Origin of the sequence: Candidatus Liberimonas magnetica, assembly GCA_020523885.1 — a bacterium.
Taxonomy (GTDB): domain Bacteria; phylum Elusimicrobiota; class Endomicrobiia; order Endomicrobiales; family JAFGIL01; genus Liberimonas; species Liberimonas magnetica.
The window spans coordinates 1-102,124 of record JAJAPY010000010.1; the positions used below are offsets into that span (position 1 = coordinate 1).

The 102,124-nt window shown below is 42.2% G+C and carries 53 protein-coding genes, 2 pseudogenes and 2 riboswitches; of the genes and pseudogenes, 12 read left to right on the plus strand and 43 right to left on the minus strand.

The features are described from left to right. Positions 1–231 precede the first annotated feature (231 nt). The 10 genes from LHV68_08835 (at position 232) to LHV68_08880 (ending at position 45,489) form a co-directional block, all read left to right on the plus strand. Positions 232–21,939: a hypothetical protein gene (locus LHV68_08835; GenBank protein ID MCB4791979.1), complete on the plus strand. Its 21,708-nt coding sequence runs from the start codon at positions 232–234 to the stop codon at positions 21,937–21,939. Positions 21,940–22,140: 201 nt separating this feature from the next. Then, a riboswitch (cyclic di-GMP riboswitch) is annotated at positions 22,141–22,229 on the plus strand. Positions 22,230–22,426: 197 nt separating this feature from the next. Then, positions 22,427–22,581: riboswitch (cyclic di-GMP riboswitch) on the plus strand. 149 nt (positions 22,582–22,730) lie between these two features. Further along, positions 22,731–23,138 (plus strand): hypothetical protein, encoded by a 408-nt coding sequence (locus LHV68_08840; protein MCB4791980.1) that lies wholly within the window; start codon positions 22,731–22,733, stop codon positions 23,136–23,138. Between the two features lie 61 nt (positions 23,139–23,199). After that, on the plus strand, positions 23,200–24,822 hold the full coding sequence (locus LHV68_08845; protein ID MCB4791981.1) for a PorV/PorQ family protein: 1,623 nt from the start codon (positions 23,200–23,202) through the stop codon (positions 24,820–24,822). A gap of 345 nt (positions 24,823–25,167) precedes the next feature. Continuing rightward, positions 25,168–26,994 (plus strand): tetratricopeptide repeat protein, encoded by a 1,827-nt coding sequence (locus tag LHV68_08850; protein ID MCB4791982.1) that lies wholly within the window; start codon positions 25,168–25,170, stop codon positions 26,992–26,994. 168 nt (positions 26,995–27,162) lie between these two features. Then, a complete protein-coding gene (locus tag LHV68_08855; GenBank protein ID MCB4791983.1) occupies positions 27,163–32,727 on the plus strand; it encodes a tetratricopeptide repeat protein in 5,565 nt (1,854 codons plus the stop codon). Positions 32,728–32,750: 23 nt separating this feature from the next. Then, on the plus strand, positions 32,751–36,386 hold the full coding sequence (locus tag LHV68_08860) for a hypothetical protein (protein MCB4791984.1): 3,636 nt from the start codon (positions 32,751–32,753) through the stop codon (positions 36,384–36,386). Positions 36,387–36,413: 27 nt separating this feature from the next. After that, positions 36,414–37,271 (plus strand): hypothetical protein, encoded by an 858-nt coding sequence (locus tag LHV68_08865; protein MCB4791985.1) that lies wholly within the window; start codon positions 36,414–36,416, stop codon positions 37,269–37,271. 264 nt (positions 37,272–37,535) lie between these two features. Beyond that, positions 37,536–41,744 carry a gliding motility-associated C-terminal domain-containing protein gene (locus LHV68_08870; GenBank protein ID MCB4791986.1) on the plus strand — a complete coding sequence of 1,403 codons (4,209 nt, stop codon included), beginning with the start codon at positions 37,536–37,538 and terminating at the stop codon, positions 41,742–41,744. A 1-nt stretch (position 41,745) separates the two neighbouring features. Next, positions 41,746–43,320: a LysM peptidoglycan-binding domain-containing protein gene (locus LHV68_08875; GenBank protein ID MCB4791987.1), complete on the plus strand. Its 1,575-nt coding sequence runs from the start codon at positions 41,746–41,748 to the stop codon at positions 43,318–43,320. Between the two features lie 90 nt (positions 43,321–43,410). Then, positions 43,411–45,489, plus strand: a complete 2,079-nt coding sequence (locus tag LHV68_08880; protein ID MCB4791988.1) for a hypothetical protein — start codon at positions 43,411–43,413, stop codon at positions 45,487–45,489. Positions 45,490–45,541: 52 nt separating this feature from the next. Here the strand turns inward: LHV68_08880 and LHV68_08885 are convergent, their stop codons facing one another. The 43 genes and pseudogenes from LHV68_08885 to tadA all read right to left on the minus strand — a co-directional run bounded on the left by LHV68_08885 (position 45,542) and on the right by tadA (position 92,551). Further along, positions 45,542–46,807 carry a PorV/PorQ family protein gene (locus tag LHV68_08885; GenBank protein ID MCB4791989.1) on the minus strand — a complete coding sequence of 422 codons (1,266 nt, stop codon included), beginning with the start codon at positions 46,805–46,807 and terminating at the stop codon, positions 45,542–45,544. A 24-nt stretch (positions 46,808–46,831) separates the two neighbouring features. Beyond that, positions 46,832–51,244: a lectin like domain-containing protein gene (locus tag LHV68_08890; protein MCB4791990.1), complete on the minus strand. Its 4,413-nt coding sequence runs from the start codon at positions 51,242–51,244 to the stop codon at positions 46,832–46,834. 4 nt (positions 51,245–51,248) lie between these two features. Then, entirely contained in the window at positions 51,249–52,349 is a 1,101-nt protein-coding gene (locus tag LHV68_08895; GenBank protein ID MCB4791991.1) for an NAD(P)/FAD-dependent oxidoreductase, read from the minus strand. Continuing rightward, positions 52,336–52,725 carry a ribosome silencing factor gene (gene rsfS / locus LHV68_08900; GenBank protein ID MCB4791992.1) on the minus strand — a complete coding sequence of 130 codons (390 nt, stop codon included), beginning with the start codon at positions 52,723–52,725 and terminating at the stop codon, positions 52,336–52,338. Before rsfS ends, LHV68_08895 begins: the two co-directional genes overlap by 14 nt. Continuing rightward, positions 52,718–53,659, minus strand: coding sequence for a cyclic nucleotide-binding domain-containing protein (locus LHV68_08905; protein ID MCB4791993.1), 942 nt, complete (start codon positions 53,657–53,659; stop codon positions 52,718–52,720). Before LHV68_08905 ends, rsfS begins: the two co-directional genes overlap by 8 nt. 108 nt (positions 53,660–53,767) lie before the next feature. Further along, on the minus strand, positions 53,768–54,835 hold the full coding sequence (locus LHV68_08910) for a type IV pilus twitching motility protein PilT (protein ID MCB4791994.1): 1,068 nt from the start codon (positions 54,833–54,835) through the stop codon (positions 53,768–53,770). Positions 54,836–54,952: 117 nt separating this feature from the next. Further along, the gene (locus LHV68_08915) at positions 54,953–56,140 is read right to left on the minus strand and encodes an LCP family protein (protein ID MCB4791995.1); all 1,188 of its coding nucleotides are present in this window, start codon (positions 56,138–56,140) and stop codon (positions 54,953–54,955) included. Beyond that, a complete protein-coding gene (yqeK, locus tag LHV68_08920; protein ID MCB4791996.1) occupies positions 56,137–56,718 on the minus strand; it encodes a bis(5'-nucleosyl)-tetraphosphatase (symmetrical) YqeK in 582 nt (193 codons plus the stop codon). Before yqeK ends, LHV68_08915 begins: the two co-directional genes overlap by 4 nt. Then, positions 56,711–57,298 carry a nicotinate-nucleotide adenylyltransferase gene (gene nadD, locus LHV68_08925; protein ID MCB4791997.1) on the minus strand — a complete coding sequence of 196 codons (588 nt, stop codon included), beginning with the start codon at positions 57,296–57,298 and terminating at the stop codon, positions 56,711–56,713. The genes yqeK and nadD overlap by 8 nt, the downstream gene beginning before the upstream one ends. 86 nt (positions 57,299–57,384) lie before the next feature. Further along, positions 57,385–58,125: a tetratricopeptide repeat protein gene (locus LHV68_08930; GenBank protein ID MCB4791998.1), complete on the minus strand. Its 741-nt coding sequence runs from the start codon at positions 58,123–58,125 to the stop codon at positions 57,385–57,387. Between the two features lie 218 nt (positions 58,126–58,343). Then, positions 58,344–60,152 (minus strand): BatD family protein, encoded by a 1,809-nt coding sequence (locus LHV68_08935; protein ID MCB4791999.1) that lies wholly within the window; start codon positions 60,150–60,152, stop codon positions 58,344–58,346. A gap of 55 nt (positions 60,153–60,207) precedes the next feature. Beyond that, positions 60,208–60,840: a tetratricopeptide repeat protein gene (locus LHV68_08940; GenBank protein MCB4792000.1), complete on the minus strand. Its 633-nt coding sequence runs from the start codon at positions 60,838–60,840 to the stop codon at positions 60,208–60,210. 46 nt (positions 60,841–60,886) lie between these two features. After that, the gene (locus LHV68_08945) at positions 60,887–61,918 is read right to left on the minus strand and encodes a VWA domain-containing protein (GenBank protein ID MCB4792001.1); all 1,032 of its coding nucleotides are present in this window, start codon (positions 61,916–61,918) and stop codon (positions 60,887–60,889) included. A gap of 93 nt (positions 61,919–62,011) precedes the next feature. Further along, positions 62,012–63,007, minus strand: a complete 996-nt coding sequence (locus LHV68_08950) for a VWA domain-containing protein (protein ID MCB4792002.1) — start codon at positions 63,005–63,007, stop codon at positions 62,012–62,014. A 45-nt stretch (positions 63,008–63,052) separates the two neighbouring features. Then, positions 63,053–63,967 (minus strand): BatD family protein, encoded by a 915-nt coding sequence (locus LHV68_08955; GenBank protein MCB4792003.1) that lies wholly within the window; start codon positions 63,965–63,967, stop codon positions 63,053–63,055. Next, positions 63,964–64,845: a DUF58 domain-containing protein gene (locus LHV68_08960; GenBank protein ID MCB4792004.1), complete on the minus strand. Its 882-nt coding sequence runs from the start codon at positions 64,843–64,845 to the stop codon at positions 63,964–63,966. Before LHV68_08960 ends, LHV68_08955 begins: the two co-directional genes overlap by 4 nt. Positions 64,846–64,952: 107 nt before the next feature. Further along, positions 64,953–65,948, minus strand: coding sequence for a MoxR family ATPase (locus tag LHV68_08965; GenBank protein MCB4792005.1), 996 nt, complete (start codon positions 65,946–65,948; stop codon positions 64,953–64,955). Positions 65,949–66,317: 369 nt separating this feature from the next. Beyond that, positions 66,318–67,583, minus strand: coding sequence for a glutamate-5-semialdehyde dehydrogenase (locus LHV68_08970; GenBank protein ID MCB4792006.1), 1,266 nt, complete (start codon positions 67,581–67,583; stop codon positions 66,318–66,320). A 119-nt stretch (positions 67,584–67,702) separates the two neighbouring features. Continuing rightward, on the minus strand, positions 67,703–69,646 hold the full coding sequence (locus LHV68_08975; protein ID MCB4792007.1) for an aconitate hydratase: 1,944 nt from the start codon (positions 69,644–69,646) through the stop codon (positions 67,703–67,705). A gap of 118 nt (positions 69,647–69,764) precedes the next feature. Next, positions 69,765–70,730 carry a PorV/PorQ family protein gene (locus LHV68_08980; GenBank protein MCB4792008.1) on the minus strand — a complete coding sequence of 322 codons (966 nt, stop codon included), beginning with the start codon at positions 70,728–70,730 and terminating at the stop codon, positions 69,765–69,767. Positions 70,731–70,748: 18 nt separating this feature from the next. Then, positions 70,749–73,100, minus strand: a complete 2,352-nt coding sequence (locus tag LHV68_08985; protein ID MCB4792009.1) for a T9SS type A sorting domain-containing protein — start codon at positions 73,098–73,100, stop codon at positions 70,749–70,751. 169 nt (positions 73,101–73,269) lie between these two features. Then, complete coding sequence (clpB, locus tag LHV68_08990) at positions 73,270–75,888, minus strand: ATP-dependent chaperone ClpB (GenBank protein MCB4792010.1); 2,619 nt, start codon at positions 75,886–75,888, stop codon at positions 73,270–73,272. A gap of 237 nt (positions 75,889–76,125) precedes the next feature. Next, on the minus strand, positions 76,126–76,848 hold the full coding sequence (cysE, locus tag LHV68_08995) for a serine O-acetyltransferase (GenBank protein MCB4792011.1): 723 nt from the start codon (positions 76,846–76,848) through the stop codon (positions 76,126–76,128). A gap of 101 nt (positions 76,849–76,949) precedes the next feature. Further along, positions 76,950–78,701 (minus strand): tetratricopeptide repeat protein, encoded by a 1,752-nt coding sequence (locus LHV68_09000; protein ID MCB4792012.1) that lies wholly within the window; start codon positions 78,699–78,701, stop codon positions 76,950–76,952. A gap of 210 nt (positions 78,702–78,911) precedes the next feature. Further along, on the minus strand, positions 78,912–79,409 hold the full coding sequence (locus LHV68_09005; GenBank protein MCB4792013.1) for a response regulator: 498 nt from the start codon (positions 79,407–79,409) through the stop codon (positions 78,912–78,914). A gap of 53 nt (positions 79,410–79,462) precedes the next feature. Continuing rightward, a complete protein-coding gene (locus LHV68_09010; protein ID MCB4792014.1) occupies positions 79,463–80,692 on the minus strand; it encodes a hypothetical protein in 1,230 nt (409 codons plus the stop codon). Between the two features lie 22 nt (positions 80,693–80,714). After that, positions 80,715–81,014, minus strand: a complete 300-nt coding sequence (locus LHV68_09015; GenBank protein MCB4792015.1) for a hypothetical protein — start codon at positions 81,012–81,014, stop codon at positions 80,715–80,717. 112 nt (positions 81,015–81,126) lie between these two features. Continuing rightward, positions 81,127–82,041, minus strand: a complete 915-nt coding sequence (locus tag LHV68_09020; GenBank protein ID MCB4792016.1) for a hypothetical protein — start codon at positions 82,039–82,041, stop codon at positions 81,127–81,129. Beyond that, positions 82,038–82,628, minus strand: coding sequence for a hypothetical protein (locus LHV68_09025; GenBank protein MCB4792017.1), 591 nt, complete (start codon positions 82,626–82,628; stop codon positions 82,038–82,040). The genes LHV68_09020 and LHV68_09025 overlap by 4 nt, the downstream gene beginning before the upstream one ends. Continuing rightward, positions 82,612–83,622 (minus strand): pilus assembly protein PilM, encoded by a 1,011-nt coding sequence (locus LHV68_09030; GenBank protein ID MCB4792018.1) that lies wholly within the window; start codon positions 83,620–83,622, stop codon positions 82,612–82,614. The genes LHV68_09025 and LHV68_09030 overlap by 17 nt, the downstream gene beginning before the upstream one ends. Before the next feature lie 2 nt (positions 83,623–83,624). Further along, complete coding sequence (locus LHV68_09035; protein ID MCB4792019.1) at positions 83,625–84,128, minus strand: hypothetical protein; 504 nt, start codon at positions 84,126–84,128, stop codon at positions 83,625–83,627. Beyond that, positions 84,125–84,739 carry a hypothetical protein gene (locus LHV68_09040; protein ID MCB4792020.1) on the minus strand — a complete coding sequence of 205 codons (615 nt, stop codon included), beginning with the start codon at positions 84,737–84,739 and terminating at the stop codon, positions 84,125–84,127. Before LHV68_09040 ends, LHV68_09035 begins: the two co-directional genes overlap by 4 nt. A 9-nt stretch (positions 84,740–84,748) precedes the next feature. Continuing rightward, positions 84,749–85,126, minus strand: a complete 378-nt coding sequence (locus LHV68_09045; protein ID MCB4792021.1) for a prepilin-type N-terminal cleavage/methylation domain-containing protein — start codon at positions 85,124–85,126, stop codon at positions 84,749–84,751. A 61-nt stretch (positions 85,127–85,187) separates the two neighbouring features. After that, positions 85,188–85,610 (minus strand): prepilin-type N-terminal cleavage/methylation domain-containing protein, encoded by a 423-nt coding sequence (locus LHV68_09050; GenBank protein ID MCB4792022.1) that lies wholly within the window; start codon positions 85,608–85,610, stop codon positions 85,188–85,190. 348 nt (positions 85,611–85,958) lie between these two features. Next, positions 85,959–86,078: pseudogene (locus LHV68_09055) on the minus strand (prepilin-type N-terminal cleavage/methylation domain-containing protein). Positions 86,079–86,103: 25 nt separating this feature from the next. Continuing rightward, positions 86,104–86,358 carry a hypothetical protein gene (locus LHV68_09060; GenBank protein ID MCB4792023.1) on the minus strand — a complete coding sequence of 85 codons (255 nt, stop codon included), beginning with the start codon at positions 86,356–86,358 and terminating at the stop codon, positions 86,104–86,106. 33 nt (positions 86,359–86,391) lie between these two features. Further along, a pseudogene (locus LHV68_09065) lies at positions 86,392–86,520 on the minus strand (prepilin-type N-terminal cleavage/methylation domain-containing protein). Between the two features lie 57 nt (positions 86,521–86,577). Continuing rightward, a complete protein-coding gene (locus LHV68_09070; GenBank protein ID MCB4792024.1) occupies positions 86,578–87,006 on the minus strand; it encodes a prepilin-type N-terminal cleavage/methylation domain-containing protein in 429 nt (142 codons plus the stop codon). 65 nt (positions 87,007–87,071) lie between these two features. Continuing rightward, on the minus strand, positions 87,072–87,554 hold the full coding sequence (locus LHV68_09075; protein ID MCB4792025.1) for a prepilin-type N-terminal cleavage/methylation domain-containing protein: 483 nt from the start codon (positions 87,552–87,554) through the stop codon (positions 87,072–87,074). Between the two features lie 64 nt (positions 87,555–87,618). Beyond that, positions 87,619–88,071 (minus strand): prepilin-type N-terminal cleavage/methylation domain-containing protein, encoded by a 453-nt coding sequence (locus LHV68_09080; GenBank protein MCB4792026.1) that lies wholly within the window; start codon positions 88,069–88,071, stop codon positions 87,619–87,621. Positions 88,072–88,463: 392 nt separating this feature from the next. Further along, a complete protein-coding gene (locus LHV68_09085; GenBank protein MCB4792027.1) occupies positions 88,464–89,699 on the minus strand; it encodes a type II secretion system F family protein in 1,236 nt (411 codons plus the stop codon). Beyond that, on the minus strand, positions 89,692–90,774 hold the full coding sequence (locus LHV68_09090; protein MCB4792028.1) for a type IV pilus twitching motility protein PilT: 1,083 nt from the start codon (positions 90,772–90,774) through the stop codon (positions 89,692–89,694). Before LHV68_09090 ends, LHV68_09085 begins: the two co-directional genes overlap by 8 nt. A 79-nt stretch (positions 90,775–90,853) precedes the next feature. Next, complete coding sequence (tadA, locus tag LHV68_09095; GenBank protein ID MCB4792029.1) at positions 90,854–92,551, minus strand: Flp pilus assembly complex ATPase component TadA; 1,698 nt, start codon at positions 92,549–92,551, stop codon at positions 90,854–90,856. 603 nt (positions 92,552–93,154) lie between these two features. Between tadA and LHV68_09100 the strand changes: the two genes are divergently transcribed. Both LHV68_09100 and LHV68_09105 read left to right on the plus strand, forming a co-directional pair. Then, positions 93,155–93,640, plus strand: a complete 486-nt coding sequence (locus tag LHV68_09100; GenBank protein ID MCB4792030.1) for a hypothetical protein — start codon at positions 93,155–93,157, stop codon at positions 93,638–93,640. A 132-nt stretch (positions 93,641–93,772) separates the two neighbouring features. Then, the coding region (locus LHV68_09105; protein ID MCB4792031.1) for a tetratricopeptide repeat protein at positions 93,773–102,124 on the plus strand (8,352 nt) is incomplete at its 3' end.

The window sequence follows — 102,124 nt, forward strand, 5'->3', positions numbered from 1 at the left end:
AAGACTACGGTCAACTGGACCTACAGCCGTCCCAGCCTTTCGTATTCCTGGGAAGACGGGCATTATTACAGGGCCAGGGTAAAAGGTTCTGATAACATAAATAACGCCGAAGCTGTAATTTCTTCAAGCACCTTTATTTACGACGTTACAAACCCGACGTCGTGCATAACCAACGGCAGAAAACCCGGCGGGCAATCCTGTGCTTTAGTTAACCAGTATTTAGCGGACCTCATGTACGTAGAGGGGACTGCAAACGACCTTCCCCCGGCATCTCTGTATGCAAGCGGCATAAAAGATACAAACGGGGTGGAATACTGCATAATCATGGAATCAAATACTCCTACACATGTATATGAAAACGGTATCCCTGATTCGACTCATGATTGGCAGTGGGACGATGTTTCTTCGACCTGGACGCTTTATTCAGGCACTTTGCTCTGGACAAAAGCAGAGGGCGGGGCTATATGGAACACCAAGAGCATGACAGGCAAATGGTATACAGGAAGATGGTACCTGGTAAAATCACGCGCTATAGATAAAGCGGACAACCAGCAGGATATGGCAAGCGCCAGCTGGACAAGGTTTGCGATAACCCAGCCAGCAGATCATTTAACCGTTAGTGTGGATAATGCAAGCCCCGAAGCCGGCCAGACGGTTACTGTTACAATCGAGGCAAGGGACAATAAGAATAACCTGGCAAAGGATTACACAGGGACAGTTGTGCTTAGAGTAGACCAGAATTACGGTATAGCAGGTTCAGGCCCTGAATTCCCGCGCGGCACGGCAACGCCTCCTGACGGGGTCGGCTGGCTGCCTTCCACATATACGTTTGTAATGGCTAATGAAGGAAAATATACGTATGTAACATCCCGTGCTACGGAAACATTAAAATTCGCCAAACAGGGCACAAGAACGCTTTGGGCAGCTGATATTACTGATCCTACGCATGTAAACGGCAAGAAAGAAAATATCATAGTAAGCGCGGCAAAAGCCAAAAAACTAAGAGTCCTTGTGCCAAACCAGGTAAGAGCCCCGGGTGTTTACAGCGGTATTACGGGTTCTGTTGTGCCTATAGTAGCAGGGACAGCTATTGAAGTAACTGTTGATGCCTGCGACGATTACTGGAACGTTGCTCCTTCAACGAGCGCTGTTGTAAATTTAGCGATAAATCCGAGGTCAAGCCCGTCTCTTCCTCAGGCTTATGAAGATAATAGTTCCCAGAACAAGGAACTCAAAAACGGCAGCAATCTTCCTCAAGGCACTACGGTTTATTCCGTTACCTTGATAACAAAGGGCAACCGTACCCTTACGGCATCTGCCGGAGGCCTCTGGACGCCTTCCACTTCAGGAAATATCTCTGTTTCTGCACAGCCTTCAGAGGTCCTTCAGGTGCTTGTGCCGGGAGAAGTGCAGAGAGAAGGAAAGTCGCCGCACTACCCGTCGTCAGGTAACGGCGGAAAATCAGTTGCTGTAGACATTTCAACTCAGACAGTGGATAACCCTTTTGCGGTCACGGTCAATGCCTGCGATAAATATTGGAACACAGATACGGGCGCCGTGCAGTGGATAGACCTGGCAACTACCGATATATACGATACCAACCCGTCATCAAAACAGTTCTCGTCTGGAAGCACGACGTTTACCTTAAACCTTAAGACCGGCAACCTGGCCATAGGCTGTACTTCAAGATATAATGTAGTTTATGCCTCTGCTTCCGTGCATGAAGGCGCTGCCCTGGCGAACGCAAGTTCAACGGGGATAACAGTTAAGCCTTCGACAGCGGCTTATGTGATGATCCTGATGAACGGTGAAACGCATAAACCCGGAAAAACTACAGCGCCTGCAGGAAAGCTCAACAGTCCTGCTACTTTGACCGCAGGCACAACTACGACTGTAACGGTCCTGTTGACGGACAAATATTATAATTTTACCTCAACTGCAAACGCAACAGCCGGCGAGCTTACTATGCCTATAATAGACATCTATACAAGCGACCCGAACGATCCTTTTAGTGCAAGTGCAAAAGGTTCAAGCATAGGCACACAGCTTATCAAAGGTAAAGCTACGTATCCTGTTTGGCTTAAAACAGCGAACGATACCGGAGTAACTGCCGATAACTGGCTGCTCTATGCCAGGGATACCGATGGGGAAGGCAAAGATTATACTCCGGCGGATACTCCGTCACAGAATGTACAGGTTGATGCGGATACTGTTGTAAAGTTATTGTTATTGGTCCCGGGCGAGACCCATGTCCCTGCTTCTGCAGCTTACCCCGGCGGAAAATCATATACGACTATAGGCTCGACTATCGCAGGAAGAGAATATATTGTCACGGTCAAGACCTGCGACAGGTTCTGGAACAGGAACAGGAATGGGAACACAAGGACTGTCTATGTACGGACTCCTGATGATACCAACGACGATGAACCGATAGGAAGCACCTTAAACAACGGTTTGCGCCCGTTTACTTTAACTATGAAGACGGTCGGCATAACTGGCAGCAAGACTCAAAGGATCTTTGCCGTAGACCCAAGCAATCCGCCGTCACAACAGTGGTCAACCGGAACGATCTCCGGCGCAGGCACTATGACGTTGTATCCCGATGCCGCTTCAAGGCTTTCTTTGATAGTCCAGGGTGAAAACGAAGCTCCTGGTACAGCGCTTGGGAAATCCGGGCCTGCCCTGCAGCCCGATGCAGGCCAGACGTTCTGGATAAGGGTAAACGTTTGCGACCAGTATTTTAACCGGGTCTTGCAGCTGGCTCCTACGGTGCAGGTAAGCTTTCCGAACGATTATGGTTATGACTCTCCGCCTGCTCAAAGCTGGATGAATGACGGCGCTCTGGGTTACAAGACATTTAACATTTCCTTAAGCGTTGCATCGACACAGCAGGTACTTATACACCATATAGACAATATATTTACCGATACCTCTACCATTGTTAATGTAAAGTCAAAACAGGCTGCGCAGTTATTGCTCCTTATGCCTGGCGAGCAGTTCAGGCCAGGAAAAACTTCAGGTATTAAAGGCAAATCCGCAGTTACCCCTGATCCTCAGACAGCAGGCGTGGCATTTATCGTTACTGCTTTATCTGTTGACGAGTACTGGAACCAGGCTTCTACCAACACGAGCGTCTCGCTGACGCTCGAAGACCAGTATGCAGGTACAATATCTCCGAAAAACCTGGTATTAAAGACCACTTTCAGCCTGATACTTTATTCAAAGGACAGCCAGTCAACTCTTACACTCACGGACGGCTCCGGAGGCATGGCAGACTATTGGAACGACGGCTCGACTATGCGCTCGTATGTAAATCTTACTGCAAACGTGCCTTACCGCGCCTTTGTTGTTGCTCCCGGCGAGTGCGCAACCAATAATGACAAACCAATCGCAGGTAAATATAACGTTCTTCCTTACGGTAAGTCAGGCACGCCTACAACGCGGATAGCTGATACGAATTTTACCTGTACCCTCTATGTCGTTGACCAGTACTACAACCTGCTTGACGATGAAGACTCTACGCCCGTGCTTTCATTTAATACTGCAGGGCACTATATAAGGAGCAATGACCCGAACGACGGCACAACTCCCTGGGGAGCGCTGGACCCGGTACAATGGACTACTGAAACTGTAAATAAGGATACAGGAAAAACATTTACGTGGAGGTTCATTACTTCAATAGGAACGACCATCCAGCCGGGCACAGGCTGGAACATAATAGTAGACACCCCGACCAACCCGAGCAACTATAAACCCTCTATGACCCAGGCTATTAAGGTTACGACGAACACGGTTGTGAACTATCCGCAGTTATTGGTACTGCAGCCGAACCAGGCTTATTGGCCCGGGTCCCAGTACGGAAAGAGCACGCGCTCAGGCGCTGACCAGGTTGCGGGCTCTACTTATACTATCACTGTAAAATGCACGGACAGGTATTTCAACCAGACGAACGACGCCCCGATAGTATCGATAAAGACTTATGACGCCTATGACGATGAGACCCAGTGGGCGAACAAGCCCCTGGCAGCAGGCCAGCGTACTTTTGTCATGAAACACTATACAGCAGCTGCAAATTCTGCCTGGCTGACCGCAGTGCATAATTCAGGCGGCAAGGTAACCTATTCAAGCTCCACTACCAACAATTTCATGGTCAATCCTTCAAGCGCGGTAAAACTGCAGGTGATAGTTGCGCCTGCAGTAGATGAAACGGAAGTACCCGGTAAATGGAACCAGACACCGTACGGAAAGACCTCAAGTATCACGACAAAAACAGCAGGCACATCATTTAACGTCAGGGTAAACGGCGTTGACCTGTACTGGAACAAGGTAACAGGCGCAGCGGCTGACGTAAAACTTGCGTCAACGGACACTCACGATTCAGAGCCGTTAAGCACAAGGCCGCTCGATGAAGGTACCACAAGCTTTATATGGACCTTTATTTCTGCTACTACGAACGGCTGGACCCTGACGGCAACGGACGAAGACGCTCAGCCTTTGACATCTTATACTTCGCCTGTCATACCCGTAAATGGCGCTGCGGCAAGTAAGCTCCTGGTGCTTGTGCCTGATGAAGTTCCTGATGCCGGTTCATCTACCGGAAGGTCAGGCACTGTTGCGACACAGACAGCAGGCGTCCCGTTCGTGATAACGGTAAATGCTGTAGATTCAAGCAACAATATAAACAGGGACGTGCAGAGCGACGTGAACGTCTGGCTTAAAACTACAGATCCCTATGACGCAACTATAGCAACACAGACGTTCATAAACGGAACTACGACCTTTACACATATATTTATAACCGCTACAGATGCTACCAACAAAGCCTATCATCCAACACCTCCCGGTATCTCGGCGTCCTGGAGGATAGATGCTTATTCCACGACTTTAAGTTCCCGCGCGTCTTCGCTGGTCCTTGTTAACCCGAACAACGATACGGCGACAAGGCGCCTGTTAGTACTTGTGCCGGGTGAAACCCCTGTTCCTGGCAAGAACCCGTACACGGGAAATACAGGCGGTAAGAACTCTAACATAACGTCAAGGACCGCAGGTGTTGCGTTTAACGTGACCGTCAATGCCTGCGACTACTGGTGGAACCGTAATATTTCCTTTAACCCGGCCAATGTATCCCTGACTTCAAATGACCCGAACTACACGCCTATAAGTGCGCAGACTTTAAATACCGGGACTACGGTCTATTCGCTGACGCTTGTATCAAGAAATGACACGGGCTGGACAGTAAGCGCAAACCATGCGGATTATACAGGCTACACGTCTCCGCAGGTGCCGGTGGCGCCTAACGCAGCACAGAAACTCCTTGTACTCTTGCCAAACCAGACGGATGCCGGTAACTGGGGGACAAGCACAGGCAGGAGCGGCACACCCGGCGAGCAGACAGCCGGCAAGCAGTTTAAGATAACCGTAAAAGCCTGCGACAACTGGTTTAACTTTAAACCCACGGACGTTTCAAGTATATGCGTTGTGACGTCCGATACCTATGACCTGAACCCGTCTACAAGGATGCTCGTCGCAGGTGTTACGAATTTTACAGCGACTGTAGTGACAGCAGGTTCCGGCCAAAACATAAAGGTTTATGACAGGACCTCTCCTTATATGGACATGAACACGTCCGATCCGTTCGACGTCGTAGCAGGTTCTGCCACGAAACTCCTGGTTTTACTGCCTAACCAGACGCCGCTTCCAGGCTCTGCGACAGGCAGGACAGGTACAGTGATAAACCAGACGGCAGGAACACCCTTTACCGTTACTGTACGCTCTACCGACAACAGCTATAACTTAAAATCAAATCCATCCATGGTGCGGGTAGATACGTCCGACCAGTGGGATCTGCATCCTTCGACAAGGGCGCTTGAAGCAGGGACTACTTATTTTGAAATGATGCTCGTCACTGCAGGCGCAGGCCACGTCTTAACCTCCCGGGATGCTGAAACTACGCCGACTCTGGCACTGAACAACTCAAGCACCTTGACCGTGGTCCCCAACAGCGCAGAAAAACTTCAACTCTTGGTGCCTGGCGAGACAGCTGTCCCGGGCAAATATTATAACGGGTACAACCCGGCGCCTCACGGAAAGACGTCCAATGTTACAACCAGGACGGCAGGCAAGACGTTCGTTGCCACGGTCAACCTGGTCGATGCTTATTTTAACAAGGTATCCGTAAATTATCCGTCGGTAAGGCTTACTTCTACCGACCCGTATTACGTTATTACCTCAAGCCAGCAATTACAGAGCGGCACAACGACCTTTACCGTGAAACTCGTCACTTCAGGAAGCGACCCGTCTAACCCGCCGGCCAGTTATAATGCCTGGACGATGACCGCTTCTGATGTAGACCTGGACAATCCTTTGTATGTTTCAACTACAAGCCCGAATATATCCGTGTCTCCGGACACGTGCAAGAAGTACCAGATAATACTGCCCGGCGAAACAGCCGCTCCCGGAAAAACAACGGGAAAATCCGGCAAGACCGAGGATTCAACTGTAAGGAAAAGCACAGCAGGCGTAACGTTCCCTGTCTACGTAAGAGCCTGCGACGACTATTGGAACGTATGCAACGTCGGAAATAATGCCACTGTTACTACAACAGACAGCAACGGCGTTGTCGTTCCTTCGGCAGCAACGCCGCTTGTCAGCGGAAAACGCACTTTTGATGTAACACTTAAACGAGCTACAACGATCGGCTGGACTATCAATGTCACAGGCGGCGGCTATACGCAATACACAACTGCCGGGATAGTGACTGACCCGTCAGGCCCGAGCAAACTCCTGTGCCTTGTCCCGAACGAAACACACGCTCCCGGTTCCAGCACCGGTAAAGGCGGTTCTGTTCTAGGCCAGACAGCAGGAAAATCTTTTGTAATAACGACATTTATAACGGACAGCGAATGGAACCTGGTGCCTTCTACAAGCGCAAAAATAGGGATTACCACTACAGACCCGTACGACGTCCATCCTGACAGCGCTTCAACGAGCGGAGGCGTCGCCAACTTTTCAATAGAGTTCCATAAAGGCATAGGAGAATCCTATACTATAAAAGCCTCAACTGCTGAAGGCAACAAGCTGGAATCTTATACTACGCCCATGATAAATTCAGTTGCCGGCGATGCAGTGAAACTGCAGTTACTGACTTCGCCTCAGGCCTTTAACCCGGGTTCTTCCACAGGCAAGACAGGAACACCGTCTACCTGGATATCAGGCACGCCCGGTCAGGTAACCGCAAGGGTAGTAGACAAATACTGGAACAGGCAAACCTCTGCGGAGACTACGGTCAGGCTGGCCTGCGACGACCCCTACTATTCAGTTCCTGTGCCTAACAGTTTCCCTACGAGCTTAGGCCAGGCTATTATAGACACTACACTTATATCGGCTACTCAAAGCGGCTGGACCATAATAGCATCAACAATAGCAGCGGGCGCTACAAATCCACAGCTCTTGCCCAGCTCCTGCGATAATGTAAAGGTAACTGCAGGTGTAGCATCTAAAATGCTCGTCTTGGTGCCCGGAGAAAGCTTATTGCCCGGTTCGACTTACGGAAGGACAGGGAATAAGACTCTTGAGACAGCAGGTGTAGGGTTTAATGTTACTGTGCAGGTTACAGACAATAAATGGAACCCGATATCTGATTCAACCCAGACTATTCGGCTTACTTCCAATGACCCCTTCGCACCTTCAATTCCGGATAAACAGGCACAAGGCGGGTATGCAGTATTTTTTGCGACAATGATTACAGGCAATGCAGGAGCTTTAAACACAAGCACCCGCACTACAACGCTTACCACCGCTGATGTGACTGCCGGGAGCTCAAAACTCGTAGATTCTGGAACAGGAAGCGTGCCTGTAGGCCCTGCGCCTGAAGCCACCTATTTGTTAATGCTTCTACCTAACCAGACCCATAACCCGGGGCATCCTCCGTATGCTCCGACTTCAACAGGCTGGAACCCGGGCGGTGCAAGCGGCTATCCTTCTGTCCTTACTGCAGGGGCTTCCTATTATATTACTGTAGGTGTTTGCGATAAGTACTGGAACATCAATCCCAATGTCACCGCTCCTGTAGTAACTGTTACAAAGTCAGACACCTATACTTCAAATCCTCCTGCTGTAGCTTTATCAGGCGGCAAGAATACTTTCGAGTTCAGCTGTAAGAAGGCAACTTTATACCAGGAGTTAAGCGATAAGACTACCTGCCAGGCAACAGCAGGCGGCTATTATATTTCACAGGCAACCGTCTCGGTGTCACCTGCACCGGATACACCGCCGAACGCCAAACTTTTGATCCTTCCCGAAGGCCAGAGCGCCTTACCAGGTTCGGTTACTGGTAAGACCGGAAATACCAAGATTCAGACCGCAGGAGTCTGGTTCCCTGTAAAGGTTTTCTGCACTGACAGGTATAACAATATCAACAAGAACTTCCAGCCCGGAGTGACACTTACGTCTACTGACCCGAATGACGATACAGCTTTGGGCCTGCCGGGATTTTCCTGGGACCCGAAGTACCAGCCTCTGGTCAACGGGACCACGGTATTCATGATAACCCTCGTAACCGCAAATACGGGCCATTATCTGACCGCCAATGACACAGATGGGTCAGACCCATATTATGGGAATACAATGTCGGACAAAGTAAATGTCAATTCAGGCGGGGCAGTTAAACTCCAGGTCTTATTGCCGGGTGAAACAGCCAAGCCCAACACAGCCATAGGAAAAGAAGGGACAGTTCAGGAACAGACAGCAGGTAAGTCATTCAATGTAACGGTCAACTGCACCGATGTTTTATGGAACAGGAACGATGCGGCTGCTAACACTATGGTCGCACTTAATTCTGCAGAGCCTTATGCGGTTTTACCCTCAACTCAGTCGACCGTCTCAGGGCAGGTAATCCTTCCTGTAACTCTTTATAAGGCGACCACAAGCAATGTAATCATCTCTTCTGCAACAACTACGTCTTATATACTTGGTACTTCTTCGATATTCACCGTCATTGCATCGACTGATGCAAGGCTTCATATAACCCTGCCGGGCGAAACTTATAAACCGGGCAAAGGCCCGTACAACGGAACAGGCGGGAAACAGGGTACAATAACTCAGCAGACCGCAGGCCAGAATTTTACTGCAACTGTAAGAGGGACTGATAATTACTATAACTTAAAAACAGGCATGGGCTCTGCTCTTGTAACTATCACATACTCTGACCAGTGGGTAAACCCTCCTAACTCTGCTGCTTTGAGTTCCGGTGTACAGCCTTTCGTAATAAACATGGTCACTTATTCAACCCAGACTGTATATGCTACTTACGCTGTACCAATTATCTCCTCGGCTACTTCAAGCGGGGTTTATATACATCCGAAATATTCTGAAAAATACCTGCAGATACTTGCTCCAAATGAAGTTGCACAGCCCGGTCATGCCTCAACAAGAGGCCGTTCAGGTTCTCCTTCAAATCGCACAGCAGGCGTAGCGTTTAAGGTCACTGTAAATGCCTGCGACCAGTATTATAACCCTGTCAGCACTAACCCCGTGGTGACAGTGACAACCAACGACGTCTATGACCAGGAACCCGCTTCAAAAGCCCTTATAGGAGGCACAACTACTTTTGACCTGATGCTAGTCTCGGCAAAAGTGACGCGCTCATCCGCGACTGCAAACAGTTTTATGAGGGATTATACAGGTGACATGACCGTAATAGCAGACGACAGGTCAACAAGCGACCAGCGGTTACAGATATTATTGCCCAATGAAAAAGCAGCGCCCGGAAAATGGAACAACGGAACAAATTCTACTCCGTGGGGAAAGACCGGGTACCCGAGCGCTCAAACAGCGGGTGTGGCGTTCCCGATAACTGTAAGGACTACGGATAAATATTGGAACCCGACAACGATTTATCAGCCTTTTGTAGACGTAAGTGCAAGCGATCCTAACAATGGATTGGGAGTACTCCCAATCCAATTAACAGGCGGGGTAAAAGTATTTGACAGTTCTTCCATCAAAACATGGTTTGTTACTGCTAACAGGTACTCTGTAATATCAAGCTCTTATACCAGCGGCACTAAATACCACCTGCCGTATGTTTCTACGCCGGTATATGTGAATTCCGGAGGCTCTGAAAAACTTCTTGCCCTTGTACCTGGCGAAACTTATAAACCCGGGACACCCAACGGCAAATCCGGCCCGCATAACAGCGTGACAGCAGGCTTGCCGTTTAATGTAACTGTCTACGGCTGCGACTCAAACTGGAACTATGTGAATGGTGAGACGTCTTTAGTCCGTTTAACTAATACGGATATCTACAGCAACATGTCTCTCGGGCTTGGTTACAAAGAGCAGGGTCTGGATTCAAATGCAAAAACCGTATTTAGCCAGATAATATATAAAGCAAGCACGCATACTTTTACGGCAACAGACCAGTCGCCCGAAAATGGCACTATTGATTTTTACTTTACTACATTTACGGTCACTGCGGTTTCTTCTGCTGCTGTCAAGATGCAGGTCCTTGTGCCGGGCGAGACTTATAAACCCGGAAAACCGCCGTACACTATCGGCGGAGGAAAGACCGGCGCTCCGTGGCCTCAGGTCGCAGGGAGTTCCTTTACAGCAACAGCAAGGCTCGTTGACCCATACTGGAATACCGTAAACTCAGGCCATCAGGCCAGGATAGATACCCAGGACCCGTATGACGTACACCCTGCCACGACATCATTAGTCGGAGGAAAGAGGGAGTTTGACATTAAGATGGTGACGTCTTCCTCCTGGACTCTTACCGGCGTTGACATAGACAACCCGCTCATCGCGGTAGGTGTTTCTTCTCCTGTTTTTGTAGCGCCGGGTGGAGCCAAGAAACTGCAGGTGCTCCTGCCCGGAGAGACGCTCGTTCAGGGACATATAAACGGGAAGACAGGCACGCCTAAAGCCCGTATAGCGGGAAAGGCATTTAATGTGACGGTGAACCTGTGCGACGATAACTGGAACACCATAGTTTCAGGGCCTATGCCTTCTGTGACGCTCGGCTCCGACGATGTTTACTGGTCGACCCCGACCGCCCTGACCCTTAGTAACGGCACAAAAGAGTTTGCCGCTACGCTTATAACGGCTGCCACTCATACGATAACGGCTCAAGCCGAAGGCTATACTCTGGGAGTATCATCGCCTGTTTATATTAGGCCGAACGAAGCTAAACAGTTGTTGGTAGTATTACCCAACCAGCAAAGGGTCAATGGGAAATATAACGTGGCGCCTTTTGGAAGAAGCGGGAGCGTAGCGACCCAGACTTCAGGCGTACAGTTCTATTCTACCGTCTATGCAGTGGATGATTATTATAACTGGGTAAGTACCGTTACCCAAAACGCGATAAACACAACTACAAGCGACACTAATGATGTTAACCCCGGTAATCTATATATGGCCTACGGCCTGGCGATAGCGTCATGCACCGTAAGGACCGTTGCGCTGACCACGATATCTGCTCAGGACAACGACGGCGGGGTCTACCCGAACCTCGCGAGCGGCCAGTCGTCGCCGTTCACTATGGCAGCGGGTCCTGTAAAGAAACTACAGGTCCTTGTCCCGGGCGAGTTTCCTGCGCCCGGCACGGATTCAGGAAGGACCGGCACTCCGTATCATGCAACAGCAGGCCATCCTTTCACCGTTACGGTAAGGACCTGCGACACGTATTGGAATTTAAGGTATTCGACGCCTACTATAAGTGTCTGGACCTCTGACCCCAACTATAACATTAATAACCCCGGTGCTGCGACCTGGTCGGGCCTTATTACCACTTCTAAGACTGTAGCCCTTACCATGGTCACGGCATCTACAGGCACGACAAAGTATTATGTCTACGTAGAAGACCAGACGGATGTCCTGACTCCTTTAACGTCCCAGGGGATAACCACCGATGCCGATATAGCCGAGAAATTGTTGGTTATTTTAGACGGAGAAGATTTCAAGGGCGGCACGGCTACAGGCAAGTCAGGTATGCCCGCAGAACAGACCGCAGGGACAGCTTTCCCTGTACGCGCCGCTATATGCGACCATTATTGGAACAGGGTGACCAATGTCCCTGAGCTTATAAAAGTGACGAGCCCAGTAGACCTGTACGACGTTGAACCTTCGTCCAGCCAGGTCGACACCGGCAGCGGCACAACTCCTCAGATGATGTTCACCCTTACTATGGCGACGACTTATCAATATATCAGGGCTGATGACGTCGATTATATATATCCACAATGCACAGGGAACAATTCATCGGTATTTAATGTTAAACCTGCACCGCCGACTAAACTGCAGATACTCTTGCCCGGTGAAACAGGAATGCCCGGAAAATGGAACAACGGGATAAACACTCCTCCTTACGGAAAGACCGGCAGCCCCGGTTCCGTACCGCAGACCGCAGGGGTAAGTTTTAACGCTACGGTCAACCTTGTAGACGTATTCTATAACGTACAGACGGCAGTTACCCAGCCGTATGTCCATGTGAATACGAACGACAAATACGATGTAGAGCCCTCGACAAAACAGCTTGTTTCCGGGAGCAACTACTTTGATATCAACCTGCATACGGCAAACACGTTCCATATGCTTACAGCCATAGATACGAGCTATACCTATACTTCTGATGCTTCTCCTTTGTTTACGCTGGAACATTCCTCTGCCGCAAGGCTGATACCTTTAATGCCGAACGAAACGTACGTGCCCGGATCGTCTACAGGCAAAACAGGCACGCCTTCGACCTGGTTTGCAGGCGGTAATTTCACTACTACCGTGTACCTGACTGATATGTTCTATAACAGGGTGCGCGATGGCGTCACAATGCCGAACGTTACATTCACCAGCTGGGACCCGCAGGACACGGAACCGTCTGTGCCGCTGACATTCGTGGACGGCGCTAACACGTTCCCTGTATTCCCCAAGACTGCTGCAAGCACCTGGACCCTCACAGCTGTCCAGACCGACGTACCGTCGAAATATATGTCCGGCAAGTCCTCTGATATACGGATCTGGCCCGGGAACGTCAACCACTTTGAGTTTGTGAACCTCGTATCTACGGTCATAGCAGGCACGGGTTTTGACGTACGCGTAAATATCCATGACCCGTACCATAACCTTGTCGATACAGGCACAAACTGGACAGGTTATGCGACCCCCAACAGGCTGGTAAGGTTCATTTCTGATGTCTATACCTCTCCCCAGAATGCATCTACGCCTGCAGACTATGATTTCGCCCTGGGAGATAACGGTACAGCGCTTTTCCCCATAGGCATAACCTTAAGGAGGGCATCAAAGACCGTCTCGGATAAGAGGCATATACAGGTTTATGATACTCAGGTAACAAGTATCAAAGCAGACGGCTACATTTACGTCCGACCGGGCAGTTTCTATAAAATGGCTGTTTCAACAAGCATAGCAGAACCGGGCTCGCCTGTACACAACACTCTTCTGCCCGCAGGTTCAGCTTCGAACAACGCTAATATCCAGGTAATAGGACAGATGGTAGACTCTTACAACAACGAGATATCTTCGGCAGGGCTGACCGCGCACCTGTTTATAAGGGATGTTTATGGCTCTACAGGCACGATAAAAGACGGTGCGCCAGGCCAGGCTCATCACGTCTGGGAGTCCACAACAACGGACGCCAACGGAAGGGTCGGTTACAGCTCCGTTATAAACGGCCCTGGCGCCTTATATTATTACGCTTCTACTATCGCAGGCCATTACGCAAGGGTCTGGATAGCTACGTTTACTGCGCCCGGCGACATTTCTGCGTTTACCGCTGACTACAGGAATATTTCAGGCAGGATCACGACAACGGGCGGCACACCGGTCGAGTTCCGGTTCAAGGATATGCCGGCAAGCATGACAGCAGGCATAGAAAGCCCGGCTATTAAGGTCGAAAGGTATGACGTTTTCGGAAATATTACGTCGCAGGGCCTGTCCCAGCCGATACTGTCTTCGAATTCACTTTCTCCGCAGAAACAGTTCAGGTGGCCGAGCGGCGCAAGCAATAACCTGATAAGTGTGGGAAATAAAATAGACATCACTAACGGCAATACCTTCGCTCAGTTCTATTATTATGACGAAATGTCCTCCTATCCCCAGGGAGAAAACTCAAGGCCCGGCCAGTGGCAATTAAAAGCGACAGGCCTTAACCTGGATGCATCGCAGAACCTTATTGTCAAGCCTGCGGCTACGGTCAAGCTTGCATTTACTAACCCGCCGAGGACGGAGTTGGCAAAGAGTATAAAGGCCGCTGACCTGCAGACCGTCCAGGAGTTCATCATCCAGCCGCAGGACTCCTACAGCAACCCGACTATATCCACCTTTACTTCGATATTCGTGCACCTGACAAGCGACAGGCTGCAGTCCAAGACAAGCGATTATTATGCGTTCTCTATTTCCAGCATGTCGATTGGGTCTTTTAATGACGGCATAAGGACCGTAGTAGAGATAGCTACGAATACATATTTTACAAAAGTTTACTATAAGGATACCCGCGCCAGCAATTCCTATACCCCGGTCAATTCAAAGCCGATAATACAGGCAAAAGAAACGCCTGAGAAGTTCTGGACCATGGGGACCCAGCTGGTAACTATCCTTCCGGATTATATATCAAAGACGGTTTTTATATCGCCTAACCAGCAGTTGACAGCAGGGACCACATCCCAGCTTTTCCTGATCCAGACGCAGGATCCCTATTCTAACCCGTCCCCTGTCCTGTACGGGGATTCAGACCCGAACATCAGCTATACGGGCATCAGGTTCGGCCTGTCGTGCACTTCGCCGAGCACCTATAAGAGGTTTAAGACGGTAGGCTACGGGTGGCAGAACTCTACCGGTGTTGTCTTAATGAAAATAAACACGGATACGACTTCTTTCTATATGGTAGACACCTGTGCCGGCAACTATAACTTAAGGGCCTCGGAAGACAGGTTTACGACAAAAGGCTGGGGTGTTGCCATCCAGACCTATACTGTGGTCGCGGACGTGCCTTATAAAATGGTTTTTGCTACTCCGCCCAGGCGCCTTATCGCAGGAACGACCATAGGGTATTATCCGGACTATAGCGTTGGAGTACAGACGAATACAGCCATAAGCATACAGGTCCAGGATTTCTGGGGCAATACCAAGGCGGTATCGCAGCCTACTATAGTTTCAGTAAGGACGAAGTCTCCTCCCAGTAACCCGAAAGCCTATGCAAGCGTCAACCCTAACCCGCCGAACCCGCTGACAGGTTATACGTCAATTAACCCGACGGATACTCCTCTGCCTATAACTTTAAATATAGGAGATTCAACGGCCAATTTCTATTTCAAGTCCGAGATCGCAGGCACCGTGCCTATAGAGGCCTGGATAGGCGGTCTTCAGCATACTGTTCAGAACCAGACGATTACACCAAACAAGATAAGGTATTTTACCATCGAACACTCATATACGAATGCAACCCCGCTCTCAGTGCAGATACCCGGCCCGATAACAGTGCAGGCAAGAGACCAGTACGGCAACAGGGCCAGCGGAGACACGATAAACGGGAATTATTATGTAAGTAAAGCCAGGTTCTGGAGCTGGGGCAGTACTGCTACGGTCACCTTAAATCCGTCCACCTTTACCTTTACGAACACAGCAGGCACTTCTATGCCAGAACCGGGCCGTTTTGTGAACCTTCAGATAACAGACCTGATACAGGAAAATTTAAGGGTCGGGGCAAGCGATTATCTAGACTCCAGTATCAATGGTTTTACCTCGGATATAAGGGGCTCTGCCGGCGATATAGTTACGGTCGGTGTTGTAATGAACCCTGCTGATTTCGCCCCCGGCGGCAAGACCGCCTCTGACCTGGGACTCGGCTCCTACCTGGTCCAGGGCGACGGGACCATACCGTCTAAACCTTCGCCGATAGCCATGGTGAGGATGACGTTACAGATAAACCCGAACGTTCCTACTATAGTTTCAAGCGCCACCTGGACCTATGTGAGGGTCCAGCGTGCAGGGTCCCTGGGGTATAACCAGGTAGCTGAAATATCCTTATATAAAGATGCAGGTGCAAATCCGAACGGCCGTTTCGACGGAGATACCGTACTCGGCAACCCCTACAGCGCAACGGACCTGTTCCTCTCAAGCGGCACCATCACGGATGCAGTGAGCGACGAAGTAACGTTAAAGCTCAGGCTCCCGCAGGTAATTACAAGGACTCCTCAGGTATATTTCCTGTGTGTAAAGATACCTTCTGACGCGACCAGGAACGCCACTCTCGGGCTCAAGCTTCCTTCAAATGCTTTAACTATGACAGGTACGGCCCTTCTTGCACGCAATAACTTCCCGTTCACTTCATACTTATCCAGCGTGCACACTGAACCTGCAAAAGTCCTTGTTGAACTCAGGGACATATCCGCCTGGTATGACCCGGACGCGGACTCCAACGGGCCTTTGCCTCTTAAGAGTTATGATTACGTGCCGCAAGGGTTTACCGCAACCGGCATGATACGGATAGGTATGTGGACCAGGGATTACACCGCCCTTTGGAAGCAGCTGACAGTGACGCGCACCGGCGTGGGGCCAGATTCGGACCTGGTATCTGCCAGGTTGTTTTCGGATAACGGCGACGGCCTGTTCCAGTTCGGGACGGATATGCCTGTATCTGAAGAAGCCGTGTTTTCAGGAGGCCAGGCAAAGGTATTGATAAACAACCACTTGATAGACACAAATACGCAGTATTTCTTCCTCGTCTATAAAATAGCGGACGGAGCTGTCCTCGGCAATACGATAGGCGCAAGGCTTACTGTGACCGATTTCAGCATGGCAGACGGAAATATGGCGGCGGAAGACCCGATCAAATACCCTGCCCAGGCCGCCTTGTTCAATTTCCTCACTGCCACTCCTGCTATTCAGGCGACCCAGGACCATCTTATTGTAGACCAGGCCCTCTCTGGAGGCGTTGTGCCAGGTGCGGTTACCCAGGGAGATCAGGACGTGCCTCTTGTATTGTTAAGGTTGAGGACAGATTATAGGAACGTTTTATGGAACAACCTGAAACTTACCCGCAGGAACGTTAATGATAGGAACTCTGACAAAGATGTGGCTAACGTCAAAGTCTATTATGACCGCGGCATAGGTTATATGACCCAGGGCCTGACTGCAAGCAGTACAGCTTCGGCCCTTATAAGGCTTACCACCACCTATGCTTTTGGCCCGAAAGGTTATTTGTATGTCGGGAATGAAATAATGCAATATACCAGTGTAATATCTTCGGATACGTGCATCTATGTGCCTGCCGGAGGAAGAGGAGCCTTAAATACCGCTGCAGTCGCGCACGGGCAGGGAGAACCGGTCGTAGGCACAGGAGACACTATCCTGCAGCCTAAAATAGACCAGCTTGTTTCTCCTGATGTGCCTCAATATATGAGGTTCGTGTCTTCCAATGTTTCGATACCGATAAACGGGCCGAACGGAGGCCAGCAGATCTTGGCCGATAAGCCGTACCCGAACGGAGTAGGAAAAGTCTATTTCATTGCTTATGATGTAGATTATTTTGCGGCTCTCGGAGAAACCTATCTCGGTCTTGACGTAAAAACAACAGGCTACTTTACCGTGAATTATCCAAAACTCGTTGACCCGAGCAAAATACCGTTCTCAAGCGAAATAGTAAGGATAAACGAATATCCGGACAAAATAACGGTCACTCCCAAGGAAACCACTATAGGTGACAGCCTGATGCAGGGAACTACGAACCAGGCTGTTCTGTCCTTTACTCTGGAGGCCGACAAGTCCTATGGTTTCCTTAACAGCATTTATTTAAACCGTACCGGAAATACGGCCGACGTTGACGTGACTGCGGTCAAAATATGGTATGACGGAGACGACAACGGTTTCCTGTCTCCGAATACTACCAACGACTGGGTGATAGGCACAGGGACTTTCGGCGGCCAGAACGTAGAAGGGGAAGCTTTCATAAATATCGCTACAAATACGCTTACTTTAAAAGGCGGTTCAGAAGTACAGCCTGACCTCTGGAGAAAGATAGCAACGGAAGCCTCAAAAGGGAAAAAGAACTACTTTATAACTTATGATATTTCCCCCGTTACCCTTCCGGAATATACCATGGGTGTAAAAATAAAAGGAGCAAGTGCGTTCCTTGTGTCTACGCCTAATACTATACTGTCCACTAACCTGCCTTATGAGTCCCAGTTAAGGACTATCGTCGCTTCCCCGAGAAACGTGACCGTTGTCCCTGAAGCTCTGGATGTTTCGTTCCTTGCCAAGGAACTCAATGCGACCGATAATACAGTTTATCTGCAGTCTGTGGCGAACTTCCAGCCTGTAAAAGGCGGCGCAGTGATAGATACTGAGATAATCCTTTATGATTCTATAAACCTTGCGGACAATACGCTTAATAACGTCACCCGCGGCACGTGGGGTTCCAAGGCCGCCAGCCATGCTGCAGGCGCCATGGTCTCCCGTTCTTATGAACAGGGCATGATAAATGCGTCTATCCTGAAACTTAAGCTTTCCTGCGACAACTTCCAGGTCAGGTGGTACAGGCTAAAACTTAACCGGACACTCCCTGCGGGCCTTTACGGGTATGACCAGGACGTCAAGAACGTTAAAATATGGAAAGATAACGGCAACGGCATTTTTGACAGGGATCAGGCCACGGGGCTTATAGCCTCGGAAACCCTCGTTTCTACAGGGACCGCGAATTTCGGGACGGTCATCGACGGAGTATGTTTTGTCCAGCTCCACGGCGACGGGATTGACGGCAAGGGAGAACAATACCTTCTCATAAAGGCAACTCCGACTGTCTTCTGGGTAACGATGGACATAGACCAGACAGCTACCCAGGGCGCTGTCATAGGCGTGCAGTGCCCGTACGGGGCTTCCTTTGAAGTCGGCGCAAGGGAAAGGAACGACCCCGTACACCATATTATAGACGGGGATGAACTTGAGTTCAGCAGTGTTGTACCGTATAAAGCCGACCCGTTCCCGTTCCGTTCAGGCAGCTATTTCTTATATGCCACTGTAAACACGCTGTCCGTCAATTATGAGGCCATAATGCCTGGTAAAGCGAGCCAGAATGCGACGAATGTCCCCATGATGTCTTTAAGCATGAAATCGGATCAGAATACGGTCATCTGGCAGGGTTTAAAAGTTGACCTGACAGGCACAGCCATAGATAAAGACCTGTCTGCGGTAAAGATCTGGGCGGATGTGAACAAGAACGGGTTATTTGATGCCGGGGACAGGGCTCTGAACTCCAAGAACGAGCTGGCAGGGCTCATCACTTACGGGACCGAGCACTTTGCAAACAGGACGGTGGCTATCCGTTTTAAAAAGCCGCCGGTAGTTAATTCGACCGAGACCGTTAAGTTCTTCGTAACTTATGACCTGGACACGCTTGCAACTATCGGGCACACGCTGGGGCTGTCCATAGCTAATACGAATTATTTTATTGTTAATTCGCCCAGCCTTGTCAAGTTGACCCGGTCGGCGCCTTACGCCACCGACCTTGTTACTATCCAGCAGTTCCCGAACACGCTTACCTTTGAACCTTATCCGTGGAGCGATCCGACTCATTTGCCGGACCTGCTTAACGGAGCGATAATAACCCAGGGAGATTTAAACGTTCCCGTAATGAAATTCAGGCTAAAGACCGACGTATCGGAAGCTCTCTGGACAAAGATAAGGGTTGAGCGCATAGGCCAGGGTGCGGCAGGCCAGACTTCAGGCGGCACTAATAACGATATCGCCCTGGTAAAGATCTTTAAAGATTCGAACGGCAATGAAAAGTTCGACGGAGGAGACCTGCTCATTTCTTCAGGCACAGATAAATTCCCGCTGGACACGGTGGGCCCGACCTGCGACATCTCTTTGGCAGAGCCCCAGATCATAAGGCCCGTGTCCCAGGTCTATTTTGTTGTCTATGATATAGCTACAACAGCTTATGCAGGCAACAGCATAGGCGTAAAAATAAAGGACCGCTCAAGCCTGGCCGTCAATGACCCTAACAGCTTTGCAGTGTTCCCGACATCCCCGCCGTTCCAGGCCGGCGGCTGGTTCCAGAGCTCCTATGCTCCCATACTTCCTATTAAAGTGAAGATGGCTTGCCAGAACCTGGCGCCCGTGGTCAAATTGCCCGGGGACAAGAATATACCCATGTTAAAGCTCAACCTGAACTCCGAATCAAACCCCATAACTATTTCGTCGATAACTGTTTATCAGACCGGCGAAATAAACCGGCCTCAAAGCGACCGTGACTGGTACTTGGGCATAGGCGACGGAGATTTCTCTGCCATCAAACTCTGGAGGGACGACGGTGACGGGCTTTTTGACCAGGTAAAAGATACTATGATCGACAGTATTCCGAGCAAGAAGTCTCTGATGGATGCCGGAGTTATTCTTAGAAGCGATGTCGGCGCCATCCGCTGTTTCTCAGGCGGCCTGGCTACCTTATATTGCGGAGATATCATTAATGCAAAAGTGCAGAATTATTTTCTTACCGCAGATATGGGCACGACCGACCTCGGAGGAAAGCCCGTATTCCAGCATTCGGCAGGCCTTACGATAGGGTCTTACTCTGACCTTAGTATAGTGCCTCGAACATCAGCGTCCAGCATAGACAATACCTTCCCGTATGAATCAAAAAGCTTACGTTTGGCGGATGTTGCTATCTTAGCCGTGAACGTCAGGCCGGACAAACCCGGAGTAAATGACGTTGCCTGGTTCAATTCTACAACAAAAATAAGTGCAAAATGGGAGATAATCAAGGTTCAGCAGGCTCAGATAACTTCTTACATGGCAGCTCTTGGAAGTAATCCTGACCTGGAAGATATGACGATGGGCATGGGGCAGAACGGCTGGGCTTCCACGCCTACGCAGTCCATAGACCTTACAGGTCTTGCTTTGAGCGAGCCTATAGTGACATTCCTGGGAGCTGATTTACTCGCAACACAAGCTAACGGGACAAGCATAACAGCTTACCTGCCTGCAGGCCATCCAAGGATAGGCACACCTGCTACGGCTGGTTTTGACAGTGGCGGGCAGATTATAATAGGAAGAGAAATAATAGGTTATACAGATTCAAGCGGCGATTCGTTTAAGAACATAACAAGGGGCCTGCATAATACAACTATAGAAGATCATTATAAGTCCGATCAGATAACGAACCATGCCTACTTCCTTAAAGTTAAAGCTGTTTCAAGCCTGGCAGGCATAACACCTCAGGTCTGGGGAGTTATAAAGGTAGATATGTCGCCTCCTTCCAACCCTGAAAATGTATTGCCCGCTCCTGCTGTATCTGGGGTCCCTGCTACGGAAGGAAAATATGAAGTTAAATGGGTAAGCGCAAAAGATTTTGAATCAGGGATTGAAGAATATGAAGTACAGGAAAGGATGGACGCTAACCCGGTCTGGCAGACTATTGACGTGATATCAGGCAACAATTTCAGCATAAATGTTGGAGACGGCCTGGCCGCTGACATTAACGGCGTTTCGATAAAAGACGATGCAAGGCCCGAAGGCCACTTCTATTATTACAGGGTAAGAGCAAAGAACGGAGCAGGTTCCTGGGGCCCGTGGTCTGAAATGTCTTTACCAGCTACTACCGGTATACCTAACGATGTTATTTCTGCGGTATCCAACTATCCTAACCCGTTTGATACGCGCAGGGGCGGACAGGAAGGAAAAACCAATATAACCTATATATTAAATCAGAATGCTGAAGTCACTATTTCAGTGTACGACCTGTTAGGTTATCTTGTTACAGAATGGAGATTTAGCCAGGGCGAGGAGGGCGGAAAGCAGGGTACTAACGTTGTTCCCTGGGACGGCACTAACGAAGCAGGGCAAAAGGTCGCAAAAGGCGGGTATATTGCCCAGATAAAAGTAAAATCGAACCGGGGTGTTGTTACTTCTATAAGAAAGATAGGAGTAATACACTAAAAAACCATTGCAAAATGTAAAATGCAAAATGAAAAATTAAGGATTCCTGCTTTATAAGACTTATTTGAATTATCCCGCAAAGCGGGATACCACAATTTTGCATTTTTCAATTTGCAATTTGAATTTAAGTAAAAAAGCCCTTGACAAATCAAAGGGTATCGGTTATACTAATAGTGGAAGAAAAAAGTTATATGTTTTTTCGACGATAAACGGCAAACCCAGGGAAACCTGGGGACGCAAAGCCACGGAGCTAAAGATAGGGGGCTATCCAAGCCAGCCGGGTTGCCGAAGCAGAAGAAAGACAGAATAATTTTTTACACTAAATAAGTGTCCCCCTATCTTTAGCTACCGGATCCGCCCAGGGCGGACGGTAGTTTTTGATTTTTAAAGCCGCGACTACCGGAAAAAAGGCGATGCGAGACTTAAAGTTCTTTTAATGAAGCAAGATCCGACAAAAACCGCTTAACGAGCGGTTACCCTGATGTAAAAGTCGGGGTGGCAAACCCAGGGAAACCTGGGGACGCAAAGCCACGGGCCTACTATACAGTGACCAGTAAACAGTAACCAGTGACCATAGAATATGTAGTTTGGTCACTGGTCATTGGTAACTGGTAACTGTTTTACGGTAGCCGGGTTACCGAAGATATAGTCACTTGTATCCTGTTATTTGATACAAGCCCTAAGTGACTGAATAATAATATATAATATTTATATTATTACAACAGTATATCAAAGGTAACCGAATTGTCCGTGGAGACAGTTCGGTTTTTCTATTTTAAAGAGGTGCCAAAATGTTTAAAATTAAACTAAATATCATATTAAAATTGATCCTGGGGCTGGCAGCCGCGTTTATATACCTGGGTGCCGGTACGGTTTCTTTTGGTCAGGGGAACGGAAACTCTTTAGGGTTAACTGTCAGCAACTATCCGAACCCTTTTGATTCCAGGAATGGATTTACGACCATTGTCTATTCTTTTTCCAAAGAAGGAAGGGGCAGGATGTTAATTTATGACCTGTTGGGTAATTTAGTAAAAGAATACCCTATCGAAAACAGCGGCACGGGCGCTAACAAGCTGGTCTGGGACGGCACAAACGAAGCAGGACAGAAAGTGGCAAAAGGCGGGTATGTCTGTGTCGTTGAGGTCTTAACCAGTTCAAATAAAGTGCTTTCTATAAGAAAAATCGGAGTAATTCACTAACGGCAGAGAGCAGTAACCAGTGACCCGTGACTAAGTGACAGGGAAACTGAGAGAAAAGAAAATGAAAACCACATTAACTATAACCAATCTAATAGTCAGAAACCCAATAAGGATATTAATGTTTGTCTTTGTTGTTAACTGGTTACTGGTTACTGGTCACTGTTCACTGGTTTACGCTGCTGCTACGGGCGGCCAGCCGGGCCAGTTCCTTTCCTGGGGAGCGGGCGGAAGGTCTTTGGGTATGGGGAGCGCCTTTTTCGCGGTAAGTGACGATGCCTCTGCTACTTATTGGAACCCTGCAGGCCTTACCCAGATCGACAGGAAAGAACTTATGGCCCTGCATGTAACTCTTTTTGCGGATACTTCTTATGATTTTATATCTTACGTCCATCCGACGCCTAAAATGGGTGTTTTTGGAGCGAATGTGACACGTCTTTCTTCAGGCGGTTTTGAAAAGGTGGCGGTAACATTTAACCCGGCCCAGACGGATATAATCAATATTGAGAACCTTGGGACTTTCGAAGACGTGAGCACGGCCTTGACCTTTGCTTACGGTAAAAAAATAAAAGAAAACACGTCTATAGGCGTTTCCGGTAAATACATAACCCACACGCTTGATACTTCAGTAAGCGGTTTTGCAACGTTTGACACAACTCTTTTTGTTGATGGAATGAGCAATACTTTAAAGGACCTGAAACTTGGTTTCGGGATCCAGAACCTGATCAGCACAAAACTCGGGGATACGGATGACGTATTGCCTTTGATCCTGAAGATAGGCGCCAGCCAGAAATTCTTACGGGACAAACTCATGGTCGCCCTTGACCTGGACAAAAATATGAATACGAATATGGGCTGGCACATTGGAACTGAATACTGGGCTATCAATTTTGTAGCGCTCAGGCTGGGTTTTCAGGGAGAAAGCGGGCTAAGGGAAACGACGGCAGGTTTCGGGGTTAAATATAAAGATTACAGCATCGATTATGCCTTTGCTTTGCATGACCTCGGTTTTTCGCAGAGGTTGTCCGGTTCCTGGAGGTTCGGTCCTTCGGTCAGGAAAGACAGGGATAGTTTAGTGAACCGTTATTTGCAGGAAGGCATAGAAGCTTACAGGCAGGGAAACTTCATGCTTGCGCACGAAAGGCTTGAAGCATCTCTGGAAATTGACCCGACAAATAAAGAAGTTCAGAAATCATTTAATAAGATACAATTGATAACAGGGTATGTGAAGGAGGCAACGGGAGAGAACGAAGAAGTAAGTGCTATAAGAAAAGCGGTTTCAGGGTATATGGAAGGCGATAATAAAACGGCTATAAATGCCCTGCGTTATGCTTATTATAAGAACCCGAGCAATGTGAAAGTCTTGGCCTTGCTAAACAGGATAGAGCAGCAGCTTGGGCAAAAATTGACCGATGCACATAAAGAAGAGGTCGTAGGTTTTACTATTATAGACCAGAAGATCTATGATTCAAGACAGGCCATAATCGAAGGTAAATATGATGAAGCGCTGATCAAGTGCCAGGACATACTTAACCTGGAACCCGAAAATATCACGGCCCTGGAAATGATGGGTTCGGCGTTCTTTATGATGGACCAGCCGGATAAGGCAAAAGAAATATGGATGAAAGTCCTGGAACTCGACCCTACGAACAAAATAGTGCCGGAGTTCCTGAACCAACTAAAATAACCCGTTAGGAACAGACCCTAAAAGCATACCGGAATACCGGAGCGTGCCGTAACGTTTCTAACGGGAATAGAAAAAACAAGGAATGATATATTATAAAAGTTTAAAGAGCAGTCCCCGTTAGAAATCTCGGGGCAAAATATGTTGTAAAACGTAAACATCAGTTTTACAATACTATAATTAAAGATTTCTAAACGGGGTAAAAAGATTCGGCTGATGAGAATGAATACGAGTAATACTTCAATAAATGAAAATAATAAATTAAAAAATATTCTGCATGGAATTTGTTGAAATTTCAATGAATACATGCTTTTTTTTGTAGTTAATATAAAAGTAATGAGGAATACCATGAAAAAGATTAATCCATCAATCATCAGGCAAAGGGCTCCAGCTATACTGTTATTTGCTTTTATAATATGCCTAATGCCAATTGCCAAAGTATCGTCCGCTGTAGAAAGAACAGATACAGATCAGATGAACCTTATGGACCAGGAGATAAAATACGAAAAAGAAAAATCTGATTACCTGCAGAGTTCTATCCTTGACAAGATACTAGGCCCCGGAAGGGCTGTTGTTATAATCGATATTGAGCTAGGCATTGAAACGCAGATCACAAAACAGACGGCAAATGAGCAGAAGAATGAAAAGAAAAAAAGGCTCGGAGACATGGAATATCTATTGCCTGGCATCCCTAACCCTAAATCCGTTACCAACGAAGCGCCCCCGGCCGAATCAAAAGACGAAGCAGGTCATGCAGAAAAAACCACTATTTCAGCAAAAACAGTCATAAAAAAACAGGTAGTGACCGTGCTCCATGATGAGCAGATACCCCAGGAGAAGCTGGATACGGTAAAAGATGCGATAAGCAGTATCCTTAAAATAACCCCGGCCCGCGGCGACAGGGTCGACTTTAAGAAAACGAAGTTTACCAGGGGTTTCTTTGAAAAAGCTCTGGACCCGTACATCCTTATCCCTTCTGTAGTTGCCTTGCTCATCCTGTTTTTTCTTTTCGGGCCTTTATCCAGCTTCTTCCGTTCTCTGGTAAAGACCCTGAGAGAAAAAGGAGGCACGGAAGTAACGGTAGATTCCACTTTTGCAGGCGGCCCGGAAGGCGAAGAAGGCGAAGGTAAAGACGGTAAAGGCGGCGGCGTAGGAGGGTTGGGAGGGCTTGAGTCCTTGGAAGGAGAAGAAAAGAAGTATATCCCTTTTAAATATATTACCGAAGAAAACCTGAAAAGGTTGTTGTACATTATCAGAAAAGAATCTCCTGAAGTAATAGCCCTTGTCATAAGCTACCTCAAACCAGAATACGTAAGGCTTATGTTGAATGGCTTAAGCCCTGAACTCCAGGCACAGGTCGCCGTAGAGATGGCAACGATACGCCAGATGACTCAGCAAAAAGTTTTATCTGTAGATAACGACATAAAAGACAAGATAGACTTTTTAGTAGGCGGGCTTGACCATCTTTTGAAGGTTTTGGATGAAGTCGATATTGTCACAAAAGAAAATATCCTTGATTATCTAAAAAACGAGAAACCCGAACTTTATGAAAGGGTCAAAAAATACGTCATAGTATTTGAAGATATCCCGTCATTCCCGGACCTGGCTATGCAGACTATAATAAGGGAACTTAAATCCGAAAGCCTGGCAAAAGCCCTGAGGGACGCGCCTGCCGATATCATGAATAAATTCTTTGCAAATATGTCGGTTAACGCAGCGGCCGTATTGAAAGAGGAAATGGAATACGGCAGGCCTTTGACCAAAGAAGAGATCGAAGAAGAAAGAAAAAAGATAATCGATACCGTAAAACAACTGGAGAGAGACACGAAAATATTCATAAGAGAAAGGCCTAAAAGCGGGGCCCTGGAAGGCATCCAGGACATAATCCCGGGATACGTGGAACCGGGCACGAGCGGTGACTTTAACGAGTATTTTAACGCAGGGGCCGGGTTTTATGATTCGGGCGATTATCAGAATGCAGTAGGTTATTTTGAATACTGCAGCCAGCTGGACCCTATGAATGCACAAGTCTTTCAATATTTAGGCAATTGTTATTACTCCTTAGGGCGTAATCAGGAGGCCCTTGCTGCTTTTGAACGAGCTCTCGAAATTAACCCGGCTGACGAATCTTTGAGGCAGTGGCTTGCAGAGCAAAAGAAAGTATTGAGCAGTTAAAAATATATTGCAAAATGCAAAATGAAAAAATCAAAATTAAAGTGTCCGCTATGGCGGACTTATTTAAATTAATCCCGCAAAGCGGGATACAACAATTTTGCATTTTACAATTTTCATTTTGCATTTAAGTTAGCGACCATCGGGAGCTAACTTTACTGGAGAGGATAGATGGATTTCAGGAAAAAAGACGTACAGAACAAAAATAATGAATTAAAAACGGATGCGGAAAAGGCTGGAAAACTGCCTGACAGCGCCCCTTTTAATGAGGAACAATTCACGAGTCTCTATCAGAAAGCCCAGGACCAGATAAAAATAATCGAGCAAAAGATAGCCAATGAAAGAGAGCTGTGGTACCAGAGGATAAAACAGAAAGAAGAAGACCAGGTATCCCTTAAATCCCAGCTTGATATGCTCGTTTATAAAGTTGAACAGGAAAGGAAAAAAAGAGAGGGCGACCTAAATATACTGCACCAGCATATACAGAAAGACCTGGCCGAACTGGAAAAAAGCATCAGCGAAGAAGTTAAGACCTGGACAGAAAAAATAAACCAGAAAGACAAGGAACTGGAAGAAATAAAGCACCAGTCCGTTTTTCTTGAAACGCAGAAAAAACTTGAAGCGGAAAAGAATATCCGGGACCTGCAGTCGTCGCTTGAAAGTACCAAACAAAAGTATAAAGCCATAGAAAGGCAGTTGATAGAAGAAAAAAATCTATGGATAGACAAGGTAAAAAGCAAAGAAGAAGAAATCATTAACCTTAAAACGCAGATATCCTTAAAAGAGATACAGATAAAGTCCGAGGATGAAAAAGCAAAGGCAAAAAAGCGCGACCTGCAGCTGACCTGGCAGGGCCAGACAAAAGAAATGGAAGAAAAGCTGGAAAAACTAAGGAAGGAATGGACCGATACTTACAAGAACAAGGAAGAAGAACTGTTCACGCTTAAGATCGCCCTTGAAGAGCACCTTACGGCTATTGCCCTGGAGGCAGAAAAGCAGGAAAAAGAAATAAGCAGTATGAATAATAGGATCAGCGACAGGATCGTGGTCATAGAAAAAAGCATTGAAGAAGAAAAGAGCCGCTGGCAGGAGCTATTAAAGGCAAGGGAAGAAGAGTTTAAGGGCTTAAAAGCAGAGCTTGTCCTGAAGGAAAGCCAGGAAAAGGCCGAAAGAGAACAGAGGTTTAAAGAACTAAAAGAAGAAGAAAGCCAGGCAGGCCGCAAACTGAAGGATATAGGCCAGAGGATAGAACAGGAAAAAGAAAACTGGAAAGTAAAAATATTCCAAAAAGACGAAGAATTGAAGATCCTGAAAATACAGTCCGAGATTAAGCTCAAGGAACTTCAGGATGAATGGTTAGATAAAGAGTCAAAGACAAAGGAAGAAAAAGAAGCTCTTATTGAGCGCCTGAAAGAACTTGAGAATAAGCTTAATACCGAAAGAGCTGCCTGGGAGAACGAGTTAAAAGGCAAAGACCTTGAGATCAACCAGTACACCGAACAATGGGCGTTAAAGAAAAATAACATAATAAATAATGAAAGGCAGAATATAGAAGACCTTAAAAACAAAAAGGTGGTCCTTGAGAACGAGCTCCTCAGCCTTGAGGAAAGCTTTAATAAAGAAAAGCTGCACTGGGAAGAATTGCTGAAGAATAAGGAAAAAGAGGTCGAAAATTATAAGAACGATGTTGTGTCCAAAGAATCAAAGATAAAAAGAGACCTGGCTGATTTTGAATATAAATTCAGCCTGGAACTTGAGCCTTTTACGCTAAAAACAAAAAACTTTGAGGCCGATATTTCCGCTGCATCAGAAGAATTCCAAAAGCAGATAGCTCTTAAAGAAACACAGAAAGTAATGCTCCAGAACAGTTATTTTAGGCAGGAAGAAAAATTAAAAAAGCAGCTCGATGCCCACAGCAGCAGAGTCAGCTCACAGGAAGGGGCTTTAAGGAATAAAATAGCCGGAGTACGCAGTTTGATCCAGGCGCAATCCCAGAACGCAACGGAGAAATTAGAGAAATTAAAAGCGCAGGAAGCAGCTCTAAAGAAACAAGTAGAGACCATAGAAGAGAGGATAGCAAATGAAAGAGCCAGGATTTCCCGTGAATATAAGACCCGCAGAGAAGAGATGGAAAGCAATATCAAAAGGCTTGAGATAGAAAGAAGGGACGTAAAAAAGAATATGGAACTGAAGCTTTCCAATAAAATAAAGGAACTTGAAAATGAGGAAATAAGGGTCAAAGAGTTTGAGAACAAAGCTAAAAATGAAGTGCTGCAAAAAGAAAACGAATTAAAACTCATAATAGCCAAGGGCGATGAGGAGCTGGCGGGTTTACGGGCTAATTTAGAAAATGCAAAGAAAGAATATAACCAGAGAATAAAGGAAAAAGAAGATGAAATAAACAAGCTTTTTGAATCCGTAAAAACCAACGAAACGCGGATCAACGGTGAGAAAAACAAATTAGAACAAGATCTGAACCATGAAACCCAGGCCCTTTTGCTCAAAAGGAAGGAACTGGAAGGAGCTCTTCTAAAAGAGAAAAAAGCCTATGAAAAAGAGGTAGCGGCCATAGACAGCAAGATAGCTTCTTTGAGGCAGAGTCAGGAACTAAAAACAAAAGATTACGAAGCTATGCAGGTTTTGTGGCATGAAAAAATAGCCCAGACAAAAAGCGAGTACAATAAAAAGATCGACGAAATGCATCTTAACAGGGATGATGCGAATAATATCTCAAGAGAGATGATAGACAGGCTGGAAAAAGAAGAGATAGAACTGCAGCAAAACCTGATAGAAAGCAAGTCAAAGTACATAAGTGAAACAAACAATTTAAAAGAAAAGTATGTGCTTAAGAAAACCGAACTTAACGGCCTGGTAGAAAAGCTGAACCTTGAGCTGGAAGAACTGAGAAAGACGGTCAATAAAGACTTGAGCTTGAAAAACAACAAGCTTGAGGAAGAAGAAAACAAATTAGGCAGTATTGTTTCTAAAACCAACAAGGACCTTTCCCTGTGGGAAAAAGAATTAAATCAGATCAATGAAACAAAAGATAAGGAAATAAGTGTACTGAAGGCCAATATAGAAAAATCAAAAGAAGAATACACCGGTAAAATAAGGCTGCAGGAAACCAGGCTGCTGCAGGTTCAGGAAAAAATAAAGAATGATGAAAAAACATTTGAAGCGGAAAGAAAAGGCCTGGACGAAAAGCTTTCGGCAGAAATAGAGCCCCTGCTGGAGAAGTACAAATATCTTAAAAACCAGCTGACTGTGGAACAACAAAGCGCTGAAATCGACCTGGCCGCGCTTGAAAAGAAAATCACCGGTTTAAAGAAGAAACAAGATGAGCTTGAAGCGGATTACGCCGTAATGCACGCCGCTTGGAATGAAAAGGTAGATAAAGCCAAACAGGATTATGAAAAAGAAATAAGCAATTTAAAACTGGAGCAGGCCAGGATTGAAGCAGAACATAAGGATATGCTGGAAAGCCAGGAAAATGATTTTAAAGCCATAGAAAAATACAGCCTGGAACAGCTGGAGCAGTTTAAAAAGCAGAAAGAAGATGAAATAAACAGGTCAAGGAACCAGGTAAGCAAATTGCAGGATGATATGCGGGGCCTGGAATTAGAAATAAGCAGTATCCAGAACAGCCACCCGCAGATCCTTAAAACAAAAAGCGATGAAATTTCAAACCTGGAAAAACAGATAAGCGACAGGTCGGTGTTTTACGCCCGGGAGCAGGAAAAAGCCGAAAAAGATATTGAAAATTATCAAAAGAGGTCTGAGGAAAGGATTTTAAAGCTAAGGGAAGGAATAGAAAGCCTAAAAGCCAAATTTAAAATCGAGCAGGATGACCTTAATAAGAAATATATGGAGTTAAGGCAGGAGCTTGAGAAGAAGAACAAGGATAAGAAAGAAGAGCTTATTAGTGAAGAAAAAATATATTTTGAACAAAAAGTAAACCTGGAAAAACAGAAAAACGAACTCCTTGAAAGCCTGAAAAACACGAAAACAATATCTCAGGAACAGCTCAGGCAGAAAGAGAAAGAGATCCTGGCTTTGCAGTCGGAGTTGTCCCAGAAGGAGAAAGCCTGGGAGCAGAGCTGGCAGATAAAAGAAAAAGAGTTTTCAGCCGAAAAGGCAGGTATTAGCGATGAGATAGAAAACCTGGCAAAAAGGTCAAAAGAAGAGGAAGAGATCTACGGAAAAAGGCTGCAGGAAAAAGAAGCCGAGATAGAGCAGTTAAGGACACAATACGACATAAGACTGAAAAAACTGGAAGATGAAATATCGCATAAGAAAGTGGCCTGGGAACAGACGAACACGGGGCTCTCATCGCAGGTTATGGGCCTGACCGAACAGCTCGCCAGCATGCAAAAGAACTATGAAGAAGCCATAACTTTAAAAGAAAAAGATTTGTCGGTTTTAAAATCAAACCTGGAGTTCTGGGAACTTAGGTCAAAAACTAATGAAGAAAAACGCCTGGCTGCCTGGGAAGACGAAAAACTCTCCCTTGAGAACAGGATAAAAGAAAGCAGCCTTAAATTAAGCAGCTTTGAGAAAGAATATAATGCCCTTATCGAAGAAAAATCCAAAATAGCAACAAGAATAAACGAAGAAGCCAGAATAACCGAGCAGGATAAATTAAACCAGTGGAAACAGTTTGAAGCCGGATTAACTGCCCAGCATGATCATTTGTTAAAGGAAGTTGAGGCCTGGCAGGAGCGCATAAAGAAGGAAACTATTGTTTCTGACGACAAGATAAAAGCCTTGGAAAGAGAAGTAGATAAAATGAAGTTAGAAGCTTCTTTAAAAGACACTATGATACAGTCAGACCAGCAGAAAATGGAGCGCGAGCATAGAAAGGTGCAGCAGAAATTGAAAGAAGAGCTCATGGCTTTGGAACACAGGATGGCAGAAGAAAAAGAAGACTGGCTGTCCAAGCTGCGTTTAAAAGAAGAAGAAATTGAAACTTTAAAAGTCCGGTTGACGATGCGCGAAGAAAGAAGGCAGAACGAAATCAATAAAAGAGAGGAAGAAGTCAAAAGAATTATTAAAGAGCTTGAATACAGCTTGACTGCGATACAGGACGATTATAATAAAAAAATACCAGAGAAAAAAGACAGGATAGACACCCTGCAGGAACAGCTGAACTCGATATTAAAAGAAATTGAAACCAAAGAAAAACAATGGAAAGAAAAACAGGAAAACAGGAATAGGGCCTTAAACGAAGGTTATGCCGGTTTAATGAAAGATATAGGAAAACTTGAAAGCGAGCTGGAACAGGAAAGTAAAAAGATGAACGAATTAATAATGGCTAAGGAAAAACAGATAGAGAACCTGGCTGTTCAAATGACCGCTAAAGAAAACGACCTGGTCGTGGAACGCTCCTTTACACAGGAAATAATTACTGAGTTAAAATTTAAATCGGAAGAATTTAAGAGGGTATTCAAAAAACATACCAGCAGTCAGAGCATCAACAAAGCAGATGAAATAGGTAAATTATTTGAAGCCTGCATAGAATACTTTAACAGCGAGAAATATGCGGAAGCAAAAGATAACCTGGAAAATATAATAAAGGCAGAGCCGGATTTTTCAGGAGCCTATAAATATCTGGCCTTATGCTATTGGAACCTCGGGCAGAAGGAAGAAGCTCTAAATACGGCTCAAAAAGCCCTTTTGCTTGAACCGGAAAACGAAGAACTGACGAACTGGATAAAATCCATAAAAAATAGAAATTAATTAATTCTCTTGGAGGAATAATCATGGCCGAAGACAAAAATCAAATAAACAAACCACCGTTTACTCCGCCGCTTTTGCCCGGAAAACAGCCGCCGAAACCGATCGTGGATGTAAACAAACAGGAACGCCCGGCTGCAGTTCCAAAGTCGCCGCCTTTTCAAAAACCGGCTTTACCGGGCTCAAAACCCGCCCTTCCAAAAAAGAACGAAGCGCCTAAAGCCGACATTCCTCAGGGCTCCAGCAGGCAGGCCATAAACGAAGTGGAAGAAGTCCGCAGGCAGCTGGAATCCCAGATGTCGGAACTAAGGAACCAGCTGCAGGAAGAAAGAGAAAAACTCCTTATACAGACGGTTAAGGCAAAAGAAGAAGAGGCCCTTGCTTCTAAAGTAGAAGAATCCCTAAAAGATATACAAGACCGCCTTCGCAGGGAAAAAAGGGAGCAGGAGCTCCAGGAATCGCTTTTAAAAACCGAAGGCCACACCAAAGAACTGGAACAGCGCCTCGCTCAGGAACGCCAGACCTGGGTCGAAACTTTAAGAACACAGCTTTCCCAGAGAGAAGGCAACGAAAGAGAAATCGAGCATCAGTTCGAATTAAGGATGAAAGAACTGGAAAGAAGGTGGCATGAAGAAAAACTGAACTGGGCGCAGACTTTAAAGAATAAAGAACAGGAAATAGGGCAGTTAAAAAAAGATATGGAAACCTCTCTTAAATCCGAGCAGGATAACTATGACAAAAAGATAACTTATCTTGAGAATGAAAGGGAATCCCTTAAGAGAGAACTCGGTGATATAACGGATATACGCCAGGAGGAAAAAAATAACCTTATTCAAAAACTGGAAGCCAGGGATAAGGAGTTTTTATCTATAAAGGCCCAGCAGGCGATGCTTGTTTCACAGGTGCGCCAGACTAAAGAAAAAAATGACCAGTTCATGCAGGTCCTGGAGAAAATGCGCGCCGAGAAGAATACGTTATTATCCCAGGTAGAAGTAAAAGACAAAGAATCCTTTTTAATGAAAACCCAGTTTGCCTTATACCAAACAAGAGCGAAATCCGAACAGGAAAAACTGCTGAAAGAAATGCTAATGTTCAAGGAACACGCAGAGAAGAATATACAGCAAAATCAATCAAATATAAAGGCAAAAGAAGAAGAAGTTAATTTGTTAAAAAAGACTTTTGAAAAAAGGGAGATGGAACTAAAGTTTGAAATAGATAAGAAAACCGTTGAAATAGGGTCCATTGTAAAGCAATATGAAGAAAGGATGAGGAACCGCGAAAACGAACTTAAAAGCTATTGGGAAAGGAAAGAATCCGATAACCTTTCTTCGTTAAGGCAAATGGAAGAAAGGCTGAAGAATAGCGAGCAGAGTTTTATAAATACCCTGGATAAAAAAGACGCCCAGCTTAAAGACGAACAAGCCAAATGGGCTGAGAAGCTGCAGGCGAAAGATGCGGATAACGCAAGGCAGATAGAAAAGAAAGAAGAAGAGTTAAAAAAGGAACGTACCGTCTGGGCCGAGAAACTGCAGGCGAAAGAAGATGACAACGCAAGGCAGGCGGAAAAGAAAGAAGAAGAGCTGAAAAAGGAACGTACCGTCTGGGCTGAGAAACTGCAGGCGAAAGAAGAGGACAACGCAAGGCAGGTGGAAAAGAAAGAAGAAGAGTTAAAAAAAGAACGTACCGTCTGGGCAGAGACATTGCAGGCAAAAGATGAGGATATAGCAGGGCATATAGTAAAAGAGAACAGCTTGGAAGTGGTTATCGCAAAAAACAGCGAATGTATCCAGGAACTGCAGAATAAGGCGCATAGTTACACAGATGAGATCTCAAGAGCAAAGGAACTTCTTTCAATCCAGGAAAAAGAATTCATGGATTTAATGGCTCAAAAAGAATCAGAATTTAAAAATGAAAAGCTTTATTTAACGGAAGCTTTAAAGGACAGCGAGAAAAAGTCCGCGGAATATGTAAAAAAGGAGAACGAATCCAATATAACTGCCATAAAGAACCAGAACAAAATAGCAGAATTGGAAAGCAGGATAAATGAGCTGAAAAACGAGAAAAGCTTTTTAAATGAAGTGATTAAGGAAAATGAAAGAAAGACCGAAGAATTCGTTAAAAGAGAGAACGACCTGAATATTGCAGCTGCAAAGAACGCTGAGAGGGTAACGGAACTTGAAAGCAGGATAAATGAACTTAAGTCGGAAATTGACAATAAGAACCATGTTGCCGAAATAAAAGAAAATGAGTTCAAAAACGAGAAACTATATTTAGTCGAAGCTATCAAGGAAAATGAAAGAAAAGCTGCAGAATTTGTTAAAAGGGAGAATGCCTTAACTATAGAGGCTGCAAAAAGCCTTAACAGGGCGGCTGAACTTGAAAACAGGATGAATGAACTTAAGTCGGAGATCGAAAATAAAAACCGTACCAGGGCAATAAAGGACAATGAGTTCCAGGCAGAGAAAAACAATTGGCTTCTAAATATGAAAGAAAAAGAAGCCAGGATAGAAGAACTTCTGGGCGAAAAGAATGATATATTCCAGATGAAAGAAGAACAGATGAAAGCTGTCAGGCAAAAGTTCCAAGAGGAACAGAAAACTTCGGATGCCGTAAAAAAGGATATGGAATCTGAATTGAAACTCCTGGAAAAAGAATTAGAGCATAAGCAGAAAGAAATGGATAAGGTCAGGGAAGAATCACAGTTCAAAGAGAAGATCTTTGACATTGAAAAACAGCAAAAAGAAGCCCTTCATAAGCAGGAAATCGCAATGTTCCAGGAAAAGATATTCGGGCTTGAAAGAAACATGAACATGCATGATGATGAGCTGCTACAGCTCCGGGAATCGGTAAAACAAAAAGAAGAAAACCTTTTGAAAATTAAGGAAGAAGCCCGTGCAAGGATAGAAGAATTATATGACGCTAATAAACGCCTTATGGATGAAAATGATAAAATCCTGAAACTGAAAGAAAGGAAGATAAAAGAATTAGATGAAGCTAACCAGAGCCTTAGGGAAGAAAACGAAGATATTTTAAAATTAAAAGATGAGGTTCAAAAAAATCTTGCAGGTGAGATCGAAAAATTGAAAGCCTCTATGAAAGACGAAATAGAGATGATAGAAAATGACCTGAAAGACGAGAGAAATACCCTGGAAAATAAGCTGGCACAGAAAGAAAACGAGGTCCTTGCTTTAAAAAGGCAGTATGAAAGCCTGCAGAACAAGCCGCCTTCAGAGAATCCCCTAAAGGGAGACATACTGGCAAAGCTCGAAGAGCAGACCGAATATAAAATCCGTGAAGGGAACGAGAAATGGATCCTGGAAAGGGACCAATTGGTCAGGGAGCTTAATAACTCAAGGATCGAAGAAGGGGCCTTAAGGAAGCGTATTGAAGAATTAAACGGAAAGTATTCGGAACTTGAGCTTGCAATGCAGAAAAAGAACGAAGATGTAGAGAAGATTATAAAAAAAATAAATATTATTGAAACCGACAGCTCTAGACCTGAAAAAAACAGCGATACCATCAGCGTTGCCGCCATCAAACAGCTAATAGATGAATATAAGGAAAAAGGCCTGTCTGAAAATGAAACCAAATCCATATTGATGAAAATATGGGAAAGTTTAAATGAACCCGTAATTGAAATAAAAATAAAGGATAAAAACTAAGTTTAGTTCAAAAAAGGGGAAATTAAAATGTATGATAAATTCATTAAACTAAAGGACAGGCTGGAAATAGAACTGACTGCTCTGGAAAACCATTTTACGCGAAACATCGTCAAAAGGTCTATATCTGGCCCGTATCGAACTGTCATTGCGACAGGCTCAAGCTCAGGGCTGAGCGGAAATGCTAATGTCGGCAGGACAGCTTTCATGCCCAGTCCGGCTCAAGAGCCCTGCATGAGTATGGACAAAGAGCCTGCAGCGGAAGTTATTCAAAATAAAAAAGATGCTTTTAACGTTATAGTCCACCAGCGCCTTGAACTGGAAGCCAGGCAAGAAAAAGAAAAGCTCGAAATTCTGGCCAGAAGCCAATCCATAGAATTAGATTCACTCAAGGCAAAACTCAAAGACTATGAAAGCCAAATAGAAATTCAGAAAGAAAAGATCCAAAATAAAGAAGAGAACCTTACTGTTTTCATTGCGAACGTGTCCAGAAAGGTCACAAAGCTGGAAAAAGATAAATATATGCTTGAAAGCATGTATAACGAACAAAATAAGAACAATACGGTTTTATCAGATGAAAACCGGTTTTTCAGGTCGGAAATTGAAAAATATCAAAAAAAGGAAAAAGAATACTGCGAAAAAAATGAAACTGTAAAAAACAAACTAAATGAAAACGACAAGGAAATCACCTTGTTGTTTTCAAGAGTAAAGAATTTGGAAAATGAGCGGATAAAGTTGATAGACGAGATACGGAAAATCAATCTGGAAAATGTGATAAAACAACAGTTCAAAGTGCACGAAAATAAAAAATCCGTGTTTGCAAAACTCTATAATTGGTTAGCCAGCCCGTTAATAAATTTAAATACGGGCAAAAATGGAATCCGCTAGTGTGCTGGCACTGACAGATCTTTACATTTGATTGTCATTGCGAGGAACAAAGTGACGAAGCAAGCTCAGTTTTAACATCAAGATTGCCGCGCTCCCTTCGGTCGCTCGCAATGACAAACCTATGAATGTTCAAACGTAAAGCTATTTATGACGCAAGACACTAGGTAGGAACTGCCCCGCTGCCACTCCCGGATTTATTTAATTGAGCCTCTCCATCGCAGTTTTGGCAAATAGGGTGTTTTGTGCGGCGGGTTTAACACCATAATGAATAATAAAAAATTTGTACTATTACTATTGAGTTCTTTTTTTTTAACTTCGGCGCTTTGGTCTGCCCCGGAACCTTTGACAGGCCTAAAAAGCATAGGTACAGGATTTAAACATGTAAAACTTACCTGGACTACTCCGTACGATACTCCTTCAAGCTCAACTCCTTCCCATTATGAATTGAGGCTTTCGACATTCAACCAGATCAATACCGAATTCAAGTGGGCAAATAATTCCACTATAAAAACGTACCCTTACGTAATAATGCTCTCTACAAATAATATCACAGGCGGCTTGACAGTATATCATACGGTTACGGGTTTGACGAACAATCAAAGCTATTTTTTTGCTATTAAGTCATCAACCGGTAATGTCTTTACTACTAATAAATCAACGGATATTGTCGGCTGGTCCGGTATAAGTTGTATGGATGTCCTGGCGGTTCCTTTTAATACAGCACCGGGGATGGTCGGCGGCCATAACCTGCTAAACGCTACTACCACTAATACAGCGACACCGCAACTTACCTGGGGAGCGTCGACTGCGGGAAACGATGATTTAAGTTACTTCGACACTGTAGCCTATTATGTTGAGCTGTCTACTTCGATAGCTTTTGCAGAAAAGATAACAAAAGACGACATACCCAGCAATTCCTGGGCAGTTACTCCTCCTTTAAATGAAAATACAACATACTGGTGGAGAGTAAAAGCTAAAGATTCCGAAGGCTTGTATTCATCAGGTTATGTTTTTCAGGACGACATACGTTTTGTGGTTAATGCCACTAACGAGGCGCCGAACCCCTTTAATTTAACAAGCCCTAACGGCACTATAGAAAACGGCAAACCTACATTCCAGTGGAATTTTACTACCGACCCGGACCCTGTTGACTCAGTAAAATACACCCTGTTTTATTCTACAGCAAGCGATTTCAACCTCAGGATAACGACCCGGGTTGCAAACCTGGCTACTAACTCGTCCGGGCCCCAACCTTCGGTCAATTTAATAGAAAACGCCACATATTACTGGAAGGTCCAGGCTGTTGACTCAAAAGGCAAATACAGGGTAAGTAACTCTACCTGGACCGTAAGGATAAATAATTCTAATCAACAGCCAAATTCTTTTATCCTGGACTCTCCAGGCAATAATCTTATAATCGCTACGACCACTCCTACTTTGAAGTGGGTGCCGGCAATAGACCCTGACCCTGGCGACACATTAACGTACAGGGTCGTTTACTCGTCATCCGATCCGAATATTGTTTTAAACTATCAATCCTTTCCAAATTTGACAACCGGCCAGTATAGAACAGGCCCGCTCAATGAAGATTCAACATATTGGTGGAAAGTCCAGGTAACGGATAGCCAGCTATCTAGTAATCAAAGTCCTATTTGGGCGTTTTATGTAAATGCCACAAATAATCCGCCGTATTCTTTTAATCTTTATACATCCTCAGGAGTAGTTAATACCAGAACCCCTATTTTTACCTGGCAGGCGGCAATGGACCAAAATGGCGATCCAGTAACCTATAGTTTTTATTACTCTAAACTGATTGATTTCAGCATTTCAGCTTCATCCCAGGGGCTGACCCAGCCTTCGTTTACCCCTGCTACTGATCTTGATACAAACAGCACATATTACTGGAAAGTAGAAGCCAGGGACAACCATTCTGGAGTTACACCTTCGACTACCTGGCAGGTAACTATCGTAAACAACCCTCCCAATCCTTTTAATCTTTTAACTTCTTCAGGGGTAGTTAATACCAGGACGCCGAAATTTACCTGGCAGGCGGCAGCAGACCCGAACGGTGACCCTGTAACATATAATTTTTATTACTCTAAACTGATTGATTTTGGCATTTCAGCTTCATCCCAGGGCTTGACCGCAACTTCTTTTACACCTGCAGCTCTTGATCCAAACAGCACATATTACTGGAAAGTAGAAGCCAGGGACAACCATTCGGGAGTCAGGACTTCCGGCGTATGGCAGGTAACTATAATAAACAACGCTCCCAATTCTTTTAGCCTTTTAACTTCTTCAGGGATGGCCAATAAGAGGACCCCGAAATTTATCTGGCAGGCGGCAACAGACCCGAATGGCGACCCTGTAACCTATAATTTTTATTATTCTAAACTAATTGATTTTACTCTTTCAGCTTCATCGCAAGGGCTGGTCCAGCCTTCTTTTACTCCCGGTACAGCTCTTGATGAAAACAGCACTTATTACTGGAAAGTAGAAGCCCGGGATAACCATTCCGGAGTTACAACTTCTGGTATATGGGATATAATAATAAATGCCGATTTACAACCGCCAAATAATTTTAATTTGTTATCTCCGAGCAACGGGGAGCGTGTAACTACAGGCGAAATCCTGTTTAGCTGGGAAACCACTACTGACCCTGACCCGTTTGATTACGTAGACAGTTATTCGTTATACTACTCGACTTGTTCAAGTTTAAACAATCCGGGCATAGTATCAGGGCTTAAAGTTTCGACCTATACTATCCAGGTCAGCGCTCTTACAGAAGCTGTAACATACTACTGGATGGCCAAAGCAATTTCTAAGGTAAGCGGCCAGACGAACAGCCAGACAAGGAGCTTTAACATATCTAATAAGGCGCCTTATGAATTTGATTACACCTCTTCTTCCGGTGTCATAAAATCAACTAATGTCTCGTTAAAATGGAAAAATGCAAATGACCCTGAAAATGACCCTGTTACCTATACTGTGTATTATTCGACCGATCTAAATTTCAGTTTGGTAAAATCTTCCGGCGGGATTAGCGTGCCTTATTATGGTTTGACTGCTTTAACCGACCATACTACGTATTATTGGTACGTAAACGCTACTGATGTAAGAGGAAATAACACGATACAGTCTGATAAAGTCTGGAGTTTCCGTGTAAACAATATTAATTACCCGCCGCTTTCATTTAACCTCCTTTACCCGCCGGACGGTACGCACTTAAGCGGTGTGACTACTTATTTGCAATGGCAAAAAACGACAGATCCTGACCTCAAGAGTTCGGTAGCTTATACGCTCTGGTATTCAACCAGCCAGAGTTTTGCCCTAAAGACCGTTTTAGACAGGCAAACTTCAGACTATTTCAGGTTTGCTAATAACCTGCTGTTCGGCACAACCTATTATTGGCGTGTTTATGCCCTAGGAGCAAGCGGGAACAGCAATGATATTACACAAACGCAAACCTGGCACTTCACTACCCTGGGCAGGATAAAGCCCTTTGTTCCGCAAAATTTTAAGGCAAGCCTTGATGTTACAAAAACCAGGGTTACGCTTAGCTGGGATGCGGTAAATAAAAATGCGGATAATTCTCCTATAACAAACTTAAAAGGTTATAAAATTTATAGGTCAAATAGTTTAGATGATATTTATAACGTTTCCGAAACAACAAGCGTAAGTTCCAATGTCCTTTCCTGGGTTGACACAAAGACAAGCGGGGATGTCGTTTACTATTTAATAAGGTCTTACAATATTTTAGATGTGGAAAGCGATAATTCATCTTTAAGAAGTGCCGGAGAAACAAACCTGTCTATTGCATCCCCGTCTGATCAAAGCGTAATGGTTTCTTATTCGACTGAATTATTGCCGTCTACGATGACCATTGAAGTAATAAGGCAGGATAACCAGGATAGTAATGTCCTGGGTTCATATATAGTAAGGACTGTCGGGCAAAACAAGGAAGTAATTAACTATACGCTTACCGAACCATTTATCTTAAGGTTCAGGAAAGGGAGTTTTCAGGCAGCTTTAGGCAGGGCGGTAACTCTCGGGTCAAGCTATGCCGGTGTATTCTGGCATAACGGAGTTAACTGGGCGTATATCGGAGGAACGCCGGATAACGGCGATATAATCGTCAAAACACCCTATATGGGCAGCTATCAGCTCCGCAAGGTGTTCGGAAGCACAGAATTTCGTATATTAAACCTCTGGCCGAAGATAATCACTCCAAATAACGACGGCATAAATGATGCCTTCAACTGTACTTTTGAAAATCCTACATCAAATTCTGTAAGTGCCGCTATTTATGACTTGAGCGGAGCCCATGTTGCAGGCTTCAGCTCTTTAACTGATGCCTGGTTCATCTGGGATGGGAAAGATGAACACGGAGACAGGGTATCTCCCGGGATATATTTATATCAAGTCAAATGCGGGACAAAGGTCTCTAACGGCACGGTTGTTGTGGCAAGGTAAAATGAATAATAAATGGAAGTTATTAATTATCTTAATAGTGAATTTTGCAATTTGCAATTTGCAATTTGCAATTGATGTAAATGCTGCCTTCAAGGATGATTTATATAGCGCACGTATAAATTCTATGGCAGGTGCCTTTGTTGCGGTCGCAGATGACAGCCAGTCTGTCTTCATTCAGCCGGCAGGGCTTGCAAACCTAAAGAACCCCGAGTTTTCTTTAAGTTACGGGCATGTTTATTGGGGACTGGATGACGGAAGCCAGATAACAAGCCCGGTCTTATCTTTAGGGATGCCTTTATCAAAAAAACTTTCCTTTGGGCTAGGCTATAAAACTATAAGCCTGCAAAATGTCTATGACGAGAGCACGATAACATCCGCCTTGGCATACAAACTTAACGGATTTTCATCAGTAGGGCTCGCTTATAAAAATCTAAGCATAAAATACGGCAGCGATAGTTATACATTAATAGACCCGGTCTTAAAGAGTAAAAATACGGTCAGCGACTATGACCTGGATATCGGTTTATTTATCCAGCCGCTGCCGTTTTTGAGTTTCGGGTACAGCAAACAGGGCCTTCTTGGCGCTAATATAGGGTTGGATGAAAAAATAAAATCACCGGCTGTCGAAAGGATCGGTGCGGCTTATAAAGAAAATATGTTTAAGGTGATTTATGAAAACGTGAAGCAGGACAATACTATGAAAAATCTAATGGGGATAGAGAAGGTTTTTTTAAACAACAGCTTTGCCCTGCGTTTCGGGTTCGGGTGGGGTGATAACGAATTTGGAAAGCTGGCAGTCGGCGCAGGGGCGAATTTCAATCAATTCTCTCTTGATTATTCATTCGACTATCCGTTAAAAGGGATTGAAAATACTTCAGGAGTGCATTTCCTGAGCTTTAACGTCAGGTTTCTTAAGCCTGAGGAAAACGCTGCGCAGCCAAGAAAAGAAAAAAAACAAACAGGGGAAGAAATAAAGAAGGCATTCAAAGATAAATTACAGGGTATGCTGTCACAAAAGCAAGTTAAGGAACCCCTAGCCCAGCAAACAAAGAAGGCCTGTTTTTGGAGTCCTATGGCATGTATTAGCAGCCTGGGGGAACTTATAAAGCCTCCTGAATTGTATACTTCTCCTTTTTATATCGCAGGCCCGCTTGGGCCTTTCCAGTTTCAGGTTGAAGAACCAGGTAAAGAGCTTGGTATTGTTGAGCAAAATAATATTAAATTGGAGTTAGAAAAATTGGCTCCGCCCGCAACAGGGCAGATAGATAACACAATTGAAACATTGCCGGCCCAGAAAGAAAATGCAGTTAGTGAGGTTCCTTCAGCTCCTGGGGCTCCTGCCATTGCTGTTGAACCGCAGCCTGAGAAGATCGGAAAACCAAAGGCAATAAATAAAGAAAAAGATAAAGTATCGGTTTTTAAAAGCCATACGGTGCTTTCAGGTGAGACTTTGCCGATGATAGCAAAAAAATATTACGGGAAAGAATCGGACTGGATAAAGATCTATGAGGCAAACAAAGACCACATTGAAAAAGGCTCTCTTAAACAGGGACAAGTTTTGGTAATACCGCAATAAAGAAATGTATAAGCTGTAACCCGTAACCTGTGACCCGAAAAACCTCCGGGTTACTGGTACCGGGTTGCGGGTCACTCTTGGAGGATGAAAATGGATGAATTTAATGACCTTGACAATGAACTTGCCAAATTAAAACAGGAACTTTCTTCCCACGGAGATGAATGGACGCGTCAATTTAATTTCCCCGGGTCAAATGATTACTGGAAAAGGAGGCAGGAAGAAGACAGTGCTATCTGGCAAAAAAGGCTTAACGTAAATGAAGAAGAAAAAAAGATCCTCGAAGAAAAGCTTAAAGAGCAAAAATTGCAGATAGAGAAGTATAACGAGCACTTAAGAGAAGTAGAAAAGAAGATCGAAGAAGATGCCCGCCGGTGGGAAGAGAGGTTCAAAGTAAGAGAGACAGAACTGATGCTTGAGAAAAACAGGGTTTTATGGGAAGAAAAAATGAAGGAAAAAGAAAATGAAAACCATTTCCTTCTTTCCAAAGTGTCAGAGCTGAATGCAAAAATTGGTGAGGAAAAAGAGCAGCAGTTGAAGGACAGGGATAAGACAGACGAATATTTGAGTAAATTAAAAGAAGCTCACGAAGATAAGACAAGGTCTTATACGGGCCAAGTAGATGTTTTAAGAGCCAGGGTCGCTGAACTTGAGAAAGATCTTGGGGAAAGGATGTCTGAACTAAGGACAAAAAGCGGAGCTTATGAAGAGAAGATAAAAAAGATGGATGACTATACAATAGAGCTTGCTAGGTTAAAAGATACCGCAGTAAGCGAAAATTGCCTGTTAAAAGAAGAACTTTCAAAGGCCAAGCTGCAGAATACGGAAGAAAAAAAGCAATTACAGGAATCCTTAAAACTAAGGGCTCAGCAGTTTGTTTCAAATTTTTACGCATATCTCGGTCCTCTCTTGGGGCTCTTGCACGGGATATCTACAAAGAGGCTGTCCGGCGACCTCATAGGGCCTGTCAAGGACTCAGTGCAGAGGCTTGAGAATGAAACTGGACTGTTTATGACGAATCTGGATATGAAGTTCCAGTATAATGAACTTTATACATTGGGACTTATTCTGCCGGAAGATGAATTGGGTTTTTTTAACAAGCTATCCGCCAGCCAGAAGATCAGAACGAAAGTGTTGGACATAAAGGCTATTAAAAATGACATATCCAGGATCAAGCCTCAAGCTGTGCTCGTATCCATAAAGTTTTTAAAATATGCCTATAAAATAAAAAATAAATGGTCGTTTATACCTGTAATAATTTTTGGCACTGTTAACGCAAAGCTTCACAAAAAACTTTTAGCAAAAGGGTTTGAGGTTATTTTACCGCCTTATATAACGGAAGAGATTATAACTCTGCTTAACCAGACAGTTTCCAAAAGTATTGCCTGGCCGGAATACTGGGAAAAGATACAGCCAAAGAGGGATTATCTTTCAAAGCTGGCAGTTATGTCGGGTTTAATCCTTCTTTGTTTATCAGGGTATTATTTGAATAATTACTATGTAAATAAAAGTTTGAATGTTGTCCTACATTTTAATACGCCGTACCCGCAGCCGACAAACATAACCTTTGACGGCCAGAATATCTGGGTATGCGACTGGTTTGGTCAGAGCATATATAAACATAGTGTTAACAATGATTTTAAGCTTATTAAGATTTTTCATTTTCCGGAAAAGCATTTTACAACACTGGCCTGGGCCGGCGGGTATTTATGGTCAGCCGATCCCTGGAATAAAAAGATATACAAGCATAACATGGATGAAGCTTTGTCCATAATAGGTTCCTATCAGGCACCGAATGCAGCCCCAAGCGGGTTGGCCGGTGACAGAGAGGTTTTGTGGTCCTGCGACAGTGCGCTGGCTCAGATTTACAGGCACAGGCTGGATGATAAATTAACTGTAGAAGAGACATATAAAAGCCCCGGCTCCAGCCCCAGCGGCCTTTACTTTGACGGAGAAAAGCTCTGGAGCCTGGATTCAAAAACAAATAAGATATATTGCCATGATATAAGTAAAGGTTTAGCTGTTGAAGGAGAATATTTGCCGGTCGGGTATGAACAGAAAGGGTATAATTTAAGCGGGATAGCTATAAGTAAAGACAGGGTATGGGTATGTTCTGAAAGGTTGGGTGAAATACAGGGCTATCAAAAAACCTTGTTAAAAAAAATTAAATAGGGCCTGCTGAAAAACTCAGCAGCCCTTGCCTTTGTCTTTGTACTCAGAATTTTTACTTTTCGAGGGTCAGTGCTATATTGACTTCAATGGCTTTGTCGTTTTCTCCGATAACAACAGGCTTTCTTATACCTTTGTACCCCCGCTGCCAGAATCCCATGACATAGTTTCCCGGAACGATGTTACGTATTTTATACCAGCCGTATTCCGAAGCATTAAAAACCAGGATCTCTTTACCGTTTTTTATAAGTTTAACCAGCGCACCCGGAATCGGATTATTTTCGATATCGGTTACAGTCCCGGTAATAACACACCTCTGCCCTATGATTTGTTGTTTTGAGGGCAAGGTTTCCTTGGTTTGCTCTTTTTTTGCCTCAATAACCTTCCTGCTTGATACCTTTTTTTCCACCTCTTGTCCAAAACGAACGTTTAAAGAATACCGATGAGTGGTACCTAGATCCCCGTAAAATGTCCAGGCATAGTCAAAACCTATATACTGGGATATTTTTATCCCTAACCCTGCTGACAATCCGGATAAGGCATCCAGGTCTTGAACTGTATTATAGCCAGCTCTTAAAGCTATCGTTTCAGTAAACCGGTATTCGCTGCCCAGGCTGAAATTTACATCGTTGTCTGCGGGAGCGTTGATATCCAGAGCTATTTTACAACTCGGCGCTAAAGCGTATGCGCCGCCGAGTTTCACGTTCATAGGAAGAGGGTCTTCCATATCAATGAATTTCATCTTAGTGCCGATGTTCTGCGCTGCCAACCCGATATACAGCTTATCTTCCATCAAGGCACGCAATATGCCTATATCCACACCGGTCGCGGTCGCAGTATGCTCGATTTTTGAGGAAATGTATTTCAAGTTTATTCCAAGGCCAGCGAACTTCAGGTCTCTTGCATAGGACAACGACAATGCCGTATCAGAGGGGTTTATAGTGTCACCCGCCAGTCCAGTATCATCCATTTTAATGATATTCCCATACGACATATATTGGGCCGCAAGGCCGAATACCCCGAAGTCTTGAACGGGCATCGAGTAGGACAGCCAGTCGTAGGACATCTCTTCAAACCAGGCTGCATGCATCATCGAAAGAGATTTAGTTCTGGCCCTGACCAGCCCCGCAGGGTTCCAGTAAATCGAGGTTGAGTCGTCGGCCATACCTGCGAACGCTTCGCCCATACCCGCAGCGCGGGCGCCCGCTCCGAGCTTCAGAAATTGTGCGGTTGAGGTTCCTGCGTCTTTCGAGCCGAATGAAGCGAAAGCAAGCGAGCTGCAAACTGCGGCCGTAGCAATGGCAAAAAATAACTTTTTCATGATTTTTCTTGGAGATGTATTCATCTATTTCTCTACAGCTATCTTGATTACCTTCTTGCCTAGATTGTTCTTGATCAACACGACATAAACTCCGCTGGCAACGACGCTTCCGCCGTCATTCTTACCGTCCCAGCTCGCCCTTCCTGTGGCATTTACATATTCGACTTTACGCACAAGCTGGCCGGCTACAGTGAATATCTTTATATCGGCGCTCGCAGGCAGGTTGTCGAACGTGAACAGGCCCTTGTTCGGCTTATAGGGAATAGGGTAGCCTTTTATAGCCGCCAGGTCAGCCGCAGGGGTAAGCTGTACTAGGGCGAACTTCGTCAGGTGCTTGACAGATGCTGTTATCTTGTTCTGGTCGGGGTAGACTGTAGAAGGTATTGTTACCCACCAGTTGTGTGTTGCGTCGTAATAAGCAACCGTAAGCTTGCTTTCGTCAAGCTCTGCAATATCTGAGTCCCTGTATAACAAGGTAATAATAATTTCCTTCAAGGGCTGGAGGCCTTTGTCGTTTGTTATCTCGATAGCGATATCCGTAACTTTAAGAACCGGTTGTCCGGAAGCGGAAACCGCAGCCGTAGATACAGTGAATGCTACGTTTTGGCCAAAACTTCCTGCAGGGATATCCACCTTGACTTCGCCGAAGGCAGGCTGAAGCACAACGGTTGAATTTGAACTATCATTTAACTGTCTTGTCGTTGTAATATTAGCTACCTGAACCAGGAAACGTTTTTTCAATGCAGCAGATATTGACCCTGTCCCGCCAGTGCTGACAACTACATCCCAGTAGCCCGTAGCCTTATCCAGGAGGCCAAACGTACAGGTTATCTTTGATGAGCTGACAACAGCAACGTCTGTGGCATTGATATCGTTTTGCCCTGATTTAACAAGTTTTACCGCCGCTCCTGCCCTAAACCCGGCCCCGGCAAGGTTGGTTATTGATACTGAGCTGTTGTTAAATGCAGTATCTGGAGTAATTGAAGTTACAGTAATAGAACTTATTACAAGAAAACCATTGGCAAACGTTCCAGATTCTGCTCCTGCTCCGCCTGTGCTGGCCACCACGTCCCATCTGCCTGGAGCCTTGCCGTTAAGATCGAACACGCAGGTTATCTTTGTAGGGCTGACTAGTGTAATGCCTTCAGCATCTATATCGTTTTCTCCTGATTTTATAAGTTTTACAGATGCACCTGAAACAAAACTTTTTCCTGCAAGGTTAGTTATTGATACCTGTCCGGTATTTGGAGCGCTGTTTGGCGTAATCGAATTTACCGTTACAGAACTAATCACAAGAAAACCGTTGCCGAGCGTTGCAGATAGCGATCCTGCCCCGCCTGTACTGGCTACCACATCCCAGTATCCTGTGGCCTTGCCCGCAAGGCCAAACGTACAAGTTATCTTAGAGGAGCTGACAACAGTAACGTCAGCAGCATTGATATCGTTTTGTCCTGATTTGACAAGTTTTGCCGACACTCCTGTCCTAAACCCGGCTCCGGTAAGGCTTTTTATTGAAACAGAGCGGCTGTTATAAGCGCTGTCCGGTGTAATCGAACTTACTGTTATAGAACTGACCACAAGAAAACCATTGCTTAGTGTTGCAGATAACGATCCGGCACCGCCTGTGGTGACTACCACATCCCAGTAGCCTGGCGTTTTACCGTTCAAATCAAAAAAGCATACAAAATAGGAGCCAGTTTCCACAGTAACACTGGAACCGATTATATCGCTTTGTCCCGGCCTCGTAAGTCTTGCCGATACTCCTGATCTGAAACCGCTGCCTGAAATAAGAGGTGCTACCTGCTTGATATTCGGCGCGGTATTCTCTGTAATAGAACTTATCGTTATAGAACTTATCAAAAGAAAAGCGTTTGGAAGAGTTGCGGATACAGACCCGGCTCCTCCAGTACTTACTACGACATTCCAACTGCCCGGCGCTGCCCCGTTCACATCAAAAGTGCAGGTCATTTTTGTAAAACTGTTCACATCCACAGTACCAGACAAAGCGTTGATCTCGCTTTCGCCTGACTTAGTAAGTTTTACCGACGCGCCTGCCATGAACCCGGCGCCTGTCAGGCTCGATATCCATACCAGCCCAGTATTTGGGCGGCTGTTCGGCGTTATAGAAGTTACAATTACGGAGCTGACTACGACCAGCCCATTGGTTAGTGTTGCAGATATCGACCCGGCTCCGCCTGTGCTGACCACTACATCCCACCTGCCGAGTGCTTTCTCGTTTAAATCAAATGCGCAGGTTATCTTTGTGGGGCTGACTATTGTTACGCCAGTAGCATTGATGTCGCTTTGTCCTGATTTGCTGAGTTTTACCGACGCGCCTGTCCTAAATCCTGCGCCTATAAGGTTCGTTATTGATACCTGCCCGATGTTACCCGCGCTGTCTGGCGTAATCGAACTTACTGTTATAGAACTGACCACTATGAAACTATTGGCGAGCGTTGTAGATATTGATCCGGCACCTCCTGTGCTGACTACCACATCCCAGTAGCCTGGCGCTTTCCCGTTTAAGTCAAATGCGCAGGTTATCTTTGTGGGGCTTACTACTGTAACACCTGTAGCATCGATATTGCTTTGTCCTGATTTGCTGAGTTTTACCGACCCTCCTGTCCTAAACCCTGCCCCGGCAATGTTAGTTATTGATACCTGTCCGGTATTTGGAGCGCTGTTTGGCGTAATCGAATTTACGGTTATAGAACTGACCACAAGGAAACCATTGGCGAGAGTTGAAGATTCCGATCCTGCGCTAACCACTACATCCCAGGTGCCTGGCGCTTTCCCGTTTAAATCAAAGGCGCAGGTCATCTTTGTTGTGCTGACTACTGTAATACCTGTAGCATTGATGTCGTTTTGTCCTGATTTGCTGAGTTTTACAGCCGCGCCTGTCACAAACCCTGTTCCTGCAAGGTTTGTTATTGATACCTGTCCGGTATTTTCCCCGCTGTTTGGAGTTATAGATGTTATTACCGGAGAATTGAGCGTATATGCTTTTAAGCATACATTTCTGTTGGGATGAGGAGTTCCGCCTGTAGTAGCTGTACTGTCTGTCCAGGAAGTGCCGTTACTGCCTATATAGCTTTGGCCTGCAGAAGCAGTCGCAAGGCTGCTGTAGTCCGCAAGAGGGTGTTCTATAGGAATTGGAAAATTATAACCCGGAGTTGTAAGTTTTACAACAATACAAAAGTCGTAATTAAGAAGAATCGGGATCGGGGAGTCAAGTTCAATTGTGTGATATCCGGAAATAGGAATCGTGCCTGTTTTACTTCCTAAAAGCCCGGAAAATGATGTGCCGTTAAAACTCTCATACACGTATATTTCATAACTTGAGTTCAAGCTTGAGGTATAAAAACCCACCGCCTTTAACTGGTTATTTGAAGTTGCAGTAAAAATATTGGCAAACCAGGCGGTGTCACTGCTGTAGCCTGTGTGCCCGGTAACGCCAAGCGGGTCATACTGGTAAATCTTATCATAGTTTCCGGTTGATTCGGCAACGTCGAATACAGTATTTTTTGTGCCTATTTTAGAATCATAATAGGAAATATAGAAATAACCGTTATCTCCCCAGGATGTCCCCCAGCTGTTTTTAACGATAAATGCCCCGTTTCCCGGGGGTATCGCAGAAAAATTACTTTTGTTGTAATTGTCATCCCAGCCGACTATTGCAACGCCGTGATTGGTCGTATTCGAACCGTTATAATAATAAGCATGGTTAGCTGAATTGTAATAAGTGGCTTCATTCATATACATAGATGTCATTACAGCGCCGTAAGTCGTAACCATTTCTTTTATGTTGTCATTATCCGTTGAACTGCCTCTGTCCGGGATAAAAAGCACTTCCTGTATATGTTTTTGTACAGGTAATCCCTGTGCAGACCCACCTGGATTTGAATATGGGTCATCGGCCTCGTTGACCGGCCCGCCCCATCTTGCCAGATATGCCGTTGACATAGTATAATTGCCTCCGTCAGCATATCCAGGATCAAAACCATGTAAATTTAAAATGTTATTTTCTGAAAAATCCCTGGTTTCAATTGGTAAAAGACAGGATTCCAATGAACTATATGTAGCAAAAGCCCAACAGGTTCCGTCCGGGCCTTGATTTTTTACAGGTGTAAGCTTTCCCTCACTGCGAAGGTCATAGGACGCAGAATAGCCAAGTAGCGGGGCTACGCCTTTAACCTTTCTACTAATTTTTTGGCCTTTCATATGAGAAAGATCAACCGGTGAAGGGATTAAGCCTAAAGCGCGGCCTTTTTGTGTTTGTTTTTGAGCTTTAACTTTCTGAAGATTTAAGAGGTAACTCTCGAAATCCGGATTGACAGGGGCAAGGTTTGAATCGGCATAGGCAAACGTGAATACCCCAAACAGAGATAAAAAAAATAAGGATATGATATATGCCTTTATACTTTTAAGTTTTTTCATTTTATCAGATAAGTTCCGCGACGTAATCGGCTATTGAAAGCGCTGAGGTAAGGCCCGGGGATTCAATACCTATCAGGTTTATCAGCCCGTCAAGGTTCCTGTTTTTTTCATTTACAATTATAAAATCTTTAAAATCGTCATCCGGGCCCTGGAGTTTAGGCCGTACACCGCAAGTGTCGGGGTACAGGTCTTCTAACCTGATTGAAGGCAGATATTTCTTTATGGAATTATAAAAATCATCTTTGCGGTCTTCGCTGACAGTGTAATCGATATTTTCAATATAATGAGTATCCGGCCCGAAGCGCACGCTGCCTGCCATGTCAAGGGTTAAGTGAACTCCTAAGCCGTGAATATTTGTAAAAGGAACAGGGTAAATAAGCCGTCTGGCTTTAAGTTTTTGCCTTGTCCTGAAATAATTCCCTTTACAATAATGCAGTTTGTAACCGGCTTCTCTGACATTTATATGGCAAAGCGCTGCTATAATATCTGAATTTAAACCCGCGCAATTAACCACGATTTCGGAATCGAATTTATAATTATCTTTCTTTAAAGTAAGCCTGAAACCGGTGGTTAGTTTTTCTATAGCTGTGACTTCGGAATCATAGGAAACGATAGCTTTGCTTTCTTCGGCTATATTCAACAGCGATTGCATAAAAGTGTGCGTATCGAGTATGCCCGTTGATTTGCATAACAAGGCAGCTTTTGCCTCAACTTCAGGCTCAAGCTCCATTAACTGTCCTTTAGAGATTAGCTCAAGCCCCGGGACTCCGTTATTTATACCGTTGTTTTTTAGTTTTTCAAGAGAAGCCAGCTCATCCTGGGTTGTTGCTACTATAACCTTGCCGAGGTTTGAGTGTTTGATGCCGTATCTTCTGCAGTGCTCGTACAAAAGAGAATTTCCTTTTACGCATAACTTTGCTTTTAGGGAGTTATGCGGGTAGTAAATGCCGCTGTGGATCACTTCGCTGTTCCTGCTTGAAGTTTCCTGGCCGAATTTCAGGTTTTTTTCAAGTATGATACAGGATTTGCCGAGCCCGGATAGTTTTGCACCTATAGCTAAACCGATAACCCCTGCTCCTATGATCGTAACATCAACTTTTTCCATGTTTATTATACTTAAAGGGCACTTTGCGGGCATCCATCCATATTTTGTCTAGCGCATAGAAAGCCCGGGCCTGGGAAAGCATCACGTGAATGACCAACCCGCCGTAATCGAGCACGGACCAGGATGAATTTCTTCCTTCCAGGTGCAAGGGCAGGCGGTTTTCCTTTTCTTTCAATGTCTTGTGTATGGCATCTATGACAGCGTTCATCTGAGGGGCCGATTCAACGCTGAGTATCAGAAAATAATCCGTCAATGTGGTAATAGGGCGGGTGTTAAGTATTTTTATATCTAAACTTTTTTTATCAGAGGCTATTTGTGCCGATATTTTAGCAAGTTTAAGAAACTCAGTTTTATCCGAAGAAGTTGGTTTAGTCATTAAATGATTCTCTTGCATTCATCAGCCGCTTGCGGTCCTGTTCTTCCTGCTGGAAATGAATATTCTCGATTGCCTCGGCTAATTGGTCGCTTACGGCCAGTAAGAGTGAAGCATTGTGGTTTTCAAATACGCCGGTTTTTTTTGTGTTTGTTATCGCCATAAACCCGAGCAGTTTATCCGGTAATATACAAGGCACAATTGAAAATGCTTTTGATGTTTTTAAAAAATCAATGCTCGAAAGAGGGGTTTCGGTCGAATCATTAAAAATAAACCCGGAAGGGTTTTCCTTGAGCTGTTTTATCAAAGGATGCTGCAGCGGTATTTCATTAAACGACTTATCGGCAGCTACTTCTTCAAATTCCCGGTTGAATTCATTGTACAGGTAAGTAATGACGTTCTCTGCTTCAGGGACCGCCAGCAGGATCTCTTCACGGATCCCCTTTACGATAAGATTCAGGTTACGGGCCGAAGCAATGATCTTGCTTGTCTGATAAACCGTTGCAAGTTCCCTGCTTGTCCGCTCCAGTCTTGCAGTTACGACCTCAAGCAAGCGGGACAAAATATTTATGCCTTCTTTCGGGTTTTTATTTATAACATCAAGAAAAGGCTTACGTGCGATCTTAAGCAATACAGCCTTATTTTTCGTCTTTGCATTAGCTGTCCTGTACTGGTTGGAGAAAAATGCCGTTTCTCCGAATATATTGCCTCTATTTAAAACGATCAATACTTTTTCTTTGTCCGCCCCTAATTTTTTGTATATTATTACTTCGCCGGATTCTATTATATAAAAAGAATCTGAAAAACTGCCCTCTTCAAATATCTGCGTAAGAGCGTCAAGCTTTACTTCTTCAACATTTACTAAAAGTTGCTGCATAATATCATCGTTGAGTTCCTTGAATATAAAAACTGATTTTAAAAGAGAAAGTTTATCCATTATTATTACCTCCGAATATTAGCGTAGAGCGGATAGCGTTTAGCGTATAGTTAAAGTCTTTGAATTTACTATCCGCTATACGCTCTACGCTGTACGCTATCATTGTCGCTATACTGTCATTGTTCTCCCGCCGGAACGGATATATTCAGGGTTTCTTGCTTTGCTCATTGCATCTTCAGTGGAGACAAGCCCGTTTTGAACAAGTCCGAGCAATGCGCGGTCAAGGTTTATCATCCCGAATTTTGCGCCGGTTTCTATGGCGGAATATACCTGATGCGTCTTTCCTTCTCTTATCAAATTTGCTATGGCAGGGGTAACAACCATTATCTCCCTTGCTGCAACCCTTCCGACCCCGTCTGTTTTCGGCAGGAGTATCTGGGAAACAACTCCTCTTAATGAAGTGGAAAGCTGAACCCTGACCTGCTGCTGCTGGTGAGGGGGAAATACGTCAACGACCCTGTCGATCGTTTGTGCAGCATCAGTAGTATGAAGTGTTCCGAACACCAGATGCCCAGTTTCAGCTATGGTAAGTGCAGCAGAAATGGTTTCTAAGTCCCTCATTTCTCCGATCAGGACTATATCAGGGTCCTGCCTCAAGGCTGATTTTAAGGCATTTGTAAAACTTTTTGTCTGCTGTCCGACTTCTCTTTGCCTTATTATACAGCTTCTATTATCATAGACGAATTCGATCGGGTCTTCAATAGTAAGTATGTGCTCATGCCTTGACTGGTTTATTAAATTAATAAGGCATGCAAGGGTGGTAGATTTTCCAGATCCCGTCGGGCCTGTGACAAGGACTAGCCCATTAGGTAAATGAGCAAACTTAAGGACAGCTTCCGGGAGGTTCAATTGTTCGGGATTCGGTATCTTTGAAGATATAACGCGCAATACCGCTTCTACACCGTTTTTTTGCATAAAAACGTTTATACGGAAACGGGATAAATTCGGTATCTGGACCGAGCAATCAAGTTCAAGGTTCTGTTCGAATTTTGACCTTTGATTTTCAAAAAGTACCGAATATATCATCTTTTTTGATTCTTCAGCAGTAAGAGCCGGGAATTCTTCCATCTGAACGATAGCTCCGCGTATCCTTGCCGCAGGGGGAAGGCCGATGACCATATGTATGTCTGATGCTCCACGCTGTACAGCTGCTTTAAGTACCTCGAACATTTCCATAAAACCTCCGGTTTGTTAGCGTATAGCGGATAGCGTTTAGCGTATAGGAACTGTAAAAGCCTTCTTTAAGGTTCTGCTTTTTCTATCCGCTATACGCTATACGCTAAACGCTTGTTTTTATTTAGTATTTATCTTACAATCTTCGCCCAGGATAACGGATATATCGATCAACCGTTTTTCATCATAGCGTGTTATTACCTCGCCGCAGTTAAGGATCTCTGAGATCCTTTGGGCCCCGCGCAGGTCACCTGTAAGGTCTTTTATTAAGGTCTTCTTCTGTCTGGTGGTGAAATTTCCCCAGTCTATTACGTCAAAGCCGCTTTTTCTCAATATCCAGGTCACCTGTTCTGCCATTTTGCCTGTTCCGGTCGCATTCCATATCTCGACACGGATATTCGGGCTTTTTGAAGGGTTTAAGTCTCGGTTTGGAAGGATCTTATTAAGCAATCCGTTAAGGTTGTCTGTATCATATTCCCAGTATCCTTTTTTATTGGGCTGGCCGGGAAGCTGGGAAAAACGGATATTTTTCATGTTTATGTCCTTGACTTCGATGATGCCGGAAAAAGCATCCCATGTGTTTATATTCGTAAATATTTCCGTCATAAGAAGTTTGGCAATCTTAGGAAGGTTGAATATAAAATAGGGATTTTTCCATCTTAAAAGAAACGATTTTACAAAAAGCTGCTGCCTGAATATCCTTCCCAGGTCTCCTGCTTTCCCTCTAAAGCGGACGTATTCCAGGGCTTTTGCACCGTCAAGATGGTTGACCCCGGCATTAAAATGTATATGCAGGTTTCCTGCCTGGTCGTCATAATTCATAGGCTCTTCTATGTCAACCTTTATTCCGCCTATAAGGTCAATGAACTTTTTAAAGCTGGAATAATTAATGGTTACATAATAGGGTATCTCCAGCCTGTTTTGGAATAATTCTTCGACTGCTTTGCAGACTTCTATAGCAGCGAAGGCGTCATTCTGTTTTGTCCTGTAATGGTATGCATAGACTTCGTTTATTTTTTTAAAGTTATAGCCTTTAGGAGAAAACCTCGTATCCCTGGGTATTGAGATTATGTCAAGGAACCTGCGCACAGGGTCATAACTTGCAAAGATGAGCGTATCCGAATGCCTTGCATAATCCACAATGTCCGTGCCTATCAAGAGAGCATTTATCCTTTCGCCTTTTCTGATACTTCTTGAGATGGGATTTGCCCAGGAGAGGTAAAGTGACAAAGATAAAATAACGGCAAAAGCTAACAAGCTTAACTGGTTAAGGTTTAAGTTTGAAATAGGTTTTAATATTCTATTCATTTCTTTTCAACAAAACCGTTCCAGGCAGAAACGGCGGCCGGATGCAGCCACTTTTTATTTTTCAAAACATGATAAGTTTTATAAAAAAGAGCCGCCTGCATAGCTTTATCAAGGTTGCGTTTAGCAAGCCAGCGTATTTTTTTTACACCTGCATATCTCCTGTCCGGTGCTGTTATGTCGGACAGATATATTATCTTAGAAAGCAAGGTCATGTCCGGGCCGCCGATAGTATGTTCTTTTATGGCGTTTAAAATAGCCTTATCTTTTATCCCGAAACGTTTATTTGCTAAAGCTGCGCTGGCAAAACCGTGCAAGACCCACGGGTTATAATTTATCGTGTCTTCAAGGTTTGGTACAGGCACCTTATATTTCCTTATATATCTTATCAACCCTTGTTTTGTAAAGCCTTTGCCTGCATCATGGAGAAGCGCTGCTAAGCTGACTTTAGCTTTGGCAACTTTATACCGTCTTGCCAGGTCTAGAGCGGTACGCCAGGCTCCTAAGGTATGTATAAACCTAGCCTGCGACTGGTTTTTTTTTAGATATTTAATTATAGCATTTATATCCAGTTTATTCATTGTAAAGACCGTTTACTTTTATGTACCGTTCGATCTCTTTTGGGACTAAACTTCTTATTGATATTCCCTTTTTAACATTATACCTTATCAGGGAAGATGACACATCATAAATGACTTTACTTAAAAACAATATTGATTTTTTGTAAGGAATGCTGTCTAATACTGTCCCGGGCCTGTTGCCTGTTATTATAGCACAACTTGAAGCAATAAGTTCCGGTTTCTTCCATGTTTTTATTTCAGAAAGCGAGTCAGAGCCCAGGATAAAAAAAATAGAAGCCCTGTTGAATTTGTTTTTGAAATATCTGATTGTCTGATAAGTGTAAACTGGTTTTCTGGAATTTAATTCAAAATGGCTGACCTTAAAGAAAGGATAAGGTTTTAACGCTAGCTTCAGCATTTTTAAACGGTGGTTTTGCGAGGTTAATTTCCTGTTTTTTTTGTGAGGAGGATGATATGCCGGTATGAATATTACTTTATCCAGGTCAGCTTCTTTCTTAGATAAAAGCGCAAGTTGTATATGGCCTTTATGCACAGGATCAAAAGAGCCGCCAAATATACCTATGCGCTTAATCTTTGTCACTTATATTATCCTTAAAGAGGGCATAAACGTACCGTTGGTTTTGAAGTTTCTTGTTACTTGCAGCTTACAACTTAGTGCTGATGTTATTATATCTCATTAATATACTTTTTTTCAAGCCAGCCCCTTAACCCTTCTTGTTTTAGTCCAATTGCCACCCACTCATCTTTCTGCCCAAGTGTCATTATTTTCTTTCCTTCAGGCAGGCTAAACCCTATGGAGTTCTCAAGACCAGGTCCGTTTCTTACTTCGGCAGGGCCTGAAGTAACTATCGCCCAGCCTGCCATTACTTCCCTGTCTATTTTTATAAAAAGTAGGCAGGCTGCAACCAGAAGCAGCAAAAGAACGATGCCGCCGGTCAATAAGAGTGCTCTTTGTTTGTTGAAAATAAATACTGAGATAATAAAAATAAATAATAAAAACAAGAAAGATGATAAAGAGAGCAGTTCGTTAAGAGATGCCAGGTTGTTTAACGCCTGCATCACTTGATCAATAAAGGAAGGGGGTGGTTCCTTGAGCATCCTGTTAATGAAATCTATATTGTAGCGCACATCGTTGTCCCTGGGCATAAGTTTCAGGGCTTTTTCATAATTCAGGACTGCAAAACCCATTTGCTGATTTTTGTAATAAGCATTTCCAAGGTTGTAAAACAATGAGCCGTTTGCCTGGTTCTTGGATACAAGTTGTTCGTATAGATTTATGGCTTTTACAAATTCACCCTTCTCGTAAAATCCATTGGCCTGGTTAAATAAATTCAAGGAGTCATCGGTTGCGAATAAAGGTAAAGATAAAGATAGAGATAAAGATAAAATCAAAATAGTTTTTTTCATATTTGTTCTATTACTAATAATCCGTGATATCATGTTTTTATACATGCGACATGAAATCCCCCGCTTTCCGCGCATTTGTGCGGCCCAACAGCACCTGTCGGGGGATAAATGCAGATGATGTCGCAGTAGGTCGCGTTATTAAAGGAGCCTCAGGCTCCTCCGGAGGAGCTCCACTGATTTCCAGTTTTGCATTTTGCAATTTGCATTTTTTAATGGTTTTATAGTTCCTTTTCCAGTTTGTTGATTGTTATGGCTGTTTTTTGATATATCTCACGCATCATGCTTTCAGTCACCTGAGATGGAGCAAACCGTACCATAGCGCATTCTTCCAACAGCCTGTTAACTTCAGCTATGGTTTCAGCTTTTATTTCTTTCTTTGACAAAATAGCGGAAATTATGCTTGAGGTAAGGCTTTCTGCCGAAACATTTGTTTTATTTGCTATGTATTCAACTATTGCCCTTGAGATTGCGTTATAAAACTCTGATGAGTTTTCAAGGTTCAGCAGTTTAACGGCTTTTTTAAGGTATTTTTTTGAAGTGCCTGAAGCCCGCAGGCTTCTTGCATAGGCTATATCTTTATTTAATTTCTCCTGCCAGTTCACATATATAAAAACAAATCCGAAAATAAAGACCGGAGCAAGATTTACCAGTTTAAACCAGGCCTTTGTGTATATATAGCCCTCAAATACCCTGTAATTTGCCAGAGTTTTTATAAACCTTATATCCTTATTAACTATTTTTATGTCATTTGTTCTTTGTTCCGGGATATTTGTTTCGATCTGGGGCCCGGGCTTGACTAAAAGCTTAAATGAAGGTGTTTGCGCATTTACATATTGTTTTTTGTCCGGGTCAAAAAACGGGAAACTTATCGGTTCAATGGTCTTATTACCCGGTGTCTGCGGGACTATTACTGTAGTAAAAGTCTTATTGCCTTTTAAGACACCGGAGTCCTTATTTATATTTAGAGAGCCTACCGTTTCATATTTTTTGAAATCAGGCCAGTCCGGCAACTGCGGTTCTGCTATAGCTTTAATGTTCCCGGTGCCAGATACTAGAATGTTCAAGGTCACGGGTTCATTGACCTTTACGGTTTTTTTATCTATATCCGCAGTTATGCTGTATTGGCCCACCGTCCCGTTAAAACCTTTTGGCTTATTGGCTTCAGGCAGCGGGTTTACGTTAATTGTAATGGGTTTCGATTGTATGATTTTTGTCCTTCCCTGTGAAAAAAAACCGCCGAAAAAATCGGCGGAATTGTAGTCGGGTATCTGGCATGTCAGGGATGCTTCTTTCAGGGTGAACTTGCCGGGTTTTGTGGGAAAAAGCAGGGTTTTTAATTCTGTAATCAGGTATCTTCTGCCTTTATATACAGCATTATAATTTTTGGGAGCGAAATCTTCAGACCAGAAACCTGAAAAATCGCTTGGCGTAAAGCCAGGTTGAGAAAGGAGGTCTATCCTTCTGTAAAATTTCAAAGAATAGGTTATTTGTTCATTTACATAGGCATTCTTTTTATCAACCTCTGCAACCAGGAAGAGGTCATCGCCGGTTTCAGGTATGTTTTGTTCTTGAGGCCCGGAATAATTGCCCTGTTGCCTTGGGGCATTATTTTGAGAGGGTGCGGATTGGACAACATCTACCGGTATACGCTGGGTCTGATAGATTTTACCGTTATAGTTTAAAGTAATGGGCGGTATAGTGGTTTTTACTATTGTTTTGGGAACTAACACATACTTAAACACTATAGAACTTGATACCTGCCCGTTTATTATTGATACATTTTGAGACCTTCCGGAAGAATACATATTAAAATCAGTAAGCTGGGGGATATCCGGATTCGGGAGGTTCGAGCTTGTCCCTGAAACATCTATCTCAAGTACGATCTGGTCATTTATGGATACAACGTTCTTGTCCACGCTGGCTGAAATACTTATGTCATCAGCACGAACGGCAGTAGTAAGCGATAAGCTATAAGTTATAAGAAACATCAATGAAAATAATGTTGTTCTTAATATATTCCTATTCATTTTATTGTTTTTGTAGTTTCTTAGAGCTTACAACTTAAAGCTTATAGCTGCCGTTCTACCAGTCTTCTTCTACTTTCGGCATTTGAGGCATCTTCATTTTCCTTTTCTTAGCTGAATCCCTGTCTGCCTGGTCGAAATACTGTAATATTCTTTGGGCGTCTTCTTTTGACATTTGATTTTTTTTATCTTCCTTGTCGTTTTGCTTAGCTTGTTTGTTATTGTCTTTTTCTTGTTTTTTCTTCTCATCTTTTTTATTTTTATTGTTTGGGTTTAATTTTTGCCTTTTAACGTATTCAAAGTTGTATTTTGCTTCAGCATCATCCGGGTTCAGCTCGATAGCTTTTTTATAATAGTCCAGGGCCTGGTCGTATTTGTTCTCCCTGAAAGAGCTGTTGCCTAAGTTGTAATAAACACGGCTTTGAAGTTTTTTATCATTAAAAACGGCTGCTTTGTTAAACTCATTGTTTGCCTGGTCATACTGGTTCATTTTGTACAGAGAATCTCCGATATTAAAATGGATTGCAGGATTATCAGGCTGGTTTATTTGCGCTTCCCTGTAGTTATCAAGAGATTTTTGAAAATCTCCTTTTTTAAAATAGGCATTGCCTGACCTTATTTTCGAAGGCGCCCCAGCATACAGATTATACGATAAAAAGAATAAATTTAAAAATATAAATATTTTTTTCATGATTTTGCCTTAAGCCTAATCTCTGGTCCTTGCCGTTTCTTACCGCTTACAACTTGTCGCTTATAACTGATTTCCTGTCCGGTATCAAAAACTCGACTAACAATAACAGGAACCCGAAGAAAAGGGGATATTGGAACCTGTCTTCATATTCCCGGTTTATATTGCTTGAAAGCTGTTGTCCTTTCAGGCCTTTTATTTTACTCGCAAGTATTGCGATGTTTATAGCCCCGTCGCTTGCACGGAAATATTGCCCGTCACTAAGTGAGGAAATATTGGTGAGCAGGGACTCGTCAAGTTTTGACATTATAACGTCGCCTTTTTTATTTTTCTTATAGCCCGTGAAAGTTCCCTTATCGTCCTTGAGAGGAATGGGTTCACCCTGAGGGTTCCCAAAACCTATGCAAAAGATCTTTATGCCTTCCTTTGCGGACTCCTCGGCAGCTTCGACCGGGTTGGAGTTGTGGTCCTCGCCGTCCGTGATAAGAATAATAGCTTTTGATTTCGGTTCGGTTTTAGAAAGGCCCTTATTTGCAAGCCTTATAGCATTTCCTATACCTGTCCCGGGCAAAGGTATCAGGCTTGTATCCATTATATCCAGGAACAGGTTTACGCTTGACAGGTCAAGCGTAAGCGGGCATTGCCAGAAAGCATTACCTGCAAAGGCAATTATCCCTAGCCTGTTGCCCTGAAGATTGTTTATCAATAAAGACAAAAGTTTTTTTGCTCTAGCGAGGCGGCTGGCTCCTTTAGTCCCCTGGGATGCCGTATCTTCAGCGAGCATGCTGTTGGATACATCTATAAGGAATACAACATCTGCGCCTTTTTGTTTTACTTCAACGAGTTTTGTGCCGATTTGTGGCTGCGACAAGCTTATAATGAAACAAAAAAGAGCAATAAGTATAAACAAGAATTTAATAATTTGCTTTTTTATACTCAAACTTGATAGTTTTTCAATTAAAGCGATATTCCCGAAAGTTTTAAGTGCTGAGATTTTATGTCTTAAAACATAAATAAACAACAGCACCCACAAAGGTATGAAAAGCATTAAAAATAATATGTTCGGATGATTAAAACGCATAATTAACCTCAGACTACAGACTACAGACTACAAACAAAAAACAAGGACTATGGAATTTGCTTTAGTCTCAAGTCTGTAGTCTGTTGTCTGCCGTTACGGTACTTTTCTAAGCCAGGTATATGAAAGAAATAGTTCAAACCCCAGGAGTACGATAGCCGGCCATAGAAAATATAAAAACAGCTCGGTATAGTTAATATATTTTATTGATTTTATCTCTGTTTTTTCCATCTGGTCGATCTGTTTAAATATATGTGAAAGCGATTTCGTATCAGTCGCCCTGAAATAACGGCCGTTACTGGCCTCAGCTATTTTTAACAGCGTAGATTCATCGAGTTCCTGTTCAGGTATCTTTACGTACCTTTTTCCGAACAAAGGATCATCTACAGGATATAGCGCGCCTCCCGGCTTGCCTGAGCCTATGGTGTATATTTTTATGTCACTTGCAGCAGCAGCTTGGGCTGCGGTTACGGGATCGATCTCTCCCATATTGTTCCTGCCGTCAGTCAAGAGGATCATTACCCTGCTCTTTCCCGGGCTTCCTTTCAGGCGTATCGCCGCTGTCGCGATCGCAGAGCCTATGGCAGTACCGTCAAGTTGAGTCATGCCTATTTCAACCTGGTCAAGGAAATTTAAAACTGAATCATGGTCAATGGTCAAAGGGCACTGGGTATAGGCCAGCCCGCTGAATACCACGATGCCTATCCTGTCATATTTTCTGCCTAATACAAAATCTTTGGCAACATTTTTTGCCGCAACCAGCCTGTTGTCCGGCTCAAAATCTATTGCCTGCATGCTTGAAGATGTGTCAAGCACTAGCATAATGTCGATTCCCTGATTGAAGACCTCTTCTGTTTTCTGCCCTGCCTGGGGTCGTGCAAGTGCAAGGATTAAAAAAATAAATACAATATACCGTAAATAAACCGGCAGGAACTGCAGTTTTACTTTTGGCGAAGGGTTGATCTGGCCCAATAATAAAGCATCTGAGAATAAGAGGGAAGATGTCCTATTTTTCCTTCTTTTATACTCTTCCCAGGCAATTAGAGGGATCGTTATCAATAATAATAAGAATAAAGGCGATGCAAAGCGCATGTTATAAATCCTTAGACCACAGACATCAGACAAAAGACTTCAGACTCAAGTTGTCTGGTTTTTTACTATTTTAACTCCTGTTTCCAGATCATCCATACAAGTTTTTTCATCCGGGCGGTATTTCGCAAATTTAACAAGGTCACAAAGTTCAAAAAAACCTTTTATATTAGCCAAAGTTTTTTTATCGGTTATCTTCCTGCGCAGGTCGCTGTAGATCTCGCTTGTTGTCCGGTCCCTTGTCTCAATTTGATAGGTAGCAGAAAGAAAATCCCTGAGAATATCCGTTAAGGCGATATAAAATTCTTTTATTCGTCCTTCCTTAAGCAGCCCTGAGTTTTTAAGTTTTTCAAGTTCTTCAAGAGCAGTTATATGAGGGGGGATCTTTGGTTCGTTAGAGACAGGTAAAATAAGTTTATTTCTTTTTTGATAATTTTTATACCACAACAAAAAACCTGCAGCGAGGCTAGCTGTGATGAATATCCATAAAAAATAAGCAGCTAAAGGGATCTTTAAGTAAAACGGCGGTTTAATGTCTATTATATCCCCTTTGTCGCCTTCCTTTAAGAGCAGGCTTTCGACCTCTACTTTTATACTCTGTGTCTTTATCTCGTTTTCTTTGCCTTGAGAGTCTTTAAATTTAAAAGTTATTTCAGGGATCAATACCTCTCCCGTAGTAAATGTCGCTAAGGTGTATATAAGGTTTACCTGCTGTTTGCTTTCTTTATTTTGGATCTCTTTTTTAAAATCCCTTATATCCCAGCCTTTGATCTCCGGGAGTTTTTCGGGAAGGTCAACCGTGAAAGTTTGAGGAAAGGTGAGGTTTACCTTGAGGTTCAGGTTGTCGCCGATACTTATTTTGTTTTTGTCCGTGCTGTTTTGTATCAAAACGCTGCCCTGATCCGCCAAACAGGGGATACAGCTTATTAACAAGAATAAAATGAGTTTTAATATACTTTTCATCTTCCGATCCTTTTTTCCCGTTTTTTGAAAAACTGGATTAACGGCAATATATAAGGTTTGTCGGTAGATACGTGAATATGGTCCACGCTTGATTTTAAAAAAATCCTGTCAATATTCCTTTGCCAGTTTTCTTTCTTTGTTTTGAATTCTTTTAAGAACATTTCGTTTGAAGTGTCAACCGTTATTCTTTTACCGGTTTCGGCATCTTCCAACTCCATTAGCCCGATTCTGGGCAACTCAAGTTCTCTCGGGTCGGAAAGGTTTATCGCTATCAGGTCATGCCTCTTGTTCGTTATCCTTAAGGCAGGTTCAAAGTCCTTATCCATAAAATCAGATAGCAAAAATACGACGGATTTTCTTCTCCAAAGCTCATTAAGGTAGCCAAGGGCAAGGGAGATATTCGTGCCTTTGCCGGATGGTTTAAAAAATAATATCTCCCGTATAAGCCGCAGGATATGATTCCTGCCTTTTTTGGGTTTGATGACCTTTTCTATTTTGTCAGTGAATATTATCATTCCTACCCGGTCATTGTTCCTGATGGCTGAAAATGCAAGGATTGAGGAAATTTCTGCGCTTATTTCTGATTTGAATTTGTTCTGGGTCCCGAACTTTTGGGATGCGGAGGCGTCGACCAAAAGGATTACAGTTAACTCTCTTTCTTCGGTGAATTTTTTTACATAAGGCTTCCCGTAACGTGCAGTAACGTTCCAGTCGATAGAGCGTACGTCGTCTCCGGGCATGTATTCCCTTACTTCGGCAAACTCCATTCCCCGGCCTTTGAACACACTGGAATACTGGCCGGCAAATATCTCATTTACCATTTTTCCGGAACGTATCTCGATATGCCTTATTTGTTTTAATATCTCTTTTGGAATCATTTTATTAGACTACAGACTAGAGACAGCAGACCAGAGACTTGAGACTACAGACTTATAAATCTTTGGTTTTAGTCTGAAGTCTGTGGTCTGTAGTCTGTTACCTGCCGTTAAGGTACTTCTACTCCGTCAAAGACCTGTTTAACTATATCTTCACTGGTCGTTTCCTCGGCTTCAGCTTCATAAGTCGGTATGACCCTGTGCCTTAAGACATCAAGGCCTATCTCTTTCACGTCTTCGGGAGTCACATAGCCCCTGCCTTTGATGAAAGCATAGGCTTTTGCAGCCAGTGTCAGGCATATAGTAGCGCGGGGCGATGCACCGTAGGCTATAAGTGATTTCAGGTTCTCAAGTTTATAGTCTTCGGGTTTTCTTGTAGCAAATACGATATCAACTATATAATTCTTTACCTTTTCATCCACGTAGATATCGTGTACGATAGCCTTTACCTTTTTTATGTCTTCAGGCGTTATGACCGGGTTTACTTTTTCCAAGGTTTTGGACGTCATCCGCTCCAGTATCTGTTTTTCTTCTTCTTTGTTCGGATATGTTATCTTCAGTTTTAACATAAAACGGTCGATCTGAGCTTCAGGCAAAGGGTAGGTACCTTCCTGTTCTATAGGGTTTTGTGTTGCAAGGACCATAAACGGTTCAGGCAGAGCATGCGTAGTGTCGCCTATGGTTACCTGGTATTCCTGCATAGCTTCAAGAAGAGCGCTTTGGACCTTGGCCGGGGCGCGGTTTATTTCATCAGCAAGTATAAGGTTAGAGAATATCGGCCCTTTTTTAACGCTGAAACTTGCGTTTGACGGGTTGTAAACAAGGGTCCCTATCAAATCTGCAGGAAGAAGGTCCGGCGTGAACTGGATCCTCTGGAACTTTGTCCGTATAGCGCTTGACAAAGTCTTTACTGCGAGGGTTTTTGCAAGGCCCGGGACGCCTTCTATCAGGATATGCCCGTCAGCCAGAAGGCCTATAAGCATCCTTTCTAATATATAATTTTGTCCTACGATGACCTTGTTTATTTCGCTCAGTAACTGTGCTACAAAGATGCTTTCCTGTTTGACTTTTTCATTGATCTGACGGATATCCATCGGTGTTGTCATAAAGGCCTCCCTTATGTCGCGTCCCCGCCTTGGGCGGGGACTTACCTTCTCCCGCTCTCTGCGGGAGAAGGATTGTTCCGGCTCGATATGAAACTGCTCGCCGGAACGCTCCCAATAGGGAAACCTTTGGTTTCCCTTCTTGTGTCCGCCATTGAACCTTTGGCGGACTGTCATCCCTTCCTAAATTGTAGTGAACTTATTTAAAAGCGTAGAGCGGATAGTGCTTAGCGTATAGTTACAACCTTTGATTTTTCTAAGCGCAATATTTTAAAAAAGCGCATAGAGTATAGAGAATGACGGATAGAAAAAAATCATGAGTTGTTTTTGATTTTTATTATCCGCTCTACGCTCTACGCTATCCGCTATTTATTATTCTCTTATTTCTCCGTTACCGTGAACTATATATTTTGTTGTCGTTAACTCTTTAATTCCCATAGTGCCTCTTGCATGGAGCTTTTGGGTAGAGATGCCTATCTCTGAACCGAGCCCAAAGACCGAGCCGTCATGGAGCCTCGTGGAAGCATTATGAAATACGGCTGCAGCATCAACTTCCTTCAAAAACTTATCGGCGGTTTGTTTATTTTCTGTGATTATCGCTTCCGAATGGCCTGAACCGTACTTATTGATATGGTTAATGGCCTCTTCAGCGGAATCTACGACTTTTATAGACAGTACCAGGTCTAAATATTCGGTTGACCAGTCTTCTTCTTTTGCGGGTATAACTTCGGGTACTATGCTTTTTGTGATCTGGCAGCCCCTGACTTCTACTCCCTGTTCTTTGTAGGTATTACACAGAGGCGGAAGAAAACTTTTTGCGATATCTTTATGCATTAAAAGAGTTTCCAGGGCATTACAAACCCCCGGCCTCTGGCATTTTGCATTGACCGCTATCTTTTTAGCCATTTCCAGGTTTGCATCTTTATCGATGTAGGTGTGGCAAAGGCCTTTTCCATGTGAAAGAACAGGAACCGTAGCCTGCTGTCTGATATCTCTTATCATCTGTTCTCCGCCGCGCGGTATAACTAGGTCTATGAGGTTATCGAGCTTCACAAGTTCGAATATAGCTTCCCTGTCAGTCGTTTCTATAAACCCGATCGCTCCTTCCGGCAGGCCTGCTGTACCTGCTGCCTGGGCTATTATTTTAAACAGTGTATGGTTGGTGTTTATAGCTTCTGAACCGCCGCGCAGGATGACAGCGTTCCCTGCTTTTAGGCAAAGGCCTGTGGCATCTACGGTAACATTTGGCCTTGATTCATAGATCATGGCGATAACGCCAAGAGGGACCTTAATTTTTTGTATATGGATACCCAGTGGCGGCGTCCAGTCTGCTATTATCTCGCCTACAGGATCGGGCAATACTGCTACATCTTTTAAGCCTCTTGTCATTTCGCTTATTCTTTTTTCGTTCAAAGCCAGCCTGTCTATAAGTGCATCGTTAAGCCCTGACTCTTTTGCAGCTTCGACATCTATTTCGTTCCTGAAAAGTATCTCGTCTTTTTGCTTAGCTATGGCGTCAGCCAGGGCAAGCAGTATCTTATTTTTTTGATCGCTTGTAAACCCTGCCAATTTCCTTGAAGCCAGCTTAGCGGCTATAGATTTTGCAATAATCAATTGTTTTAATTCTTTGGTTTCCATTTTACGCCTCATTAATTAGCACTCTTAATACTACAGTGCTAATTATACCACTTGACATTAATTTTGTCAAGCTGATTGTTTCTGATTCATTACTCGGAACTCGGGGGTAGTTCTGAATTTTATGCCGTTCTTTTATTCTTTATCCAGTTAAGGAGCCCGCCGGCAAGTATTATATCCCTTTGGCGCGCAGTCAAGTCATACTGAAGTATGATTTGTGTGTTTGTCCTTTCCACGGTTACTTTAACTACGCTTTTGTTCTTTAGACAATGGATCAAGTCGTTAAGTTCCAGTTTATCCCTTAATTCTATCTTGTCATAATCTTCCGGGTCAAGGAACGTTAACGGGAGTATCCCGAAGTTTATAAGGTTGGCGAGATGTATCCTGGCAAATGATTTTGCCAGAACTGCCTTAATATCCAAAAACCTGGGTGCAAGGGCTGCATGTTCCCTTGATGAACCTTGCCCGTAGTTTTCACCTGCGATTATTACGCCGCCGTTATGAAAGACAGCATTTTCTTTGGTTCTTTTTATAAAATCCTTGTCCACGTTATGGAAAGTGTATTCGGCTATCGCCGGCAGGTTCGAACGTAAAGGCAGAATTTTTGAACCTGCAGGAAGAATATGGTCTGTAGTTATGTTGTCTCCGAGCTTTATTAATACTAAAGGCCGGATCTTATCTGGTAATTTATCAAACTGTGGAAGGGGCTTAATGTTCGGGCCTCTTAGGACTTCCGTTTTTTGCGGGTTTTTTGAAGGGGGAATAAAAAGCTTATCATTAATATCGAGTTTTTTCGGTAAATTAATCTTGATAGCTTTTCCAAGCTTATCTGGGTCTGTGATCTTTCCGAAAACGGCGGCAGCTATAGCTGTCTCTGGCGAGCAAAGATAGACTTTGGCATCTTTTGTTCCAGACCTTCCTTCAAAATTACGGTTAAAGGTCCTGAGCGACACGGCTCCGCTTGACGGTGATTGCCCCATGCCGATACACGGCCCGCAGGAACATTCAAGGACTCTGGCATTGCTTGCTACGATATCGGCTAATGCTCCTGTTTTTGCAAGCATCACGAGGACCTGTTTTGAGCCAGGAGAAAGGACAAGGCTGACATTCGGGTGCACTTTTCTGGTTTTTAAAACTTTTGCGATAAGCATCATGTCTTTTAAGGAAGAATTTGTGCAGGAACCTATGGCTACCTGCTGTACTTCGATGTTTTCTACTTCTTTTACTTTCTTGACATTGTCCGGGCTGTGCGGCAGGGCTATCATAGGTTCAAGTCTGCTCAGGTCTACCTGCATTTGTTCGTCATAAATAGCATCCTGGCTTGCCGACAGTTCCTCAAAATCCTTTATGCGGTTTTGATCTTTCAGGAATTTTTTTGTTATTTCGTCAGAAGGGAATATAGATGTAGTCAACCCGAGCTCAGTGCCCATATTAGTGATCGTGGCGCGTTCTTCTACGCTTAAAAACTTAATCCCGGGGCCGCAGAATTCCAATATCTTGCCCCGGCCGCCTTTGACGCTTAACTGCCTCAAGAGCTCTAAGATTATATCCTTTGCGCTAACCCAGGGTTTTAATTTTTCTGTGAGCGTTACCTTAACTATCTTGGGCATAGTTACATAGAACGGTTCTCCTGCCAGAGCACACGCCACGTCAAGCCCCCCTGCACCGAAGGCAAGCATTCCAAGGCCTCCTGCTGTAGGTGTATGAGAATCAGAACCTATCAAGGTCTGTCCTGGGACTCCGTACCTTTCTAAATGAAGCTGATGGCATATGCCGTTTCCCGCAGGAGAGAAATATATGCCGTATTTGGACGCTATTGACTGTAAAAATCTATGGTCATCCGCATTTTCAAAGCCTGTTTGCAGGGTATTATGATCGATATAACTTACCGAAAGCTTTGTTTTAACTTTAGGTATTCCCATAGCTTCAAACTGCAGGTATGCCAACGTACCTGTGGCGTCCTGGGTCAAGGTTTGGTCTATTTTAAGGCCTATCTCTACGCCAGGTACCATTTTTCCTGAAACCAGGTGCTTTGAAATGATTTTTTGAGTAATGTTCATATTTATAACCTGCTCCGTTTATTCTAAGTAGAATAACCGATAAAGGACAACCTATTTTATAAAATTTAGTTTTATAAATCAACAAGTTTGATTTTATAATTTTTGCATAGACATTGGGGCAAAATTAGAACTTAAAAGTGGCAGATATCCGGTGGGTTGCTTCTAAATTTCCTGCTGAACTTATATAGGCGTAATCAATTCTTATTACATTGTGTTTCCAGTCACGGTTTACCGCTTCTTTCCACCAGGCCCCCTCACTTTGCGTTTTTAGAACGACCGGTGTCAAGAACCCTGCTCCGGCAGAAAAGCCGACAGAATCGCTTGCATTATAGCCTGCTCTTAAAAAGAAGGAATCGCTCATTCTATATTCGCTTCCAATGTGAAAACGGCTATCGGCATCGTTAGGCATCTCTTCATCTGCCGTAAATATTATTTTGGGTGAAACCATATAGGCCAGACCTGCAGTTATGTTCATGGGAAGCTGGTTTTCAACGTCTGAGATTTTTATCTTTTGACCGATATTCTGTGCGCAAACGCCAAAATTCAAGTTCCTTGAAAATTTATACAACAAACCGGCATCGGCGACAAAGCTTGCAGCGGAATAATCTCCAAGGTTTTGCTGAAAATATTTCGCATGGGCACCAAAACTGATATTTGAAGTTGCCGGGAAAGAATATCCAATGCCTCCGACAAGGCTATTTAAGCTGATAGTTTTTATTACTGTTCCTGCTCCATCCCTTGCATCAAGGTTCCCCATGGATATATAGTTAACGTCGAGTATAATGGAACTGTTGACATTTTTTCCTGCAGGTATTGAAATCGCTGCATAGGAACCCATTAGGTCGCTTATATAATCAGAGTAGGCAAAATGCAACTGCATTCCGTCCGTAAAAGTAAGGGCTGCAGGGTTCCACCAGACAGATTCTATGTCTTTATCCATAGCGACGTAAGCGCCGCCCATGCCCAGTGCTCTTGCTCCCTGTTCCATTCTCAAAAACACAGCTGTGGATGTGCCTGCATCGGTACCTGCAGCAAAAGTTGGAATAACTGATATTAAAAATATACTTGATATTATCAATGCTTTCTTCATTTTTTATCCTAAAGTTCCTTATTGCACAATGACCAGTTTGTTAAGTGCTTTCTTGTCGCTGGAGTTTCCAATATTTATTCTATAAAGATAAAGCCCAGTCGCAAGTTTTTTACCTGCCTGGTTTATTAAGCCCCAGGGCCGCTTTATTTCGCCGGAGGCTGCGGGCCAAGGTTCTGTATATACCAGCTCACCTAAGATGTTGAATACTTCCAGTGTTGCAGTTGTTACAGAAGCCGCATTGTATGCGAATGTCACCGCAGCTACGCCTTTTGCAGGGTTTGGATATACATATATTGACTGCTGCAATGCCGCCTGCAGGCCTGCCTGTGTGACGCTTAAGCTAAATGAATATTTAGTATTATCGGTTGTAGTGTTCCCTGCATTATCTTTAGCTACTATTTGTATTTTATAATAAGCATAGGTGCTTTGTGGCGCACAGGTAAAAGTTATTACGTTTCCCCCGCTGGTACCGTGAGTACCTGCGATTGCATTAGAGATCGAAGTTGGGCTCAAACCGCCGAGCACTGTTACTCCTGAACCTGTTGTTGTACTTAAACTGAGGCTTGACCCGCCGGTGTCCTCAAGCGTAACTGTGATCGTTGTAAAAGGCTGGGAGAGGATCGGGCTTACTGAAAATACCGAAGTTCCATCAACTGTTACATCTGTAATAGTGGGTGCAGTTGAATCACCGGCAACCTGGGCTACTGTCTTGTCTATCGTTATATTTCCGATTATTACCTTATCATTACCCGAGTTATCAATCGCGTGGTTTCCTGAATCGTCTATGCCTGAAACAGTAAATACATAGTTGTCATTGGGAAGCGACATTCCAGCTTCGTCATAACCGTCCCATGTCTCATCCTGGTCGCCTGCTGAGCGGTTAAATACAAATACTTTTTTGATATTATTTTTATTAAATGGAATGGGGTCGCCTGGAACATAACTATAGGTGGATGAACTTAGATAGTGGAGACTCCCTGTAGTCTGGCTCATATAAAATGTTGTCCCCGGAGAACATATAATTATTTTTATCTTTGCTCCGCCCATCTGTGAGTTAGCACCGGCTAAAGTATATTTTATGTGGCCAAGAGGTGTATCCTGGGTTATTCCAAGAGATGCTACATTGATGAGCCTGAGGACATCAAATGCTATGGTTCCTTCAATATTGTGGCTGTCCGTAATATTTTTGTTAAAAAAGCTGCCGGATTGCCCCCAAAACTCTATAGCATCAACTGTGTATCTGTAAACATCGTTGTTAACGATAAGCCCTTTTTCGTTTCTGCCGTCCCAACTCTCTACCTGGACTGTTTTATCCCAGTCATCAGGAGATGCGCCTTTGTCTATTGACGATATATTATCGCCTTCTTTCCTTGGAGCTGAACTTACGACAACCCTTACTAATGTATCATCGCTGGTAATTGGCGTCTGTTTCCTGTCCCATATTTTCATTGTTACAAATCCGTTTTTGCTCAGGTAATAATTAAACTTGAAAGGCGGGCCGTAATGTAATTCCTTGGTTACGTCTCCAACAGAAGTGTAAACTATTCCTTGATCTATATTAATATGGGTTACATCTACATTTACATAATTTGCAGCCAAGAAATCAGCCGCAGTTTTTGATGGATATGCCCTGACAAAGTATCCTCCGTTATGTTTATGCTGTCCAGCACCATGCTCATTTATGAAGCAATCCCATGTAAAAGTAGGAGTACATGAGAATGTTGTGCTACTAAAAAAAAGGTTATAGCCAGTTATAATAGGCACTTGAATTCTAGTTCCTGAAAGTAAGGTGCTTTTAACATTAATGGCGGTCACAATATCAAGAAAAATATCCGGCTGTGATGTGGGGTCAAAACCATCACCGGTTCCGGCAACAGTGAATGTAAGTCTTATTGTTTGGGAATCGTAACCGACTTGATAGGTGTTTATCCCGTCTACTGTTGTAGTTACATTTGTAATGCTTATCGGCCCGGAAATAGCTGTTACAGTTTTTGGGCCCATTACGGCGCTAACCGTGCCTCCAGAAGAATCAAAAGCAACTATACTGACATAATACCTTGTATTTGTGATGGTGTTGGAATAAAACACATGCATATCCGCCTGGCCCAGGTAAGGAGCTGATATCTTCTGCACTGAATTGTTTCCTTCTAATTGGGCAAAGGACAACCCCCCTATGCTTATCGTTGCAATATAGATGTAATAGTCGGTAGACAAAGTCGGAGAGCCGTGAACGTTCCAGAAAATGGCAAGAGTGCCGCTATAGTTTTTTACGGTTTGAAAGACTGGATCTGGTGGTGCAGCGATACAAAATGAAGATGAAACTAAGATGAGTGTGATTATGAAAAATAAGGAAAAGCAGAGTTTTCGCATAATTTAAACAAATTATAGTAGAAAAATAAAAATTTGTCAACCCCTTATTAAATAACAAATAGAAAACAATAAAAATCCTAAATTATAGGTCAAAATAAATGATATAATTTCAAAATTCAAAAGATTATTTGGGTAGTTCAGTCTATTATTTTTCAATTATTGTTGGGATTTATACGGTTTGTGTTTTTTTAATTGTTTTTGTATCTGTTTTTTCAAACACAAGTGTTTCTTCCGTGCCTTTGCGCTCCGCATCTGCAACAACCTTGTCGCCTTCTTTAAACTCTCCTGCGATTATTTTAGTTGAAAGGGGATTTAAAATGAGTTTTTGGATAGTCCGTTTAAGAGGCCTGGCTCCGAAAGCAGGGTCATAACCTTCGCGGGCAATAACATTTCGCGCATTTTTTGTCAATTCAAGCGTTATCTTTTTTTCTAACAACCTTTTTTCAACCAGTTTCAGTTGTATATCGATTATGGCCTGGAGTTCTTCGGCCCCGAGTTTGTTAAAAATTATTATCTCATCTATGCGGTTTAAAAATTCCGGCCTGAAATGCGCATGGAGCGCTTCGTTGATCCTGTTTTTCATCTCATCGTATTTTACCGCTTCCTGTATCCAGCTGGAGCCTATATTGGACGTCATAATAAGAACGGAATTTTTGAAATCAATAGTCCTTCCCTGGCCGTCGGTCAACCTGCCGTCGTCAAGTATCTGAAGAAGTATATTGAAAACATCGTGATGGGCTTTTTCTATCTCGTCAAAAAGAATTACGCAATAAGGCCTGCGCCTTACGGCTTCCGTAAGCTGGCCCCCCTCTTCAAAGCCGACGTACCCGGGAGGCGCGCCTATGAGCCTTGAAACAGAATGTTTTTCCATGTATTCAGACATGTCTATCCTGACCATATTCTTCTCATCATCAAAAATGAACTCAGCCAGAGCTTTTGCAAGCTCGGTTTTTCCTACACCGGTGGGCCCAAGGAATATAAAAGAGCCGATAGGTTTGTTCGGGTCTGAGAGCCCCGAACGGGAACGCCTCAGGGCGTTTGATACGGAGTTTATAGCTCCGTCCTGGCCTATAACACGCTGGTGAAGCCTGTCTTCCATCTTAAGGAGTTTTGCCATTTCGCCTTCTAGCATTCTTGCTGTGGGGATCCCTGTCCATTTATTGACGACCTCAGCTATATCTTCTTCGTCAACTTCTTCTTTAAGCATCCTCTGGTTTTTTTGTAATAAGTTAAGCTTTTCGTTTTCTTTTTCTATCATTTTTTGGACCTGAGGGATCTTCCCGTACCTGATCTCTGCAACGGTGTTCAGGTCGCCGGAGCGTTCGAGTTTTTGTTCTTCCACCTTTAAATTTTCAAGTTCTTCTTTTAATTTTCTGATTTCCGATATAGTTGCCTTTTCCTTTTCCCAATGCTGTTTCATAGTATGGGAGGTTTTCTTAAGTTCTTCAAGTTCTTTTTCCATTTTATTCAAACGCTCTTTTGAAATATTATCGCTTTCTTTCTTAACGGCTTGTTTTTCTATCTCTAACTGCATGATTTTACGTTCGACTTCATCGAGTTCGGCCGGCATTGAATCTATCTCTATCCTAAGCCGGGACGCGGCTTCATCCATAAGGTCTATAGCTTTATCCGGCAGGAACCTGTCCGTTATGTACCTGTTGCTCAAAGTGGCAGCGGCAACTAGAGCAGAATCCTTAATCCTTACCCCGTGATGTACTTCGTAGCGTTCTTTGAGCCCGCGGAGTATCGCGATAGTATCTTCAACTGACGGTTCTCCTATATATATTGTCTGAAACCTGCGTTCTAACGCCGCATCTTTTTCTATATGCTTCCTGTATTCATCTAAAGTTGTAGCTCCTACCATCCTTAGTTCGCCGCGCGCGAGCATGGGTTTAAGCATATTTGCAGCGTCTACAGCGCCTTCTGCAGCACCGGCTCCTACTATAGTATGCAGTTCATCGATAAAAACCACGATTTTTCCTTCTGCAGTTTTAATCTCTTTTAAAACAGCTTTAAGCCTGTCTTCAAACTCGCCCCTGTATTTTGCTCCTGCCACCAATGAGCCCAGGTCAAGGGCTATAATCTTCTTATTCTTTAAAGTTTCCGGTATATCACCGGATACGATTCTCTGTGCCAGGCCTTCTACGATGGCTGTTTTACCCGTACCGGGTTCGCCTATCAATACCGGATTGTTTTTTGTGCGGCGGGACAGGACCTGGATTGTCCTTCTTATCTCGTCATCCCTTCCTATAACAGGGTCAAGCTTTCCTTTTTTTGCAAGGTCAGTGAGGTCTCTTGAATATTTTTCAAGCGCCTGATACTTGTCTTCCGGGTTCTGGTCAGTTACGTTTTGGCTGCCGCGTACTTCTATAAGGACCTTCAAAACCTGGTCTTTGGTAATATTGTTTTTCTTTAATATTACAGCAGCGCCTGAACCTCCTTCATCTATAACACCCGTCAATAAATGTTCGGTAGAAACAAACTCATCTTTAAGCTTTTTAGCTTCTTTTTCAGCTAAAGAAAAAACTTTATTTAATGTTGCTGATGCGTAAACCTGAGCGCCTTGAACCTGCGGTCTTTTCTTTAATTCCTCTTCCAGCTGGCCCTTGACCAGGTTAAGAGAGACCTGAAGTTTTGCAAATATCGCAGGTATTACTCCCTCTGCCTGGTTAAGCATAGACATGAGCAAATGTTCGGGGGAAAGTTCCTGGTGCTGGTACTCTGCCGCGATATTCTGCATATCTGCAACCGCTTCCTGAGCTTTTATAGTAAATTTGTTTATATTCATAAAAACACCTCATAAATGTTAAATTAGCACTCAACATGCAACAGTGCTAATTATAGCACATAACTTAACTTTTGTCAATAATAAGTTCATAGTCCTGGGTAATGAGTTATTAGTTCAAAAATTTGCTAAAAACAGGAACAGAAGAAAAGCGAGAATGATATTGTAAAATAAATCTTTTCAGGGAGATATTTCTAACCAGGGTTGGATTAGAGGAAGTATGAAAGAAAATCTCTAGTTTTATGTTTTTGTCCAGTCTTCAAATTCTTTTTCCAGTTCTTTTTTCTTTTCTTCAAGGTTTTTGTCGGGTTGTATTTTAACGCCTTCTTTGGATTCTAATATTTTAAGCCTTTGTTCCAGTTTCTCAAATTCCTGCATCATAAAGCGCATTGCTTCGGCTATCGGGTCCGGAAGTCTGCCGTGTTCGAGTTTTTCAAGGTCTTCCTGTGAAAATCCGATTCCTACGCGTGCCGGCACGCCTACCGCTGTTGCATTTGCAGGGACGTCATGAAGCACGACTGAGCCTGCCCCGACCCTTGAATTGTAGCCTATAGTTATCGCACCTAGAACTATAGCTCCTGCGCCTATAACAACGTTATTTCCTAAAGTAGGATGCCTCTTTTTTTTCTCCAAGGATGTACCGCCGAGTACTACTCCCTGGTATAAAAGGACATCATTGCCTATTTCCGTGGTCTCGCCTATTACAACTCCCATCCCGTGGTCAATGAAAAACCTTCTCCCTATCGTAGCGCCTGGATGGATTTCTATACCGGTAAAATGCCGGTTTATATGGGATATGAGCCTTGCTATAAGGTTGAACCGTAGTTTCCAGAGGAAATGGGCTATCCTATGTGACCAAATAGCATGAAGGCCAGGGTAGCAGATGATTACTTCTAAAAAGGATCTGGCCGCCGGATCGCGGTGAAATATAGTTCTAATATCTTCAATTATAATTTTTATCATATCTAGGATTTTACTAATTTATTAATTATTTTTCAAATTGACACGGCGCATACATACGATTGAACGGGCTCAGTGTCTTTTGTATCGTAAAATGATTATACTTAGTACTGTTTCCGAAGGTTTTGCTTTTTCAAGGTTTCAGATAGGTTTTTCCTAGCCTCTTCACATGAAGGGTCTAGGCTTATTGCTTTTTCGAAACATATTATTGCAGCTTCAGGCAGTTTTATTCTGGAGCATTGCACACCTAAATCATTCAGCAATAAAGGATCTTGAAACATTACTGCACCTCTGGACAATAACCAAAATGCGCTGTAATTGTCTCCTTCCATGGAAAGTATTCTTGAATATTCTCTTATAGCATCGCTTGTTGTATTGATCAGCAGTGATTTACTAAAGAATAATTTAGCCATAGCTGGATTGTTTAATTCCTTATAACAAATACCCATCAAATACCACACATCGTCACGTTTAAATATGGGGTTTAATCTTGAAACACTTTCAAACTCATTTAATGCAATTTTGAAATTACCATTTGTCATATTGGCAATCGCAAAATTAAAATGAGCCCTTATATTCTTTGGTGCATGATTGACGGCTTCCTGGTAGAGTGCATAACTGTCTCTAAAAACATGATTTCTTTGCAAAGTGATTACAGCAAATGCGAAAAGAATAGCTAATCCTGTAATAGTTTTAACGAAAGTAGTCACAAATAGTTTGCGCGTATTAATAGTGTTAATTATACCTGTAATAACAATACAAAAACCTACGCATGGAAGATATAAATACCTGTCGTTGACGGTATTAATGAGAGGTATTACGTTACTTATAGGCGCATAAGTAACAGCAAAAAAACCTAGGCCGAATCTTAAAACAAGATTATTGGAAAACACAAATAAATAAACAGAAATTGTTATAACCGCGATTGCTGCCAGATTTATAATATTTAAAAGCGCTTTGGGAACATAGACAGAATAATCAATAGAAAGATTGAACGGCCAAAAAAGAACTTTTAAATTGTGCATAAAAGATGATAAAATAGTATTTAAATACACAGGCATAGAAGATAAGGGCTGCATATTGTTTTCAATATTTGGAAAAAATGTGATACCGGGAAAGTAGGAATATCGCGGGGCCCAATAAAACAGGAAGAAACCTAACGAGATTGCAATTAATGAAACAATAATTACCCAATCCTGAACTACAGGGTTATTACTTCGTAATATGAAGCCTATAATAATAATGAAAGGAAAAGAAAGGGCTATTTCTTTAGAATGGAGCGCTAAAATAAAACAAAAGAATATGATTGTATAAAAAATAGTTTTAGCTATATTCCCGTAGGTTTTGGAAACGGCTAAATATAATATCAGGGCATTTAAATAAAAAAATGTTGCTAAAAGATCTCCTCTGAAAGAAGCGATGTTTACAGTTTCCGATACCACAGGGTGCAACGCAAAAGCTAGAGCTGCAAAAATACTTGATAAATACTTATGGCTGTTATTTTTTATCAGCAGATAGCATAAAACATAAACAAGTATTGAATTAAGCCCATGAAGCATTAAATTCGTTAAATGGTAACCAAAAGGATTAAGCTGCCAGAAAAAATAATCCAGCATTAATGAAATTATAGTTAAAGGCCTTGCTCCGCATACTATTTTTACGGGATTTAAAAATTGTTTAAGGTCGAAAATTACTTTAATGTTGCCTTGCTTAGAGATGAAATCATTGTTCACAATTAAACGAAAATCATCAAGAACATAACTATTCCTTAAAACATTTATATGGGCCAGGAGAGTTATGATAAATATAGATAAGACAATAAGCAGCTGTTTCTGATATTCAGGTAATCTGGACAAAATATGGAGATTTTTCACAATTTTATATAAAAGGTTAAATAAAGTAGGAGGCACTGAAAAACACATTGTGCCCTTGACCTTCGATTTCACTCATGGTGTTGAGCCCTGCGACTGGGACACCCGGCTGAGCTTAGCCGAAACCCTCAAGACAGTGAGCGTAGCCGAATTGCAAAGTCGAAACATTACGGAGATTAACTTGTTTTGAATAATTTATTTAATATTCCTTTGAACTATATGAATTATTGGCTGATCCTGAGACTGATTAACTGAAATCGTTTGGATAAATTCTTGTATTATAGACTTGCCCTTTATGAATTTATTACGTTCATCAATGGCATTAAGGATCAGAGTTTTTAGTTCTTCTAAATTGATCGGCTTAACAAGGTAATCATGTATGCCGATTTTCATTCCTTCAACAGCAACTTCTAAAGAATTAGAACCCGTAACCAAAAATGTTATGTAATCCTGCGAAATAGCAGCTGCTTCTTTGATAAAAGATAAACCGTTCATGTCGGGCAAATTATAATCAACTACTAGAACATCCGCTCCGAATTGCCTTAAAATATCGAGAGCTTCCGTAGAATTTTCTGCAGTCCGAACAGTAAAACCAAAGAGTTCCAGATAATCATAAAAAGTATCCCTGATTATTACTTCATCGTCCAAAACAAGGACAGAGACTTTGCTTTCAGGGTTATTAAGGGAGCTCATAACTTACCTCTATTTTTTAGCGTACATAAGGCATATATAAAAATGATAGGTTACTATTTTACGACACTATCATGCCCAACTATAATTTTTGCGGATATAAGAATAGTTAACTCAGTCCTTACGCGTTCGGTATCATATTTCTTGAAAAGAAAGCCTATTAGAGGGATATCTCCCAATATTGGTATTTTATATTCCGTCCTTGAATTTGAATTTCTTACCATGCCGCCAATAACCGCGGTTTCACCGTTATTAAGAATAAAAGTTGTATTTGCCTTGCTTGTTGAAATCACAGGCACATTGCTTATAGATTCACCGGTTCTGAAGCTCTGTTCCGGGGTAACCATTAAAATTATCGTGCCATCTCTATTAATCTGAGGTTTTACGCGGAGCTTAATACCGACTTCTTTAAATTTTGTTGTAGCGATAGCTGACCCGGCAGTGGAAATACTTGACTCTTCGTATGGAACTTCTTCTATAATATCTATGTTTGCCTCTTGATTATTTAAAACTAAAAGTTTCGGATTAGTAAGGATTTTTGCATTAGTATCTTTTTTAACGGCGTCGATGAAACCCCTAACATTAAAATCATTGTTAAGGATTGAAACCGAAAGCTTTCCTCCAGCAGAAAGCCCCTGTGAAAGAGTCTGTTGGAATTCATACTTGGGCATAACAGAGGTATTAGAAAGGCTGGTAATTTCCGACCCTATTTGAAAAGCTGAATCCAATTTCATGTCTATAATATTTGCCTCTAATAAAACCTGCTGCGGGGGAGAGTCCAGGGATTTGATCAATATTTCCATCTTGTCGATATTGTCTGCTACATCTGTAATAATTAAACTATTAGAACGCATGTCTGAGGATATGCTGCCGTTTTTGGACAGATTTTGTTTTAAGACTCCATCAAGGTCTCTGGCCGTAGAAAAACTTAAGAAAAACACTTTAGTGACCGTAGTCATAACCGCATCACTTTTACTCTTAACAACATAGATATTCGTGTCTCCCTGCCTCACAAAATAAAGGTTATAGGTGTCTAATAAAGCGTTCAGTGCATCGTCCGTAGTAACATTGTCTAACTTAAAAGCTATTCTTCTTTTTGCCATTTCCTGGTCTGTAATCAGTTTATAGCCTGTTTTTTCAGTCAGTATAGTAAGCACAGTGCCAAGAGGAGTATCTGTAAAATTTAACGAAATAAGGTGTTTTTTTCCCGGTACTTCTGCACTTATGCCCACTAGAGGCAATGAAGAGCAAATCAACAATGCTATCATAAAACAATAATTTTTCATAATTACTCCTGTAATATAAATATTATGAGTCTTGTATTTTAAACTTAAGGCTCAATTTTTCTCTAACGGGATAGTTACTCCTTATAAATTTCATGAACCTATTTTTTAAAAATGGCAATTTGTCTACAATAGAAAATTGCCTGGGCTCCTGAAACACTTCAATATCGTTTTTGTCAATTTTTAATATTTTTCCTGCATTGATACTATCGCCTATGCTGTAAATTTTACCAGCTATGACGACTCTCGAATTCGAAGGTTTTTTATCCCATAATATCCCGTCTATTCGAACATTAGGCTTATTGTTTTTATTTATCTTATACATGCCTAATAAAAATAATAACAAGCAAATCAGTAATACTAGCAGATAACGATTAGACATAAACCTTAAATAAAGACTGCCTTAAATTCCAAGCACAGCTTTGCAGAACACCTGATTACTTAATAGTAAATTCTTTGGAATCCCAAAGCACTACAATGCTGTTTTTATTGATCCTTAGTATTTTTGCGTTATGAACAGTATTGCCTATGCTGTAAATATTACCGTCGATGACAACCCTTGAGCTCGATTCATTCCTATCCCAGGATATGCCGTCAATCCGGATATACGGCCTATCGGGTTTTACTTTCTTTTTTTCAGCTCTTGCGGAGAAAGGGTCTTTTTTTATTTCTATAATGTTTTTAAGTTTCTTTACTTTAATCCCGATGTTGTCTGATATAGCGGAAATCCTATCAAATATATCCATAAAATCTTCGTATGTATTGCTTGTTGCCAAAACCTCCTGTTTTTTTTCGCCGCTGTCCAGGGGAATCACTGTCATTTCGATATCTAAGGACGGATATTTACTGCCTTTTTGTATTTTTAAACCATCAATCTTAAATGATCTTTCTAAAAGTGAAATAAAGTCAGTTAGTAGATCAAAACTGGCGCTAAAATGCAGTGTCCAAGCGGGGTTGGTTGAAAAAGTATTTTCATTTATTTTAGTCGAGAGAGTATTTGCATTTAATTTATCTATCTTTACACGCCCTGCAGAAATTCTCCCTAATTCATCTAATACATTTTGTTCTGTCAAGTTGTTCGGTTTTAGTTCTGTTTCATAATAGTTAATGACATCTGCTATATTATCCTTTTTTCTTTCCAGGCCTGCCGCCGAATTTTTAAAATTGCTGTATTGAGTGAACTTGCTGTTTAAGCCGGCAAGTTCCTTTTTCTGTTTTTTTATTATAGCAAACTGCGGCTTAACCATAAAAGCCAAAAAGCCTATGGTCGCTATAATAATAAATACCAGCCCTCCTATCCATTGAGCCCATTCCCTGACGCTTAGAAGGCTGCTCCCTAATTGTAACTTCATGGTGTAACCCCGGTACAAGGAATAGCTATCTCAAATAACTCAACTTCAGAGCTGTTATTTTCTGATCTTACGCGTTCTTGGTTTTCAAGTTTTGCCGCTTGTGCAAAAAACTCGTCTTTTTTAAACGCAGACATTAGCCCATCGACAAGCTTAAGTGCATTTGTCTCTTGCGGGGCAGATAATATACGGAGGCGCATATTCTCGCTGTCTTTTGCCCAGCTTAATGTATCTAAAGCTATCCCTTCCGGTAATAAAACAGAGAGTTGTCTTAATCTAAAGGACCAGATAGTCCTCTTTTGCATCAATTTTCCTATCATTAACAAGGAGTTGTTATAGCCTGTCCATTCTTTTTCCAGCTGAAAAATATTGAGGCTTGTTTTATAGTTGACGATATTCTGTTTTGTCGCGGCAATAGTCTTAATGTTATTCTTTATCCTGGCATTATTAAAAAAATATAAACCTGCACATAAAGCAAAAACACCAAAGCAAACCCCGTATATTATTATGAATTTGTTAAAATAGGTTTTCTTAAGTTTTTGTTTTTCTAATCTGTCTTTTATTAAATTTAGTTCAAATAGTTTTTCCATATCTCAATGCAAGTCCCAGGGCTACTCCTAAAAACCTGCCTAATTCCTTTTTAGAGTTCCCTTGTATCTCTAGATCAGCGATAGGGTTCCATATAAGTGTCGGAATATCCAATACATCCCCGATAAATTTATCGATATTTTTGGTGTAAGATGCTCCTCCCGTAATCAGAATTTTATCGATATTGAGCACAGCATCCTTATTTATACAATACTCAATTGTCCTGTAAATGGTTTCCAAAAGATTCGGCATGCTTTTTTGAAGGATACTTCTGATATTCAACCCGATTTCATCCCATCTATCAGGTTTCTTTTTAATTATTTCCGCCATTTCGTACGGGATACCATAAGCGTCAGCGATGGCATCTGATATATCTTTTCCTCCAAATTTTACGTTCTTTATAAAACGTAATTTTCCGTTTTCTATAACTGAAATATTAGTATAGGTATGCCCGATATCCAGCAGAATAACGGATTCCGATACCGCCTCTCCGCCAAAAACGAGAAAACAATTAGTTAAGGCCAGATTATCTATGTCCATTATATTCAAATCAAGCCCCGCGTCAGAAATTATCTTTGTATTGTCATCTATGATATTCTTTGGGACAGCCACAAACATTACATCCAGTTTGTTTTTTTCAAGTTGAGGCAGGAGATTGAAGTCATTATACAAAGTATCTAAACTGACAGTTAGAGATTGCTGCACCTCTATTTGCAATGCTCCCTTTAGTTCTTCTTCTGACAGCAAAGGGAAACTAAAATAACGGACTATTAAATTAGTCCCTCCTATAGAAGAAATAATTTGTTTTTTTGAACAACCGGTTTCTTTGCAAATTGATTTCAGCTTATTTACTATAAACTGGTGCCCTTTGTTTTCATTGGGAATGTTTGACTCAGGGTTAGCAGTAACAGCTGCCGCTACAATGTTGTAAGCGGCATCATTTTGCTCAACACGGCATATTTTAATATTTTTTGTTCCGATATCAAGGCCGATCAAGACTACGGGCTCCTTTTAGCAGGTTGTTCAACAACATTTATAACTGAAATAATATGTTCAAGGGGTGTATTTGTACTTATCAATACCGTTGAATTGATTACTTTTATCATATTTGTAGCTGTTCCGGTAGACTGAATATTATAATACCTTTCATTCGGGCCTGACCTTACATTATCTTTATAAATACTTGCTAAATAAGTCTCGCCTGCAGCGCCAAGGGTTATTGTCCCCCAGGGGACATAGCCGGTTGTCTCTATTGAAGCATAGCCTGCAATGTCTTCAGGGAACTGATCTGGATTTGGGCTTGTCACTAGATTCGTCAACCATTGTCTCATTCTTTCGAAACCGGCGTCTGCCAAAAAGTAACTTTTTGATATGTTAACTTCCTGCCTGCCTATTATCTCGTCTTGCGATTTAAAATATAAGACAGCAATTTGAACTATGCCTAAAATCAGTATTAATATTACTGTGGTAAGAAGTATTGAACCATTGTTATATTTTATCATGGAATCTGAGGTATAACCCTTTTGTTTCTGTACTTAATTACCATGTTTTTTTGGCCTAAGGGGGCTTTTGTAACATAAACTTCTACCGCTTCGTTCCTGTTATTGACCGTTATGTTTTGAAAATTCAAGTTGGTCACACCGTTTAACATGACTTCGCTTTCATTAGGAACGGTGGTTGCGATATTAGGATAAACAACAGGGTTGGCAGGGACCGGCGGATTGAAATTTCCCAGAGAATACCAGCTTTCATGCACAACATCCCCGCCTGAAAGGCTTATTTTATGAAGAACGAATTTGTTTATATCTTTTCTTAGAGTCTGATATTTGAGATAATCTCCGCTGCCTCCGATTTCACCGGGCCCGTTAGTGTTTTTAATCGTTTCATAAGGAGGGGTAGTAGCGGTCCTAAGCTGATATTTCAACCTTTTGCCCCAATATCTTATGTCTGCCATATCTTGCGTTTTTTTAAAAGCCTGGCGCATGGAATCAAATCCGGATACCACCATTGTAAATAAGGTAAACAGGAACAGAGTCCCGATGATCATTGCAGTTATTAGTTCTATCAGAGTAAAACCTTCTTCCAGTGATAATTTTCTAAATGTATTATTCATATAATTATCCTATGGAGCTATTATTGTATTCAAAGTTAAAGTTAAAGCCGTAGGCCAAGATACGGTTACAGCTACTGTTTTGTATGTCTCGCCGCCGGCAGCTATCGTATTTACAACAACGCTTGTGCCAAATTGTATTCCTGAATCAGGATTTGTAGCAGGATTAGTTACCAAGACCGCTGAGTTAACGGAGCCGTAAGCCAATGTTTTCATTAGTTCAATTTGTTTTTCAGCCAACTCTAACGCAAACACTCTGTTTTTTGAGCGCATTTCAAAATCTTTTGTAGATGGCATAGAACTTGTACTCATAAGCACAATTATGGAAAAAATAACCATCGCAATTATCGTTTCTATTAAAGTAAAACCTCCTATTTTTTCATACATCATTCCACCACAATAGTTTTTTTGCCTTAGTATATAGAATCCCCTGCTCATTCTATGTTAATACCTATATGCCGGTTATAGTAGTTACGGGATCAGCAGTTAAGCTGCCTACATAAGTTACTCTAATGCCAGCTGCCTTGCCCGGAGACTCTGCGTCTGCAATAATTGTAAAAGTAGTTGCCGTAGTAGTAACACTAAAGGTCCTAAAAAAAGAATTATGCCCTGTATCAACAGAAAAGGTGCCAATAATAGTGTTTCCAGCTGCACCTGACCCTGCCCAGAAGGCGTTACGTTCAGCATAGAACGCCTTTTCTGCAGCTGCTACTGAATTACACAAGGCCTGGCCTTCTCCTGCATAAGCTTTTCTTTGATAAGATGTAAAATACGGAATAGACATGACTGCAGCTATCCCTATAATTACCAGCACAACAACCAGCTCGATCATGGAAAAACCATTTGACTTCTTTGAAAAAAACTTTCTTGACATTTCTTTCCCGTATTTTTAAAGTTTATTGGCACAAATGCTCTTAAAAAACAGTTAAGTGCCTGTTATATTTATTACGGCAGGTAGATTAGAGTAACCGTTATAAGTTATAGTAATTCCACTTGCACTGCCAACTCCTGTTGTAGTGATTACGAAAGAAGTTGCTATACCACTTCCTCCGGCAGTAACAGTAAAACTTGTAAAATAAGTATTACGCGAAGTATCTATAGGGATTGTGCCTACACTGCCGCCCCCGCTTAGGATAAAGGTATCATTCTCGCCGCGGTACACAAATTCTGCAGCTGCTACTGTATTGCACAGCGCCTGGCCTTCTCCCACATAAGCATTCCTTACATAAGATCTGTAGAACGGGACAGATATGGCTGCCAGTATCCCTACAATTGTCACTACAATAGCTAACTCAATTAAGGTAAAGCCCCTTGATTTCTTTGTTAAAAATTTTCTTAACACTTTTTCTCCCGGACTATTGAAATATTTATGTGTATGCTACATTTATTGTGGTAGATGCATTAGTGTAACCTACATAAGTTACTGTAATAGTCTTACCGGCGGCTGTCGCGGCTGTAGTAATTGTGAATGAGGTTGCTGTAATAGCAATACCAAATGTTTTAAAATTGGGGTTACGCGAAGCATCTACTGAAATTAAACCTATAGTAGCAGAAGCACTGCCCGCAGCTACAGAGACAAAAGAGCCGTTTATATTATAGTACGTATTTTCTGCTTGTGCTATTGTATCACATAAAGACGTGGCTTCTGCGACATAAGCTCTTCTTACGTAATCTGTGTAAAACGGAACAGAAATGGTTGCAAGTATTCCTATAATTACCAGCACAATGACCAGTTCCATTAGGGTAAACCCTTTTGACTTCCTTGATAAAATTTTCTTTAACATATTTTAATCTCCTTAGGGCAGTAGTTGGCACAAATGTCATTTTGCTGAAAAATAAATCTACATGCCTGTAATTGTTATTGCCGGAGGTGCAGCTGAGTAGCCGTCATAAGTTATCGTAATGCCGCTAGCCTTGCCTCCTGCCACTCCGCTTGTGGTAATTCTAAATGAAGTTGCTATATTCCCGGTTGTTCCGGCAACAACACTAAAACTTTTAAAATAAATATTAGGCGTAGTATCTATAGTAATTGTGCCTAGAGGGCCCGATTCATTACCTGTGACAAAGGTACCCTTTTCATTATAGTACGCCTTTTCTGCCTGTGCTATTGAATCACATAAAGCATGCCCTTCCGCTGCATAAGCTTTTTTTACATAAGACGTGTAAAGCGGAACCGATATGGTCGCAAGTATCCCTACAATTACCATCACAATAACGAGTTCCATCAAGGTAAACCCCTTTGACTTCCTTGTCAAAATCATTCTTAACATTTTTTCTCCAATTAAGTTTAGATAGTAAACCTGTCCTGTTAAAGTACTTCTATGCAAAAAATATTTTATATGCCCGTTACAGTTATCGTGGCAGCTGAATTAATGCCACTTGAATAAGTTATTTGTATGCCGACGGCCTTGCTTCCTGCTTCTGCGTCTGTAATAATTGTGAATGAATCTGCTATACTGCCAGTTGGCCCGGCAGTAATAGTAAAGGCCCTAAAATATATATTAGGGCTCGTGTCTACAGCAATGTCTCCGGCTCCGGCTGTGCCTATATAGTTCTTTCCAGCGGAACCCGTACCTGCCCAAAAGGTATTATATGTCTGATAGTGTATCCTTTCTGCCTGTGCTATTGCATCACAAAGAGCATTGCCTTCTGCTGCATAAGCTTTTTTTACATAAGACGTGTAAAGCGGAACAGAAATGGTTGCAAGTATTCCTATAATTACCAGCACAATGACCAGCTCCATCAAAGTAAATCCCTGTGACTTCTTTGACAAGATTTTCCCTAACATTATTTCTTCAATGAAGTTTATTGAGCCCATGATGAACATTTATTATGCCGTACAGCTGGATTTGCTGGCATGAATACTTTTGTGATAAATAATATTATATACCTGTTACAGTTACTGACGTAGCTCCAGTAGTACCGGCGGAATAAGTTATTTGTATACCGTCTGCCTTGCTTCCTGCTACTGCGTTTGTAACAATTGAAAATGAGTCAGCTATATTTCCGGTTGGCCCGGCAGTAATGGTAAAGGCTTGAAAATACTGATTAGCAGTCGTATCTACAGCAATGTCTCCGGCTGAGGCTGCACCTATATAATTCTTTCCAGCGGAACCCGTACCTGCCCAAAAGGTATTGTTTGCCTGATAGTACACCTTTTCTGCCTGTGCTATTGAATCACACAGAGCATTGCCTTCTGCTGCATAAGATCTCTTTACATACGATGTGTAAAGCGGAACGGATATAGTAGCAAGTATCCCTATAATTACCAGCACAATGACCAGTTCCATCAACGTAAACCCTTTTGACTTTTTTGACAAAAGCTTTCTTAACATTTTTTCCTCCGTTTATAATAAATTATTTTTGAACTAATAAACATCAATTTATGATTGTGCAACCCTATCTCCGTAGTTTTACAAATGGGTGATCAGGGCCTATTTAATATATATTCGACAAGCTCAAAGCTACGGAGATTAAGCTCTTCAATCTATAATTAATCTCCCTAATATTTCGACTTTGCTCAACACCCTGAGTGAAATCGAAGGGTCAAGGGGTCAGTGTGTTTTTTAGCGCCCCTTAAATCAACTCACCTCCTATAATTTTCTATAATTTTAATGCATTAACCCGATAATGTCAAGAAAAATGCGCCAAGAAGGAAACAAAACCAATGCGACACCGGTCATGCACTATACTCTTCGGAACCCCGGGGTAATTCATGCCGTATATATTAACCTTGGGGTCCCATTACTGCCGAAGCCATTTTAAATATAGGCAGATACATTACTATAACTACGACTCCGATAATAATTCCTAAAAATACTATTAATACAGGTTCTATTATAGAGCTCAAGGCTGCCACTACTGCATTAACTTCATCAGAATAATATTCCGATATTTTCATAAACATTTCATCCAGTTTTCCGGATTTTTCCCCGACAGCGGTCATTTTTACTATCATTGGCGGGAAAAAAGGGAATTTAGCCATTTCAGTAGAAAGGTTGGAACCTTCGATTACTTTGTTTTTAAGTTGTTCTATATGGCCTTTTACATAAACATTATCTGCTACAGCTGAAGATATTTCTAAAGATGAAACAATATCATTACCGCTCGTTATTAAAGTAGCTAATGTCTGAAAAAACCGGGCCAGAACGACTTTAGTAACTATTGGCCCCAGGATAGGAGCTTTCAGTATGAACGTGTCCGCAAGCAACCTGCCTTTATCTGTACGAAGCATAGATTTTACAGCTACAACAAGAGCAATTACGATAATGATAAAAAATGGGAAATAATGAATAATGTTATCGCTCACAAATATGGCTATCCTTGTGGGAAGGGGAAGTTTTGCCCCGAAAGATGTAAACATAGTTTTAAAGCGTGGTATCAAGAATAATATAATACCGAGCACAACCACTACAAAGAACCCTCCGATAAACAAAGGATAGGAACTTGCAGATTTGACCTTTCGTTTCAACTTAACGGCATTTTCAAGATAAGCTGACAAATCAAACAACACCTTTCCCAATTGCCCGCTTTTTTCTCCGACGCCAACCAACGCGACAAATACATTTCCGAATACATTGGTATATTTGGCGAGCGCTCCTGAAAACGTGGCCCCTTCCTTAATATCAGAAGAAACTGTTTGCAGTAATTCCGAGAAGGCTTTATTGTTAGTCATATACACAAGATCCTCAAGGGATTCCAGAATACTCACGCCCGCATTCAACATTGTTGACATTTGCCTGCAAAAAATCGCGATCTCTTCTTCTTTAACAGATATGTTTTTGATCTTCTTTTTAGAACTTTTGGTTTGAGGAGATTCATTAGCATTATCCAGCTTTATACTGAATACAATAATCCCCTGGTTACGGAACATCTCAACCAAATCCCGTTCGGAATCAGCATTGGCTGAGCCTTGAATCGTTTCATTCTTTGAGTTTTTTGCCTTATAAGCATACTTAGGCATTGTAGTTCTCCAGCAATTTTAACAACTCGCTTACCCTTTTCGTTTTTCCAAGAGCAACATCCTTTGCAATCTTGTTCTTCCTTACCAATTCACAAAGAGACTGATTCATCGTATGCATGCCGATGTTTGTGCTGGTCTGTATTTGAGAATATATTTGTTCTGTTTTATTCTCGCGTATAAGGTTTTGTATCGCCGGTGTTACGATCATAACTTCAGTTGCAAGCACTCTGCCGGCATAACCTACACTTTGAATCAATGTCTGGTTTATGACACCCCTGAGCGTATAGGCAAGCTGTGCCACTATTTGTGCCTGCTGTGTTGATGGAAATACATCAATAATTCTCCTGATGGATTCACTGCTATCTCCGGTATGAAGTGTCGCAAAAACGAGATGTCCGGTTTCAGCTATAGTTATGGCTGAAGCGATAGTCTCCAGGTCTCTCATTTCTCCGACAATTACAATATCAGGGTCTTCTCTGAGCACATACTTTAGGGCATCTTTGAAATTAGGCGTGTCCCTGCGGACCTCCCTCTGATGAATCAGGCTTTTTATGTTCTTATGTACATATTCTATAGGGTCTTCTATGGAAATAATATGGCAGTTTCTTGACCTGTTGATATAATCAACCATCGATGCCAGGGTAGTTGTCTTGCCGCTGCCTGTAGGGCCGCACACCAGTACCAGCCCGTTAGAATAGTTCAAATAATTTTTTATCGGCCCGACCGGAAGGCCCAATTCTTCCATTGCAGGTATTTTGAAAGGGAACCTTCTTATAGCAGCAGCTATTGTGCCGCGCTGTTGATAAACATTTATCCTGAAGATGCCAAGGCTTTCTTCCGTCAATGAAAAATCAATTGTTTTTGTCTTTAAAAATTCATTCTTATCTTCAGGTTTTAAGATACTAAAGATAAGGTTTTCATTTTCTTCTACTCCTAACGCCGGGAAATCCGAATCTTTAAGACTGCCGTTAATGCGCATATACGGGGGAACTTTTGCGGTAAGATGCAGATCTGACGCATTATTGTCTACCATATTTCTTAGAATTGCCAAAATATGCGAACGATAATTTTCCATCTATATAAGCCTCTGTTATGCATGGTGCGATGCTTGTTGTAATTAAAATGGCGGTTTTTATTAGTGATTATCCGCCGGTTTATAATACCGTTACTGAAAGCACCTCTTCAACCGTAGTAAGCCCTTCTTTAAGCTTACCTACAGCCATATTCCTAAGCGTATGCATTCCCTGTTGTAATGCTAATTCTTTTATATTTTGATCACTTTCTTCGTCAAGGATCATCTTTTTTAATTCCGGAGTAAGTTTGAGGGCTTCAATAATTGCATTTCTTCCGCGATATCCTGACCCATAGCATTTATCACAGCCTTTTCCATAAAAAAACTTTACATCTTTATCATTGTCTAATGCAAGTCTTCTTCTAACCGGATCTGATATCTCCTGCTCAGCCTTGCAATCAGGGCAGATTATGCGGATCAACCGCTGTGATATTACCAGGTCCACTGCATCAGTAATAAGAAAAGGTTCTATACCCATATAAGCCATGCGGCTCAGCGTGCTTACTGCGTCATTAGTGTGCAGTGTTGAAAGGACTAAATGCCCTGTGAGAGCTGCTTGTATGGAGATCTCTGCTGTTTCCTTGTCTCTTATTTCCCCAATCATTATTATATCTGGATCCTGCCTTAAAACAGATCTCAGTATACTTGCAAAGGTTAAACCTATGCTGGGCCTTGCCAGGACCTGATTAATCCCTTTAATTTCATATTCAACCGGGTCTTCGATAGTAATAATGTTCTTATCAGGGGTATTTATGGAATTTAGCCCTGTATAAAGCGTGGTCGTTTTGCCGCTGCCTGTAGGGCCGGTCACAAGTATCATTCCATAAGGCCTTGCAAGAGAATCTGTATATTTTTCGACGTCTGCTTCCGAAAAGCCAAGCTTGTTAATGTCCAGGGCAAGGGCCGACCTGTCGAGGATCCTCATGACGATTTTTTCGCCGTAAAGTGTAGGCAAAGTAGAAACACGTACATCTACTTTTTTATTGCTAACTTTTACCCTGCACTTGCCGTCCTGGGGCAATCTCCTTTCTGCGATATCTAAATTAGCCATGATTTTTATCCTGGATATAACCGATGAAAAATATTTTTTAGGAGGAGGGTCACAGACTACCAATTCCCCGTCAATACGCATCCTTAAAGAAACAGAATTGTCTCCGGGTTCTACATGAATATCGCTCGCTTTTTTTGTAACAGCTTCATACAATATCGCATTCACGTATTTTACTACCGGAGCCGCATCTGCATTGGATTCTTCGTAATTATCCTTTGTCTCCTTGAATTCTTCCGAGACCACTTCTTCCACCATCTCGTTTGCCATGTCTTTTACACTGCCGAAAGACGCAGAATAATATTTTTCAATCGCATCCATTATATCCGATTCCGGAGCCATGACCATGGAAAGATTTAAGTGGGATATCGACTCTAATTCTGCGATAATTAAACCATCGGTAGGGTCAGCAACTGCGATCTTTAGAGTGTTTTCTTGTTTTGAAATAGGCATAATAGTATATTTTCTTGCTATTCTTTCCGGTATTATCTGCAGCACTTCCTCTTCAATTTTGGTTTTTGACAATTGCACTAATTGCAAACTAAAAAGTTTTGAAAGGGCATCAAAATAATTTTCTTTAGAGATATAACCCTTATTGAGAAGTATGACTCCTATTTTTTCATTTGTCTGTTTTCTTATCTCAAGGGCTTCTTTTAGATGTTCTTTTGTCACAAAACCGTTTGCAACAAGGATCTCACCGAAATATTTTTTTCTAAACGGAGCTATTGTCATTGAAAATCACCCTTTTTTGTTTTTTTATGAGTTTATATTAAGTTAGCTTTATAGATTTAAATAGTTAATAAATAAGACTTTTCTGATATTTTATTATAATATAAAAAAAATATCATAAAGTCAATTATTAAATTTTCGATATTATTGGATTTTATTTAGCACTAGTTAATTAAGAAAATATTCAAACAATAAAATTCGAGAGTTTGATTGTTTTTTTAATATTATTCGCTCACAGGCAACGATTAGATTTACATTAAAAACATTAAGGTTTTCAATGTAACATTCATTAGCCTAAACAAAATGTTCCTTAATGATGAACATTTTATTAATATGATTATTTCTTTTGATTTTCAATAAAATTACGAGAATAATAAGCAAAATTATTAAATTACGCTGTATACTTTACATTTCACAATTATTATAACACACACTATTAATTTTGTCAAGATGTCGTTTTGCAAATATAACAATGAAAACCTTAAATTAAATTTACCAAATTTTTGTTTTTAAAGAGTTGAAATTCTAGTAAATATTTTACATATAATTCACAGGAATTCCTTGAAATTCCCATAAAATTTGTTTATAATATAATACAATATGTTTATGTATAAAAAAGATATAATTAAATCTGTTATTATTATTTCATTGCTGACCAATTTCATTCAAGCAAATGATTTGAATGAATCCATGTGCGCGTCACTGCCTGCAATCCAGTCATCTGTTTTTGGAATAACTTCGTTTGCGCGTTTGCCATTAAAAATAATGACTGAGGTCTTGAAAGATGTTCCTTTTTCGCCGGAGTACAGACAACCGGTACAAAAACAGAGTAGAACTAAAGGTACGAAAAGAGACAGTTCTTTTTCCTTTTCCAACCAAAAAGAAAACCTGAGTTTAAATCTTAAGATAGAGACAAACGAAAAAACAGTAATAAATAATTCGCAAATTCTAATTTCTGATATCGAAATCCTGGGCCTTGACCCGTTTCCTGATTGGCCACCTGGACTGTTTTGCATTTTTCTATTGATGTATCTTGTTTTATTGAGCAGGAGTAATTTGCCTTGGGAGATAAATGTCCCATATGTACTCTAGAGCCCATTTACGTTTAAACGTAAATGGGCTTTTTTATTTGTAAAATACTAAAGACTACAGAAGAACTGATTTTTTAAGCAAAAAAACATGGAACAGATTATGAATAATTTTTTAAAAATATATGAGAATACAATGAAATATTTTAAAAGATACAAGCTTAAATTGATATATCTTCTGCGGAATATTGTTATGTATTTTCTGTGTAATCAACGGTTTAAAAAAATCGTATCTTCTATTACATTAGCCTGTTTCCTTATCTCTTTTGTCTTTGGAGAAGTCCTGCATGCTTCTATAGAAAAACGCTCAAAAACTGACCAACTGCACCGGAGTTTGGAAGATCTCATAATACCACAAAGTTTTGGAAGAATAACTGACTCCTGTATAGAGGAGAACGAAGAGAATGAGGCTAATGGAATTGACAAACAAGGAGATGAACATGACAATACGCTGTCCGTAAAACGAAATCCGCTGGTAATAAATATCCAGGACCTGCATTGTCATCCGGAAGTTCAAAGGAATATTTCCAAGATACTGGCCTCTTTAGATAAAAATTACGGGTTTAACAGTATTTATGTAGAAGGCGGTTATGGCAAGGTAAGTACCTCCTGGCTCTGCAATATTAAAGATGAAGAGTTAAAGAACCATGTCCTGGAAAACTTGATCGCTAAAGGACGGCTTACCGGGACAGAACATTATTCTGTTGTTTCGAACAAGCCCGGCCTGTTAAAAGGCATCGAAAATGAGGCTGTACATAAGCTCAACATCATAAGGCTTGGTAAAATCCTTAACAAGAAGGCGTATTTCAGTAACAAGATCAAGGATTTTGACCGCGATATTGAGTTCATGAAAGCCAGGTATTTTACTGCAAAGAACAAAAGCCTTAACAGGCTTGTAGAAAAGCATAAAAAAGCCGGTATACAAACCAATGAATACTATGTTATGCTTGCTAAATATGTTGAAAAAATAAACAAAAACCCCGGCAAATACAACAATATCCTGGCCCTGAACATGGCTAACTATCCGAATGTCAACAAATACCTGGAATTAAACCGATTAGCAAAACAATTAAAATACAAAAGAGTAGCTGTACAAATGCAGGAATTCATGGGGCTTATCAAGAACAAGCTTTCCTATTCTGCCTATACTTCGCTTATTCAAAAAACCGATAATTTTTCAAAAGCTGACGAACTCTACATTTACCTAGCAAATATATCAAGATCATCAGGGTTCAGGGGGCAGGAATCACTTGAGAAATTCTCTGAACTCTATAAGTTTTTTGAATACACCGAGAAAAGCCAATCTTTAAATCCGATCAAGCTTATAAATGAAGAAAAACGTCTGGTCGAAGAAATCAGGATAGCGTTTTCACAGGACACGAGCGAACTTGAAGTGTCATTCCTGTGCGATTTCTATATCTATTTCAGGGATTATTTGTCCAATACGCTCGCTGCAGAAGATTACGAGTATTTTAAGCAAAGGTTTGACAGATTTAAAAAAATATGGGGTAAATATGCATTAAATAACAGAATTGCCGGGATGTCAAAGGACTTCGACCTGCTCAGCGGGTTTTATGAGACGAACTGTAAAAGGAATGATTGTTTTGTAAAGAATATTGATGAATTAGAAAACATTCAGGGAGCGGGAGACAGTAGACAGGGGACAGCAGAAACTTCGAAATCCGGAATCCGGAATCCGAAATCAATATCTTCTTTACTAAAGGCTTCCGAAATTGTTGTTGTAGTAACCGGCGGATTCCATAGTGAAGGATTAAAAAAGATACTGAAAAAAAAGAAGATATCCTACATTTCTGTAACTCCAAATGTAACCCAGGATACAACGGTCTCAAACCAGATATACTGCGATCTGGTCAAAAAACAGGCGACCGCCCTGTTAAAACAAAAATTGCAGAACCAGTATAAAGGCACTCAATTATTTCAAACGCAATCCCTGGCCTTAGTATTGGGTTCTAATGATGCAAAGGTCATTTCCGAGACAAAAGACAGCATAACTATTGAGATTGAAGGGGAGCCAATAACGCTTTCGCGCAATGATGAAGAAAGCGGATTTAAACTCCAGGGAAAATTAGATAAAGTATTAACCGTAGCAGGTAAAACATACGACGAGCAGCATGTCCAGCAGGCTTTGGAGCTTGCTGTTGACCAGGCCCTGCTTATTGCCAAGAATATAGAAGGCCTTGAGAGACCTCTTTTAAGCGCAGAAATTATTCGTAAATTGGTAGTTGCATTGTCTATATCTGCAGCCAAGGCTGGCCTATTGGAAGGCCTATTCGGCGGAGGCGGCCTTATCTGGGCTATAGCAAGCAGCAAAGAAATTCAAGATTTAATTACAAGTGAAGCAAAAATAGACCTTACAGAGTTAGATATGCTTCCTGAATATATTCAGGAAATAGTAATGAATCATGCTCTCACATGTCAAAAACTAAAAACAATAGCAAAAGACAAACCGCTCCTGTCTGCAATTATAAGTATAAATGGAATGCAGGAATTTTTCGGCTCGCTTTTGATGAAAGATTTCGAGCTTAAGACTGTCTCCAGACAAAGTCAAGAACTGCCTAAAAATATTACTGCTTTAACTGAAGAAGAATATTCGGAATTTGTGAAAAAACATAGGTTGGAAGATGAATATTGGGTTGGGCCGAATGAATATAGGATATCAGATAAAGAATTATCTACTATGGGGGCAGGGAATTGTTTTGTTCCTGTTTTGATTGACCAAAAAAGATCAAGGTGTCTTATAGGGCATTTCCCGTATACTTATCTTTATGGTGACAAGGAAAGAAGAAGGGAATTAAATCCTGAATTCTATGCTATGATAGACAGTGTTCGAGAAGAAGTGTCTGCTGGGAATTTCCGGTTGTATTTATTTGCCGGAGCAATGCAATCTGATTTGTTCAAAGAAGATTCGGAAGCGGAAAAAAATAGAGTTAAGAAGTCAAAAGAAGAAATATTTGATGCTTTTGCTTCTATAGGTATTAAGGAACATGAAGATTTAACTCCTGATGAGATGGATATGATTTTAAAAGGCATAATAGCTGATCCTAAAAGCAACACAATTCGATATTTTTATAAAGCAAGAGCAAGCCAGCAGGCGATGAATAAAGAAAAAGAATCCGAATTGACAAAAAAAGCAGAGGCAAACGCAGCCGGCGCAGCTGCCAAGCCTGGCACCGGACTTCGAAACGAAAAAGACATAGATGGAACAATTAAAGAAGCAAAAGTATTTTTAAAGAAAATTTGCAAAAGCGCAAGAGAAATAGTAGCTGCAGCGCGCTTGAAGGGCGGGGTTACAAACGAAGGAGATTTAGATATTATTGAGGAAGCGGCATTAGAAGCAGAAGGTTTGATTCCTTCTTTTGATGAACTTATTAAATTTATGAAAGAAGGCAGTAAAATTGAGGCATATACGCTCAGCGAAGAAAGGATTCAAGAGTTGTTTAACAATATTGTACCCGGTAATGGTTATGAAGGGAAACTTACGGTACAGGTTCAACGTGGAGCAAATCTTTCACAAACCAATATATTCCTGATAGAACGTACTATTCTAAAAGAGCTGTTCACAAATGCCTTAAAATATGGCAAAGAAGAAATAAAGGTAGCTATCGGTAGAAGCGAAGCTGGTAATATTGTCATTCAAGTTTCTAATATCATGATGACTGCTGATGAATTACGGGCAAAAACTATTTCCAGTTCAGGGATAGGGACTGAATTATTAAAGAACTTAAAAGAAGTATTCGGTGAGGGATACTCTTCATCTGCAAAACAACTATCTCTTCAGGGACAAGAGGAGTATGTAGCAGCAGTTACGATACCTGACCGCAAACCTCAAGGGGATATATATGAATTTGTAGAAAGAACTCTGTTTCATGAACTTGGCAACCACATGAATCAAATGATAGGCTTTCTAGGGACTAATAAGATAGAAGGAACTTTAGACTTGAAGGATACAGTCTGGGAAAAGCCGTATAATTGCAGAAAACAATTAGGTGAATTCCGTGAGAAGATAAAAGACCTGGTAAGCCGCCAGCAAGCTATGCCTGCAGCAGGCCGGCTGGAGTATGTAAATATACGTGTAGAAGGCAAAAACTTAAAACTAAAGCAGGTTTTAGTTCAGGTTGCTAAGATAGCGGCAGACATAGGGATGGTTGAAAAACTCGATAGCGGTGAATATAAACTGGCAGCCGGACATGATGAAGTAGATATTGACGGACTCGCAAAAGCATTATACGGTTGGCATACCAATGAAAAACCCGTAGTACAAGTTAAAGGCTCTTCCGGTAACGAGGTCAAAGTAATCACACCTTCGCTGGCTCTATTTGCAGCAGAACTGAAGATAATCGGGCCAGATTATAATCTTTTATCAGGGCATACCCTGGGGCATCTTACAGCTCTTGAACAAGCATTAGATACCTTGCCGGAAAAGGAAGTACGTGAACGGGAATTTAAGCAGGAATTCTCTGCATTGCAGGAAAAGGTCAAAGAAAGCCCTGAAAAACTCTCCGATATAATAAGGCGCCTTGAAGACGGAGAACAGCGCCTTAAAGGCGGAACTGATGTAAAGCAGGCAGAAGAAGATATTAAAAAGGCACTAGCAGATCTTAGAGATCTGTATAACGATATTAATGATACGCTTGTATTGGTTTGTTTGGTGGCACTGTCATTAGATTCCACCCTGGCAAACCATATTTCTGATAAAGTTGCAAAACCGCTTGCCATGCTTCATGGAAGCCAAGAATTGTTGGAAGAAGATGATAAATATGAATTCATAAATGAACCGATAAAGTTATTAAAAGATTTCCAATTAGCCGGGCGGTTTAATAATTTATTCGGACGCCTTAAGGTCATTGATCAGGCTTGTGTGCCGGACAAAGAAAAAGGAAACGGGATATCTTTTGATAAAGAAATTTATTATAAAGAAATGTGCAGGACCTTACAGCAAGAACTGAAAAATGCACCCGGTATTATAGAACGTTTACAGAAACAACCTGACTGGCAGACTGCAGGGCCAGACGCATTGAACGAACTGCATGAGTTAGCAGCTACTCTTGATATATATTTCAGAGAAGTGAGGGAGTTTGAAAACCTGCTTGCTAATACTCCTATTCACACCAATCCGGCAGTTAAAGCACTCTGGGATTCTGTATACCCTATTCTGCCGCCCCTGTGGAATGCCATTAAAACCAAAAACTACCAAAACATACAACCAAATATTCAGTTATTGCTTACTGCATTGGCAGATAAACAAGCACAGATAGAAGCCCTGTCAAAGCCAGAAGCCGGAGTTAATATTGAGCAGCCGGCTGCCACAGGGTTCACGCAAGCTATGGCTGATGAATTGATAAAAGAATTATTGGCAACTACGCCGCTTGGTAAGTGTAAAGATTTAAGCGATGAAATAATAAAGGTTGTAGCAGGTGAGATGATTAAAGGAGAAAGATTACAGCCTCTTCCCAAACAGGCAATAGACACAGATCTTCAAACGCAGGCTAACGAAGTACTTGGAGAACTAAATGTAGACGAATTAAAAGGTTTAGAAATAGAGGTAGAAAGGCACCCTGTTAATTCTATGGGTCTGATAAGGATAGAAGACGGAGTGTACGGCCACTGCGGGCTGGTAAAAGAAGGGAATAAACTTAAATTCTTGGTATCAGATAAGTTTTATGAAATACACGATAAAGCAGAGTTTGGCAAGGTAATAACAGCAGAGCTTAATGAATATATTACATTGAATTTGCGTGACAGGATGGAATATCTTATTCTAACTGAATACATAGCCAAGGCAGCCACTAGAGAAACCCCGCCGATACGCGGCGACCCGCTTGACCCCGTGGTAAGGTTTAATGCATATCACCAGATGATAGAAGAATATGAAAGTTATTCCAATGATAAAGAAGTTCACGCCAAGTCCAAAGAATACCTGCTGCGCAACCAAGACCTAAGTATAATATCAAAAGAAATAACATCCATAGTATCAAAACTCTATCCCGGGATAGAGCCAATTAATAAGTTAATAGAGATGTTAACAGAAGTGCCAATGTTCATAAAGCCGGAAGCAGGTACACCTGTCTCAGTTCCGAATGAAGCAAAAGAGATATTTGATGAAGGGGTATTCACGAATGAGATAGTCCAGGCAATGGTAGAGAGCATGGCAGAACTCATGGATTATGTAAGTTTTGAGTTTGTAGATAAGGATAATTTGCCAAAGGGTGCCAAAGGATATAATATAAAGAAAGAGAATAAAGAAATAAAAACAACGATATTTAGACAGGAAAATGAAGGAGCAGCAAAGGGATTGACAATAATCACGGATACAACCGTACATATTGCAAAAGATATTAGTTTCCTGGAATTCATAGGTTTGATTAAGGAGTTGGAAGAAAAAACGAGAAAAGAAGGTAAATTAGTATTAAGAAGGAAAGTGCCGGTTGAAAGTATATTGGAATATATAAGGAGTTCGATACGTTATTTTGAAGAGATAAACTCAGGAAAACCGAATGCAAAACTAAACGACATTATTAACGGGCTTAAAGAATTATTGGGAAATGAACAGATTGTAGTTGGCAACCTCTCCGAGGATGAGAAACACAGGGCAGAGTTATGGCTTGGACTTACAAGAAAAGATATAGAGGATGCGCTAAAAAGTGAAAATGAGTTAAACACTATGGTGTCCGGGTTAAACAGGAACCTATGCTATGAACTTATGGAACCATACCGTGTGTTTGATTCAAATCTTATAGAGCGTGGCGGCCAGGTGCTTGACGGGCTTAATGCAATAAATGAAAAAGGGAAGGTTATAAAAGATAGGCAAGGTCAGCCTGTGAAATTAAAGGATTATATAGCTGGAGAAGTGAAGATAAAACGAAGCAAAGGACTTAGCAGACAGGAAGAGGACAAGGAGATTATAAAATTAGTACAAGATACTGTCACTAGATATAACGATAGAATCCTTCATTTTAAACCAGATATGTATGATAAGCTTGCGCTCAGTTTTGGAATACCTAAAAAATTTATTTCATACCGCGAGATAAAACCTACAGATATAGTACAAACCAATCATATGCGCTGTGTGATGATGAGTTATCTTTGCGCAAGGATTCTAAAAGAATATGGTTTTGAAGTATATTGGGCAAAAGTCAATGAGAGTTACGAACAAATACAGGAAGGACATGTAGCTGTAGTTGTTAGGTCACGAGACGGTTTGTTTTCAATAGTAGATGCTGCGCAGCCCGGTGGTTCAGGTGCAATAGGAGAATATTTAACTTTAGGAGAGATAGAAGAACATCTTAAAAAAGAAAAGGTATATACCAAAGAACTTAAAAAAGGATCTGAGGCTTATCCGAAGAATAGACACCATAAAATCAGTATACTCAGGCTTGAGGATGGTGTGAAGGCAAGCGTGTATTATAATTTAGGGAATATTTACAATGAAAAAAAGAACCCTGACTACGATAGAGCTATAGAATGCTTTTTAAAAGCACTTGAAATAAATCCAAAAGATCCGGGTGCATTAAATAACCTCGAGATTGCTTACGTTAGTAAACCAAACCGTGAATATGATAAAGCTATTAAATGTTTGTTGAGAGCGCTTGAAATAAATCCAAAAGATCCGGTTGCATTGCATAATCTTGGCAATGTTTACAGGGATAAACCAGAGCATGAATATGGCAAAGCAATTGAATGTTATATAAAAGCACTTGAAATAGATCCTAAATTTAATTATACATGGTACAATATTGAACTTTTATTTAATTCGAAAGGTTTTGAAGAATTGGGGAAAGAAGTCAGGGATTATAAAAACAAAGCAAAAGCAGGTAATCCCAAACTAACCGTAGCTACAGTAAATGCATTTTTTGGAAGGGAAGATGTGCAAGAAGCAATAAAAAGTATTTCAAACAAGGTTGTAACTGTTTCTGATATAAGCAAAAATTTAGTTAAGTTAGAAAAGCCCGTCACCAGAAGTTCCTGGATTCTTCCTGTCACAGTATTAATAATATTTATGCCATTTATAATGTTGTTTGTAAAGTTATTTTTAGTGCCTTTCGGAATAGACATACCTATATATAAAAATCTCTTTCAATATTTTGAGCCTGGATACGATTTCCATCTCATAATTACTGCCCAAAGGCTGATCTTCCCGAACTTACAGAATTTGGGTGATTTTATAAGCAAACTGAGTATGAGTGTAAAGGAAAGATGGAATAGCCTTGTAAATATATGGGACAATAAACAACTTATGGCTTTAAGTAACAACAGCACCCTTCCCAGACAAGCACAACTTATATTCCAGTTTCTTGACCCGAACGGTACTTATGGATATGTAAGCATTCCTTTAATGCTTTTGCCGACAATACTGCTGAGTTTTCTTTCTTCGGCTTTCTCAATGCCGTTATTGAATGTTGCTAACCTGGTGCTTGGGATTATTTCTATATATCTTCTTATTAAAGTCCAGAAAAAATTTGGAGGAGTT

Excerpts from the sequence above, each read along its gene's own strand:
- LHV68_08835 (MCB4791979.1), top strand. The coding sequence starts at position 232 with ATGTACGTAGAGGGGACTGCAAACGACCTTCCCCCGGCATCTCTGTAT.
- LHV68_08840 (MCB4791980.1), top strand. The coding sequence starts at position 22,731 with ATGTTTAAAATTAAACTAAATATCATATTAAAATTGATCCTGGGGCTG.
- LHV68_08845 (MCB4791981.1), top strand. The coding sequence starts at position 23,200 with ATGAAAACCACATTAACTATAACCAATCTAATAGTCAGAAACCCAATA.
- LHV68_08850 (MCB4791982.1), top strand. The coding sequence starts at position 25,168 with ATGAAAAAGATTAATCCATCAATCATCAGGCAAAGGGCTCCAGCTATA.
- LHV68_08855 (MCB4791983.1), top strand. The coding sequence starts at position 27,163 with ATGGATTTCAGGAAAAAAGACGTACAGAACAAAAATAATGAATTAAAA.
- LHV68_08860 (MCB4791984.1), top strand. The coding sequence starts at position 32,751 with ATGGCCGAAGACAAAAATCAAATAAACAAACCACCGTTTACTCCGCCG.
- LHV68_08865 (MCB4791985.1), top strand. The coding sequence starts at position 36,414 with ATGTATGATAAATTCATTAAACTAAAGGACAGGCTGGAAATAGAACTG.
- LHV68_08870 (MCB4791986.1), top strand. The coding sequence starts at position 37,536 with ATGAATAATAAAAAATTTGTACTATTACTATTGAGTTCTTTTTTTTTA.
- LHV68_08875 (MCB4791987.1), top strand. The coding sequence starts at position 41,746 with ATGAATAATAAATGGAAGTTATTAATTATCTTAATAGTGAATTTTGCA.
- LHV68_08880 (MCB4791988.1), top strand. The coding sequence starts at position 43,411 with ATGGATGAATTTAATGACCTTGACAATGAACTTGCCAAATTAAAACAG.
- LHV68_08885 (MCB4791989.1), bottom strand. The coding sequence starts at position 46,807 with ATGAAAAAGTTATTTTTTGCCATTGCTACGGCCGCAGTTTGCAGCTCG.
- LHV68_08890 (MCB4791990.1), bottom strand. The coding sequence starts at position 51,244 with ATGAAAAAACTTAAAAGTATAAAGGCATATATCATATCCTTATTTTTT.
- LHV68_08895 (MCB4791991.1), bottom strand. The coding sequence starts at position 52,349 with ATGGAAAAAGTTGATGTTACGATCATAGGAGCAGGGGTTATCGGTTTA.
- rsfS (MCB4791992.1), bottom strand. The coding sequence starts at position 52,725 with ATGACTAAACCAACTTCTTCGGATAAAACTGAGTTTCTTAAACTTGCT.
- LHV68_08905 (MCB4791993.1), bottom strand. The coding sequence starts at position 53,659 with ATGGATAAACTTTCTCTTTTAAAATCAGTTTTTATATTCAAGGAACTC.
- LHV68_08910 (MCB4791994.1), bottom strand. The coding sequence starts at position 54,835 with ATGGAAATGTTCGAGGTACTTAAAGCAGCTGTACAGCGTGGAGCATCA.
- LHV68_08915 (MCB4791995.1), bottom strand. The coding sequence starts at position 56,140 with ATGAATAGAATATTAAAACCTATTTCAAACTTAAACCTTAACCAGTTA.
- yqeK (MCB4791996.1), bottom strand. The coding sequence starts at position 56,718 with ATGAATAAACTGGATATAAATGCTATAATTAAATATCTAAAAAAAAAC.
- LHV68_08930 (MCB4791998.1), bottom strand. The coding sequence starts at position 58,125 with ATGAAAAAAACTATTTTGATTTTATCTTTATCTCTATCTTTATCTTTA.
- LHV68_08935 (MCB4791999.1), bottom strand. The coding sequence starts at position 60,152 with ATGAATAGGAATATATTAAGAACAACATTATTTTCATTGATGTTTCTT.
- LHV68_08940 (MCB4792000.1), bottom strand. The coding sequence starts at position 60,840 with ATGAAAAAAATATTTATATTTTTAAATTTATTCTTTTTATCGTATAAT.
- LHV68_08945 (MCB4792001.1), bottom strand. The coding sequence starts at position 61,918 with ATGCGTTTTAATCATCCGAACATATTATTTTTAATGCTTTTCATACCT.
- LHV68_08950 (MCB4792002.1), bottom strand. The coding sequence starts at position 63,007 with ATGCGCTTTGCATCGCCTTTATTCTTATTATTATTGATAACGATCCCT.
- LHV68_08955 (MCB4792003.1), bottom strand. The coding sequence starts at position 63,967 with ATGAAAAGTATATTAAAACTCATTTTATTCTTGTTAATAAGCTGTATC.
- LHV68_08960 (MCB4792004.1), bottom strand. The coding sequence starts at position 64,845 with ATGATTCCAAAAGAGATATTAAAACAAATAAGGCATATCGAGATACGT.
- LHV68_08965 (MCB4792005.1), bottom strand. The coding sequence starts at position 65,948 with ATGACAACACCGATGGATATCCGTCAGATCAATGAAAAAGTCAAACAG.
- LHV68_08970 (MCB4792006.1), bottom strand. The coding sequence starts at position 67,583 with ATGGAAACCAAAGAATTAAAACAATTGATTATTGCAAAATCTATAGCC.
- LHV68_08980 (MCB4792008.1), bottom strand. The coding sequence starts at position 70,730 with ATGAAGAAAGCATTGATAATATCAAGTATATTTTTAATATCAGTTATT.
- LHV68_08985 (MCB4792009.1), bottom strand. The coding sequence starts at position 73,100 with ATGCGAAAACTCTGCTTTTCCTTATTTTTCATAATCACACTCATCTTA.
- clpB (MCB4792010.1), bottom strand. The coding sequence starts at position 75,888 with ATGAATATAAACAAATTTACTATAAAAGCTCAGGAAGCGGTTGCAGAT.
- cysE (MCB4792011.1), bottom strand. The coding sequence starts at position 76,848 with ATGATAAAAATTATAATTGAAGATATTAGAACTATATTTCACCGCGAT.
- LHV68_09005 (MCB4792013.1), bottom strand. The coding sequence starts at position 79,409 with ATGAGCTCCCTTAATAACCCTGAAAGCAAAGTCTCTGTCCTTGTTTTG.
- LHV68_09010 (MCB4792014.1), bottom strand. The coding sequence starts at position 80,692 with ATGAAAAATTATTGTTTTATGATAGCATTGTTGATTTGCTCTTCATTG.
- LHV68_09015 (MCB4792015.1), bottom strand. The coding sequence starts at position 81,014 with ATGTATAAGATAAATAAAAACAATAAGCCTAATGTTCGAATAGACGGG.
- LHV68_09020 (MCB4792016.1), bottom strand. The coding sequence starts at position 82,041 with ATGAAGTTACAATTAGGGAGCAGCCTTCTAAGCGTCAGGGAATGGGCT.
- LHV68_09025 (MCB4792017.1), bottom strand. The coding sequence starts at position 82,628 with ATGGAAAAACTATTTGAACTAAATTTAATAAAAGACAGATTAGAAAAA.
- LHV68_09035 (MCB4792019.1), bottom strand. The coding sequence starts at position 84,128 with ATGATAAAATATAACAATGGTTCAATACTTCTTACCACAGTAATATTA.
- LHV68_09040 (MCB4792020.1), bottom strand. The coding sequence starts at position 84,739 with ATGAATAATACATTTAGAAAATTATCACTGGAAGAAGGTTTTACTCTG.
- LHV68_09045 (MCB4792021.1), bottom strand. The coding sequence starts at position 85,126 with ATGATGTATGAAAAAATAGGAGGTTTTACTTTAATAGAAACGATAATT.
- LHV68_09050 (MCB4792022.1), bottom strand. The coding sequence starts at position 85,610 with ATGTCAAGAAAGTTTTTTTCAAAGAAGTCAAATGGTTTTTCCATGATC.
- LHV68_09070 (MCB4792024.1), bottom strand. The coding sequence starts at position 87,006 with ATGTTAAGAATGATTTTGACAAGGAAGTCAAAGGGGTTTACCTTGATG.
- LHV68_09075 (MCB4792025.1), bottom strand. The coding sequence starts at position 87,554 with ATGGGCTCAATAAACTTCATTGAAGAAATAATGTTAGGGAAAATCTTG.
- LHV68_09080 (MCB4792026.1), bottom strand. The coding sequence starts at position 88,071 with ATGTTAAGAAAGCTTTTGTCAAAAAAGTCAAAAGGGTTTACGTTGATG.
- LHV68_09085 (MCB4792027.1), bottom strand. The coding sequence starts at position 89,699 with ATGCCTAAGTATGCTTATAAGGCAAAAAACTCAAAGAATGAAACGATT.
- LHV68_09090 (MCB4792028.1), bottom strand. The coding sequence starts at position 90,774 with ATGGAAAATTATCGTTCGCATATTTTGGCAATTCTAAGAAATATGGTA.
- tadA (MCB4792029.1), bottom strand. The coding sequence starts at position 92,551 with ATGACAATAGCTCCGTTTAGAAAAAAATATTTCGGTGAGATCCTTGTT.
- LHV68_09100 (MCB4792030.1), top strand. The coding sequence starts at position 93,155 with ATGTATAAAAAAGATATAATTAAATCTGTTATTATTATTTCATTGCTG.